Annotated in this window: 101 protein-coding genes (2 of these 101 only partly in view); 53 read left to right on the forward strand and 48 right to left on the reverse strand. The window is 63.6% G+C overall.

Annotated features, from left to right (window positions below):
- Positions 1–342, forward strand: the 3' portion of a protein-coding gene (locus AB7C87_RS12400) for a metal-dependent transcriptional regulator (RefSeq protein ID WP_369729782.1). 72 nt of this gene lie to the left of the window's left edge; 342 of the gene's 414 nt are visible here — the last part of the coding sequence; its start codon lies beyond the left edge, outside the window; the stop codon is at positions 340–342.
- Positions 343–393: 51 nt separating this feature from the next.
- On the opposite strand, the gene dpsA is transcribed toward AB7C87_RS12400, so the two are convergent.
- Positions 394–939: a DNA starvation/stationary phase protection protein DpsA gene (dpsA, locus tag AB7C87_RS12405; protein ID WP_369729783.1), complete on the reverse strand. Its 546-nt coding sequence runs from the start codon at positions 937–939 to the stop codon at positions 394–396.
- Positions 940–1,184: 245 nt separating this feature from the next.
- Between dpsA and AB7C87_RS12410 the strand changes: the two genes are divergently transcribed.
- The 4 genes from AB7C87_RS12410 to argS all read left to right on the forward strand — a co-directional run bounded on the left by AB7C87_RS12410 (position 1,185) and on the right by argS (position 6,268).
- Positions 1,185–2,141 carry a succinylglutamate desuccinylase/aspartoacylase family protein gene (locus tag AB7C87_RS12410; RefSeq protein ID WP_369729784.1) on the forward strand — a complete coding sequence of 319 codons (957 nt, stop codon included), beginning with the start codon at positions 1,185–1,187 and terminating at the stop codon, positions 2,139–2,141.
- A gap of 1 nt (position 2,142) precedes the next feature.
- Positions 2,143–3,318 (forward strand): threonine synthase, encoded by a 1,176-nt coding sequence (locus tag AB7C87_RS12415; RefSeq protein WP_369729785.1) that lies wholly within the window; start codon positions 2,143–2,145, stop codon positions 3,316–3,318.
- Positions 3,319–3,603: 285 nt separating this feature from the next.
- Positions 3,604–4,452 (forward strand): DUF7344 domain-containing protein, encoded by an 849-nt coding sequence (locus tag AB7C87_RS12420; protein WP_369729786.1) that lies wholly within the window; start codon positions 3,604–3,606, stop codon positions 4,450–4,452.
- 40 nt (positions 4,453–4,492) lie between these two features.
- Positions 4,493–6,268: an arginine--tRNA ligase gene (gene argS / locus AB7C87_RS12425; protein WP_369729787.1), complete on the forward strand. Its 1,776-nt coding sequence runs from the start codon at positions 4,493–4,495 to the stop codon at positions 6,266–6,268.
- A gap of 91 nt (positions 6,269–6,359) precedes the next feature.
- On the opposite strand, the gene AB7C87_RS12430 is transcribed toward argS, so the two are convergent.
- Together AB7C87_RS12430 and minD are read right to left on the reverse strand one after the other, a co-directional pair.
- Entirely contained in the window at positions 6,360–6,890 is a 531-nt protein-coding gene (locus AB7C87_RS12430) for a DUF8159 domain-containing protein (RefSeq protein ID WP_369729788.1), read from the reverse strand.
- A gap of 570 nt (positions 6,891–7,460) precedes the next feature.
- Complete coding sequence (gene minD / locus AB7C87_RS12435; protein ID WP_369729789.1) at positions 7,461–8,333, reverse strand: cell division ATPase MinD; 873 nt, start codon at positions 8,331–8,333, stop codon at positions 7,461–7,463.
- Positions 8,334–8,504: 171 nt separating this feature from the next.
- Between minD and prf1 the strand changes: the two genes are divergently transcribed.
- From prf1 to AB7C87_RS12455, 4 genes are all read left to right on the forward strand, one after another.
- Complete coding sequence (prf1, locus tag AB7C87_RS12440; RefSeq protein WP_369729790.1) at positions 8,505–9,764, forward strand: peptide chain release factor aRF-1; 1,260 nt, start codon at positions 8,505–8,507, stop codon at positions 9,762–9,764.
- Positions 9,765–9,889: 125 nt separating this feature from the next.
- Positions 9,890–11,302: a CARDB domain-containing protein gene (locus tag AB7C87_RS12445; protein WP_369729791.1), complete on the forward strand. Its 1,413-nt coding sequence runs from the start codon at positions 9,890–9,892 to the stop codon at positions 11,300–11,302.
- Between the two features lie 570 nt (positions 11,303–11,872).
- Entirely contained in the window at positions 11,873–12,637 is a 765-nt protein-coding gene (locus AB7C87_RS12450) for a hypothetical protein (RefSeq protein ID WP_369729792.1), read from the forward strand.
- A 106-nt stretch (positions 12,638–12,743) separates the two neighbouring features.
- Positions 12,744–13,277 (forward strand): dihydrofolate reductase family protein, encoded by a 534-nt coding sequence (locus tag AB7C87_RS12455; protein WP_369729793.1) that lies wholly within the window; start codon positions 12,744–12,746, stop codon positions 13,275–13,277.
- 492 nt (positions 13,278–13,769) lie between these two features.
- On the opposite strand, the gene hisH is transcribed toward AB7C87_RS12455, so the two are convergent.
- The 6 genes from hisH to AB7C87_RS12485 form a co-directional block, all read right to left on the reverse strand.
- A complete protein-coding gene (hisH, locus tag AB7C87_RS12460; protein ID WP_369729794.1) occupies positions 13,770–14,435 on the reverse strand; it encodes an imidazole glycerol phosphate synthase subunit HisH in 666 nt (221 codons plus the stop codon).
- A gap of 225 nt (positions 14,436–14,660) precedes the next feature.
- Entirely contained in the window at positions 14,661–14,786 is a 126-nt protein-coding gene (locus AB7C87_RS12465) for a hypothetical protein (protein ID WP_369729795.1), read from the reverse strand.
- A gap of 138 nt (positions 14,787–14,924) precedes the next feature.
- Positions 14,925–15,239: a HalOD1 output domain-containing protein gene (locus AB7C87_RS12470; RefSeq protein WP_369729796.1), complete on the reverse strand. Its 315-nt coding sequence runs from the start codon at positions 15,237–15,239 to the stop codon at positions 14,925–14,927.
- 80 nt (positions 15,240–15,319) lie between these two features.
- A complete protein-coding gene (locus AB7C87_RS12475; RefSeq protein WP_369729797.1) occupies positions 15,320–15,643 on the reverse strand; it encodes a DUF7577 domain-containing protein in 324 nt (107 codons plus the stop codon).
- A gap of 76 nt (positions 15,644–15,719) precedes the next feature.
- A complete protein-coding gene (locus AB7C87_RS12480; protein WP_369729798.1) occupies positions 15,720–16,616 on the reverse strand; it encodes an acyltransferase in 897 nt (298 codons plus the stop codon).
- A 124-nt stretch (positions 16,617–16,740) separates the two neighbouring features.
- Positions 16,741–16,950 carry a hypothetical protein gene (locus tag AB7C87_RS12485; RefSeq protein ID WP_369729799.1) on the reverse strand — a complete coding sequence of 70 codons (210 nt, stop codon included), beginning with the start codon at positions 16,948–16,950 and terminating at the stop codon, positions 16,741–16,743.
- A gap of 236 nt (positions 16,951–17,186) precedes the next feature.
- Here AB7C87_RS12485 and AB7C87_RS12490 point away from each other — a divergent pair, with 236 nt between their 5' ends.
- Positions 17,187–18,272 (forward strand): aldo/keto reductase, encoded by a 1,086-nt coding sequence (locus AB7C87_RS12490; RefSeq protein WP_369729800.1) that lies wholly within the window; start codon positions 17,187–17,189, stop codon positions 18,270–18,272.
- Positions 18,273–18,344: 72 nt separating this feature from the next.
- Here the strand turns inward: AB7C87_RS12490 and AB7C87_RS12495 are convergent, their stop codons facing one another.
- Both AB7C87_RS12495 and AB7C87_RS12500 read right to left on the reverse strand, forming a co-directional pair.
- Positions 18,345–20,036, reverse strand: coding sequence for a sensor histidine kinase (locus tag AB7C87_RS12495; protein ID WP_369729801.1), 1,692 nt, complete (start codon positions 20,034–20,036; stop codon positions 18,345–18,347).
- 317 nt (positions 20,037–20,353) lie between these two features.
- Positions 20,354–21,145, reverse strand: coding sequence for an SDR family oxidoreductase (locus AB7C87_RS12500; RefSeq protein WP_369729802.1), 792 nt, complete (start codon positions 21,143–21,145; stop codon positions 20,354–20,356).
- An 85-nt stretch (positions 21,146–21,230) separates the two neighbouring features.
- Between AB7C87_RS12500 and AB7C87_RS12505 the strand changes: the two genes are divergently transcribed.
- From AB7C87_RS12505 to AB7C87_RS12515, 3 genes are all read left to right on the forward strand, one after another.
- Positions 21,231–21,902 (forward strand): helix-turn-helix domain-containing protein, encoded by a 672-nt coding sequence (locus AB7C87_RS12505; protein WP_369729803.1) that lies wholly within the window; start codon positions 21,231–21,233, stop codon positions 21,900–21,902.
- Complete coding sequence (locus AB7C87_RS12510; protein ID WP_369729804.1) at positions 21,899–22,885, forward strand: bile acid:sodium symporter family protein; 987 nt, start codon at positions 21,899–21,901, stop codon at positions 22,883–22,885. The genes AB7C87_RS12505 and AB7C87_RS12510 overlap by 4 nt, the downstream gene beginning before the upstream one ends.
- Positions 22,886–22,984: 99 nt before the next feature.
- Positions 22,985–23,449 (forward strand): NUDIX hydrolase, encoded by a 465-nt coding sequence (locus AB7C87_RS12515; RefSeq protein ID WP_369729805.1) that lies wholly within the window; start codon positions 22,985–22,987, stop codon positions 23,447–23,449.
- A gap of 103 nt (positions 23,450–23,552) precedes the next feature.
- Here the strand turns inward: AB7C87_RS12515 and AB7C87_RS12520 are convergent, their stop codons facing one another.
- A complete protein-coding gene (locus tag AB7C87_RS12520) occupies positions 23,553–24,989 on the reverse strand; it encodes a ribonuclease FAU-1 family protein (protein ID WP_369729806.1) in 1,437 nt (478 codons plus the stop codon).
- 148 nt (positions 24,990–25,137) lie between these two features.
- Positions 25,138–25,515: a DUF7532 family protein gene (locus AB7C87_RS12525; protein WP_369729807.1), complete on the reverse strand. Its 378-nt coding sequence runs from the start codon at positions 25,513–25,515 to the stop codon at positions 25,138–25,140.
- A 131-nt stretch (positions 25,516–25,646) separates the two neighbouring features.
- On the opposite strand from AB7C87_RS12525, the gene AB7C87_RS12530 reads away from it, so the two are divergent.
- Entirely contained in the window at positions 25,647–26,654 is a 1,008-nt protein-coding gene (locus AB7C87_RS12530; protein ID WP_369729808.1) for a PrsW family intramembrane metalloprotease, read from the forward strand.
- A 48-nt stretch (positions 26,655–26,702) separates the two neighbouring features.
- Here the strand turns inward: AB7C87_RS12530 and AB7C87_RS12535 are convergent, their stop codons facing one another.
- Positions 26,703–27,758, reverse strand: coding sequence for a PAS domain-containing sensor histidine kinase (locus AB7C87_RS12535; protein WP_369729809.1), 1,056 nt, complete (start codon positions 27,756–27,758; stop codon positions 26,703–26,705).
- 310 nt (positions 27,759–28,068) lie between these two features.
- Here AB7C87_RS12535 and AB7C87_RS12540 point away from each other — a divergent pair, with 310 nt between their 5' ends.
- Entirely contained in the window at positions 28,069–28,419 is a 351-nt protein-coding gene (locus AB7C87_RS12540) for a hypothetical protein (RefSeq protein ID WP_369729810.1), read from the forward strand.
- A gap of 116 nt (positions 28,420–28,535) precedes the next feature.
- Here AB7C87_RS12540 and AB7C87_RS12545 read toward each other — a convergent pair whose 3' ends face one another.
- The 3 genes from AB7C87_RS12545 to AB7C87_RS12555 form a co-directional block, all read right to left on the reverse strand.
- Complete coding sequence (locus AB7C87_RS12545; RefSeq protein WP_369729811.1) at positions 28,536–29,405, reverse strand: hypothetical protein; 870 nt, start codon at positions 29,403–29,405, stop codon at positions 28,536–28,538.
- 295 nt (positions 29,406–29,700) lie between these two features.
- A complete protein-coding gene (locus AB7C87_RS12550; protein ID WP_369729812.1) occupies positions 29,701–30,153 on the reverse strand; it encodes an ArsR/SmtB family transcription factor in 453 nt (150 codons plus the stop codon).
- A 180-nt stretch (positions 30,154–30,333) separates the two neighbouring features.
- Positions 30,334–31,200 carry a DUF7847 domain-containing protein gene (locus AB7C87_RS12555; protein ID WP_369729813.1) on the reverse strand — a complete coding sequence of 289 codons (867 nt, stop codon included), beginning with the start codon at positions 31,198–31,200 and terminating at the stop codon, positions 30,334–30,336.
- 193 nt (positions 31,201–31,393) lie between these two features.
- On the opposite strand from AB7C87_RS12555, the gene AB7C87_RS12560 reads away from it, so the two are divergent.
- Positions 31,394–32,290, forward strand: a complete 897-nt coding sequence (locus tag AB7C87_RS12560; RefSeq protein ID WP_369729814.1) for a hypothetical protein — start codon at positions 31,394–31,396, stop codon at positions 32,288–32,290.
- A gap of 14 nt (positions 32,291–32,304) precedes the next feature.
- Here the strand turns inward: AB7C87_RS12560 and AB7C87_RS12565 are convergent, their stop codons facing one another.
- The 3 genes from AB7C87_RS12565 to AB7C87_RS12575 all read right to left on the reverse strand — a co-directional run bounded on the left by AB7C87_RS12565 (position 32,305) and on the right by AB7C87_RS12575 (position 36,027).
- Positions 32,305–33,081: a CPBP family intramembrane glutamic endopeptidase gene (locus AB7C87_RS12565; protein ID WP_369729815.1), complete on the reverse strand. Its 777-nt coding sequence runs from the start codon at positions 33,079–33,081 to the stop codon at positions 32,305–32,307.
- Between the two features lie 125 nt (positions 33,082–33,206).
- Positions 33,207–34,793, reverse strand: coding sequence for a phosphoglycerate dehydrogenase (gene serA / locus AB7C87_RS12570; RefSeq protein ID WP_369729816.1), 1,587 nt, complete (start codon positions 34,791–34,793; stop codon positions 33,207–33,209).
- A gap of 337 nt (positions 34,794–35,130) precedes the next feature.
- Positions 35,131–36,027 carry an EamA family transporter gene (locus AB7C87_RS12575; RefSeq protein ID WP_369729817.1) on the reverse strand — a complete coding sequence of 299 codons (897 nt, stop codon included), beginning with the start codon at positions 36,025–36,027 and terminating at the stop codon, positions 35,131–35,133.
- Positions 36,028–36,182: 155 nt separating this feature from the next.
- Between AB7C87_RS12575 and AB7C87_RS12580 the strand changes: the two genes are divergently transcribed.
- Positions 36,183–37,451: a mechanosensitive ion channel family protein gene (locus tag AB7C87_RS12580; protein ID WP_369729818.1), complete on the forward strand. Its 1,269-nt coding sequence runs from the start codon at positions 36,183–36,185 to the stop codon at positions 37,449–37,451.
- Positions 37,452–37,512: 61 nt separating this feature from the next.
- On the opposite strand, the gene AB7C87_RS12585 is transcribed toward AB7C87_RS12580, so the two are convergent.
- Positions 37,513–39,006, reverse strand: coding sequence for a PAS domain S-box protein (locus AB7C87_RS12585; protein WP_369729819.1), 1,494 nt, complete (start codon positions 39,004–39,006; stop codon positions 37,513–37,515).
- Between the two features lie 504 nt (positions 39,007–39,510).
- On the reverse strand, positions 39,511–40,179 hold the full coding sequence (locus AB7C87_RS12590) for a cyclase family protein (RefSeq protein ID WP_369729820.1): 669 nt from the start codon (positions 40,177–40,179) through the stop codon (positions 39,511–39,513).
- Positions 40,180–40,430: 251 nt separating this feature from the next.
- Here AB7C87_RS12590 and serB point away from each other — a divergent pair, with 251 nt between their 5' ends.
- Both serB and AB7C87_RS12600 read left to right on the forward strand, forming a co-directional pair.
- A complete protein-coding gene (gene serB, locus AB7C87_RS12595; RefSeq protein ID WP_369729821.1) occupies positions 40,431–41,075 on the forward strand; it encodes a phosphoserine phosphatase SerB in 645 nt (214 codons plus the stop codon).
- A gap of 262 nt (positions 41,076–41,337) precedes the next feature.
- Complete coding sequence (locus AB7C87_RS12600; RefSeq protein ID WP_369729822.1) at positions 41,338–41,709, forward strand: hypothetical protein; 372 nt, start codon at positions 41,338–41,340, stop codon at positions 41,707–41,709.
- 83 nt (positions 41,710–41,792) lie between these two features.
- Here AB7C87_RS12600 and metX read toward each other — a convergent pair whose 3' ends face one another.
- Entirely contained in the window at positions 41,793–42,998 is a 1,206-nt protein-coding gene (metX, locus tag AB7C87_RS12605; protein WP_369729823.1) for a homoserine O-acetyltransferase MetX, read from the reverse strand.
- A complete protein-coding gene (locus AB7C87_RS12610; protein WP_369729824.1) occupies positions 42,995–44,392 on the reverse strand; it encodes an O-acetylhomoserine aminocarboxypropyltransferase/cysteine synthase family protein in 1,398 nt (465 codons plus the stop codon). The genes metX and AB7C87_RS12610 overlap by 4 nt, the downstream gene beginning before the upstream one ends.
- 175 nt (positions 44,393–44,567) lie before the next feature.
- Between AB7C87_RS12610 and AB7C87_RS12615 the strand changes: the two genes are divergently transcribed.
- The 6 genes from AB7C87_RS12615 (at position 44,568) to AB7C87_RS12640 (ending at position 49,789) form a co-directional block, all read left to right on the forward strand.
- Positions 44,568–45,869 (forward strand): BGTF surface domain-containing protein, encoded by a 1,302-nt coding sequence (locus AB7C87_RS12615; RefSeq protein ID WP_369729825.1) that lies wholly within the window; start codon positions 44,568–44,570, stop codon positions 45,867–45,869.
- Positions 45,870–46,126: 257 nt separating this feature from the next.
- The gene (locus AB7C87_RS12620; RefSeq protein ID WP_369729826.1) at positions 46,127–46,630 is read left to right on the forward strand and encodes a hypothetical protein; all 504 of its coding nucleotides are present in this window, start codon (positions 46,127–46,129) and stop codon (positions 46,628–46,630) included.
- Positions 46,627–47,091, forward strand: a complete 465-nt coding sequence (locus AB7C87_RS12625) for a S8 family serine peptidase (protein WP_369729827.1) — start codon at positions 46,627–46,629, stop codon at positions 47,089–47,091. The genes AB7C87_RS12620 and AB7C87_RS12625 overlap by 4 nt, the downstream gene beginning before the upstream one ends.
- Positions 47,092–47,178: 87 nt before the next feature.
- On the forward strand, positions 47,179–47,793 hold the full coding sequence (locus AB7C87_RS12630) for an ArsR/SmtB family transcription factor (RefSeq protein ID WP_369729828.1): 615 nt from the start codon (positions 47,179–47,181) through the stop codon (positions 47,791–47,793).
- A gap of 152 nt (positions 47,794–47,945) precedes the next feature.
- A complete protein-coding gene (locus tag AB7C87_RS12635) occupies positions 47,946–49,190 on the forward strand; it encodes an MFS transporter (RefSeq protein WP_369729830.1) in 1,245 nt (414 codons plus the stop codon).
- 125 nt (positions 49,191–49,315) lie between these two features.
- Positions 49,316–49,789 carry a plastocyanin/azurin family copper-binding protein gene (locus AB7C87_RS12640; protein ID WP_369729832.1) on the forward strand — a complete coding sequence of 158 codons (474 nt, stop codon included), beginning with the start codon at positions 49,316–49,318 and terminating at the stop codon, positions 49,787–49,789.
- A gap of 512 nt (positions 49,790–50,301) precedes the next feature.
- On the opposite strand, the gene AB7C87_RS12645 is transcribed toward AB7C87_RS12640, so the two are convergent.
- From AB7C87_RS12645 to AB7C87_RS12655, 3 genes are all read right to left on the reverse strand, one after another.
- Positions 50,302–51,444: an MBL fold metallo-hydrolase gene (locus AB7C87_RS12645; protein WP_369729833.1), complete on the reverse strand. Its 1,143-nt coding sequence runs from the start codon at positions 51,442–51,444 to the stop codon at positions 50,302–50,304.
- 114 nt (positions 51,445–51,558) lie between these two features.
- Complete coding sequence (locus AB7C87_RS12650; protein WP_369729834.1) at positions 51,559–51,717, reverse strand: hypothetical protein; 159 nt, start codon at positions 51,715–51,717, stop codon at positions 51,559–51,561.
- A gap of 281 nt (positions 51,718–51,998) precedes the next feature.
- Complete coding sequence (locus AB7C87_RS12655; protein ID WP_369729835.1) at positions 51,999–52,382, reverse strand: dihydroneopterin aldolase family protein; 384 nt, start codon at positions 52,380–52,382, stop codon at positions 51,999–52,001.
- A gap of 203 nt (positions 52,383–52,585) precedes the next feature.
- On the opposite strand from AB7C87_RS12655, the gene azf reads away from it, so the two are divergent.
- Positions 52,586–53,329, forward strand: a complete 744-nt coding sequence (gene azf, locus AB7C87_RS12660) for an NAD-dependent glucose-6-phosphate dehydrogenase Azf (protein WP_369729836.1) — start codon at positions 52,586–52,588, stop codon at positions 53,327–53,329.
- Positions 53,330–53,387: 58 nt separating this feature from the next.
- On the opposite strand, the gene AB7C87_RS12665 is transcribed toward azf, so the two are convergent.
- The 3 genes from AB7C87_RS12665 to AB7C87_RS12675 form a co-directional block, all read right to left on the reverse strand.
- Positions 53,388–54,002: a DUF309 domain-containing protein gene (locus AB7C87_RS12665; RefSeq protein ID WP_369729837.1), complete on the reverse strand. Its 615-nt coding sequence runs from the start codon at positions 54,000–54,002 to the stop codon at positions 53,388–53,390.
- A gap of 251 nt (positions 54,003–54,253) precedes the next feature.
- Positions 54,254–55,396 (reverse strand): aminopeptidase, encoded by a 1,143-nt coding sequence (locus AB7C87_RS12670; RefSeq protein WP_369729838.1) that lies wholly within the window; start codon positions 55,394–55,396, stop codon positions 54,254–54,256.
- Positions 55,397–55,546: 150 nt separating this feature from the next.
- The gene (locus tag AB7C87_RS12675; protein ID WP_369729839.1) at positions 55,547–56,263 is read right to left on the reverse strand and encodes a queuosine precursor transporter; all 717 of its coding nucleotides are present in this window, start codon (positions 56,261–56,263) and stop codon (positions 55,547–55,549) included.
- 446 nt (positions 56,264–56,709) lie between these two features.
- Between AB7C87_RS12675 and AB7C87_RS12680 the strand changes: the two genes are divergently transcribed.
- Together AB7C87_RS12680 and AB7C87_RS12685 are read left to right on the forward strand one after the other, a co-directional pair.
- Positions 56,710–56,904 carry a cold-shock protein gene (locus tag AB7C87_RS12680; RefSeq protein WP_006087767.1) on the forward strand — a complete coding sequence of 65 codons (195 nt, stop codon included), beginning with the start codon at positions 56,710–56,712 and terminating at the stop codon, positions 56,902–56,904.
- Positions 56,905–57,351: 447 nt separating this feature from the next.
- Entirely contained in the window at positions 57,352–57,627 is a 276-nt protein-coding gene (locus tag AB7C87_RS12685) for a PadR family transcriptional regulator (protein WP_369729840.1), read from the forward strand.
- A gap of 99 nt (positions 57,628–57,726) precedes the next feature.
- Here the strand turns inward: AB7C87_RS12685 and AB7C87_RS12690 are convergent, their stop codons facing one another.
- Genes AB7C87_RS12690 through AB7C87_RS12700 form a run of 3 tightly spaced genes read right to left on the reverse strand, consistent with a single transcriptional unit; the run spans position 57,727 to position 60,623 of the window.
- Positions 57,727–58,854, reverse strand: coding sequence for a DUF8167 domain-containing protein (locus AB7C87_RS12690; protein ID WP_369729841.1), 1,128 nt, complete (start codon positions 58,852–58,854; stop codon positions 57,727–57,729).
- Positions 58,851–60,113 carry a DUF8167 domain-containing protein gene (locus tag AB7C87_RS12695; RefSeq protein ID WP_369729842.1) on the reverse strand — a complete coding sequence of 421 codons (1,263 nt, stop codon included), beginning with the start codon at positions 60,111–60,113 and terminating at the stop codon, positions 58,851–58,853. The genes AB7C87_RS12690 and AB7C87_RS12695 overlap by 4 nt, the downstream gene beginning before the upstream one ends.
- 12 nt (positions 60,114–60,125) lie before the next feature.
- Positions 60,126–60,623 carry a DUF7382 domain-containing protein gene (locus tag AB7C87_RS12700; RefSeq protein WP_369729843.1) on the reverse strand — a complete coding sequence of 166 codons (498 nt, stop codon included), beginning with the start codon at positions 60,621–60,623 and terminating at the stop codon, positions 60,126–60,128.
- Between the two features lie 256 nt (positions 60,624–60,879).
- On the opposite strand from AB7C87_RS12700, the gene AB7C87_RS12705 reads away from it, so the two are divergent.
- The 8 genes from AB7C87_RS12705 to AB7C87_RS12740 all read left to right on the forward strand — a co-directional run bounded on the left by AB7C87_RS12705 (position 60,880) and on the right by AB7C87_RS12740 (position 72,057).
- Entirely contained in the window at positions 60,880–61,752 is an 873-nt protein-coding gene (locus tag AB7C87_RS12705; protein WP_369729844.1) for a DUF7310 family coiled-coil domain-containing protein, read from the forward strand.
- Entirely contained in the window at positions 61,749–62,213 is a 465-nt protein-coding gene (locus AB7C87_RS12710; RefSeq protein ID WP_369729845.1) for a DUF7311 family protein, read from the forward strand. The genes AB7C87_RS12705 and AB7C87_RS12710 overlap by 4 nt, the downstream gene beginning before the upstream one ends.
- Positions 62,214–62,452: 239 nt before the next feature.
- Positions 62,453–64,390 (forward strand): ATPase, T2SS/T4P/T4SS family, encoded by a 1,938-nt coding sequence (locus AB7C87_RS12715; RefSeq protein WP_369729846.1) that lies wholly within the window; start codon positions 62,453–62,455, stop codon positions 64,388–64,390.
- Positions 64,391–64,393: 3 nt separating this feature from the next.
- Complete coding sequence (locus AB7C87_RS12720) at positions 64,394–66,097, forward strand: secretion system protein (RefSeq protein ID WP_369729847.1); 1,704 nt, start codon at positions 64,394–64,396, stop codon at positions 66,095–66,097.
- A 63-nt stretch (positions 66,098–66,160) separates the two neighbouring features.
- Complete coding sequence (locus AB7C87_RS12725; protein WP_369729848.1) at positions 66,161–67,078, forward strand: DUF7283 family protein; 918 nt, start codon at positions 66,161–66,163, stop codon at positions 67,076–67,078.
- Positions 67,053–67,523: a DUF7285 family protein gene (locus AB7C87_RS12730; protein WP_369729849.1), complete on the forward strand. Its 471-nt coding sequence runs from the start codon at positions 67,053–67,055 to the stop codon at positions 67,521–67,523. The genes AB7C87_RS12725 and AB7C87_RS12730 overlap by 26 nt, the downstream gene beginning before the upstream one ends.
- Positions 67,523–68,533 (forward strand): DUF7284 family protein, encoded by a 1,011-nt coding sequence (locus AB7C87_RS12735; protein WP_369729850.1) that lies wholly within the window; start codon positions 67,523–67,525, stop codon positions 68,531–68,533. The genes AB7C87_RS12730 and AB7C87_RS12735 overlap by 1 nt, the downstream gene beginning before the upstream one ends.
- Positions 68,530–72,057, forward strand: a complete 3,528-nt coding sequence (locus AB7C87_RS12740) for a DUF7286 family protein (RefSeq protein ID WP_369729851.1) — start codon at positions 68,530–68,532, stop codon at positions 72,055–72,057. Before AB7C87_RS12735 ends, AB7C87_RS12740 begins: the two co-directional genes overlap by 4 nt.
- A 44-nt stretch (positions 72,058–72,101) precedes the next feature.
- Here AB7C87_RS12740 and AB7C87_RS12745 read toward each other — a convergent pair whose 3' ends face one another.
- The 4 genes from AB7C87_RS12745 to AB7C87_RS12760 all read right to left on the reverse strand — a co-directional run bounded on the left by AB7C87_RS12745 (position 72,102) and on the right by AB7C87_RS12760 (position 77,531).
- Entirely contained in the window at positions 72,102–73,307 is a 1,206-nt protein-coding gene (locus AB7C87_RS12745; protein WP_369729852.1) for an outer membrane protein assembly factor BamB family protein, read from the reverse strand.
- A gap of 429 nt (positions 73,308–73,736) precedes the next feature.
- Positions 73,737–74,945: a CaiB/BaiF CoA transferase family protein gene (locus AB7C87_RS12750; RefSeq protein ID WP_369729853.1), complete on the reverse strand. Its 1,209-nt coding sequence runs from the start codon at positions 74,943–74,945 to the stop codon at positions 73,737–73,739.
- Between the two features lie 473 nt (positions 74,946–75,418).
- Positions 75,419–75,883: a hypothetical protein gene (locus AB7C87_RS12755; protein WP_369729854.1), complete on the reverse strand. Its 465-nt coding sequence runs from the start codon at positions 75,881–75,883 to the stop codon at positions 75,419–75,421.
- 64 nt (positions 75,884–75,947) lie between these two features.
- On the reverse strand, positions 75,948–77,531 hold the full coding sequence (locus AB7C87_RS12760; protein ID WP_369729855.1) for a uracil-xanthine permease family protein: 1,584 nt from the start codon (positions 77,529–77,531) through the stop codon (positions 75,948–75,950).
- A 316-nt stretch (positions 77,532–77,847) separates the two neighbouring features.
- On the opposite strand from AB7C87_RS12760, the gene AB7C87_RS12765 reads away from it, so the two are divergent.
- Positions 77,848–79,737, forward strand: a complete 1,890-nt coding sequence (locus AB7C87_RS12765) for a CocE/NonD family hydrolase (protein WP_369729856.1) — start codon at positions 77,848–77,850, stop codon at positions 79,735–79,737.
- On the opposite strand, the gene AB7C87_RS12770 is transcribed toward AB7C87_RS12765, so the two are convergent.
- On the reverse strand, positions 79,725–81,491 hold the full coding sequence (locus AB7C87_RS12770; protein WP_369729857.1) for a methyl-accepting chemotaxis protein: 1,767 nt from the start codon (positions 81,489–81,491) through the stop codon (positions 79,725–79,727). The two genes, AB7C87_RS12765 and AB7C87_RS12770, sit on opposite strands and share 13 nt — an antisense overlap.
- A 222-nt stretch (positions 81,492–81,713) precedes the next feature.
- Between AB7C87_RS12770 and AB7C87_RS12775 the strand changes: the two genes are divergently transcribed.
- Positions 81,714–82,949 (forward strand): Zn-dependent hydrolase, encoded by a 1,236-nt coding sequence (locus tag AB7C87_RS12775; RefSeq protein ID WP_369729858.1) that lies wholly within the window; start codon positions 81,714–81,716, stop codon positions 82,947–82,949.
- Positions 82,950–83,017: 68 nt separating this feature from the next.
- On the opposite strand, the gene AB7C87_RS12780 is transcribed toward AB7C87_RS12775, so the two are convergent.
- Positions 83,018–84,400 carry a dihydroorotase gene (locus tag AB7C87_RS12780; RefSeq protein WP_369729859.1) on the reverse strand — a complete coding sequence of 461 codons (1,383 nt, stop codon included), beginning with the start codon at positions 84,398–84,400 and terminating at the stop codon, positions 83,018–83,020.
- Between the two features lie 186 nt (positions 84,401–84,586).
- Between AB7C87_RS12780 and AB7C87_RS12785 the strand changes: the two genes are divergently transcribed.
- The 3 genes from AB7C87_RS12785 (at position 84,587) to AB7C87_RS12795 (ending at position 88,527) form a co-directional block, all read left to right on the forward strand.
- On the forward strand, positions 84,587–85,930 hold the full coding sequence (locus AB7C87_RS12785; protein ID WP_369729860.1) for an aminotransferase family protein: 1,344 nt from the start codon (positions 84,587–84,589) through the stop codon (positions 85,928–85,930).
- Complete coding sequence (locus AB7C87_RS12790) at positions 85,927–87,780, forward strand: aldehyde ferredoxin oxidoreductase family protein (RefSeq protein ID WP_369729861.1); 1,854 nt, start codon at positions 85,927–85,929, stop codon at positions 87,778–87,780. The genes AB7C87_RS12785 and AB7C87_RS12790 overlap by 4 nt, the downstream gene beginning before the upstream one ends.
- Positions 87,781–87,993: 213 nt before the next feature.
- Complete coding sequence (locus AB7C87_RS12795) at positions 87,994–88,527, forward strand: OsmC-related (seleno)protein (RefSeq protein ID WP_369729862.1); 534 nt, start codon at positions 87,994–87,996, stop codon at positions 88,525–88,527.
- Between the two features lie 36 nt (positions 88,528–88,563).
- Here AB7C87_RS12795 and AB7C87_RS12800 read toward each other — a convergent pair whose 3' ends face one another.
- Positions 88,564–89,727 (reverse strand): MFS transporter, encoded by a 1,164-nt coding sequence (locus AB7C87_RS12800; protein ID WP_369729863.1) that lies wholly within the window; start codon positions 89,725–89,727, stop codon positions 88,564–88,566.
- A gap of 125 nt (positions 89,728–89,852) precedes the next feature.
- Between AB7C87_RS12800 and AB7C87_RS12805 the strand changes: the two genes are divergently transcribed.
- Positions 89,853–91,223 (forward strand): uracil-xanthine permease family protein, encoded by a 1,371-nt coding sequence (locus tag AB7C87_RS12805; RefSeq protein ID WP_369729864.1) that lies wholly within the window; start codon positions 89,853–89,855, stop codon positions 91,221–91,223.
- A 37-nt stretch (positions 91,224–91,260) separates the two neighbouring features.
- Here the strand turns inward: AB7C87_RS12805 and AB7C87_RS12810 are convergent, their stop codons facing one another.
- The gene (locus AB7C87_RS12810; protein WP_369729865.1) at positions 91,261–92,304 is read right to left on the reverse strand and encodes an alcohol dehydrogenase catalytic domain-containing protein; all 1,044 of its coding nucleotides are present in this window, start codon (positions 92,302–92,304) and stop codon (positions 91,261–91,263) included.
- A 139-nt stretch (positions 92,305–92,443) separates the two neighbouring features.
- Here AB7C87_RS12810 and AB7C87_RS12815 point away from each other — a divergent pair, with 139 nt between their 5' ends.
- Positions 92,444–92,869 (forward strand): universal stress protein, encoded by a 426-nt coding sequence (locus AB7C87_RS12815; RefSeq protein ID WP_369729866.1) that lies wholly within the window; start codon positions 92,444–92,446, stop codon positions 92,867–92,869.
- 107 nt (positions 92,870–92,976) lie between these two features.
- Here the strand turns inward: AB7C87_RS12815 and codB are convergent, their stop codons facing one another.
- On the reverse strand, positions 92,977–94,365 hold the full coding sequence (codB, locus tag AB7C87_RS12820) for a cytosine permease (protein ID WP_369729867.1): 1,389 nt from the start codon (positions 94,363–94,365) through the stop codon (positions 92,977–92,979).
- Positions 94,366–94,516: 151 nt separating this feature from the next.
- On the opposite strand from codB, the gene AB7C87_RS12825 reads away from it, so the two are divergent.
- Positions 94,517–95,812, forward strand: coding sequence for a cytosine deaminase (locus AB7C87_RS12825; protein ID WP_369729868.1), 1,296 nt, complete (start codon positions 94,517–94,519; stop codon positions 95,810–95,812).
- On the opposite strand, the gene AB7C87_RS12830 is transcribed toward AB7C87_RS12825, so the two are convergent.
- Both AB7C87_RS12830 and AB7C87_RS12835 read right to left on the reverse strand, forming a co-directional pair.
- On the reverse strand, positions 95,809–97,092 hold the full coding sequence (locus AB7C87_RS12830; RefSeq protein WP_369729869.1) for an amidohydrolase family protein: 1,284 nt from the start codon (positions 97,090–97,092) through the stop codon (positions 95,809–95,811). The genes AB7C87_RS12825 and AB7C87_RS12830 overlap by 4 nt on opposite strands.
- A gap of 123 nt (positions 97,093–97,215) precedes the next feature.
- Positions 97,216–97,974 (reverse strand): cyclase family protein, encoded by a 759-nt coding sequence (locus AB7C87_RS12835; protein ID WP_369729870.1) that lies wholly within the window; start codon positions 97,972–97,974, stop codon positions 97,216–97,218.
- A gap of 265 nt (positions 97,975–98,239) precedes the next feature.
- On the opposite strand from AB7C87_RS12835, the gene AB7C87_RS12840 reads away from it, so the two are divergent.
- Together AB7C87_RS12840 and AB7C87_RS12845 are read left to right on the forward strand one after the other, a co-directional pair.
- A complete protein-coding gene (locus tag AB7C87_RS12840; protein ID WP_369729871.1) occupies positions 98,240–99,130 on the forward strand; it encodes an FAD binding domain-containing protein in 891 nt (296 codons plus the stop codon).
- A gap of 28 nt (positions 99,131–99,158) precedes the next feature.
- A complete protein-coding gene (locus tag AB7C87_RS12845; RefSeq protein WP_369729872.1) occupies positions 99,159–99,674 on the forward strand; it encodes an SRPBCC family protein in 516 nt (171 codons plus the stop codon).
- 312 nt (positions 99,675–99,986) lie between these two features.
- On the opposite strand, the gene AB7C87_RS12850 is transcribed toward AB7C87_RS12845, so the two are convergent.
- Both AB7C87_RS12850 and AB7C87_RS12855 read right to left on the reverse strand, forming a co-directional pair.
- Positions 99,987–102,479: a xanthine dehydrogenase family protein molybdopterin-binding subunit gene (locus AB7C87_RS12850; protein WP_369729873.1), complete on the reverse strand. Its 2,493-nt coding sequence runs from the start codon at positions 102,477–102,479 to the stop codon at positions 99,987–99,989.
- The gene (locus AB7C87_RS12855) at positions 102,479–102,988 is read right to left on the reverse strand and encodes a (2Fe-2S)-binding protein (protein WP_369729874.1); all 510 of its coding nucleotides are present in this window, start codon (positions 102,986–102,988) and stop codon (positions 102,479–102,481) included. The genes AB7C87_RS12850 and AB7C87_RS12855 overlap by 1 nt, the downstream gene beginning before the upstream one ends.
- A gap of 169 nt (positions 102,989–103,157) precedes the next feature.
- Here AB7C87_RS12855 and AB7C87_RS12860 point away from each other — a divergent pair, with 169 nt between their 5' ends.
- From AB7C87_RS12860 to uvrB, 5 genes are all read left to right on the forward strand, one after another.
- Positions 103,158–104,588: a dihydroorotase gene (locus AB7C87_RS12860; RefSeq protein WP_369729875.1), complete on the forward strand. Its 1,431-nt coding sequence runs from the start codon at positions 103,158–103,160 to the stop codon at positions 104,586–104,588.
- A 1-nt stretch (position 104,589) separates the two neighbouring features.
- Positions 104,590–105,174 carry a nucleotidyltransferase family protein gene (locus AB7C87_RS12865; RefSeq protein ID WP_369729876.1) on the forward strand — a complete coding sequence of 195 codons (585 nt, stop codon included), beginning with the start codon at positions 104,590–104,592 and terminating at the stop codon, positions 105,172–105,174.
- Between the two features lie 219 nt (positions 105,175–105,393).
- Complete coding sequence (locus AB7C87_RS12870; protein WP_369729877.1) at positions 105,394–106,158, forward strand: IclR family transcriptional regulator; 765 nt, start codon at positions 105,394–105,396, stop codon at positions 106,156–106,158.
- A 948-nt stretch (positions 106,159–107,106) separates the two neighbouring features.
- A complete protein-coding gene (locus AB7C87_RS12875; protein ID WP_369729878.1) occupies positions 107,107–107,874 on the forward strand; it encodes a DUF4397 domain-containing protein in 768 nt (255 codons plus the stop codon).
- A gap of 194 nt (positions 107,875–108,068) precedes the next feature.
- A complete protein-coding gene (gene uvrB / locus AB7C87_RS12880) occupies positions 108,069–110,126 on the forward strand; it encodes an excinuclease ABC subunit UvrB (RefSeq protein ID WP_369729879.1) in 2,058 nt (685 codons plus the stop codon).
- An 89-nt stretch (positions 110,127–110,215) separates the two neighbouring features.
- Here uvrB and AB7C87_RS12885 read toward each other — a convergent pair whose 3' ends face one another.
- Positions 110,216–110,443 (reverse strand): DUF7511 domain-containing protein, encoded by a 228-nt coding sequence (locus AB7C87_RS12885; RefSeq protein WP_160046193.1) that lies wholly within the window; start codon positions 110,441–110,443, stop codon positions 110,216–110,218.
- A 274-nt stretch (positions 110,444–110,717) separates the two neighbouring features.
- On the opposite strand from AB7C87_RS12885, the gene AB7C87_RS12890 reads away from it, so the two are divergent.
- Both AB7C87_RS12890 and AB7C87_RS12895 read left to right on the forward strand, forming a co-directional pair.
- Entirely contained in the window at positions 110,718–111,479 is a 762-nt protein-coding gene (locus AB7C87_RS12890; RefSeq protein ID WP_369729880.1) for a DUF7260 family protein, read from the forward strand.
- A gap of 438 nt (positions 111,480–111,917) precedes the next feature.
- The gene (locus AB7C87_RS12895; RefSeq protein WP_369729881.1) at positions 111,918–112,919 is read left to right on the forward strand and encodes a metallophosphoesterase family protein; all 1,002 of its coding nucleotides are present in this window, start codon (positions 111,918–111,920) and stop codon (positions 112,917–112,919) included.
- A gap of 69 nt (positions 112,920–112,988) precedes the next feature.
- On the opposite strand, the gene AB7C87_RS12900 is transcribed toward AB7C87_RS12895, so the two are convergent.
- Positions 112,989–115,343, reverse strand: the 3' portion of a protein-coding gene (locus AB7C87_RS12900) for a cbb3-type cytochrome c oxidase subunit I (protein WP_369729882.1). Its footprint extends 102 nt past the window's final position; only the last 2,355 of its 2,457 coding nucleotides appear in the window; its start codon lies off the right edge, out of view; the stop codon is at positions 112,989–112,991.

Consider the following 115,343-nt stretch of genomic DNA (forward strand, 5'->3'; position numbering starts at 1 on the left):
GGTCACGTCGCAGACGCCCTCGGAACGGCGCCGTCGACGACCACCGAAGCGTTTCAACGGCTCGCGGATCGCGGGCTGGTCGAGTACGAACCGTACGACGGAGTGGTGCTTACGGCCGACGGCCACGAGACGGCAGAAGAACTGTTCGAAGCGTACCTGACGCTCTCGCGGTTCTTTCGTGACGTCCTCGAGATCGACGATCACGACCGGGAGGCGATGATAATGGCGGGAGCCGTCGGTCGGCAGGTCGTCGATCGGCTCGCTACGACGGTTCTCACGGAAGATGTGTCGCCAGATTGCGTCGATCCCGCGTCCGCTCTCCCGCTCGTGGACGAACCGTAATCCGCAGTCGGACGAGAGCGGATCAACCTCGAGTCGGAGGAGTCGACCGATTCAGTGCGTCGCGTCCTCGAGAACGAGCGTATCGTCCTCCAGGTAGTGTTCGATGTGGTGTGTGTGTTCCTCGATGGTCTCGAGTTGTTCGCGGAGCATCTCCTCCGTCGCGTAGTCGCCGAGGTTGTCGGCGAGTTCGATGTGTTCGCGGTAGCTCTCGATGATGTCGCCCATCATCTCGAGGTCGTTTGCGAGCGAGGTTCTGACGTCGTAGACGTCCTCGTCTTCGGGTTCGACGGTCGCGTTCTCGGCGAGCGTCGTCATGCTCGCGTGTGGAACGCCGCCAAGCGCCTGCAGGCGTTCGGCGAGATCGTCCGCGGCGTCCTCGACGTCCTCGTAGACCTCCTGGAGGAAGACGTGGAGTTCGAGGAACTCGGCGCCCTCGACGTTCCAGTGGTGTTTGTGAAGCTGGTGGTAGAGGACGTACGCGTCCGCGAGATCCGTGTTCAGCGCGTCGACGATCTGTTCGGCCTTTCCGGGATCGAGTCTGAGCGCGTTTTCCTCGACCGTACCCGCTTCCTGTCGGACGGTTTTCTGCGTGTTCATCACGGTTCTCTCTCGAGCGCCCATCGTCTTAAAACTTATCAAAATAACTATATTTTTCGTGTCGCCTAAAACTCCGGCGCGCTTCGAGGCAGGTCGGAAGCGGTTTCGATCGACAGTACTAGCGTCAACTCACATTCAATAACCTGATGACGTGTTCGATCGAACTCATTATCACCGGTCTCGATCGGGTACCGTCGGCGACGACAAAGGACAGTATAAAGACCAACCGGTCCGTCGTGGGTGACATGACGACGCTCGGAACGGCGAGCGCGGAGCCCGGCGAGGTCGACACGGGCCGTCTCGAGGTCGGCGAAACCCGAGATGGGAGTCCGTTCGGTCTCCCCGTCGCCGTCATCAACGGCGCCGAGTCGGGGAAGACCCTCTATATGCAGGCGGCGAGCGACGGCGACGAACTCAACGGCGTCGGCGTCATCAGTCGGGTCGTCCCTCGACTCGATCCCGCCGAACTCTCCGGAACGATCCTGATCGTCGGGATCGTCAACTACCACGCGTTTCAGGTCGCCGAACACCGCAACCCGGTCGACGATACGAAGATGAACCGTGCCTATCCCGGCAACGAGAGCGGGACCTCGAGCGAACGGATCGCCGCGGCGACGTTCGAGGCCGGAACCCGCGCGGACCTGATCCTCGATCTCCACCAGGGGTCGACCAGCCGGATGATCGACGAAGTTCGCGTCAGGTGTGGGAAACGACACCGCCTCTACGACGACTGTCTCGAACTCGCGAAGGCGTTCGACTGTGGCTACGTTCTCGACCAGAAGGGCCCCGACGGACAGCTCGCACGCGCGGCCCCGGACGAGGGCGTGCCGACGGTCGATCCCGAACTCGGCGGCTGTGTCGGGTGGGACGAAGGGAGCATCCGGAAGGGGGTCGACGGCGTGTTCAACGTACTCACCTACTACGGCTTTCTCGAGGGCACCCTCGAGTTGAACAGACAGACGCGAGCGAACAGCTTCGAACAGTACGGCGCACCCGGTGGCGGACTCATCCGAATGAAAAAGAACCTCGGCGAACGGGTGACCCGCGACGAGGTGCTGTTCGAGGTGACGACTCCATTCGGCGAACCGAAAGAGACCGTCACCGCCGACAGCAACGGGATCCTGTGGCGGACCCGCAGACTCCCCCAAGTCGCAAGCGGCGAGTACGTCTGCTCGGTCGGCACCGACGTCGACTCCTACTGAGATGTCATCCGATCTCATCTGCCCGGCCTGCGGGACGACCTACGAAGCCGGCCCCGACGAACCCTGGCGCTGTGCGTGTGGAACTCCACTCGAGTTCGTCGACCGACCGTACCCGAGTGGCGACCCGCTCCCGCTGTCGCGACTCGACACGAGCGAGGGGCTGTGGACGTTCTTCGAGTTTCTCCCGATCGAACAGCACGTCACCTTCTTCGAGGGCTTTACGCCGCTCGTGGACGCACCCGGCTGGGACGCCTCGTTCAAACTCGAGTACGTCTTCCCGACCGGCTCGTTCAAAGACCGCGGCGCGACGACGACGCTCTCCCGGGCGGTCGAACTCGGCGTCGAAAAGGTACTCGAGGACTCCTCGGGCAACGCCGGCGCATCGATCGCCACCTACGCCGCCCGTGCCGGCATCGAAGCCGATATCTACGTCCCCGCGGACGTCACGCAGTCGAAGCTAATGGCGATCCAGCGAGCAGACGCCCGCCCGGTCCGGGTCGAGGGAAGTCGAGGAGACGTCACCGACGCCTGTCTCGAAGCCGTCGAGGGCGAACGCGACGAGTCGACGGCGGGCGAACGCGACCGCGGCGAAGCGGAAGACGATGGGGCACCGTTCCAGACCGGCGAAGGATGGTACGCGAGTCACGCCTGGAACCCAGCGTTTTACGCGGGAACGATGACGTTCGCCTTCGAGGTGGCGGCCCAGCGCGGCTGGACTGTCCCCGACGCGCTCGTCTTGCCGATCGGTCACGGAACGCTCTTTCTGGGCGCCTACCGGGGGTTCTCGTTGCTCACGGAGGCCGGGATCGTCGACGAGATGCCGCGACTGCTCGGCGCACAGGCCGCGGGTCACGCGCCGATCGTCGAGGCACTCGGCCGCGACCCCCTCGGCGAGGACGGGGTCGAAGCCGACATCGCCGAGGGCATCCAGATCGCGGCGCCCGCTCGCCGAGAGGAGATTCTCGAGGCGATCGAGTCGACCGACGGCGACGTCATCGCACTCGGTGACGACCCCATCGAGAGCGCGCTCGACCGACTCCACCGCGACGGCTTCTACGTCGAACCGACGTGTGCGGTCGCACCGGCGGCACTCGAGGAGTTTCGCGAGGACGGCGTGCTCTCCGTCGACGAGGACGTCGTCGTTCCGCTGACCGGGAGCGGACTGAAGACGCTGTGAGCGGTCGAGTTTGGAACCGGCTGGCACCCGGTCTTCGACGCACTCACAGCAGTCGCGTGACCTGCGTCCCGTTTCGTACGGACTGCTTGTACCGACGTATCGGCGCGGCCGCGTCCCATCACCGAGTCGCGCTGGAACTGACGTCCAGCGGATCGTATCGATCGAGTAGGGAGGTTCACACGACCGACAGACGCTATTCCATACCGACCAATCCGGACGATGATTTAGTTTCGCGCGACGCTAATTGAGTATCATCTTTAATTATTGTGGTCCCGTGGACCGCGTATGTGCTCGCTCGACGAACGGGTGGTGCGTTTGCTTACGGACGGAACGAATCGAGCGGTTCTCGAAGCACTCGAGGACGCGGATGGCCCGCGTTCGATCGACGAACTGGCCACGGAACTCGTCGCCCGGGAGGCGTTCGTCATTGACGCACTCGAGTACGACGAGCGTATCGAGCGCGCCCGAATATCGCTCTATCACGTTCGGCTGCCGAAACTCGACGAGGCGGGGCTAGTCGAGTACGACCGGGAGACGAACGTCGTCTCCCGGGGAACGCTCGCACCGGTCGCCGTCCGGTGGGAGGAGATCGAACTGGTCGACGAGTTGCTCTCGCGATTCGAGACGGGATCGACCGAAGACGAGCGCAAGATCGGCGTTCTCGAGGGTCGAAACGAGGTCTACGAGTACGCGCGCGAACTCGCAGAACGGGCGGACGAGGAGCTGTTTCTGATCTACACGTCGGGGGAGCTACTCGACGAGGAGTGTCTTCCCCACGCCGAGCGGGCGATCGATCGTGACGTCGACTTTTATGCCGGGGCGAAAGATCGGTCCGCTCGGCAGTTTTTCGCCCGACAGCTTCCGGAGGCGACGATCTGGGAACCGCAACTCGACTGGCTGCACGACTCGACCCGGCCACCCACGATCAGCCGACTCGTCTTCGCGGATCGTGAGACCGTCGTCGTCGGCCTCTGGGAGAACGGGGCCGACGGGACGAAAACCGAGATCGGAATGGTCGGGGACGGGCGGACGAACCCGCTCGTGACCCTCGTCCGCGAACTGCTCGGCCCGCGACTCGACCACCTCGATTACCAGAGCGAGCAGTTCCTCGACGGGCTCCCGTTCGAATCGTGAACCCGACATTCCTTTAGTCGCCCCCTGAATACGGGCGAGTATGTTCCTGTCTTTACGCGCGGAGGTCGAGGACGCCCTCGAGGGGGCACTCGCCGAACTCGAGTTCCCGACGGACGATCTCGGGATCGAAGAACCGCCCGAGGACGTCGAGAGCGTCCTCGCCTCGAGCGTTGCGTTTCGACTCGCGAGCGAGGCGGGTGCGCCGCCCCCACAGGTCGCAGGCCAGGTCGCAGAAGCGATCGACGCGAACGAACTGAGCTACGTCTCCGAGATCCAGACACAGGGTCCGTACCTCAACTTCCTCCCGAGTGAGGTCTACTTCGCGAAGACGCTCGCGGCCGGCACCGACGAAACGTACGGCTCGCTCGCCGACCGCGACGCGTCGCTCGTCGTCGAACACACGAGCGCGAACCCGACCGGACCGGTCCACGTCGGCCGAGCGCGCAACCCGATCATCGGCGACGCGGTCGCGAACCTGCTGGATTTCGCCGGCTACGACGTGTCTCGCCACTACTACGTCAACGACGCCGGTCGCCAGATGGCCGTCTTCACATGGGCCTACGAAACCTTCGACGCCGAGGACCTCGAGGGCGAGCCCGAACGCGACCGCATCGAGTACGACCTCGTTCGCTACTACCGGAAAGGGAATCGCTTCCTCGAGAACGCCGCCGAGCCCGAGGTCGAAGCGGCCGAAGCCGAGATCGATTCGATCATGCAGGGACTCGAGGCCGGTGACGAGGAGACCTACGAGCGGGTCAGCGAGGTCGTCGACCAGGTGCTCTCGGGGATGAAGACGTGCCTCGGTCGGCTCCCTGCGGAGTTCGACGAGTTCGTCAAGGAGACGCGTTTCATGCGCGACGGCTCGACCGACGACGTCGTCTCCAGACTCAAGGACCTCGACGACGCGGTCTACGAGGAGGAAGCCTGGCAACTCGACCTCGAGGAGTTCGACATCGAGAAGAACCTCGTCTTCTTGCGCTCGGACGGTACCTCGCTGTACCCCACTCGCGACCTGGCCCACCACGAGTGGAAGTTCGACAACTACGACCGCGCCGTGACGGTGCTTGGCGAAGACCACAAACTTCAGGCCCGACAGATCGACGCAACCCTCGAGTTGCTCGGCAACGACACCGACCAGCTCGAGCAGGTGCTTTACTCCTACGTCAACCTGCCGGAGGGGAAGATGTCGACCCGGCGGGGAACGGGCGTCGACTTAGACGACCTGCTCGACGAGGCGATCGACCGCGCGCGAGAGGAGGTCGAGACCAGGCTGGACGACCGCATCCGCGACGACGACTTGGACGACGCGGACGTCGAACGCATCGCCCACCAGGTCGGGATCGGCGCCGTTCGCTACGACATCGTCTCGAAACAGCCGACGAAGGCGATCACGTTCGAATGGGAACGCGCACTCGATTTCGAGGCCCAGTCCGCGCCGTACGTCCAGTACGTCCACGCCCGCTGTTGTGGCATCTTAGAGGAAGCCGGCTTCGACGTCGAAGCGGGCGAGTTCCCCGAGACCGACGTCGACGCTGACCTGCTCGAGACGCCGGCAGAACGAGCCCTCCTCGAGACGATCGCACGACTGCCCGCGGTCGTCGACGAGGCCGCCGACGATCTCGAGCCCCACCAGATCGCGACCTACACGCGGGAGTTCGCCGACCGGTTCAACGCGTTCTATCGCGAGTGTCCGGTGTTGAGCGACGGCGTCGACCCCGACCGCCGAGAGGCTCGACTCGCGCTCGTCACCGCCTCGAAACACACGGTCGCGAACGCGCTGTCGATTCTCGGCGTCGCCGCGCCGCGATCGATGTAGCCTCGACAGCCGTTTTCGCGGGTGACACTGATCGGATCGACGTTCGGAAAGAAACAGCGAGCCGCCGTTTTTCGGAACCGATCGACGGCGCTTACTCTTTGGAGTTGACGATCTTGTTCTTGAGTTCCTCGCGGGAAATCTCGTCCTCGAGGTAGTCGAGCAACCACTGGACGTCGACGGCCAGGCCGAGTACGTGCGCGCCGTCGTGTTCGATGTACAGCTCGACGATCTCGACGTCGCGCTTGAACCGGTCCGGATCGGCGATCGCGTACGCGAGGTCGTGTCCGACGACCTCGAGTTCTTTGTACAACTCGTCAGTGTCGGTGGTGTCGGTTTCGACGCCGACGCTGACGGTACCGTGGTCGTGCGTGACGTCGGTGACGGTCACCTTGTCACTGCCCGTCTCCACGTCGCCTTCGAATCCGGGTATTTCGTCGTCATCGTCGTCATCGTCGTCGTATCCGTCGTCGTACCCGTCGTCATCGTCGTATCCGTCGTCGTCATCGTCGCCGAACGAGTCGGGGTCGTCGTCGGTTTCTTCGTCGGTTTCACTACTGGAACAGCCCGCGAGCACGGTTGCGAGGACGGCTCCACTGCCGAGGAGGATTTTTCGTCGCTCCATGCTCGAGCGGTCGAGAGACGTCCGGATTAGTAATTAGCTCGTACCCCGGATACCCAAAACCGTTCGTTCACCTCGATTTATTTCTATACGATCCGGCGAGAGTCGATGTCTGAGAAGCGTGTTTTCTCGGTATTGGACGGAAAACCGCGCCAAATCACGTTGGATTCGAACACGTTCTGGAATCGACGACCGTCTCGAGGTCCGAGTAGTCACCAGTTTCGATAGAAGTCGTCGTTTCGACGGGGGAAAGGGGCATTCCAGGCACCTCCTACCGAGACAGTAGTGAGAGATCACCCCCGCTGTGACGGGAGTCGACGGATACCGCTCGAGGTCACGGACGGGCGACACACAGACGGCTTGCTGTCCAGACCTGTCGACGCGACCGCATTCGCGTCGCGATCGGACTGAAACCGGCCGACAGCGGCCCGTTTCATACGGATTGCTGTCCCGATGTCCCGGCGGTGAGTCGAACCGTGTGAGACGAGTCTCAGTGGAGGAGTGCAGCGAGTCCACCGTTGCAACCGCCGCACGGGTCACGGTTGCGCCGGAACTGACTGACAGTGAACCGTATCAGTTATCGGATTCCGCCTCGGTGATCGCACTCGAGACGTCGTCGTGTCCGGCTTCTCGCTCGCTCGCCGTCGGCTGTGGGTCGGGTTCGGAGCCCGACTCGTCGGCGTCGTCGGCTTCGGGCTGGTCGGCTCCGTCCTCGTCAGCGGACGTCGTGGGAACGTCGATGCCGGAGAGATCGGCGGCCAGTCGTCGGTACGCCGCGGACGCAGAGCTCTGTGGGTCGTAGACGACCAGCGGCGTCCCCGCACAGACGCTCTCGCGTGAGGTGGGGTCTTCGGGGACGGTCCCGAGCAACGGAATCTCGAGTTGGCCGGCGATCTCGTCGTAGCTGATGTCGCTGTTCGGGTGGGTACGGGTGACGACGAGTCCGGCGATCTCACCACCGGCGCGGGCGGTCAACTCGACGGTTTTCTGTGAATCCTGTACTGCGGCCGGTTCGGGCGTCGAGACGACGACGACCGAGTCCGCGAGGCCGAGCGGAAGGACGGTCTCGTGGCTAACGCCCGCGCCGACGTCGAGAAAGACGAAGTCGTAGGTCGACCGAAGTTCATCGACGACGTCACGGAGTCCTTCGGGGGAGGTCTTCGCGTACTCGTCTAGGTCGGTACCGCTCGGAACGGCGACGATGTTATCCGCCAACCGGTAGGTCGCGTCGGCGATCGACGCATCGCCTGCCAGTACGTCGTGAAGCGTCGTCGCGTCCGGGGTTAGACTGACGAACCCCGCGAGGTTCGCCATCCCCAGATCGGTGTCGACGATCGCCACGCGCTCGCCCGCCTGTGCGAGCACCGTTCCGAGGTTAACCGTCGTCGTCGTCTTACCGACACCGCCTTTCCCGCTCGCGATAGCATAGACAGTCTCGTGGGACATACTCGGATACTGTCCGGACAGTGGAACGGCTAGACCTTAAATCGTCACCTCGTCGCGAGGCTGTCCCCTTTCGACCGCGGATCTCCCCGCCGAGGCCACACACCAACCCAGCGACGCCGTACGCGTGGCGTGTCAAAGAATACTTACCCGCCGCACCGCTTTGTACGGCCAATGAGCCAGGAGGGCGAGCAGGAGCAATCAGACCGGAAGAAATACGAGTTTCGGAAGGTCATCGAGGATCTCAAGAACTACGACGGTTCTGGCACGCAGCTCGTGACGATCTACGTTCCCGACGATCGACAGATCAGCGACGTCGTCACCCACGTCACCCAGGAGCACAGCGAAGCGGCCAACATCAAGTCCAAACAGACCCGGACGGCCGTCCAAGACGCCCTGACGAGCATCAAAGACCGGCTTCGATACTACGATACGTTCCCACCCGAAAACGGGATCGTCCTGTTCTCGGGCGCCGTCGATTCGGGCGGCGGCCGAACCGAGATGGTCACGAACGTCTTGGAGAGCCCGCCCCAGCCCATCGAGTCCTTTCGCTATCACTGTGACTCCGACTTTCTCACCGAGCCCTTAGAAGAGATGCTCGCCGACAAGGGCCTCTACGGCCTGGTCGTCCTCGACCGACGCGAGGCGAACGTCGGCTGGCTGAAGGGCAAACGCATCGAACCCGTTAAATCCGCTTCCTCGCTCGTCCCCGGTAAACAGCGAAAGGGTGGCCAGTCCGCCCAGCGATTCGCCCGCCTGCGCCTCGAGGCGATCGACAACTTCTACCAGGAGGTCGCAGGGATGGCAAACGACCTGTTCGTCCCGCGGCGCCACGAACTCGACGGGATTCTCGTCGGCGGTCCCTCCCCAACGAAAGACGAGTTCCTCGATGGCGACTACCTCCACCACGAGATTCAGGACAACGTGATCGGCAAGTTCGACGTCGCCTACACCGACGAGTCCGGACTGAAAGATCTCGTCGACAACGCGGAGGACGCGCTGGCCGACGCCGAGGTGATGAAGGACAAACAGCAGATGGAGGAGTTCTTCGAGGAACTCAACGCGGGCGATCTCGCCACCTACGGCTTCGAACAGACTCGACGGAATCTGGTGATGGGGGCGGTCGACCGCCTGCTGATCAGCGAAGACCTTCGGAAGGACGTCATCACCTACGACTGCGGCGAGTGTGGAAACACGGATCGAGAAGTCGTCGACCGGCGCAAGTCGACGCCAGGACACACCTGTACCGACTGCGGCGCCGACGTCGAGGCGACCGAGGAGGATCGCGAGGACGCCATCGATCACCTCATCGAGATCGCCGAACAGCGCGGAACGGAGACGAAGTTCATCTCCACCGACTTCGAGAAAGGCGAACAGCTCTACAACGCCTTCGGCGGCTTCGCCGGCATTCTGCGCTACAGCACGGGCGTCTAAACGCACTGCTCTTCGATTCCCGCAAGTAGGCTCGCCCACGGATTCGGTGCTCGCGGTCGAAATCGGTCGTTTCTCCCGTAACGGTCTCTCCCGCTTTTCAGTTCGGACTCCCAGCAAAGCCGGGTATGCCAGATCGAGCGTTCGGCCGACGAGCCATCCTCGAGGGGGTCGCAATCGGCGGGGTCGGATCGCTTCTCGGAGCCGGCGGCGTCGCCGGCGGGATCGAACGCCGCACACGACGAGCAACGGCGTCCGCCCTCGAGCGACGCCACCCCGTCGCGAGTGAGCTGACGGTCGCTCCCGGATCGACGATGTTGTTCGAACTCGAGGCGCCGGTCGGATTCGAGCCAGGGGACGTCGAATGGGGCGGCGACGGAGAGACCGGCGGCGGCGGAACGCCGCTTGCGACCGACTACGAGTACGCGGCCGGGGTTCCGGCGACGTTTCGGACGTTCAGCTCGACGGGAACCCACCGCGTGACCGCAATATATGGGGCGAACGAATCAACCGCGTGGACGGTACGCGTCGACCCCGACGGCACACGATCGCCCGAGATCGATCTCCGATCCGAGCCAGGCGACGGCGAGCGGGTCGGCGTCGACGACCCCGTGACGTTTACGGCCGAGTCGTCGGCTCGAGACGGGACCCTCGAACGTCTCGTCTGGGTCGAAGGCCAGAACATGACGGTCCCGGACGTGACCGACCTCGAGGGCGATACCGACAGCGCGACGCTCGTACGTGAGCCGCCGGGCTGGACGAGCGCCGGCTATCCGACCATCGCCCTCGCCATCTCCGAAACGGGTGTGGTGAGTGACGCCGCGCGCGTCGACGGGCCGGAGATTCGTCCACCGCTCGAGGTTCGGATCGTCGAGACGAACGATCCCGTCCCCGCGGGCGAGACGCTCGAGGTCGTCGCCGAGGTGGAGAACGTCGGCGGCATAATGATGGTCGGTGATCCGACCCAGGAACTCGAGTTCGTCGTCGGCGAGGACCCCGAGGTCGTCGACGCCCGGACGGTCGCCGTCGACTGGCCGGAGACCGAACGGGTTACGTTCGCGTTCGAGACGTATCCGGTCGAGCGCGACGACCGGTTTCCCGTCCGCGTCGTCGGTGCTGACGACGCCGACGACCGGACCGTCGAGGTGACGGGGCGGGACGGCGCGGGCCCCGGATCGGACGTGGACGTGACGATTCTCGAGACCAACGCACCCCTCGAGGCGGGGGAGCGACTCGAGGTCGTCGCCGAGGTCGCAAACGCTGGAGCCGAACCGGTCAGCCGTGCGGTGGCGCTCGTCGTCGGGCACGATCCCGAGACGGTCGATTCGGCCACCGTGGCGCTCGAGGCCGGCGAGCGCGAGACGGTTCGTCTGGGCTTTCGGACGTACCCCGCGGCGCGGACGACCGAGTTCCCGGTCGTCGTCGACGCGGGCGACGACTCGGACGAACGCTCGGTTCGGGTGCGGGGAACGGTCGACGAACAGCATCGTCCGAGCCACCGACTCGGTGATACGGGGCGTGTTTCGTGGCACTTCACGTAGAACCACTGCGAGTAGGGTCAGCGAAACGGCTATTGCTCCTCGAGTAACCGGTCCCTATTCACGCGACCGATTCCGACCGCGAATACGACAACGCAGTATCCCACAGGAGTGAGATTCCCGACGTTGAACGCGCCACTGTAGCCGTTTCTGGTCGACCGAAAGAGTGTATAATAAATAGTTTGACGGTGTATTATGGGTCAGACTGCTGCCCGATTTCGTGAACTCATGCTGATGATGGCTGGTCTCCAAATCACCGTCGTTGGCGCTGCCTTCGATTCTCCGATCTTGGTAGTAAGTGGTGTTTTGGTTACCGTTTTCGCATCCGGATACGAACTCGATCGGTGGTTGAACGATCGCTGACGTTCAATATCCACTCCGGTCGCTCCGTTCCCGGATTGAACCAGGTCTCGCGTCCACGTATTCGCGTGTGCACCTACTCCGAAACGTTCGCGTGCTGTGACGATCTCGCATCACGAATCGGGATCGTCTGCAACGACTGACCCTCTTCTCGATCGATCGTTTGCCACAACAGAAGGGTTATGCCGGTAGTCTCGTATTACTCCTCGAGCAATGGACGACAGTCCGTCCGCCCCCGCATCGTTCGACGATCCACGAATCACCGAACAGTTCTATCGCCAACTCGAGGGGCCTGCGGGGACCCTCACACTCCTCGGGGTCGTCCACGACCACCCGGCGAGCGTCGCCCGCGTCGAGTGCGTCCTCGGGGCCGTTGATCCGGACGTCCTCGCGCTCGAGTTACCGCCGGCCGCCCTCCCGCTGTACCGCACTTACGCCGCCGACGGGGACGAATCCGGCCCCCCGCGATTCGGCGGTGAGATGAGCGCCGCGATCAGCGCCGCACCCGACGCGGACGTCGTCGGCATCGACGCCCCGAACTGGTCGTTCGTCCGGCGACTGGTGACCCGACTGGTCGCCGACCGCGTCTCGCCCGCGACGGCCCGCCGGGTCGTCTCGAGTCTCGGCGGTGCGACCCGGGAAGCGCTGACCTGCCGGGTCGCCGCCACGCTGACCCACGCCACCTCGATGACGGTGACGCGGGACGATCCGATCGAATACGGCTGTACGCCTACGGATCCGCCGGAGCGCCAGGCGGTCCACGAGCGATCACACGTCGCCACCGTACAAGCCCTGCTCGGCGGCGTCGAGGCGGACGGGACCGCGCTGGCCTACCGGGACGAAACCCGCGAACGGTGTATGGCCGACCGTCTCGAGGACGTTCGCACCGAGGGCGACGTCGTCGCCGTCGTCGGCGTCGACCACCTCGAGGCGCTCGAGGCGGCGCTGTCGACGGATGCGACGACCGACTCGAGTTGAGAACGACCGACTCAGCCGTTCGAACGGATTGTGCCATCCGCCGTCCGCACATATCGTGCGACCTCCAACCGGGACACTACTTCTCTACCGGCGACGTAAGGGTCGGATGGACGGAGAGATCGTTCTCTACATCGCGGTGAGCGTCGACGGCTACATCGCCAGCGAGGACGGTGGCGTCGAGTGGCTCGAGGAGTTCGAGTCGGCCCCCGAAAACGAACACGGTGGCTACGAGGCGTTCTTCGAGAGCGTCGACGCACTCGTGATGGGAGCGACGACGTACGAACAGGTGCGTTCGTTCGGCGAGTGGCCCTACGAGGACAGGCCGACGTACGTTCTCACACGCCGAGATCATCCACCTGGGCCTGAAGGGGTCCAGTTCGTCGACGACGAGGTGACGGCCCTGGCCGCCCGGGAGACAGCCAAACACGACCGAATTTGGCTCGTCGGCGGTGCGACGGTGGCTCGAGCGTTCCTTCGAGCGGGACTGGTCGACGAACTCCGACTGAGTATCGTTCCTCGTCTCCTCGGTTCGGGGATTTCACTCTTTGGTGACGATGGGGCGGCGATGAGGTTGAAACTGATCGAATCGACGACCGCCGAAAACGGCATCCTCGAGCTTCGCTACGCGGTCGGGGGCTGACTTACTCGGGGGAGGGAGACTCACTCTCTGGGACTGACTCGTGCGGTCACTGGTGTTCGAGTAGTGGTTGCCGCTCGAGCGCGTCTCGTTACTCCGACCGCGAGGGGATCGCACGGTCGTTGTATAATATCAGCTGAAACGATTCACACACTGATCGCACAGCTCACGGGTCGTTTCTCCCCGTCGTCGTCGCGGTTCTCGCTCATGGTTCGAAAATCGAAGATTTTCGTCATCACGAACGACCAGCGGTCGTTCGAACGACTTCGTTCGCTCACGGGTCACGTTCGTTCCCCGTTCGCCGTTCCGCGGTTCTCGTTCATGGTTCGAAAACCTTCGATTTTCGTCATCACGAACGACCGCTGGTCGTTCGAACGACTCCGTTCACTCCGAACCGCGCTCGCTCCCAACCGCGCTCGCTCCCAACCGCGCTCGCTCCCAACCGCGCTCGCTCCCAACCGCGCTTCCATCTGGCGACCAGGTGTACAATAACGTTCAGCGGCCACTATGGTGGGTTTCGGCGTACGCCACGAAGTTCTCGAGGATGCGGAGGCCGAGCGGGCCACTCTTTTCGGGGTGAAACTGCGTTCCCATCACGTTGCCGGCTTCGTTCGCGGCGATGGCGGCGAACTCGAAGCCGTACTCACAGGATGCGACGGTGTGAGAATCGATCGCCGACCCGTACGAGTGGACGAAGTAGACGTATGCCTCGTCGTCGTCTGCTCGTTGGACTTTCGGTCCACCGCTGTCGACGCCCGCGACGATCGGGTGGTCGCGCTCGATCGCGAGCTGGTTCCAGCCCATGTGGGGAACTTTCACGTCGTCGTGGGGAAGCCGTTCGACTCGCCCGGGGATGAGATCGAGGCCGTCGATCGTCTCGCCGTCCGGGGCACCCTCGGTGCTCTCCGTAAACAGTAGTTGCAACCCGACACAGATGCCGAGAATCGGCGTATCCGCGGCCGACTCGACGAGCACGTCGTGAAACGGCTTCGAGTTTCGAACGCACTCCTCGAACGCGCCAACGCCGGGGAGGACGAGTGCCGTCGCGTCGGCGATCTCCGCCGGATCGTCCGAGACAGCGACCGTCCCACCGGCGCGCTCGAGCCCTCGCCGAAGGCTTCGGAGGTTTCCGACGCCGTAGTCGATGATCGTTACGTTCACGCCCGCAGTTCGAAGTGGGCTCACAAATCCTTACCCATTCGTGCGGTTCGTCCCGATCAACTGGCCACCCGGTCGATCGACGAGGTCTATCGGAGCGCATCCGTTTACCGTAACTCGAGGCGAGACGGAGAGCCGATAGTCGGGACGGTGATCCGGTGATCGGGACGGAGAGTGGACGAACACGAGTTCGTCGGCATCGGCCGCGGTGGAGCCTTCCGCGTATCGCTACGGAGGGGCGCCGAACAGGACGTTCACGAGCCCGAAGTACGCGACGACGGCGATGACCACGACGGCAATGGCGAGCCCGAACGAAACGAGGAACTGGATTGTCTTTCGAAATGGGAGGACCATACGGAGTGAACGTCGTCTGTCCACAAATGATTTTCTCGAATGGTCCCGTGAAATGAAGTTCACGAACGACTGTCGTTCGGCTTCGCCGATACGTTCGAGTGAGGGGCGATACGGGACGGTTTCCCTGCTAAGCGTTCGTTACGGGCGGGACGGCGGGTCGATCAGTATCTCGCCGTTCCCGTGGACCGTCACGTAGTGGTCGTGGACGACGAACGAGAGCGTCGCGCCAACTCGAGGGGTTCCGTCGTGGCGCGGTCGAAAGAGCGCGTCGAGTGCGTCGGGATCGACGGAATCGTACAGCGAGATGCGGCTATCGGTCGGGTCGACGCCGATACAGTCGGCGAGTGCGTGGACGATCGTCGTACTGAGCGTTGCGGGTCCGTTCGGGTCGTGAAACGCGCGATACACCGATGGAGGGCGGTGTCGCGAAGCGGGGGATCTGTGTTCGGTCATACCAGTTCGTCTTCCTCGGTCACTCGGAAGTCCACGGATAAAAGCGTAATCGTCGATTACCGCTCACTCGTCGACTCGATTTAGTGGCGAAGCGTGGAGATACAGCGCCAGCAGTAGGTAAACGTCTGGTCGGCCGCGTTGTGAGCGCCACAGTGTGGACAGCGGATCGTCTCGCCGTCGACGTCGTGATCCTCGTCGGATTCGTCGAACTCGTCGACGTCGTCGGGCGCACGCGGATAGTGATCCGATCCCGGCGTCAGCCCCGACCGTCCACGATCCGGGTCGGCGAACGACGGCGAGGGCGTCCGCTCGTCGTCCTCGCGGCGGACGTAGACGTAGTACAGTAGCAAATGGAGAAGGGCGAACAGTATCACGTATCCGATGATCCAACCCACGAGCTCCATCACCGTGTCATTCGTTCGCAAGACACTTGGATGTTCCCTGAGTCAAGATCCGCGGACAGTCACGCCAGAGAACGGATTACGGCCGATCGAGGTCGCGGCCGAACTCGTCGAATACCTCGAGGTCGTCGGGGAGGTCGTACTCGATTCGGCGTTCCGTCTGACGGTTGACGCCCGCCTCGTCGATCGGCGTCGCGGCCGACTCCCAGCCCGGTTTGATCTTGACGCTTTTGGCCGGCATGCCGACGACGATGTGGTGGGCGGGCACGTCGTTCTGGACGACCGCTCGCGCGCCGACGATGGCGTTCTCGCCGACGCGGTTTCCGGCCCGGACCATCGAATCGTACGTGACACGCGCGTCGTCTTCGATGATCGTGTGGTAGTTACGAACCGTGGTCTGATCGACGACGTCGTGGTCGTGGCTGTAGACGTGGACGCCATCCGAGATCGAGACGCGGTCGCCGATGGTGAGCTTGCCGCGGTCGTCCAGATGGGCGTCGTCGTGGACGACCGCGTTGTCGCCGATGGTGATGTTGTGGCCGTAGGTAAACGAGATTCCCTTGAAGAAGCGACAGTTCTCCCCACAGTCGGCAAAGAGGTGATCCGCCAGCATCCGGCGGAAGCGGAGCGCGAACTCGACGTTGTCCGCGATCGGGAGACTGTCGAACTGACGCCAGAGCCACTGGAGGTGTTTCGACCGCCTGAAGCGCTCTTCGTCCTTTTCCGCGTAGTACTCGCTCTCGAGGGTGGTGTTACACGGATCGTAGCTCTGGAGTCGCACGCGTTCGGCCGGTGAGACGGACTCGCCTCCTTGCCAGCGCTCGTAGGCGTCCCGGTCGCCCGAGAGGTCGATCAGGACGTCTTCGACGACTGAACACGTGTCCTCGTCGCTCGAGAGCCGACGATCGACCTCGTCGATGAACTCGCGCATCGCCGTCTCCGCCTCGTCGGGAAGCGAGACGTACCGCTTTGTCATACCTCGGGAGTTACGCCGCGGAGTTGATAGGGGTTCGGTTGTGCGTCCGTCTCGCCGGATCTCGCCGGTGACTCGAGTGTTACCGGCGATCGAGTCGACGCTCGCTCCGCCCGTCCACTCTCCGTCACCGCGTCGACGACTGCCACCGCGAGAGGATGAGCGCGGGGAGCGCGATCGAACCGGTCACTAACAGGACGCTCACCACGGCCGTCCCGACCGTGAGCCGATCCGGGCGGACCTCGAGTTGGGTGATAGCGAGTGGAACGAGGACGGCGACGGCGAGGACGACCACGAGCAAGACGCGGTCGGGTGACCACCGGGGAGCGTCGTCCATACCCGACGTAGTCCGCGGACGCTGAAGAACGGTTCGACTCAGGGCACATTTGGAGACGCCCGACTCGCCACGCATCGGGAGGCGTTCGACTCACCGCGCCGAAGCCACGTCTCACCGCACCGAAGCCACGCCTCGCCGCTCCGAAGGGACGGATCCACGAAAACGGCCGAACCGGTTCGGACCGACGGGTTCAGCGTTCCGCACGCCATAAGTTTCCTCGCTTCGAAGGGGTCGGTATGGAATACCGCGAACTGGGCGACTCCGGTGTCGAGGTCAGCGAGGTCGGCTTCGGCGCGTGGGTCGTCGGCACCGACTGGTGGGGCGACCGCTCCGAGGAAGACGCCCTCGAGATGGTTCGCTACGCCGTCGAGCAGGGGATCACCTACGTCGATACGGGCGACGTCTACGGCCACGGCCGGAGCGAGGAGCTGATCGGCGAGGCTATCGCCGACGTCCGCGAAGACGTCACGCTCGCAACCAAGGTCGGCTACGACTTCTACAACAACCCCCAGGCCGGCCACGGGGAGCTTCCGAAGGAGATGGACACGGAGTACCTCCGTGAGGCCGTCGAACGCTCCCTCGAGCGCCTCGACGTCGACGCGATCGACGTCCTCCAGCTTCACAACGCGAACGTCGAGGAGATCACGCCCGACGTCCTCGAACTGCTCGACGAACTCGAGGAGGAGGGGAAGATCCGCGCTCGCGGCCTCGCACTCGGACCGTCGATCGGCTGGCTCGCGGAGGGCGATTTCGCCATCGAGCGGGAGTTCGACTCCGTCCAGCTGGTCTGGAACGTCTTAGAACAGGAGGTCGGCAACCACTTCCTCGAGACGATCGCGGAGACGGGATCGTCGACGAGTCTCGTCCCGCGGGTCCCCCACTCCTCGGGAATCTTAAACGAACAGGTCACGCCGGAGACCGAACTCGGCGAGGGCGACCACCGCGGGTTCCGCCCCGACGAGTGGTACGAAACCGGCTGGGAGAAACTCGAGAAGCTTCGCTTCTTAGAGCGCGCGGAGCCACGGTCCGCGGACGAGTCGGGTGAACGCGAGCGGACGATGGCTCAGGCGTCGATCGCGTGGCTTCTCTCACACGAGCCGGTTGCCAGCGTCACGCCGACGTTCCGGACGACCGACGACGTCGACGAGTGGGCGGCCGCAAGCGACGTGGCGAAACTCTCTGACGACGAGATGGCCCGCGTCGCCGACCTGTACGAGGCCGGATTCGACATCGACCGGGACGACGGAATGGACTCGCTTCGATCGTCGGTTGGCGGCGAGGACATCCAATCGGCGGGACTGGACAAGCTCGCGGCCGATTGATAACAGACGACCGACGCGGCCGTCGGTCGGTTCCGGGTTCGGTCACAGGGAGATCGCACTCGACGGCGACGATCAGGCCTCGGTTCGGCGCTCGGGGTCGGTCTCCGACGCTCGGCCGGCGACTCGGAACGAGAGCGTCACGACCGTTCCTCGAGGCTCGTTGTCCGAGATCGAGAGCTCGCCCTTCGAGAGCGTCGTGGTCCACTTGGCGATCCACAGCCCGAGCCCGCTTCCGTGAGCCAACGGTGTTTCGGTTCGACTCTCGAGGATCCGACGTTCATCCTCGGGAATCCCCGGGCCGTCGTCGGCGACCGAAACGTGAACCCGTTCGTCGTTCGTCTCGATACGGACGGCCACGTGCGGTCGTGCGGTGTCGTTGTGAACGACGGCGTTCTCGAGCAGATTCTCGATCGACGCCTCGACCAAGAGTTCGGAGGCCACGGCGGTCGGTACCGACGATTCGGGGGTCGTACACTCGAGCGTCGCTTCGGGATAGGCCGTCGCCGTCGTCTCGATGACGCGGTCCGTGACGGCGGTGACGTCGACGGCTTCGGTGTTCGAGGACGCACCGAGCGTCTGTTCGAGCGTCCGCGCTTTCCGTCCGAGCGAGACGACCCGGCTCGCGCTCTCTTTGGCCGCGTCGATGTGGTCGTCGGCCGGACTCGACGCGGACTCGGCGGCGGTCTCGAGGTGGCCGATGACGAGCGAGAGTTCGTTTCGCAGGTTGTGCTGAAGGACGCGATTGAGGACGCTGATCCGCTGTTCGCGATCGATCAGCCCGGTGACGTCGTCCAGGTGGACGATGCGTCCGGTCTGGCGATCGAGACGGTCCGTAAGCGGCGTCGATCGGTACCGATAGACGCAGGTTCGACCGTCGATCCGAACGGCGAGTTCGTCGCCGATCTCGTAGTCGGCAGGGAAGATCTCACCGACCGGGTCGCCGATCTCCGGATCGTCGAGAATCCGCTTTGCGACGGCGTTGACGTCGGCGACCGTCTCGTTTCGGTCGACGACGATCACTCCGTCGTCGAGTTCTTCGACGAGAACGTCCCGAGCGACGGGACGGAGATCCAGCAGGTCGAAGTGAAACAACGCAAGCGCGAAGGCCCCACCGGAGACGGTTAGCGCGGGCGCCGTGAAGTCGATCGTCGATCCCGGCTCGGTGACGACGTTGACGAACGCGTTCGTCACGAGCGGAACCGAACCGGCGACGACGAGCAACGCGGACTGTTTGCGATAGAGCGTCCCTGACCGAAAGAAGACGCGGGCGAGAAGCACCAGACTCGCACCGACCAGGAGATAGGAGTAGGCGACGTTGAGCCAGAACAGTGGACCGGGGTCGACGGCTACGACCGACGCCTCCTGGACACGCGTTACCGCCACCGACCGGAAGTAATAGCCGTGGTATTGATTGGTCCAGACGCCGGTGAGGACGACCGCCGGAACGACCGACAGCAACCCGTAGACTTGCCTCGAGAGCCACTCCCCCTTCCCGGCGTACGTTGTGGCGACGACGAGATACGCGACCGGGACGGCGACGGTTCCCGGGTATCGCAACTCGTTCCACAGACGGACGGTTTCGGGGTCCGTCGCGGCGATGCTGATGCCGTAGGGGAACGCCCAGGCCGCGGCGCTTACCAGCAAGAACGCGACGGGCCACGACATCGGGTTGGGTCGGTTTCGTATCGCCTCGAGGGCGAGCAGAAACGAGAGCGTCCCGCTGGCGAGAACGATGGCGACCGGAAGCGAAACCCCCCAACTCATAGCTGTCTTGCCTCGTTGATTCGACGGCAGTGGTCTGGCGGATGATACCCCTTAACAATATTGTCGCCGAACCCCGTCAAACTACTGCCCGGGCCACCAGTACTGATACGGAGTGTTGGCAACCGACAGTATATAGTAACAACTGAAATGACTTACACGCGGATCACCGATCTATCTGGCGATCATATGCGCAACGACGTTCAGTGGCGACGATAACAGTCGTTGAAACGATTCTCTGCATTCAGCGGTGATCGTATCGGACGCCCGTAGACGAGCGGGAGTGTCCCCCTCCAAGAGACGGGCCCATGTCCGACGAGTTATCGCACTCGAGGCGACTCGAGGCGGCCGTCGAGCCACTCCTCCCAGGAAATCGTCCCGACGGAACGATCCGGACAGGTCGCCGTCCCGGAGCGGAACTCGGCGGCGGTCGAACCGGGGATCGGAAGCCGAACGATCGGCCGGCGAACGCCCGTCGTATCCCGGTAGGTGCTCGCGAGTTCCCGAACGGTTCGAACGTCGGGTCCGCCGACGTCCGGAACGCGGCCCCTCGGCTCGAGTGTCGCACGCTCGACGATCGCATCGGCGGCTTCGCCGACGTCGATCGGCTGGATGCGAAATCGCGTCGGGAGCGCCCAAACGGGGACTCGAGTAACCGTCTCGAGTAACTCGAAGACGAACGAGTGAAACTGGGTGGCGCGGACGATCGTCGAGGGAACGGAACTCGCCGCCACTGCGCGTTCGGCCCGATACTTGTGCTGGTAATACGAGTAAGGAATAGCGTCGACGCCGACGATCGAGACGTAGACGACGTTCGCGACGTCCGCGCCCTCGGCCGCCTCGAGGAGCCGTTCGGTGCCGCGAACGTCGACCGCCTCGCTGTCGCCTCGCGGGGCCGACGCGGCGTGAATCACGACGTCGATTGCCGTCAGCGCCTCCTCGAGTCCGGTTCCGTCGAGGAGGTCGAGTTCGACCCACTCGTCGTCGTCCGCTGTCGGCGGCGACCGGCTCGCCGCCCGCACGTCGTGGCCCGCCTCGCGGAGGCGCGGACGGAGTTCGTTGCCGAGCGTTCCCGTCGCGCCGGTGACGAGCGTCCGAGTCCGTGGTGTCATCGATCCCTAGTTGGGACCGAACGACCGAATCGACGACGCCGGATACGTCTGGATGATTTAAGTATAGGGCGTCGGCAGGACGAGTATGAAGTACGTCCGGCTGACTCTCGATGCCGGCGGTCGCGAGGCCGATATTCACCCGATGTACGACGTGCTGGTCAACGCGCCGTACGTCGATCGAGCCATCGCCATGCACTGGAGTTTCGTCGGCGACGAACTGGGAATGATGCACTACGTCGAGGGCGACCGAGTGGCCTTCCGGGACGCCCTCGAGCGGATTCCGGAGGTGTTCGACTACGCGCTCACGCCGGACGACGGCGGCTCGTTCTACGCCTACGTCCGTGATTCGACGACCGAACCGCTCCGGGAACTGTTCGGTGCGACCCAGCGCTGTCCCGCCGTTGCGCTCCCGCCACTCGAGTACGCCGACGGAACGGTATCCTACGCGGTGTTCGGCCCGGCCGAGGAGATCCAGCGAACGCTCGAGCGATTCCCCACGCAGATCGACGTGACGGTTTCGGCGGTCGGCGGCCTCTCCGCGCTCTCCGGAGTGATCGAGCCGACGGTGACCGATCGCCAGCGCGAGGCGCTCGAGACCGCGCTCGCGATCGGCTACTACGACGTGCCCCGCGAGGCCAGCCACGAGGACGTCGCCGAAGCGATCGGCTGTGCGCCGAGTACCGCCGCCGAACACCTGCGGCGGGGCGAGGCCAACGCGTTGCGAGCGCTGTTCGACGGCTCGAGGCGGTGGGAGTGAGCTGGTCGTCGCTCCTCGAGCGAATCGGTCGGACGACGAGTCGGTTCTTCGTCGTCTGGGTGCTCGTCGCGTCGGCGCTGGCGCTCTATACGCCGGAGACGTTCACCCCGATCGCCGACTACATCGCACCGTTGCTCGGCCTCGTCATGCTCGGGATGGGGCTGACGCTTTCGCCGGAGGATTTCCGTCGCGTGCTCGAGCGGCCGCGGGACGTGTTCGTCGGCGCAGTCGCCCAGTGGGTGTGCATGCCGCTGTTCGCGTATCTGCTCGTCGTCGGCTTCGGGATCCCCTGGGAGATCGGTGTCGGCTTGATCCTGCTCGGTGCCGCGCCCGGCGGGACGGCCTCGAACGTGATGACGTTCCTCGGGTGCGGTGACGTCGCTCTGTCTGTCACGATCACCTCGGTGACGACCCTCGCCGCGCCGCTGGTGATGCCGGCGTGGGTCGTCGTCCTCGCGGGCGAGGGGATCGCCGTCACGTTCGCCGAGATGGCGCGGGAGATCGTCCTGATCGTCCTGATTCCGGTCGTCGGCGGAGTCGCCCTCCGCCTACTCCTCGACAGGTACGCACCCGCGGCGGCGAAGGCGGGGCTCTCGATCTTTCCGGCGATCAGCGTGATCGTCATCGTCGCGATCGTCGCCGCGGTCGTGGGACTCAACGCGGAGGACGTACTCGGTGCCAGCGTCGTCGTCTTGCTCGCGGTCGTCGCACACAACGCGCTCGGACTCGGCGCCGGCTACGGGGTCGGCCGGCTGACGAAGATGAGCGAGGAGCGAGCCCGCGCCTGCGCGTTCGAGGTCGGCCTCCAGAACAGCGGCCTCGCCGTTGCGCTCGCGGTCGCGTTCTTCGATCCGATCGCAGCCCTGATTCCGGCGCTGTTCAGCGTCTGGCACAACGTGACCGGACCGGCGCTCGCGACTTTCTTCGTCCGACGCGACGGCGAACCGATCGCCGAGTACGAACCGGTCACGGTTTCGGACTGACGCCGACCGTCGCGTTTTCGATCCCCCCGAATCCCCTTAGTCCCATTCAATGTCTTGGGAGATACGCTTATACTGTCCGATAGTGTGTCACTCAATATCATGGTTTCAGTCACGTACGTTCCGAAGGCCTGCGCCTACATCACTCGAGAGACCGGCGAGTTGCTGGTCTTCGAGGGGCCGGGCCACCACGGGTTACAGATTCCGAAGGGAACTCTCGAGTCGGGAGAGTCGCCACAGGAAGCGCTGTTTCGTGAAGTTCGGGAAGAGAGCGGTCTCGGCACGCTCTCTGGAACGCACCACCTCGCGACGGACGTCTGGACGCGGCGTCACTCGCCGCCGAAACGGTACGTCCGTCACTTCTACCACGCGACCGTCCACGAACCGCGCGAGCGCTGGAGTCACGTCGTCGATGACGGCGGCGACGAGCACGGCTCGACGTTCGAGTTCCGCTGGATCGACCCCTCGAGTGCGCGGGAGTTCGCGCTGGATCTCGACGATTACGTCCACTTACTCCCGACAGTCGACGTCGCCGACGCCGACGCGGCCGCGCTGGCGTCCGATTGATGCGGTTTGCTGTACCGAGTTTCCGGTGGGACCGCGACCCAGAGCGGTTGCACCGGAACTGAGGAACAGCAGACCGGAAGTGACGACTCCGAACCGACGTCGCTCACTTCGAGAGCGCGCGTTCGACCGCCTCCGCGACGCTTCTCGCCTTCTCCGCGAGGTCCGCCTCGAGCACCCCGTCGTCGACGGCGGCCTCGAGTTCGTCCGCGTCGACGATCTCGACCGTCCCGTCGGGGCGTTTGATCACGTCGACGTAGAGGTCGACGTACCGAACCGTATCGGGAAAGAGTTCGACGGGCGTACAGACGTTGACGTACGTCCCCTTCGTTCCCCCGTCGGCCCCGCGATACGTCGTCGGGTACCACCACCGGCCCTCACGGAACTTGGTCACCGCCGTGTCGCCCTCGTCTTTGGGCGTCCCGAGCGCGTCGTAGCTCCCGCCGCCGCTCATCGAGCGCTCGAGCGTGAGTTTTCCCTCGGGATCGACCGCGGTGACGTCACCGTAGCCAAGCGAGATCAGCCGGCCGTCGGGCTTGCCGTGGCCGATCTCGAGTCGGTCGCCGTCGGCGGGTCCGAACTGACGCGAGACGGCGCCGAAGGGAAACGAACCGTCCGCGTCGCCATCGGTTTCGGGCGAGCCGGCCACCGCTTCGGCGAAGTCGACCGCCGCGCTCGCCGCCCGGTCGGCGGCTTTCGTCCGGTGGTGGCCGGCCATCGTCGTCTCGACGTCCCGGCGGGCGTCGTCCAGTGCGAACCTTGACTCGCGGCCGAACCAGAGCCAGGCCGTCGTCCGCGGCTCGGCGAGTTCGCCCGGTTCGCCGGGGTCGGCGGGTGCGTCGGCGAGTCGATCCTCGAGAGCCGCCAGGCGATCGACGCCGTCTTCGAACGCTTCGCTCATCGCCTCGAGGTCGGCGTCGGCCGCCGTCTCCCGCCAGCGCAACCCCCAGCCGTCGGGGACGTCCGTCGAGAGCAGGTCGGTCATCCCGACGAGTTCCTCGCCGCGCTCGCCGCGGACGGCCGCCGAGACGCCGGTTCGGTCCCGCGAGAGCGTACAGAGACCCCCCCGGATCTCGAGAGAATGTGTGACGAGCGGCCGATCGTCGTCCCACGGCGGGATCGGCTCGTCGACCTGCACACGGTAGCGGTTGCCGGCGTCGACGTAGCCGTCGACGTCGTCGTATTTGAGGTAGCCGCGCCGGCCCTCACCGAGGTCGACCGGCGCGCCGCGACCGCCGCCGCCGTCGATCACTTCGGCGTCGAAGACCGCACCCCGCGGGACCTCACCGTCCCACCGGAACGCGTCGATCGCGACGTCCTCGAGTTCCGCACAGACCGCCTCGACGGCGTCGGGTTCGCCGGAAATCTCGAGTCCCTGCCGGTCGCGGGTCGTGTAGATCGTGACGTCCGCCGGCGCGAGGGCGAACTCCCGGTCGAATCGCTCGCGGATCGGTCCAGAGGCCTGGACAACTTCGAGGCCGTTCTCGGCGAGCAGTTGGGTGACGGCGGTCGTGTAGATGCCACGGACGCGGACGGTCGTCATCGAGTTCGCCCCCCGTCGGGCATCGAGTGAGTTCGGCCGCCACGCGCCACTCGAGTTCGATCGTCGCTCGGTAGTCGAGTTCGACCGTCGTTCGTCGCCGCTCCGTCGCCAACTCGTCTGCACACCGCGTCGGGTTCCGACACGACGATCACCGGAACGTCTCCCGGTCGGGCGCGAACCGGACCCGGTCGTGGATCGGCGGCCCGAGCGTCAGTTCGACGGAGTCGTCGTCCAGAACGCGGCCGTCCTCGACGTAGGCGCCCCACGTGTCGAATCGGAGCCAGCCCCGCATCTCGTCGGCGTGTGTCGTCAGATCGAGCGATTCGACGGCGTGTTCGGGGTACTCCGCGCTCGAGTGAGCCATCTCCATATCCGAGTACACCGTTTCCCGTTCGGCGAAAAACTCCTCGAGTGCTGCCGCGTCCGCCTCGACGGCCTCGACGACGGCCTCGGAGACGGCCCTGAGGTCGTCGGTCTCGAGGCCGACCTCGCGAAGCGCGCGCTGGGTTCGCTGATCGAAGTGCATACCGGCCGTTGGCGCGCGAACCCTTTGTGGATTCCGAGTTTTCGCCGACTCGCCGTGAGAGATCGGAGTCGACAGCCGTCGGCGTCGAGGCGGCACGAACGCTTACCGGAGAGCAAGCCGTAGGACGTCGTATGTCGCGAAGGCGAGACCCGGTCGAGCGAGCCGACCAGGAGTCGACCGACCTCTACGACGTCTCGACGTGGGAGCCACGGTCGCCGGTCGACCGCCTCTCTTATGGCGTCTATCGGGCGGTGAGCTACGGATTTCGCGGGATCGTCCTGTTGGTCGCGCTCGGAATCACGATCCTGTTGCTCGTCCAGCCGGCCATCCTCGTCCTCGAGCAACCGCTTCTCGGGATCTTCTTCGGACTTTCGGTCGTTCCGGCGGCGGTACTCGCCGTGTTCATCTGGTATACGGATATCACGTCCTCCGAACCGCTCGGATTGCTCGTTGCCACGTTCGTCCTGGCCGTGTTGTTCGCGACGTTCGCGGCGGTCGTAAACTCGGTGACGAGACCGTGGTTCGAACTGTTCGGCGCAGTCGGAATGGTGTTCTTTTTCTTCCTGATCGTCGGTCCCGTCGAGGAGACGGTCAAACTGCTCGCGGTTCGGGTCTTCGCCTACCGAAGCGAGTCGTTCGACGCGGTGATCGACGGTGCCGTCTACGGTGCGGTCGCGGGGCTCGGCTTCGCCGCCATCGAAAACGCGATCTACATCGCCAGCACGGTCGCCGAGGCGGAGGTCGGATTGTTCACCGCGGCGACCGGAATCACGACCGTTCGCGCACTCGTCGGCCCCGGTCACGTCCTCTACTCCGCGATCGCGGGCTACTACCTCGGACTCGCGAAGTTCAACCCCCAGTACGCCGGTCCGCTCGTCGTCAAGGGACTGTTGATCGCATCGGTGCTTCACGCAATCTACAACAGTACCGTCCAGGTCGTCCCCGACATCGCCGCGGCGCTGTATCCCGTCTCGCCCGAACTGGCGTTTATCGGCTACGTGATCGTCTTCGACCTCGCGGTCGGCTACTACCTCTACCGGAAAATCGCCCGCTACCGGCGTACCTACGACGCCGTCAGAGACGATACGGATTCCCCGCCACGGCCCGAACCAACCGAGTTCGACCCGCCCTCGAGGTGAATCGACCCTGTCGTTCGTGTTTGGCCCACAGCCCACCCGTGGCGTTGGTTACTCGGTGGGATCGATACCGACTATCTCGAACCGTGCGCCGCCGGACGTGCTCTCGGTCGCCCGAATCTGCCACCCGTGGGCTTCGACGATTCGCTTGACGATTGCAAGCCCCAATCCAGCGGTTTCGCCACCCCCGGACGCGACCGGTTCGAAGATCTCCTCGGCCAGATCGGCGGAGAGACCGACCCCATCATCTTCGACGTAGAATCCGTCCTCACACGAGCCGACACGGACGGATACGTCGTCTCCACCGTGTTCGATCGTGTTTCGAAAGAGGTTCTCGAAGAGGTGACAGAGAGCCCGCGGATCGGCGTTGGTACGCGGGAGGTCGTCTACCTCCAGTTTGCCACGAGCGGTGTCGACGGTCTCCCAACAGTGCTCGGCAAGTTGAGCCAGATCGGTCGACTCCTTCTTATCGATCGTTCGTCCGTGTCGAGCAAGCGCCAGGGTCTGGTTGACGATCTGATCGATTCTCGTGAGAGCGATATCGACGTCCTCGAGGTGATCGCTGTCACACTCCGTGCGCGCCAACTCCAGATACCCCTGTGCGATAGTGAGCGGATTTCTGAGGTCGTGGCTCACGATGTTACTGAACTCGTTGAGCCGCTCGTTCTGACGTCGCAATTGCCGTTCGCGCTCTCTTCGCTCAGTAACGTCGCGGCCGACCGCCACCGAGCCCTGTAACTCGTCCTCCGCATTGACGATCGCATGGGAGTTCCACGAGATGATGCGCTCCGATCCATCTCTGGTTGTGATCGTCGTCTCGAACGCTTCGACGGCTTTCTCTCCCTGTAAGATCTCGCCAACGTAACACAGTATTTCGCGTCGATACTCGTCGTCCGGATACAACCGCGCCCAGATGTTGTCATCACCGACGACGTCGGCGGCGGGATAGCCACTGATCTCCTCAGCGGCTCTGTTCCAGAGAGTGACGTTCCCCTCCTCGTCGAGGGTGTTGATCCACACGTTCGCACTCTGGATGATGGCGTCTCGGAATTGATTCAGTTCGCTGAATGTCTCCGTTCGCCTCTCCTGGTTTCTCTCCGATCCCATTTGGGGATGATCTGGACAGGTATAGCGGTCTGTCGTATATCAATTCGTTGGTTAGTGTAAGGCCGACTCCGGGGGCCAGGCACTCCGTTACCGAGAAACGTCCGTTCTGAGGCCGTTCTACTGAGCTGGAACGACTCGGAGAATAGTGTCGAATATGAATAATATCGGAATTGTCGCGCTCGAGTACACGTTACGATAGTCGCCATCGACCGTCGATCGAGGGGACTCGAGCGACCGAACTACGCTAACGTTCAGCGGGAACGGTCGTTCACCACAGCGTATTTTTTGGTCGAACGGTAAGTTCGCGACGATGATCTCGCCCATCGCGTCCCTCGTCGCGTTCGTCGTCGCAGTGCTCGTCGGGACTCTCGCGATCTACCTCGGCGCGAGCGTCGTCACCGACGAGGAGAGCTACTCCCGCGCGATGTTCACCGCATTTCTCGGCGCGATCGCCTGGGCGGTGACGTCCTGGATCCCACTCGTCGGGTCGTTGCTCGCACTCGTCGCCTGGATCTGGGTCATCAACTGGCGGTACCCCGGCGGCTGGGTCGACGCCGCGATCGTCGGCTTCGTCGCCTGGTTCGTCGCCTTCGTGATCCTGTTCGTCCTCAACACCGTCCTCGGACTCGGCGTCGGCGCGTTCGGGGTTCCAGGGGTCTGATACGGACTCCCCGCTGTACCGATGTACCGGTGAGTCACAGCCGTGTCGCGGGCAAACCGGTTCCGACGGACAACAGACCGCCCCACGATTCGAGCCCGAACGCGGCTCGAGGTCGGTCAGTAATCGACGATCTGTTGAACGTATAGCTGAACGTAGACGCCGTACCAGACGACCGAGAGCAACTCGCCGACGCTCGTCGACAGCAGGCCGACGGCCGATCCGAACGAGTCGCCGCCGGCCGAGGGCAGGCTGCCGGCAACGTAGAAGAAACCGGTGCTCGCGACGGTAGCGAGCACCAGTAGGAGGAACTTCCAGCGAAGATTCGTCGTGATCGTCCAACTCGTTTGCAGGGATTTGAGCGGGCCGTAACCGCCGACCACGCAGGCGTCGATCGAGAACCAGAGCTTGAACACCACGATCAACAACGGAAGGACGAACGTGAGCAGGATCAGTCCGGCGAACGCGTATCCACCGACGGTGAACAGCAGATCGCTTTCGGCGACGAACGTGATTCGACTGGACGCAAACCACATCGCGCCGACCGCGACGATCACCGAAATCGACACCAATCCCATCGCGGCCGGGACCGCGAGAAACGCGAAACAGAGTAGCCCCACCAGCGCGGGAGTCCGACGGATCGTGTGCCAGACGGCGCTTCGAACCGAGACCGGGTCGTCGCTGATCTCACCCGCGACGATCGTGCCGACGTACGCCCGGAGCCAGATCAAAAACGCGAACGCCGCCAGAATTCCGACCGTATCCACCAGCGGCTCCGGTGCGTACAGGACCGCGACCTCGTCGAGAAATCGGTTGACGCCGACGAAAAACAGCGCGAACGCCGGGATGGACGGACGCGTTCGAAACAGCCACCCGCACCAGACCAGCGCGTCGAGGATCGACCGGCGAAGCGTCTGTACGCCGACGTTCCGACAGTCCAGACAGGAACAGCCATCCGTATCCGTTCGAGCCGCTATCCGGGAGACCATTCGACCTCCGGTACAGTCTCCGATCGTTTCAACTCACCGACTTCTTCTGGCCACGACCGGACGGAGCCGCTCGCTCGAGTGACGGGGCCCACTGGATTCGAACTCGTACGGACTGCTGTCCGTCGCTTCTCGTACGGTTTACCGTCGGTCAGTTCCGGTGAGACCAAGACCCGAGCGGCGGCCTCACCGGCACATCGCGACAGTAATTCGTCTCATACGGTCTGCTGTCAGTCATTTCCGGTGTGACCGCGACCCGTCCTGCGAGACCACCGGTACATCGGCACAGCAAACCATATCAGTCGTCGTTCGTAATCCGGGAGAACAGTTCCGCGATCGAGAGGAAGACGGCGGTGGGGCCGACGAACGACGAGAAGGCCGTAAACGCCTGTTTGAGCGAGGTGCGGTCGTCGCTCGTCCCGAGGAAGACGACGGTCGGATCCTCGGTCACGACGAACACCTTCATCTCCCGTCCCTTCTCCGAGTAGCAGGTGTCGACGACCTCGATCAGACCGGCGTCTTCCAGATTTCCGAGATGGTAGTGGACGTTCTGGATCGACGTCTCGAGGCGCTCGGCGACGGTCGCCGGCGTCGCGGCCTCCTCGTTCAGGAGCCGAAACACGTCGTGTGCGGTCTCCGAGGAGAGGGCCGCGAGCACGTCTCTCGTCTCCTCGTCGTCGAGACACAGCACCGACGGATCGCCGCTTCGGCTGACCGATGCGTCCGTCCCTGTCGGCAGTAGTCGTGTCATGTCGTGTCCGAATCTCGTTGTGAGCGGTGTTTCCGTCGAACGGTCGTATTCCGTGTTTCCGTCGAACGGTCGTATGCGTTTCGTGGCGGCTCGCTCGAGTCGTACGATCTGCTGTCCGTCAGTGCCGGCCCGACCGCGACCCAGAGCTATTGGGCCGGCAGATCGGGACACCAGACCGTCTCAGTCGGCCGGGTTGGGATCGACGTCGGTGGAAGGACTGGTGCCGGTGGAGTCGGCCGGTTCCGGAAGCAGACGGACGTAGTAAGCAGTGTAGACGGTATAGAAGTACGCGGCGGCGACCGTCGCGACGACGGCGCTGAATGCGACCGATACTGCCTGACCGACCGCCGGTTCCATCGTGAGCAGTTCCGCGAGCCCGTACTGTGACAGCACCGCCACCAGGGTGATCTCCGGGGTCAAAAAGACGTCTACGGCCACCAGCCAGAGGATCGAGAATCCGATTACGCTCGAGAGGTTTCGCCGGACAACGCCGACGCTCCGGCGAAACGACGGAACGACGCCTTTGTCCTCGACGACGATGGCGACGCTGTAGAACTGAAGTCCCATGAGGAGAGCCAGCACCGCGACGACGACCAGGAGTATCCCGACGACGAGCGACACGACCGTCACCACCATGATCACCTCCGGTGGGACGACGGTCGAGGCCACTACCGCGAGAACGAACGTGACCATCGAACCGGCCATACTGAGGAGCATAGCGGCCACGACGAACCCGAACACGACGACGCCGTAGAGGACCGTCGCGAGCAACAGGCGAACGTAGTAGGTCCGACCCGACCGGGCGAACCGCTCGAGTGAAGCCTCCGATCCGCGGACGGCCTCGAGTGCCATCCCGAGGAACCCGCCCATGACGAACGGGAAGACGAGGAGCCAGCCGAGCCAGATCAGCGGCGCCACGCTGGAGTCGACGATTCCCCAGAGCACGGAGAGCTGTCCGCCGAGGGCGACGAACGCACCCGCGACCAGAAGCACCGGATTCGATCGAAGCGCCGACCATCCGTCCTTGAACGCGGCGAGGACTGCCATACTCGAGCGTTCGGTCGTCCGAGTATTAGAGCGATCGAAGGATCAAATACCGTTTTGATCCTTTCGAGGGCTCGGAGCGGAGGTTTCGGAACGGTCGATCGATTCGTCCGTCGGGTGGTCATCCTTGCGGACGTTCTCACTCAGCGGACAGTCACGAGTCGTTATTGCTCGGGTCGTGGTTTCGCCCATTCGAATGACTGACTCGAGGATCACGCGCCGCGGCGTCATCGCGCTCACGGCCGTCGGACTGGCCGGCTGTGCGGGAAGCGACGAGCGCGAGAACGGCGATGACGACGAAATCGAGGGGATCGACGACGGAGACGACGAAGACGACAGCGACGGACAGCCGGCGGAGCCGCCCGAGCGCGATATCACGGTCGATTGGGACGAAGCGCCGACGTTTCGGACGTGGTTGCTTCGGACGGGTTCCAACAGTCGGTTCGATTACACGGCGACGTTTCCCGACGGCGCCGATCCGGCAGAGCAGTTTCCGGCCTTCTTCGGCCTCTCGGCCGGTGACGTCGATGCACACCTGATTCAGACGGGGACGCACCTCTTTTTCGGCTCGTTCGACACCGAGGCGATCCTCGACGGCGTCCAGGAGACCGACGGCGTCGAACTGACGAGCCAGTACGAGGGGTACGCCGTCGTCACGGAGGACCGATCCGACGGCCCCCCACGCGAAATCGCAGTTGGCGGCGACGCCATCATCGTCGGCCCTGACTACGAACGACGGATCGACGCCAGCCGCGGGGATCACGATCGTCTCGAGGAACTCGATCCCGAGTTTACGCACCTCTTTCGGGAACTCCCCCACGAGACGACCGTCTCCGCACAGTACGGTGGAATGAGCGCGCTCGAGGTCGACGACATCTACTGTTGGGGCGTCTCGAGCGAGTCGCCGTCGGCCGAAACGATGACCTGGGTGTTCGTTTTCGCGACGGAACCGGATTCGGACGTCCTGTCGGACCTCGAGGAGATCGCGGGCGAACTCGAGGAGTCCACACTCGAGGGGCGAACGGCGACGGTCGTCGGCTCTGCGCCGGAGGTTCCGAGACCGGACGCCGGATTGAGCGAGAACGGAAGGTAGTACTGTTCGCCGTCTTACACCAGGATCTGAGAGAGGAAGACGACCGCGTTGTAGACGCCGTGGATGAGCATCACCAGAACGAGGTTACGGTACTTCTCGTAGACACCGCCCATCACGAGCGAGAGCGCGAAGACGGCGGCGAGCGAAGCGATCGCCGAGGAGAAGCCGATCGTCAGATAGACGGGAAGGTGGATAGCCGCAAACAGGATCGACGTCCAAACGACGGCGCCCGCGGAGCCAAACGCCGGTCGGACGTAGTTCTGGATGAGGCCGCGAAAGAGCAGTTCCTCGACGGGGCCGATCAGGAGGATCGAGATGACCGCGAGCAAGACGTAGTAACCGACGGCCCGTTCCTCGGTCAAGAGGCTGTGTTCCGACGACGGAACGCCGAGTTGTTCGGTGATGAAGCCGACGATGATCGCGATACCGAGCAACGCGACGACCGAGCCGGCGCCGACGAGCAGTTCCTTCGGCGTCGGGAGTTCGATGCCAAGTGCGCGCTTTCGAATCCAGCCCTGAGAGAACGAGAGGGCGGCAAGTCCCGCGGTTACGGCACCGAACAGGACCGGCTCGGCGACGAGGGCGATGATCTCGAACTCGCCGGTGAGGAAGTTCTCGAAGCCGTCGATATCGCCGCTGAGGCCGAAGGCGACGACGAGAGCGATCATGACGGCGAACGCGATAGCGAAAACCACCGCGAACGGGACGACGACGAAGCCGATCGAGCCGAGAGCGGCGACGATACCGGATCGCGACGGCGCCTGGTCGCTCGAGGCGGGCGGGGTGCTCATACGAGTACTCCGGGGAGTGATGAAATGAGTCTGACGATACTTTTCCGTCGGTGAGACGGAATAAAACGACCGCGCGAGTGGCGCCGACGAGCGCGCCCCATCGATGGAGGCCTCGAGCGAAGGGGTTAGCTCTGGCCGTTGAGCGTGATGTAGTCGACGCCGATGATGCGCTCGTCGTCGTTGAGTTCCGCTTTGGCCGCCTCGGGAACCTGACCGTCGACGTTGTAGACGGTCAGTGCCTCGCCGCCGATCGTCTCGCGGGCGTTGAACATGCCGGCGATGTTGACGTCGTGGGCGCCCATGACCGAACCGATGAGGCCGATGACGCCGGGTTCGTCGGTGTTTCGGGTGACGACCATCTTTCCGTGCGGGATGGCGTCGACGCGATAGCCGTCGATCCGGACGATCCGCGGATCGTCGCCCGCAAAGAGCGTCCCGTCGACGGAGAGTTCCTCGTCGTCGTTGCCGACCGTCACGGAGATCAGGCTCTGGAAGTCCTCGGCCTGGCGGGTCTTCGATTCGGTGACGTCGACGCCGCGATCCTCGGCGATCTGGGGCGCGTTGACGGCGTTGACCTGCCACTCGAGCGGCTCGAAGACGCCCTTGAGCGCACTCGCGGTGACGAACTCGGTATCCTCGTTCGAAATCTCGCCCTCGTAGGTGACTTCGATTCGCTCGATTCGACCGTCGAGCAACTGTGCGGCGACCTTTCCGGCGGTGTCGGCGATCTCGATGTACGGCTCGAGACGCGGGAAGGCGCTCTCGTCGATCGAGGGCGCGTTGAGCGCGTTCGCGACGGGTTCGCCGGAAATCGCGGCGTTGACCTGCTCGGCGGTCGACGTGGCGACGTTCTCCTGGGCGGCCTCCGTCGAGGCGCCGAGGTGAGGGGTAACGATGATATCGTCGTGCTCGAGAAGCGGCGAATCCGCCGAGAGCGGCTCCTCGGCGAAGACGTCCAGGGCGGCACCGGCGATCGTCCCGTCGGCCGCCTTGGCCGCGAGAGCGTCCTCGTCGATGATGCCACCGCGGCCGACGTTGACGACGTAGCCGTCCTCGAGCAAGTCGAGTTCGTCCTCACCGATCATGCCTTCGGTCTCGGGGGTCAGCGGCGTGTGGATAGTGAGGAAGTCAGCCCGTGCGAGACAGTCCTCGAACTCGACGAGTTCGGCGCCGAGGCGGTCGGCGCGTTCCTCGGAGATGTAGGGGTCGAACGCGACGATATCCATCCCGAGCGAGTCGAGTTTCTTGGCGACCTCCTGGCCGACGCGGCCGAGGCCGACGACGCCGAGCGTCTTGCCGTCGAGTTCCGCGCCGAGGTAGTCGCTTTTGGCCCACTCGCCGTCGGTCAGGCGGACGTGTGCCTGCGGGATCGACCGCGCGGTCGCGAACGTCATCGCGACGGTGTGTTCGGCCGCGGCACGGACGTTACCCTCGGGGGCGTTGGCGACGATGACGCCGTTGTCCGTCGCCGCATCGATGTCGATGTTGTCGACGCCGATCCCGGCGCGCCCGACGATCACGAGCTCCTCGGCCGCCTCGAGTACCTCCTCGGTGACCTCGGTTCCGGAGCGAACGATCAGTCCACTCGCGTCGGATACCGCCTCGAGGAGCTCCTCGCCCTCGAGTTCGTAGCCCGTTTCGACGTCGTGGCCGGCGTCTCTGAGTACGTCCAGACCCGCGTCCGCGATCGGGTCCGTGACCAGTACCTTCATGCGCGAGAGACTCGTGCGGAGCGGGTAAACCCTTCCGTTGTGTCCGAAGTCGGCAAGAATTGTCCACAGTGGTGCGAACGCGGCTAACACCGCCGTACACGCAGTTTCGGAATCGCGTTCTCTTTCTCGCTCGCGGGATCGTCGAGCCCCAACGAACCGCCGACGGGTGGGCCAGAACATCGAGACACCAGACCGTCTCATACGGTTTACTGTCAGTCAGTTCCGGCACAACCGACGCTCCGGTCGCGGTTGCAACGGTGGACTCGCTACACTCCTCCACCGAGACTCGTCTCACACGGTTCGACTCACCGCCGGGACACCGGTACAGGAATCCGTATCAGAGCGTGATCAACGCCGCGCCGACGACGACCAGCGCCGCACCCGCGACGATGCCTCGAGTCACGCGCTCGAGGTCGCCCAGCAGGGCGGCGGCGAAGACGAGCGTGAACAGTGGCGCGGTCGCCACGAGCGGGTCGACGATGGCGATCCGGCCCGCCTCCAGGCCGAGTGCGGCCATCAGCGCCAGCATCGCGGCCGTCGTGAGCACGCCGCTGACGGCGAAGTATCGGTAAGATGCCGCCGGCTTCTCGAAGACGTCCCGACCGCCGACGGCGACGACGTACGCACCGAGTGCGACCAGTCCAGCGGTTTCGTTGATCGTCACCGCCTCGAGCGCCGAGATCGGCGTCTCCAGCATACCGTAGCGACGGGTGACGTTCGCGATCGCGAAGGTGATCGCGGCGGCGAGCGGCCACAGCAGGTCCCGCGGTTGCCAGCCGCCGAGGTCGCCGCCCCGCGAGGCGGTCAGAATCGAGAGGCCGGCGACGAGGACGACGATGCCGACGCCGGTCACGGGACCGAACGGTTCACCGAGCACGGTGAGGGCGATCAGCGTGGCGAACAGCGGCCGGGTGCTCAAAATCGCGCTGTTGAGACTCGCACCCACCTTGTCGACGCCGACGAAGATCGTGATCCGGCCGACCGCAGTACCGACGACGCCCGCGAGCGCGAAGACGATCAACACCTCGAGCGTGAGCCCCGAGAACGCCGACCGGCCGTAGAGCGCGAGGACGGCGATCCAGTAAAGCGTCGAGTCGACGAGAACGACGACCATCGACGCCTGGACGGAGCCGCCGCCGGCGGCCATCCCGCGTTTGTCGAAAACCGGCGTGAGTCCCCACAGGACCGCCGGAACCAGCGCGAGTGCGAGCACCTCGAGCGTCGCGCTCGTCATCGTCGCTCACTCGCGTTCGTCCCGACTCTCATCGTCGATACTGACCGGCTGAATGGCGGTCAACGTTGTGGTAGCGGGACCGTCGCCGACGCCCGGCTCACGGCGGTCGACCAGACAGTATTTGGTCTTCGGTTAACTATGCCTTAGCGACGGTTATGACGGTATTTCTCTCGAACGCGCCGGGGCGGGGCGACTCGAGTGTCGCGACGACGATCCCAGAGGCCGCTGGACCGGAAGTGTTCGTCGCCGAACTGGGGTCGTTCGTCGCCACCGTCGAGTCCTGGCTGTGGCCGTTGCTCGCGGCGTCGATGGAGATGCCGCTGGCCGACGGTGATCTCGACCCCGGCGGCTCCAACTGGGTTCTCGTCGTCGCGATCCTCCTCTGTTCTATCCTGCTAGCGCGGTTCGTTCAGTGGGCGAGCCGTCGGTACCTGGCGAACGCGGACGCGGAGACGACGCTCGGTCGCGCGGCGTTCGCCGAGATCCACACGCCGTTTGCGGTCACGATCGGACTGCTCGGCGTCTACCTCAGCCTGCTCGTCCTGGATCTCCTCGATTCGACGCCGACCGTCGTGGCGCTCATTTCGACTGCGCTGATCGTTCTCTGGGCTCGAGCGTCGATCAGGATCGGCCGACGCTGGATCAACGTCCTCCAGGAAGGGGAGTCGGGCTACGAGTTCGCGCCGATGTTCGGCAATCTCTGGACGGTGACGGTCGTCATCGGCGCCGCGTTGCTTCTGGTTTCGGTCTGGAATCTGACGGTCACGCCGTTTCTCGCTTCGGCGGGAATCCTCGGGATCGTCCTCGGATTCGCCGCACAGGATGCGATCGGCAACCTGATCGGTGGCCTCGCGCTCTACGTCGACAACACCTACAAGATCGGCGACGTCATCCGGATCGAAGACGACATGCGAGGGACAGTCACCGACGTCGGCATCCGAAGTACGACGGTGCTGACCGAGGACAACCTGCTCGTGACCGTTCCGAACGCGATGTTGAACTCGACGCAGGTGGTCAACGAGAGCGCGCCACAGCGCCACATGCGGCTTCGAATCCCGATTACGGCCGCTTACGGCTCCGACTACGAGACGGTCGAGCGACTCGTCCTCGAGGTCTGCGAGGAGTGTTCGCTCGTCCGCGAAACGCCGACACCGCGGGTGCTGTTCGTCGAGTTTGGCGACTCCGCACTGGTGTTCGAACTCCGAGCGTACATCAACCACCCGCTGGTCGAACGACGCGCGATCGACCAGATCAACCGTGGCGTCTACGACGCATTCGACGAGGCGGAAATCACGATCCCGTTCCCACAACGGGAACTCAGCTTTCTCGAGGAGCCGTCGGACGCCGAGTACGGGTTCGAAGAATCCGATCTGACGGTCGAGCGGTCGGCCGATCGAGACGGTCCCGACGAGAGCTTACAGTAGCCACTGAACGTCACTGTACACCCGATCGCCAGATGGATCGGCGATCGGTGTGTACATCGTTTCAGTTGTTACTATAGCACGGATCCGCGTTCCCAGCCTCGAGATCCCGCGGAAGCGAGACCGTAACGCATCCACCGGACGAGCGGGATTCGTACTCGAGGGAGCCGCCGTAATCGTCGACGATCAATCCAGCCAACCAGAGTCCGAGACCGCTTCCGTGGTCGATCTGTGTCACCGGCTCCTCGTTGAAGATCCCCGTTCGTTCGGATTCGGGAATACCGGGACCGTCGTCGAGGACCCCGACCTCGACGGTTTCGTCCGTACTGGTAACGACGATTTCGACGACGGGTTCGGTCTCGTCCGTGTGTTGGATCGCGTTCTCGAGGAGTTCGGAGAGAACGGTCCGGAGCCGACAGTCGGCGACCGGAGTCGGCAGTTTGTCCTCCACGACAGTGATGGCGACCGTACTCGAGGGAAACTCCTCCCGAAGTTCGGTCGTTAGGTCCTCGAGGAGACGCCGGAGGTCGATCGGACGCTGTGAGTGATTCTGTCCCAGCGTCGCGTCGGCGAGTTTCTTCGCGGTTTCGTTGGTCCCGATGAGCTTCTGTGTAGTCGACACGATGTCCGCCGCGTACGCACCGTGGCGGTCGTCCTCGAGGGACTCCTCGAGGGTTTCGGCGAACCCGCTGATGACGTTGAGGTCGTTTCGGAGGTTGTGCCGGAGGAGGCGGTGGAGGACCTGAAGGTGCTGTTCGCGCATCTTGAGGTCGGTGATGTCTCGCCCCTCGGGAATCAGCAGGCGGATATCGTCCTGGTGGTCCGTCACCGGACGGACGGAAAAGTCGATGATCGCCGTCCGCTCGGCACCGCGGATACGGACCTCTTTGCGGAAGAAATCGCCTTTTCGGGCGCGCTCGACGGCTTCTCGAGCGGTCGATCGCGATTCTTCGGTCGACTGGAACCAGAACGTCTCCCAGATCGGCTTTCCGACGATATCCTCACGGTCGACGCCCGCGAACGAAAGCGCCGTCTCGTTCGCCTCGATCAGCGTCCCGTCGAGTTCCAGCAACCCGGTGAACTGGTAGGTGTTGTTGAACACCGCCTCGAAGCGCTGTTCCCGATACTTCTGTTCCGAGAGGTCTCGAAACAACCCGGTAAACAGGCGCTCCCCATCGAGACGGTGTTCACGAAGGCTGACCAACACTGGAACCTCGTGCCCACCTTTGTGCAACGCTGGCAGTTCGATTCCGCTCCAGTCGATGTGTTTCTCGCCGGTTCGAAGGTACTTTTTCAGACCGGCCAGATGTGCGGCTCTGAGGCGTTCCGGGATGAGCTCCATCTTCGAGCGGCCGATGAGTTCGTCCGGACTGTAGCCGAGGATCTCCTCGATTGCCGGATTCGCGAACAGGATCGTACTCTCGGCGTCGATCGTAAGAAGCCCCTCGGAGGTGTTCGCGACCAACTGTCTGAAGAATTCGTCTTCGTCGAACGGAGAACGTGGCGACTCGAGGGATCGATCGTCGTCGGCATCAGTCGACTCGTTCCCTCGACTCATCGTGTTGATAGTGCGCGAAGATACGTTCGACTCCTGTGGTAAATAACTACGGGCTACACATCAACGACACTGAGTGTTTCCGACCGGACGGGAGTATCCGACTATTGCCGGTATTTCGTGGGCGGTATGACTGGGGTTTGATGTAACGACGGCGGCCGACGACTGCATCGTCGTATGGGAGCCACTGAACGCCGATGCACAGCTGATCGCCAGAGAGCTGCGCGGTTCGGAGTGAACGGAGTGAACGAGAACCGCGGAACGGCGAACGGGGAACGCAGTGACCCGTGAGTGAACGGAGTCGTTCGAACGACCAGCGGTCGTTCGTGATGACGAAAATCGAAGGTTTTCGAACCACGAGTGAGAACCGCGGCGGAGTAAGCGGGGAACGCAGTGAACCGTGAACTCGGCGATCAGTGTGTGAATAGTTCCCGTTGTTACTATCGCCCTTGAAACGAGTTGCACACCGATCACAACGTCGTTCTGTGATCGAGTCCGCATTGATTTTCAGGAGCGACTGTGTTCGAGTTCGGCAACCGCCCGGACTGGAGCGCCGTCGGCGTCGGCCAGCGGGAGCGGGAACGCGTACAGGCGGAACCGTTCGGGGAGGCCCTCGAGATTGGCCAGGTTCTCGACGATGGGAAGACCGGCACCCAGCAGTTCGCGGTGGACGGGAAAGCCCTCGGGTTCGTCTTCCCCGGCGTTTTCAGTCGGCGTCGGGTCGGGATTGAGCGTGTCGGTGCCGACGCCACAGCCTGCCTCGCGGAGCGTTCGGGCAACCGCCGGCGACAGGTAAGGGTGATCGAGAGCATCGTCGGACCCCCAGTGCTCGTCGTACCCGGTCCGAACGACGAGAAGATCGACGGGATCGCCGGCGTCGCCCAGATCGACGGGGATCGCGTCCAGTCCGATCCGCTCGCGCGGCGAACACGGCGCGAGGTCGACGAACCGCGTCTCGAGGACGAACTCGCCGACGTCTCGGTCCTCGAGGTCGTCGCCGTCGGGTTCGGTGTGACTCGGCGCGTCGACGTGCGTCCCGGTGTGGCTCCCGCAGTGAACCTCGAGGACGGCCGCGCCGTCGGCCGACACCGTCGCCGCCTGTGAGACCGTCACGTCGGGATCGCCCGGATAGGTTTGCATTCCCGTCTCGATCCGATGGGAGAGATCGCGGTACATGACCGTTCGTTCGAGGGGAGCTCCCAAGAAGGCTGTCGGCTGTCGAGAGGAGTTTCTCAGTCGCCTGTCGACTACCGAGTGGTCAGGACGGGGGCGATTCGGTCTTTCCCGTCGGCACTCGAGCGGCCGATGAAGCGAACAGGGTGGGTCGGTCGACGCCGCGGATTCGGACGCCGTGTGGACGGTATCCGCTCGAGCCGACCGAAGCGAAACCTGAACTGGTTTATTCGGTCGACTACAATCGCCGACCGATGACAGTCGTCGCCTTCGACTTCGACGGAACGCTATCGGACTCCGAGATGACCGTCCTGCTCGGCGAGCGGGTCAACGTCGCCGACGAGATGGCGGAGATCACCGAACGCGCGATGAACGACGAGATCGGCTACGCCGAGAGCCTCCGCGAACGGGCGGCCCTGCTCGAGGGACTTCCGGAAGACGACGCCAGGGTGGCCTTCGAAGCCGTCGAACTCCGACCGGGTGCGCCGGATCTGATCGCGGAACTGAACGACGCGGGGATCACGACGGCCATCCTGACCGGCGGGTTCGAACGCGGCGTCGCGACCGCACTCGAGGCCGAAGGGGTCGCCGTCGACCACATCGTCTCGAACCGCCTGCCGATGGCCGACGGCGAACTGACAGGCGAGGTCGAGGGTTCGCTGATCGAGGGGACGAAAGACGACGCCCTCGAGGCGCTGGCCGACGACGTGGGCGCCCCCCTCGAGGAGACGGTCGCGATCGGCGACGGCGCGAACGATCTACCGATGTTGCGGGTCGCCGGACTCGCGATCGGGTTCGATCCGAAGCCGGCGGTCGAGCCCCACTGCGACGTCGTCGTCACCTCGATGGACGGCGCCCGCGACGTATTGCTCGAGGAAAGGGTCCTCGAGACCGCCTGATCGACGGGCAGGCGAATTCGACCCACACTGTGTCACCTCCGACTCGTTCGTCTCTCACGAACCGTCCGTTTTCCCGCCCTCGAGCGTCTCCGTGAACGCCACGTTCCCGTCTTCTCTGGTCCGTACGCCGTGATTCTCGATACGGTCGTTTCGTCTCGAACGAAGTTCGCCGGGAAACGTCCGTCTCGAGCCGACTGTCGCCGGAAATTATGCATTTCCACACCGAGGGAGTTATTTACTCGAGATCGAGTACCTGGTTACGATGATGTGGCAAGACTTCGTGTTCATGATCGGCAGCAGTCTCTCGATCGTCTTTCTCGCCCCAACGTTGCGTGATGCGACCGCCCGTGTACCGCTCGGGACGAGTCTCCCGTCGATGGGGATCGGGCTCGTCTACGCGATGACGTTCACCACGCTCGGGATGACGTTCTCGGCGGCCGGCTCGTTCGCCGCGGGCGCGATGTGGGCGCTGATCGCACTCGTCCGCTCGCCCGCTTCGCCCGCCGTGATCCACAACACCGACCTTGGGCTGTTCGTCCGCGACCTCCGGGTCTGGCTAAGCGGGTTCAGTTCGACCGATATCCGAACGGAGCAGTACGTCTTCGACGGCGCCAGCGCCGATGGACACCACTAACCTGTTTCGGGACGACCACCGCTGGTAGTACAGGCAAGAATTCGTATGAAGGCGACCGCGGTGTTTCGACCGGGACCGCCACCTCAATCGGAAAAGAGGCTCGCGTGAACCGGGGCGAACTCGTCTTCGTCGTCGGTTTCGTCGTCGGTGTCGGTAATCGAGCGTCCCTCGAGGCCCGCCTCGAGTAAGTCAGAAAGCGGCGGGCCGACCTTCTCGGGTTCGACGAGGAAGGCGTCGTGGCCGTGGTCGGACTCGACGACGTGGTGGGCGACGTCGACGCCCGCGATCCGACAGGCATCCGCGAGCGCCTCGGACTGTTCGACGGTAAAGTGCCAGTCGCCAGTAAAGGAGATGGTGAGCAGTTCGCCCTCGAAGGCCGCGAGGGCGTCGGCGTCGCCCTCGTAGCCCGCCGCGAGGTCGAAGTCGTCCATCGCGCGAGTCAGGTAGAGGTAGCTGTTCGCGTCGAAGCGGTCGGTGAACTTCTCGGCCTGGTAGTCGAGGTACGACTCGACCTCGCGGTAGGGGAAGAAGGCGGCGGCGGGATCGGGAGGACTCTCACGGACCGTCTCCCGGCCCGCCGAGCGGCGGCCGAACTTCCGGGCCATCGACGGCTTCGAGAGGTACATGATGTGTCCGATCTGTCTCGCGCGTGCGAGACCGTCCTCGGGTTCGGGGCCGCCGTAGTAGTGGCCGCCGTTCCAGTTCGGATCCGCGGTGATCGCGCGGCGTGCGACCGTATCCAGCGCGAGACACTGGGCGTCGAGACGGGCGGCGGCGGCGACCGCCGCGGCGCGGTCGACGTCGTCGGGATACCGTCGGAGCCAGTCTAAGACGTTCATCCCGCCGACGCTCCCGCCGACGACGGCGTGGAGTCGACCGACGCCGAGCGCGTCGAGCAGTTCGCGCTGGGCGCGGGTCCAGTCGCCGACCGTCACGGGTGGAAACTCGGTACCGTACGGTTCGCCAGTCTCCGGGTTCGTACTCGAGGGGCCGGTCGTGCCGTAACACGAGCCCGGGACGTTCGCACAGACGACGTAGTACTCGGTGGTGTCGATCGCCTTTCCGGGGCCGACGACGTCGCCCCACCACGCCCGCGCCTGTCCGGCGGTCTCGTCGCCGGCGTCGGGCCGACGCGCGACGTGAGAACTCCCGGTCAGGGCGTGACAGACCAACACGGCGTTCGTCCCGTCGAACTCGCCGTAGGTCTCGTAGGCCACCTCGAGAGAAGAGATCGACTCGCCGGACTCGAACCGGAACTCGCCGAGGTCGATCGTGTCTTTTGTCGTCATGGTCGTGTTTTGCCCTCCGTCGTCTCCCGCGTTGCGGTTTCGATCGCCTGCTCGAGATCAGCGAGAACGTCCGCGGGATCTTCGATCCCGACCGACATCCGGATCAGATCGCGGGTCACGCCCGCCTCCTCCTGTTCTTCGGGGGAAAGCTGGCCGTGAGTCGTACTTGCCGGGTGGATGACGAGCGTCTTCGCGTCGCCGATGTTCGCGAGGAACTGGGCGAGGTCGACGTTCTCACAGAAACGCTTTCCGGCCTCGTAGCCGGCTCGAGACGACGTCTCGCGGGCAGACGGGTCCGAGTCGGACCCGTCGACGCCTTTGAGGCCGAACGCGATCATACCGCCGTAATCGGCGAGATATCGCGAGGCGTTATCGTGGGTCTCGTGGGACTCGAGGCCGGGATAGGTGACCCAGGCGACGTCGTCGTGGTCGTCGAGGTAGTCGGCGACGATGGCGGCGTTCTCGCAGTGTTTTTCGACCCGCAACGGAAGCGACTCTATGCCCTGGAGGGTCTGCCAGGCGTCGAACGGCGACTGCTGGTTGCCGAGACTTCGAAGCGAGCGGTAGCGGACGGTCGCCGCGAACGGCGCCTCTGGGAAGTCCCGCGAGAAGTCGACGTCGTGGTAGGCGTGATTTTGGCCCGCGATCTCGTCGTAGCCGTGCTCTCCCCAGGGGAACGTCCCGCCGTCGACGAGGACGCCGCCGACGGTCGTCCCGGAGCCGTGGAGCCACTTGGTCGTCGACTCCCAGACGACGTCGGCACCGTGTTCGAGCGGGCGACAGAGCGCCGGCGTCGCGAACGTGTTGTCGACGACCAGCGGAACGCCGTTGTCGTGGGCGATCGCCGAGACGCGTTCGAAATCCGGCGTGACGAGCGAGGGGTTACCGATCGTCTCGACGTGGACGAACGCGGTGTCCCTGTCGATCGCCTCCTCGTAGGCGTCGTACTCGAGGGTCGGGACGAACCGGGTCTCGATGTTCCGCCGGGAGGCCGTCTTCGCGAAGTAGGCGGTCGTCCCACCGTAGGTGTCGGTCGAGCAGACCACGTTGTCGCCGGCCTCGGCGAGGACGAGCGTGGCCGAGTCGAGCGCGGCCATCCCGCTCGCAGTCGCGACCGCGCCCGCCCCGCCCTCGAGGGAGGCGAGGCGGTCCTCGAGCGTTCGAACCGTTGGATTCGCGATCCGCGAGTAGATGTAGCCGTCGTCCTCTAAGGCGTAGCGGGCGGCGGCGGTGTCGGCGTCCTCGAAGACGTAGGAGGTCGTCTGGTGGATCGGCGGCGCCATCGCCCCCGTCTCTGGGTCGGGTTCCTGTCCGGCGTGTACGCTCCGCGTCTCGAGTCCGCGACCGGCGCAGTCCGAATCGGCGTCGGTCCCGTCGCTCGCGTCGTCGCTCATGTTTAGTATGCATACTCCTCCACGTTCATATGCACCACAGTAACGGCAAAAACCGCTGTCCGTGCTGACGTTTGACACTCCTGGATCGTTCCAGTGGGGGTATCGGTTAACCCGATATTTTAGCTATACTGAACGTTAGTACCACCCGGTTCGTACCGGTCTGATGATGCCCGATATGGCCCTCCAACGTGTATCGAGCGACCGGCGAACGAGACGGCTGTTACTCGGCTTGCTCGTTCTGGCGGTCGGAAGCGCCGTTCTCGCGGTCCCCGTCGCGGGCGAGGACGTACAGTACGAATACGCCAACGGACTGGGGTTCGACGACAAGAATACGTCGTACGAGGCCGAGCAGACGGAAACGGCGGAAATGGGCGTGGAAAACACCGGTAGCGAACCGTTCGAATTCGAAATCGGATCCAGCGGCGACCACTTCCACCTCGACGCCGAAATCGTGCCAGCCGAAGACGAGACGACGATCGAACTGGACACGGCGAACGTCGGCGACGACGATCCGAGTACGTACCTGTCAGCAACGGACGCAACGGTTCGAAACGTCACGGTCCACAATCACGAAATCGCGGACGACGAACTCCCCGGGGGAGTCTACAGTATCCGAGTCGATAACGAGGGAGCGATAAACACCGGGACGCTCGTCGTCGAGCCGACCGTGCGGTCGGATACGCCGTGGTTTATAAACCGGTCCGATATCGAGCGAAACGGCACGGTGATGGCGACGGGAACGACCGGAATCGAACCCGGAGAGACGATCACTATCGAACTCGAGACCCAAGACGATGACGACGCGTACCGTCTCACGGACGAGACGACCGTCGACGATAACGGCGAGTTCGCCGCCGCGCTCGATCTGAGCGCCGCGCCGACGTACACGCGGCTCAGAGTGACGTTCGAACACGATGGCGTGGTGAGAGAGTCCCACCCCATCAGCATCCACGAGGACCTGCCCATCGAGAACCCCGAGTCCGAAAGTAACGGAATCGCTATCGTCACGGACGGCGAGCAACTCGAACTGGAAGCGGCCCCCGACCAGCAGTTCACGGGGGAGGCCGACCTCGAGGAAGGAGAGACGGTCGACGTCCACGTTCAAACGACCGAGGGGCGGTCGATTCTCATCAGTCGGGACGCGACGGTCGACGAGTACGGGACCTTCGACGTGACCTTCGAGCACCTCGAGGAGATCGAACCGGGGACCGACGTCGTCGTCGTGGCCGAGGCGGCCGACGATCCCGCGGTTAACGCTACCGTTCCCGGCATCGTCGTCGAACCGACCGAAGCGACGGAGCGCACGACGAGCGATAGCGGAAGCGAGACCGAACTGGACGATGGCGACCGAGAAGACGACGCGACGCTCCCTCTCTCGTTGTCCACCGTGGGTATCGGAGCCCTCGCGGCCGGGACCGTGCTGTCGCTCGTCGGAATCGGGACGTTGCTCGGGTTCGGACGGTTCCGGTTTGGCTGAACCCGGACTCCGACGAATATCGCACCCATTGAAATGAACTGCTGTGCCGATCTGTCGGCACAGCAAGAAGGCGTGTCGTCGTCCGACGGAACTGACTGGCAGTAGTCCGTCCGGGAATCGATGCAGATCCGATCGAACGAGATAACGCGTTTGTCACTCGTTTCACCCTCAGGAAATCACGACATTCATAGACTCCGTATCAGAATGCAGACGAACACGACAGCAGTCGCCGAAACCGCAGACGGTTGCTCGTATCGATGAATCACCGAAAACGTGCCGTGACCGCGCTCGCCGTCGTCGCCATCGTCGCGTCGACCGCCGCGGGACTCGGCTATCTCGCTGCGACGATGGACACGACGACGGCCGATGAGAGCGCCGACGAGAACGTCGTCCCGATACACGACGCCGGGACGACCGGCGAGAACGTCTCCGTCGGGGTACTCGACGTGACCGGCTTCGACCTCGAGCACCGAGCGCTCGAGGATCGGGTCGCCGGCAAAGCGTCGTTTGGAACCGACGCGGTCGCCGTCAATTCGGGCGATCGTCACGGGACGTCGGCGGCCGTCACGGTGGCCGGAACCGCACCGGATGCGTCGCTGTATCTCGTCACGTTCGAGACGGCCGACGACTACGCGGACGCCGTCCAGTGGCTGCTCGAGCGCGACGTCGACGTGATCGTCGCGCCGGTCGCGGACGCCGGAACGCTCGGCGACGGAACCTCCCCGATCGGCGAGGCGACGATCGGTACGCACTCGTCGTGAGAGGTCCCGAACGCGGGGCCGACACCCGGATTCGGGTGGCGTCGTCGACCCACTCGCTGTCGGACCTACGGGCGTCAGGGAGCGTCGCCGAGCCCGCCGCCGCACCCGGAACGATCGCCGTCGGATCGATCGATGCAACCTCGGGCGAAGTCGAACGGTACAGCTCCCGGGGTCCGACGGCTGACGGTCGGCTGGGCGTTCACGTGGTCGCCCCGGGCACCCACCCCGTTCCCGGACACCCACCGTTCGAAGGGACGTCGGCCTCGGCGGCGTACGTCGGCGGCGTCGCGGCGCTCGTCGTCGACGCCGATCCCGACCTCGAGCCCGACGAAGTACGCTGGACCATCGCGTCGACGGCCGACCCGGTCGACGGCGTCAACGCCAACAGCGGCCACGGTGCGGTCGACCCTGTCGCCGCAGTTTCGGCTGTGAACGCGGACGCCGAGACCGAGTCGTCCTGATACCCCGAGGATGATCGTCGACACACCGTTCAAATCGTCGTTTAAGGTATGGAAACCTATGTGATAGTCGAGGACCGATCGAGACTCATGTCGACGCTCACGGATCTGTTGCCGTCCGAACCGGCGTCGTCCGACGCGAAACTTCGCGTCGTCGACGTAGGGGACGAGGAAGCGGACGAACTCTTCGACGTGCTTTCGAGCGAGACGCGCCGAAACGCGTACCGACGTCTGTTCGACGAGCCGGCGACGGCCTCGGAACTGGCCGACCAACTCGACACCTCGGTTCAGAACGTCTCTCACCACGTCTCGATGCTCGAGGACGCGACGCTCGTCGAACCCATCGGTCGGCGATACTCCGAGAAGGGAAACGAGATGGTCGTCTACGGTCCCGCTAGCGACCCACTCGTGTTCGTCGGTCGGCCGGCTACCCGACCTCGCCTCGAGCGGTCGCTCTCGGAGCTGGTCACCGGCATCGGCATCGTCGCCGCCGGTGCGTTGTTCGTCCAGTGGGGAGTGTACGAACTGCTCGCGACCGACGAGCCGGGAACGAGTGGCATCGATCCGGCCAGTTACGCGGCTGAAACCGACGGGACCCAGGGCCTGCTCGTGTGGCTCGTCTTCGAGGCCGGCGAACCGGGATTGGTCTTCTTTTTCGTCTGTTTGCTCGTCGCCGCTCTCGCGTCGTTTACGCTCCAGCGGTGAATCGATCGTACTGTCGCCGGTCGTCTCTCGGACGAGCACGGTGGCCGTCGGGTGAGTGTCGTCGATTCGCCCCTGGCCGGAATCGAACCGGTTTGTCCGCTCGAGAAACAGAGACGGACGCCTTCATGAGGACGTAGTTCGTAGGCGGATCCGTGGGTGCGAAATCGAGCGATCGGGATCGGCTCGTTCTCGCCGCCGTCGTCTTCGCGGTGATGTTCTCCCAGCTGTTGCTTTATCCCGGCATCGCGACGCTCGTCGAGACGCTGGGGGCCGACGCGGAGAGTTCGCCGTTCGCCACAACCCCGCTCGACGCGAGCATGTGGTTTCTGGTCGCGGAGTTCGGCGCGTACGTCGCGTTCGTCGGCATCTGGGGTGTGGTCAGCGACGTCTCCGGACGTCGAACGCCGTTGATCGTTGCGGGATCGCTCGCCGGTGCGTGCGGTTACGCGGCGCTCGCGACCGTTCCGACGATCGGGTCGGTTCCGTTCGAAGGGGTTCTGCTCGTTCGCGTCTTCCAGGGTGCGATGACGATCGGTGCCTTCTCGTTGACGATAACGATGCTGATGGATCTCGAGGGAGGTCACGGGCGGAACATGGGCGCCGCGGGGATCGCGATCGGTCTCGGCGCAGCCCTCGGCGCCCCGATCGGCGGTCAGCTAACCGAAATCGATCCCGTCGCGCCGCTGATCGTCGCCGCGAGTCTACTGGTCTGCGTCGGCGCCGCGGTCTCGCTCGTCGAGGATCGCACACCAAGCACTCGGCGGAGCGCTCGAGCGCTCCTCGAGGGTATTCGACGACGACCGACGCTCTCGGTTCCGTACGCGTTCGGATTCGTCGATCGGATGACAGCCGGCTTCTTCGCCCTCGTTGGCACGCTGTACTTCCAGGAGACGTTCGGACTCAGCGCGGGCGCGACGGGACTCCTGCTCGCGTGTTTTTTCGCTCCCTTCGCGCTGTTACAGTACCCGATGGGCGCGCTCTCCGATCGGATCGGCCGGGCCGCGCCAATCGTCATCGGCTCGCTCTGTTACGGCGTCGGAATCCTCGCGGTCGGCGCCGCACCGTCCGTCGCGCTCGCGGCCGTCGCGATGATCGCCATCGGTGTCCTCGGCGCGCTCGTCTCGCCGACGACGATGGCGCTCGTCACCGACCTCGCCGCCGAAGACGAGCGCGGGCTCGCGATGGCCGGCTTCAACCTGGCGGGGAGTCTCGGCTTTCTCGGCGGCTTTCTCGTCGGCGCAACCGTCGCCGGGACCTTCGGCTACGACCTCGCCTTCCTGGTCGTCGGCGGTCTCGAGATCGCGATCGCGATCGTCGCGGCACCAGTCTTTCTCAGGTTTGCGATCGGAGCGAGAGGATCGATCGCCGACAGTGACGGGCTCGGTCGCTCCGAGTAATACGACGATACTGAAACGAACGGTCACCCGATCAGAACCTACCGAAAATTCTTGGTATGTAATCGCATGACTACGAACGGATAGAGGGTGTCCATTTTTATGTACTCATCTCCAACGACTGTCTGATGACACGAGAGAATCCCATTTCGCGGCGGACCACGTTGAAGCTCACGGGTGCGGCGGCGGCGACCGCACTCGTCGCTGGGTGTAACGACGACGGCAACGGCAACGGTAACGGCAATGGCAACGGCAACGGCGACGGCGAAGTTACGATCGACCCCGGAACCGACATCCGTTTCGACGGTCAGACCGCCGGCTGGGAGGGCCTCGAGCCTTCGGAGATCGACGGCGAGCAGAACCCGACGCTCGTCCTGGAAGAGGGCGGCGACTACTCCATCGGCTGGACGGAAGGCGACGGTTCGCTCCACAACATCGAGATCCGCGACGACGGCGGCGAGGTCGTCGACGACCTCGAGACCAGCGAAACCGACGACCCTGGCGACGACCAGATCCTCGAGTTCGAAGCCAGCGGCGACATGGCCCAGTACGTGTGTGACCCACACGAGACGACCATGGTCGGCGACATTCAGGTCGAGTAGCGCCACCACCGAACCCAACTTCTGGGATCTTTTCCGTTTTGACGGCGTCCGACGAGCGGACGCTGGCTAGATACCGCTATAGTAACAACTGCAACGATGTACACACTGACCGCATAGCTCACGGGTCACTGCGTTCCCCGTTCGCCGTTCCGCGGTTCTCGTTCATGGTTCGAAAATCGAAGATTTTCGTCATCACGAACGACCGCTGGTCGTTCGAACGACTCCGTTCGCTCACGGGTTCATGGTTCGAAAATCGAAGATTTTCGTCATCACGAACGACCGCTGGTCGTTCGAACGACTCCGTTCGCTCACGGGTCACTGCGTTCCCCGTTCGCCGTTCCGCGGTTCTCGTTCACTCCGTTCACTCCGAACCGCGCACACTCCGAACCGCGCTCGTCTGGCGATCAGGTGTGCAAGACCTGCAGTGGCTACTATAGTGACTGTTGGAAGTCACCGACTGTGTAACCACAGCCAAATAGCGGTTGAGTCGGAACATCGTTCCGACACTCCGCTCAGGCCGAGCAGTTGTTGGGGCCGAGTTCGAGTTCCACTCGATCCTCGGGTGGGATCTCGAGGACGCCGCGGTTTCGGTCGATGATCTCCTCGTAGTTCGACGGTTTCTCACCGGCGTCGGCCATCCGGTCGACGAACGCTTCGTTCTCGAGCGAGAGGAGATCGATCCCCATACGGGCCGCGCCGACGGTCGTCGTGATCGGCTCGCCGGGAGCGCCGTGTTCGAACTCGCCAGCGGCGGTGACGGTGACGTGACCCGGTAAGACGATGATTCCTTCCGGCTGTGCGAGGACGGTCCGATGAAGCGTCTCGTAGAGCATCCGCGCTCCGCGCTCGCCTTCGTCCTCGCTGAACTCGAGTTCGGTTCGGCCAGTCGAGTCAGCGTGGAGCGTGTCGGCGGTCAACAGCGCTCGATCGTCCACTAGCAGGTTGATCATCTCGCTCGTGTGTCCCGGGGCGGAAAGGGCCTTGACCTCCCGGGTTCCGACCGTGAGCACCTCGTTTCGGCCGAGCGGCGTGTACTCGAGTTCGACGCCGCGGTCGGCCGCCTGCTCCCCGAGGTAGTAGGGGACCTCGAGTCGATCGGCGAGGTCGAAGCCACCGGAGACGTGATCCGCGTGGACGTGCGTGTCGATCACGCCGACGATCGAGAGCCCCGCCTCCTCGGCCGCGATCACGAACTCGTCGACGTCAGCGGTCGGATCGACCACGATCGCGTCCTCGCTTTCCGCACAGCCGACGACGTAGCCCAGACAACCTTTCGCTCGACGCTGGACCTGGACGATCGTCAGGTTCTCCCCCACGTCGAGTTCGACGTGATCGTAGACGCCGCTCCACCCCTTCATTCCACCGTCGACGGTCTGGACGTCGTAACGGTCCGTCGCGGACTCGAGTTGCGTCGCGAGATTTCCCGACGAGATCCCCTTCGCACAGGTGGTGATTATCCGGTCTGCGTCGCCGACGGTCTCCTCGAACTCCTCGAGACGTCCGTCGATGTCCTCATCGGGTTCGAACGGGAAGTGGACCGCGCCCGAGATGTGCCACGACTCGAAGCTATCGGCCGGACGGGTGTCGACGAGGGTGAACTCGGCGTTTTCGTCCTGAAGATCCGCGAGTCGGTCCGCGGAGAGCGTCGTAACCATGTGCGTGACTACGAGCGCGACCGACTAAGGTATACTGTCGACCCTCTCCGGGGTGCGGACCGAACGGGACGATGCCGTATCATCTCGGCCTCCCAATCGCCCTCGAGCAGACGATCAGTACGCGAGCAGGGTAACCAGTTCGAAGAAGACGAACATTCCCGCACCGGTGATCGCGGCCGCGACGACGAGCGGGACGAGTACGCGACCGACTCGAGTGAGCGTCTCGAACGCTGAGGACACCGTTTCGGCGGGATGGGCGGATTTCTGTTCCATATCCCGTCGGCTACGCCCTCACCCTTGAAACTGAGTCAGACGCCCGAAAGACGCCAGGCCAAAACCGGCGAATCCCCACCCCACGCGCGCGACCGCCACGACCGGTAGAGCCACTGATTCGCCAGCGCCAGCACACAACCGGTACCCGAGCAGAGGTGGACTGCGCTGGTTAGCTCCGCCACACTCGGGATCGCCGTGGCTGTCGAAAACGGGGACAACGGTCCGTTTGCGTGACGATCAGTTGTGACCTCGATAGCGGTCAGGTGCGGCCTCGGTGATGGTCAGTCGCGACCCCGAACCGCCTCGAGTCGCATCAGCGGATAGTCATTCTCCATCTCCATACGCGTCACGACCTCACATCCATCGTAGTCGACGACGATCTCGACCTCGAGGAACCGGCCGGTGAGTTCGGTGTACTCGGCGCTCGCGTCTGCGAGCGCCTCCTCGAGTTCGTCCTCTCGGATGTCGACCGTGACGGCGACACAGTGTGGCTGGTTCTCGATCGATTCCTCGATCGCCCGCGTGAGGCAGTCCGCGCTCGCCGGCGAGACCGGCGTCCCGGCAAACTGGTGGTACAGCGAGCCGAACTTGATGCCAGCCTCGAAACAGGCCGTTTCGGCGTCGGTCGGCGTGGCGTCGTCGATCGGCGTGACGTCGTCGGTCATACGTGGCTCCTCGAGTGCGGCCGGGAAGGCGGTTCCGATCGGTCCAGGCGACCACAGAGATCCTCAGGGCGAACAACCGACGGCTCGTGGCACCCCCGCTACGATCCGCTCATCGACGCCCCCAACGCGACGGTTGTCATCCGAAATCCGCGCTCACGCGGAATCGCACGATACTTACCGGCGCTATCCCTCACATCGAACGAATGGCACAGTCCGTCCTGCTCACGGGGGCTGCGGGGCGTGTCGGGGATGCGATTCTCGCCGACCTCGCGGACGTACACGAGTGGCGCTTGCTGGATCGTGACCCGCCGACGGGAGAACAACCGGGGGAGTTCGTCGTCGCGGACATCACCGACGACGAGGCGGTCCGGGAGGCGATGGACGGGATCGACGTCGTGATTCACCTCGCGGGCGACCCGCGTCCGGAGGCGCCGTGGGATAGCGTCCTCACGAACAATATCGACGGAACGCAGACCGTCTTCGAGGCGGCCGTCGGCGCCGGCGTCGAGAAGGTCGTCTTCGCCTCCTCGAACCACGCCGTCGGGGCCTACGAGACAGACGAACGCACGCCGGAGATGTACCGCGAGGACGACGACTACCTGCTCGACGGCACCGAACTGCCGCGGCCGGGCAACCTCTACGGCGTCTCGAAGGCCGCCGGCGAGTCGCTGGGACGGTACTACCACGACGAGTACGGTCTCACGGTCGCCTGCGTCCGCATCGGCAATCTCACGAAGGGACACCCGCCGATCGACTACGAGCGCGGGCAAGCGATGTGGCTCTCCTACCGCGACTGTGCGCACCTGTTCGATCGCTGTATCCGCGCCGACTACGGCTACGAGATCGTCTACGGCATCTCCGACAACGATCGCAAGTACTACTCGATCGAGCGGGCTCGAGCGGTCCTCGGCTACGAACCGCGGGACAACTCCGCCGAGCACGACTGATCCCCGCCGAACGCGACTGACTACCCCAAATGTGACTGACCACTACCGAACACCGTGATCAGAACAGGCCGTCGACATCCGTTTCGCGACTCCGACGGCGATCGACGTGACCTGTGAGGCGCTGGTGGACCAGTGCTCGGTGCTCGTCCTCACGAACGAAGTCGAACAGTAGCGAGATGAACCGACTGTCGTCGTCGCCGGCCTTGAGGTCGGTGTCGGCGTACGTGCGAGCGCGTTCGATCGGTTCCTCGTCGTAGCCAAACGCCTCGGCGAGAACGCCGGCCGCGACCGCCGTCGATTCGAACCCGAGATCCGTCCGGGACGGCGTCGTTCCGTCGTGTTCGATCCGAACCGGGGGGCGGCGTTCGGCGACCTCCGGATCGGTGGCGAGCGTCGCGAGATACGATTGGATCGGGTCCAGACGAACGTCTCGGTACGTCGACGAAAGTCCCTCGAGATACTCGAGTGCACTGTCGGCCAACCCGGTTGCACCCTCCCAGTTTCGGTCGTGAGCGTGGTGGACCGCGGCGGTGGCCTGGATCAACCCGTGGAGCAACTGCTCGTCGTCGGTTCCCGCCTCGAGTTCGAGCCAACGATCCTCCCAGGCGTCGTGGGCGGCGTGGTAGTAGCCGTCGTTGTAGATGGCGACGCCGGCCCGAAGCTGGTCGCGCATACTCGTGGGTACGGACTCGAGGCTGGTGAGCGTCACGGTCGCCAAAAAATCCGGGAGTGAGACCGGATACGTTCCGCCTCCGGCGGGGCGGGCAGACACTGTGGAAACGGGGAACGGGCGCCGGGAAGCGCCCATCGACCGGTTATTGGCCGCCACCGGTCAGGGCGGTACTCGTTTCGAGTGTGGATACACGTATAATTATGTAGTCGGTTCGATTCCGTTGTGGCCGCGTTCCAAGCGGTAGGCGGTGCCTACTCCCCGAATTCGTCCTCCCACCGGAAGCGTCCGTTCCGCTGGACGACCTCGCCGTCGACCTCGAGGCGGGCGTTCTCGCTGACGTCGGCGATCAGGTCGACGTGGACTGCGGAGTCGTTGCCAGATTCGCCCACCGGCAGGCAGGCGTCGTAGGCCCTCCCGAGCGCGAGGTGGATCGTCTCGCCCATCTTCTCGTCGAAGAGGATGTTGTCCGTATAGCGGTCGATCCCACGATTCATCCCGATGCCGAGTTCGCCGAGCCGACGCGCACCCTCGTCGGTTCCGAGTACCTCGGCGATCACGTCTTCCCCACGCTCGGCGTCGTAGTCGACGACCTCGCCGTCCTCGAAGACGAGGCGGACGGTTCGAACCGACTCGCCGCGGATCGTCATCGGGACGTCGAAGGTGACCTCGCCTTCCGTGGCGTACGGTGCCGTAAACACCTCGCCGCTGGGGAGATTGTGCGAATCGTACGCGACCGAGGCCGCGCTGTTGACCGCCGTTCGGTCGTCGATGCACATCGTGAGGTCGGTATCCTCCGAGACGAGTCGAACCGCCGATCCATCGTCGAGCAGTTCCTTCAGCCGGGCCATCTCCTCGGCCAGCGACTCCCAGTCGCGGAGTATCGCGTCGTAGGCGAACTCACGATACTCCTCGAAAGCCATTCCTGCCTGCTGGGCGAGCGACCGCGTCGGGTGGACGGTCGACACCCACCGCGTCCCGAGCCGGCGTTCGCGAATCTCCGCCCGGGAACTGCTGTAGGCCTGTCGCGTCTCGGCCGGCACGTCCGCCGTTGCGCTCGTGTTTCGGCCGCCGCCAAGCGAGAGGTAAACGTCGGTCTCCTCGAGTAAGGCGAGTTCGTGAGCCGGATCGTCGTCGAACTCGACACTCGAGCGGTCATCGCGTTCGTCTTCCGGGACGGCCAACGTGCCATCGTACGCCCGCAGGTACGCCCGCGTGACCTCACCCGAGGAATAGGTCGCGAGCAGATTCGCCCCGCGTTCTCCCAGACACCGTGCGACGGCGACGGCGAGGTCGTGAGCGTCGGGGCCGACCGAGAGCACGACGTTGTCGCCCGCTTCGACTCGAGCGCTCCAGTCGACCAGTATCTCCGCGTGTTCGCGAACGCGTTCGTCCATGACGGAGGGAGGAAACGAAACCACAAAATCCCGTCTCTTGGCGACAGGGACAATCCGTGTGTCTCTCAGACGGAATGCTGTACCAGTGGCCTCGCGAGGTGATCGCGGTTGACTGGAACTGACGGACACCAGACCGTGTGACACTCGTCCTTACGCCGTCGCCGCTCGACCCTCGGCGTCGGTCCGGTTTCGAACGAGCGTGACGACCGCGTAGACGACCGGCGTGTCGAGGACGGCGATCGCGAGTTTGAGCAGGTACTGGCCGACGATCAGCGCGAGAATTGCCTCGAGCGGTAAGACGACGCCGACGCCGAGGAGCGCAGGTGCGATGGCGAACGCGATCGAGACGAAGATGACGGTGTCGATCGCCTGGCTCGTCCCCGTCGAGACGACGTTGCGGAGCCAGAGGTACTCGGAACCGGTCCGGTCACGGATGCGGTGGAAGAGCCAGACGTCCCAGTTTTGGCTGACGAGATAGGCGAGCAAACTGCCGAGGACCACGTTCGTCGACGCGCCGAGTGCCGTTTCGAACGCGCCGGGATCGACGCTCGCTTCGGCCGCGGGCGCGGCGATCGTCGACCAGACGAGCGCGAGCACGACGAAGTTGAGCACGAACGCAACGTTGACGACGATCTGTGCCGCACGCTTGCCGTACAGCTCAGTGTAACAGTCACTCGCGAGGAACGTAAGCGCGTACGCGAGTGCCGCACCGGGGAGAACCAGTTCTGCCCCAGTAATCGGCAACGCGAACGGCAGATCGAACGCGAGTACCTTCGAGGCGGTCAACTGTGCCGTGACGAGCGACGCGACGAACAGGCCGATCAACGCGACCTGGGCTACCGTCGGTGCTCCGTGACGATCGGTCATACCGGCTGATTTCGCTGGACCTACCTAAACGATGCTATTTCGAGGCGCCCTGGGTATTACTCCGAGAATATCGTCTGCATTCATACGGAATGCTGTGACGATGTGCCGGCGCGACTACAGGACGAGTCACAACCCCGCGAACGACGGGCAACAGACCGTATCACTCGTCTTCACCTCGAGTCACTCGTTACTCGCTTTCCGATCGCATTCTGGACGTTCGGTCGGTTCCACCAGAACAGGACCGATACCGACAATCGACGCCATTCCCCGTTATCACGAACTCTCAGCAGAGAAACCACCGTAATATCGGAGCATAGTGAAGTCCAAGTCTGAACGAGCCCGCTACATAGGTGTTTTAGCGGAACTTATTCCGAAAATTGTGTCCAAAACGAAACTAATAGTATAACACAACTGTTATATGTGTCGCGTGATTTCGTACAGTTGCAATGGCGAAAGGCAACGTTGATTTCTTCAACGACACAGGCGGTTACGGTTTCATTTCGACGGACGACGCGGACGACGACGTGTTCTTCCACATGGAAGACGTTGGCGGTCCGGACCTCGAAGAAGGCACAGACATCGAATTCGACATCGAACAGGCCCCTAAGGGCCCCCGCGCCACCAACGTCACCCGCCTGTAATACGGCATCTCGCGTTCGGTAACGGGTTTCAGTATACGAACTTTCATTCTTCGAACGGCAATCCGATAGCGACCGGTGTGTCGGACGTTCGTCGACACAGAGTCAGACGGGTAGCCTGTAGCATGAATCGTTCAGAATCAACTGCTTCGAGAATGGAGTACCCTCGTCACCACAAGAGTCTCGTTCTCGACCGACCTCGAGGACGTTTTTGACACTGGTTGGCAAGTCGGATAGACGCCCCATACGATCCGCTACAACGCTGACCGAAGCCCTCGAAAGTCCTGCCGGCCTCCGTACGATACGGAAACAGTCCGCCTCAGTGTAGTGGCCCGCTTTTCTCTACAGCCACACCGTACGACGAGTAGTTTCGTCGAAACCGTATCGGCCGGAGAGATACGCGATTGATAACAAATAGTCACTCTCGTGGTGTGATCATATGGGTGAAACATGGACGAACTGACCGGCTTCCAGCGGGATCTCCTATACGTGATCGCAGGCGCGGACCGACCCTCCGGTCAGGACATCAAAGAGGAGGTCGAACGCTACTACAGTACCGACGTCAATCACGGCCGACTCTACCCGAACCTCGATACGCTCGTCAACAAAGAGTACGTCGAGAAGGGACAACTAGACCGCCGAACGAACTACTACGCGATCAGTGAACACGGCCAACGTGCGATCGAAAACCGCCGCGAATGGGAGCGGCAGTATCTCGACACGTGACCGACACACCGAACGGCTGACCCGACCGAGAACCAACGGCCGACGTCGACATCGTCGTCGGAACGGGCCGGGTAATCGCGATCGCTCGAGACGAATCGGTCACACCGTCGGGAGCCGGTCGAAGTCCGTCGCGCTCCCGAGGAGATACACGTCGTCGTCGGCCTCGAGCGTCACTCGGTCGATCGGAAGCGGAATCACCTCGTCATCTCGGACGATCGCCAGCACGGTTCCCGATAGCCATCCCACGAACTCCCCATCGAGAGGGCCGTCACCGGAGACTGTCACCCTAACGACGGTGTGATCGACCGCTCGAAGGATCGACAGGAGTTCGTAGACGTCGGTCGACGTCGACGGACGTGTGACGAGCCGATACTGTTCGTGATTGCTTAGCTCGTCGGCACTTTCGGTGTCGGTCACGATCGTCGTGACACCCCTAATCGTTGCCCGAAGCATTCCGGTCGCCACCAGCTGACTCGAGCGCTCGTCGCTCCAGAGCTCGACTGTATCTCCCGTCGTCCCTGCCGTGGGCGGGTCACCACGCACCGCGAGGGCGACTGTATCCGCCACTACCGTCGCTCCGATGCCGGTCCGGTCTCGGCCGACGCGTAATCGGGAAACCGTACCGTCCGACGTGAATCCGACGTCGACGTGTTCGATGCCGTAATCGCGCTCGAGACGGTTCTCGAGTCGCGACCCCCGTTCGTCGATCGGAAGCTCATAGGGCATCGACACTGATCGTCCCGCGAGTTCTCGTTTGACCGAGTCCCCGATCGCGGGATAGCCGGGTAGATCGGCCACCACGTCCGGCAATCGGTACTCGGCGGAGAGACGACCACTCCGGACGATCGATGCCGCCCCGCCCTGCTCGGCGATTCGGTCGATATCTGCGCTCTCGCACGCGACGGCGTCACCGATTCGACGCCCACCCGCGGCCGCGACCGATCCGACGGCGAACGCGGCCAGAAAGTACGTCGCAGTCGCGTGGTGGAACAACGGCGTTTCGTCGATGATCGTCGACTGTCGAACGGCCACGGCGTTGATCCAGAGGCCCACGGCGGCCAGCCCGACGAGGGCGGCGACGCCGGCCGGTAAGGGCCGCGTACTGTATCGGCGGTACACGAACGCGACGGCGGTCCCGACGACGCCCGTCAGTAGCCCGAACCCGAAGACGTTGACAACGGCGGTTTCAGTCCACTCCGTAACGATCGCCTGTCCGATCGTCATCATCGTTTTACCTCTGCTTTGTCCAACTCTCGAGATGGCACTGTCTCCCCCGATTTCGCCGATTCTACACTCCCGTCAAGTCGGTTGATGGTGGCTGGCTCGGCAACGACAAACACGTCGGCTCGGCTCTCGAGATCGGCGAGTTTCGGTTCGACGATCGATCGTCGGTGTGTGTTCGGTCCGTCGTTCGCGACGATCGGCGTGAACCCATCTTCGTCGACCGTCCCCGCCTCCACCGAGGCCACGACGTCGCCGACTCGGAACTTCCGCACGGCGTATCCTGCCTGGTCGAGAAGCCCGAACGCTTCGAGCGTGGCGGTCGTTTCACCCGCGGGAACAGCGACGTGAACCTCCTTCGAACGCAACAACGTCCCAGCATCTTCGGCGGGAACCGCAACCGTCAACCGCCCACCACCGCCGTCCGTACCGTCTGCGGATCGGGAGGCCGAAAGCGATGGATACTCGCCGGGATCGCCCTCGTTCGAAACGACGTCCGCGGACGAGCCCGTTCCGAGGACGATTCCCTCCACGTCATCGGACTCGATAGATAGGACGACCGTTTCGCCCGAACACAACCCCGTTGGGATCAGGGCCTCGATCGAGATCGAGCGCCACCCCTCCGGTATCCGTGACTCCGTGGTAGACGTTGGCGGTGCTGCCGCGATCGTTGCCCGCGCTCGAGCGTCGATCGAGACCGAAACCGCCGACAGATCGTAGGTGGTTCGAAGGCGCGTCTCGAGGCGGCGTTCCAGTTCCGAAAGCGGAAGGTCCGCGGGTAACCGCCAGGTCTCATCCTCGAGCGATCGGCGCAGGTTCGGAGACAGCGACGGGTATCCCTCGAGGTCGCGGACACCACCGGTCGACTGGATGGAGACCTGTCCGGCTGCGTCGACCGACTCGATCGCGTCGGCCGAGAGCGATCGGCCACGAACGAGTCGGCGAGACGTTCCGACCGGCAACTCCGACCCGATTCGACGTCCGTGGCTGTTCGCGTACACGGCGAGCGTCGCAACCACGACCGAAGCGAGGGCGAGACGCGGCGCTTGCGGTCGAACCGTAGAGAGTGGAGCGCCGATCAGACCGACGGCGTAGGCGTTTCCGACCGCGAGCACAAACGCGACCGCGATACTCTGGCGGCCCGAGAACCGCCGGTTCACGTGCTCGCCGACAGCACCGAGCGTCCCGACGGTGATCGCGGGACCGACCCCGACGGCAAGTCCGAACGAGACGCCGACGATGATCTCGGTCGTAACCTCGAACATAGGCTGGAGCGGCTACCCGTCGACCAGAACGATCTCGGGGTTCGATCGTTCGTCGACGTAGTTGCTGTTACTCGGCGGGACGATCTCGACCTCGAGCGTCCCCGTATCCTGGTCCCGACGGAGGTCTGCGTCGTCAGGTATGGTGATCGTATTAGTATCGGAGACGTGGACGGGATCGTCGAGTTGAGCCGATCCCGCGGTGACGATGACGGTGAACTCCTCGAGTTCGTTACCCTCCTCGTCGACGACGGAGAACTGGAGTGACTCCGACAAGTCGCTCGTCTGGACGACGTGATCGTCCTCCCACTCGATGGTTACTTCCGTCTCGCCGAACTCGCCGACGCCGCCGAGCATGTTCATCATGACCGAGAGGGCGGCGATCCCGACGACGAGCGCGATCACGAGTCTGATCGGAAGCCCCTCGATCGCACGGTCGTCGGATTCGAGCGATTGTGGTCGATTCGTCGTGCGTTCGGACGGGGAATCCGTCCGTGTCATCGGTGAACGCATACCCGCTCTGGCCCCGGTTTCGTACTTAAACGTCCGACCGAGAGTTCAAGTATGAAGCCGCTCGGGGCGAGAGACCGCGGTCGGTGACGCGGGCGGCGTCCGTGGGCGAACGAATCCGACGAGCAAAAATCCAGATGAGTTCAGATGAGGGACGAAAATCCAGATAAGATGATAGGTGAGAGCGCATGCGAGTGCGCGACGGAAGTCGAGCGATATCCGGCGTGAGTTTATATACGAACGGGAGACCAGTGGACGTGTGACCGATATCGACCGACTCGACCAGCGACTGTCAGCTCTCGAGCGAACCGTCGTCGACGACGAGTTCGACCTCGCGGAGCTCTCCGAGCTAACGACACTCGCCGCCGACCTCGACCGACTCGAGACGCGAATCGAGGCACAGGAGATGCGAATCGCGACCCTCGAGGGGCGGACGGATTCGGTCGAAGGATACGTCGGCCGAATCGACGCCGTCAACGACGCGGTCGAAACCGAGGCGGCGACGGCGCTCGCGGTCGTCGACCGACTCGATCGCAGAGTGGCCGACCTCGAGCATCAACTCGAAGGCACCTCGCCATCGAAGACAGTCGACGTGGGGTCGGAAACCGACGTAGCCGACGACGAACGCGACCGTGCTCGAACGGCCGAGTCGGCAACGGACGGCCGCATCGAACGAACCATCGCCGGCGTCGTCGGCGAGAGCCACAGCGTCGCCACCGAACAAGCCACTGCCGCTCACGACTCGCTATCGACCGACGGCTCAGTCGAGGCGGGGCCGGGTCAGAAACGAACCGAAGGTCGGCCGTCGGATGGCGAGGCGAAACGAGCGTCGACCGACCCAGCCCAACGACCGTCGAACCACGAGCGGGCGCGTGAAGCCGAAACCGACGGAGGCGGTAACGGCGAGCGACACGAACGCGACGAGCCAGCGCCGGACGATCGATCGGTCGGTGCCGATCGACCAGACCGTCGAACTGGGGCGACCGATCAACGGACGGTCGACCGACGAGTGCCTTCGACTTCGAGAGCGGATAGCTACGAATCGACCAACGCGAACGCACGAGACTCTCGATCGAGCCGTAGGGGGCGGGCGAGGAAGTTCGTCTCGGCGTTTCTCTCTCGGATTCGATGATTCGCTACGTTCTCGCCGTCTTGCTCGCCGTTGGGCTTCTCGCCCTCTCGGCTCCCGCAATCGAACACGGAGCGACCGTTGGGAGCGAGCGCCAAATCGATCACGACGTCGGCGAGATCGATCGCGCCGCGACGTCGCTTATCGACCACGAGGATCTCCCGCCGGACGGGCACCCACCACCCCAGCGAGTCGTCTCGGTATCGCTCCCCTCGGATTCGCTGACGTCGACGCCGGTCGATCGGTTTACAATCGACCGAACGAGTGAGTATACGAGCGCCGTCGTCGTCTCACTCGAGGGGGAGAACCCGCGAACGACCGTGATCGACGCGCCGATCGTGTACGCGACGCCGACGGAGAACCGGTCCGTCGACCTCGGCGGAACCGGCACGGAGACCGAACTTCTCTTGCAACTCGAGACGGATCCGTCCGGAACGAAAGTCGTCGTCGTCACCCGCACGTGACGTCTTTTATAGTAGCCACTGCAAGTCATTGCACACCTGATCGCCAGACGGTTCGGCGATCAGTGTGTAAATCGTTGCAGTTGTTACTATAGGGGGATGGCTCTAGTTACGGGATTGATGGGATCGACGCCGATCACGGGAACCGGCGGCCTCGAGTGAGCCGCCACCGGAGCGAAATGAGGGCGATCGGAGTATCAGGGGGGTTCGAGTTTAAATACGAACGGGCAGGTACGACCCCTATGTCTACGAAAGGCGACTCGACGCTTCGATCGATCGCCGCCAGAATCGATCTCGCCACGTTACTCGACGTCGATCCGCTCGGATCGAACGACGGCCCCTGCGCGTGTCGATCGAGATTCGACGGCGACACCCTGATCCTCGAGGCGGGCGACTGTGAGGGTGATGGAGACGTCGCCGAGTCGGATGCCTGTCGAGGGACGGTCGTAAACCGGCTCACCGAACGCGACGCCGAACGGATTAGCGTCCGATCGAACGGGACCGAATATCGCTACGATGGCCGAGCGGTGGCGCTCCTCTCGGCGGCTGGTCGGTTCGTCGAACTCCTCGGCGACCGTGACCAGCGACTCGCGTCCGCCGCGTTGGAGGATCCACTCGCCGTCGCAACGGAAGTCGATCGGCGCGTCGGGCCGGTTGCAGACGTTGGGCAAGAGTCAGGGCTCGTCCAAATCGGTCGGGGTTTAGACGACCTCGAGAGCGTGTTCCAGCCGACCGTCGGTCTGGGAATCGCGTACTACTATCTCGAGCGCTCGATTCCGGACGGGGCGACGCTCGTCGACGTAACCGAACTCGAGACCGGAAGTATCGCCCGCCTGTACGAGCGGCCCGACAGCGTTCCGCTATACGCACTCGACGCCATCGATCTCTCGCTGTCGCCGTCGAAACGTCGGACGCTCATCGACGGCTACGAGGCGATCGCAAACGGCGACGTCGAAGGAGATCGAGCCGCTTCGAGGGCGATCGAACGGGTGAGCGACGGGCCAGTCGATCCGCAGTTGACCTCGATCCTGTCGAAACACACGGCGGGATATGGCGTTCTCGAGGATCTGTTCGCGGATCCGCGTATTAGCGACGTCTACGCCACCTCCCCGATCTCTCGGAACCCGCTACGGGTCGTCGTCGACGGGGAGTCCGCGACGACGAACGTTCGGCTGACGCCGACGGGTGTCGACGCGTTGGCTTCCCGCGTTCGCAGGACGAGCGGGCGGGCGTTCTCGCGTGCGGCGCCGACAGTCGACGCGACGGCCGACCTGGTCAACGGAACTGGTCTCCGAATCGCGGGCGTGACGGATCCGGTCGCAGAGGGAGTCGCGTTCGCGTTCAGGGAACGAGTCGACGACCGGTTTACCCTTCCCGGACTCGTCGCCAACGGAACGATGTCCCCGGAAGTGGGGGGATTCCTCTCGGTCGCGGTCGAACGCAACGCCGCCGGTCTCATCGCGGGAACGCGAGGCTCCGGAAAGACGACGTTGCTCGGAACGTTGTTGTACGAACTGACGCCGGATACGCGAACCGTCGTCATCGAAGATACGCCGGAGCTCCCGGTTCGGGTCCTCCAGACGGTCGACAGGGACGTCCAGGCGCTTCGAACCGGAACGGGCGACGGGCCGGAGATTTCGCCGGCCGAGTCGCTTCGAACCGCGCTTCGTCTCGGTGACGGTGCGCTCGTCGTGGGCGAGATCCGCGGCGAAGAGGCACGCGTTCTCTACGAGGCGATGCGCGTCGGAGCCAACGCGAACGCCGTACTCGGAACGATTCACGGCGACGGCGCCGAGGAGGTGTACGAGCGAGTCGTCTCCGACCTCGGCGTCGAGCCGTCGTCGTTCGCCGCGACCGACCTCGTCGTGACCGTTCAATCCTACCGGACGGCCGACGGGAACGACAGACGCGTCGCTCGGATCGAGGAAGTGTTAGGATCCGGTGGCGACGTCCGATTCGAACCCCTATACGCCCTCGAGGGCGAACGAGCGGCCTCGACGGGTCGGATCGATCGCGGCGAGAGCCGACTCGTCGAGCGATTGGCCGACCCGACCGAGACGTACGCCGACGTACGTCGGGCGATCGGAGACCGGACCGACGAACTCACACAGTTGGCCGACGACGGCCGAACGAACCCACGGGAAGTGGCGTCGGCGTACGCGACTCGAGGTCGCGAGTGACCGATGGCAGTCACGATCGGCGTGCTTCGGGCGCTCGCCTCGGTTTACCCCTGGGACGTAGAGCCGAGTGAAGACCTCGCAGACTCGCTGGCGTTCACTGACGGAACGCTCGAGGCGGAAACCGTCGTTCGAGCAGGCTACGGTGGCGGGGCGGTGATCGGGGTTCTGTCGTTGCCGCTGGTGCTGACGCCACTGCCCGAACTGGTTGTGATCGGCATCACGATCTGTCTCTCGGTCAGCGTCGTCCACGGGATCCACACCGCACCCCACCTGGCCGCCGCCTTCCGCCGCACCGAGGCACTCGGCGATACGCCGAACCTGGTCGGTCGGGCAGTCCTGCGAATGCAGGTCCAACCGTCGCTCGAAAGCGCCGTCAGGTTCGCAGCAGAAACCGGCCACGGCCCGCTTTCGTCGAGTCTCTCGGCACACGTCGATCGATCGATGGGGACGCCCCGAACCGGTCTGTTGACGTTCGCAGACGAGTGGGCCGACCAGTTTCCGGCGCTTCGACGGTCGGCTCACCTGCTCGCCACGGCCCAGGATGCTCCGGAGGCAGAACGCGCACGGACGCTCGATAGATCGCTTACCGCGATTCTCGACGGGACGAGAAACCGGATGGCTGACTTTACGTCGTCGATTCGTAATCCGACGACGGCGCTGTTCGCGTTCGGCGTCATGCTTCCACTCGCGCTCATCGCACTCGTTCCGGCGGTTCCGATGGCAGGATTTTCGGTCAACATCTGGATGCTCGTCGTCATCTACAATCTCGTGTTGCCGATCGTGCTCGTCGCCGCGAGCGTTCGGTTACTGGTCCGCCGTCCCGTCGCCTTTCCGCCGCCGACCGTCGGCCGCGACCATCCGATGGTCCCCGACCGGCTGTGGCTCCGAGGCGTCTGGGGAATCGTCACCGGCCTCCTCGCGTACGCGCTCGTCGCGCGATTCGGCCCGGCGTACCTCGCCTCGATCACGGCCGCCGGAGTCGGCATTGGTAGCGGCCTGCTCGCCGTCTATCGGCCGATTCTCGACGTCAGACACTACGTTCGAGACGTCGAAGAACACCTCACCGACGCGCTCTATCTGGTGGGTCGGCAGGTATCCGAGGGCGAATCGGTCGAGTCGGCGATCGATCTGGCGGCCGATCGGATTCCCGGCGAAACGGGCACCGTCTTTACCGACGCGGCCGGCCTCCAGCGCCGCCTCGCCGTCAGCGTCGAAGAGTCGTTTCTCGGCGAGTACGGAGCACTCACGGACGTTCCGAGCGATCGTGCCCGCGGGACGGCGGCACTGCTCGCCATCGCCGCAAGCGAGGGACGACCTGCCGGCCGCGCGATCGTCGCGATGGCCGACCACCTAGAGGAACTCGAGGAGGTCGAAGCGGAGACCAAACGCGATCTGGCGGCGGTCACGGACACGCTCGACAGCACCGCGGCGTACTTCGGCCCGCTGGTGGCGGGAGCGACCGTCGGCCTGGCCGGAATGATGACCGGTGATTTGCTCGAGTTCACCGATACGACGGCGTTACCGACCGAAGAACTGGGGATCGTCGTCGGGCTCTACGTCGTGGTCCTGTGTTTTATCCTCGTACCGCTCTCGATCGCGCTCAAACACGGGATCGATCGTGCCCTGTTCGGATACCACATCGGTCGGGCACTCCTCTCGAGTGTCGTTCTGTACGTGTTGACGATCACACTCGTCGGCTTTATCTGACGGAGAGACGGCTTCGTCCCACCCGGCTACCGTTTAAATACGATCACGCAGGAAACGCCAGCCATGGATCTGGAAGCACCCGTCGACGCGTGGTACGTCTGGTTCGGCGTGTCGGCAGCGAGCGTCGTCATCGCCGGGGTCGTCCTCGGATTGCCGACGGGACCGCCACCCGACGCGAACGGCGCTGGAAACTCGATCGACAGAATCTCCGGGAGCCCCTACAGCGCTAGCACCGTCCACGAACACGACGCAGATGAGTTCCGTCTGCAAGAGGGGACGGGCCTCGAGTTACGAAACGAACACGGGCGAGCACACTCGAGTCTGGCGTACGGAACCGTCGTTCTGGTAACCGACGACGAGCGCCTCGAGAACGTCACCTACGGGGACTCCTTCGGCGACGAGTTCGAATCCGAACTCGAGCGAGAGGACGTCGACGCGACCGCCGAGTTTCTCGGACGGATCAACGAATCCCACGGAACGACCGACGACGAGTGGTATCCGGCCGGCGACCGGTTCGTCGTTCGAACGGTGACCGTCAAGCCCGACGACGTGACCGCGAGGCCGCGGGTCACCGCGGAGGTGGTCGACGGCCTCGGAGAACCGAATACGGGTTTTGCGACCGATATTCGATTCGAGTACGACGGCGACGGGAGCGAGCAGGCCGACATCTCCGTCGTGGGGCAAGGCTACGGCGAAGAAGAAGACGTCGAACGGCGTGGGTCGACGTGGTTCCGTGATGGGGCCGACTCGATGATGTTCAGTCTCGAGAACACCAGCTCGGTCTCAGAACCGCTGGATCTGACCGTCGACTTCGACGACGTTACGTGTGAGGCGACGACCGTCTCCGAATTCGAGGAGGAAGTCGTCCTCTGTGAGGGGACCGATCCGGAGGATGCCGACCAGATCGCCAACGAAACGACACAAATCACCGTCGATGAAACGACGGGGGAGTACCGTGTTACGCTCGTCGTCGCGGAATAGCGGACAGACCGAGCCGCTCGCCGCCCTGGTGGCGATCGGGCTCGTCTGTGCGGGCGTCGTCCTCTACACCGGCGTCCTCGCAAACCTCTATCCGGCAACGACAGCGCGAGACCCGGCCGACGCAACCCTCGAACAGGTCTGGAACGGCGTCGGCTCGGATGGCGTCTACCACGAGACGACCGATCGAAACGATCTCCACGAGGGGGTAGAACTCCCGGACGGTTACACGGTCCTCATCGAAGTGACAAGCGTCACTGATGAGGGGCGGGATATCACCGTCGATAGCGCTGTCGTCCGGGAAGACGGCACCGTCCGGTACGGACAAACTGACGTCGGCCGACCGGAAACGACCGGGACCGCAAGTCGATCGGTCGGCGTCCACCTCGAGCGCGATCCGGCTGGCGACGTCCGCGGTGGAACGCTTCACGTGGAGGTGTGGCGCTGATGTCCATTAATTCTCGCCGAAGCAACCGCGCCGTCAGCACGGTCGTCGACGTCTCGCTCTGTCTGCTCTGTATTACCGCCTCGATCGGGATCATCGCGGTCTTTCTCGCCGAAGATCTCGACCGTCACGATCCACAGATCGCCGACGAGACGGCACAGACGATCGCGACGTCGACGACGACGGTCGAATACTCGATCCAGTCGATCGAACGCCACGACGACACCGGCGTCTTCGACGACGCGGAGTACGAAGCCGATCGGTACGAACGAGTGAGACACGGACCGCTGGCACAGTTGCTCGCCGCGGCAGTCATCGCGAATCTCCACCTCGACGGAGAGCCCCTCTCTCATGCCGGTGTGGAGTTTCGTGAGGCGGTCGACGCCAACGTCGGAAGCGAGTTGATCGGCGCAAACGACGACGTTCACGTCGTCGCGTCCTGGGAGCCATACGAGGACGCGTCGATCCACGGGGAGACCGTCGCCGGCGACCGCCCACCCACGGACGCCGACGTCAGCACCGCAACGTTCACCGTCGCGAGCGATTTCCCACCGGTTTCCGAGGGCGAACTCGAGGGGAGTTACGACGCCGAAAATCGAAGCTTCGACCGGACCGCGGAGCCGATCGCCGAGGCGATCGTCACCGGGTTATTCCCGGAGGAATCGACGACGATCGCACTCCAGGGGAACGACCTCGATCGGGATCTCGCGCTGTACGAGTACCACCGAGCCGGCGACGCACTCGACGTCGAGTACGACTCGGAGAGCGGAAACCTCAGTCGAACCGCCGTCAACGTCTCCGCGGCCAACGAAAAGCTCGCACAGAACCTCACCGAGACGATCGCGACCGATCTCGAGCGCACCTACGACGAGGAGATCGACGAGATCGAGGCAGAAATCGGCGCGACGTATCCGGAGGATGAAGAGACAGTCACGAACGAGGTCGACGATCTCGTCGCGCCGACCGTCGCAACCGACGAAGTGACGATCACCGTACGGGTGTGGAACGAATGAAACGAACGGGCGAACAGCGGCCGTCGACGGTGTCGATCACGCTCGACGACCGTGCGCGCATTCCGTTCGCCATCATCGGCGTGTTGTTACTGGTGACGAGCGTCATGTCCGTCGCAGTTCTCCAGTCACGCGTCACCCCGGAACCGACCGTGGACGCCTCGCTCGCGATGGATCGGACCTCCGCGACGGCCCAGACCGTGGTTCGACACGCCGCCGCAAACGCCGCCGAACAGTCGGCACAGGAGCCGTTGATGGACCCAAACGGGAGTAATTCGTGGGGCCAGGCCATCGCGGCGACGGACTCCCACAATCCGCCGGCGTGGATCGACGAGATGCCGGGAGAGTACCAGGATGGGCGATTCGAGGTCGATCCCGATCACGCGTTCGAGCGGTATCTCAAACTCCGAATCTACAACGCAGTCGAACGCGACCTCGCCCACCTCGACGGCGAGTTCCGTGGAGACACGACGACGAACGCCTCGATCCCACCGCTCGAGGACAACAGGAGTTCGGCTATCGACGCGATCGACCGCGTGAAACTCGATCCCGGAATCGACTCCGGAAACGACCTCGAACCTGGACAGCTCGAGGTGACGATCGAGGGTGTCGAAATAACGGTCGAACGCGGTGGACAGCGGGTCGCTCATCGAGTCGAAGACGTCTCCGTCGTGGTCGGGACGAACGTCTTCGTCCTCCACCAGAAGACCCGTGAGTACGAACACCAGCTGAACATGGGCGTCGTCGAAGGAGGGCTCGGCGATCCAACCAGCCTCAACGGCTTCGGACAGCACATCGCGGCGCGACTCTACCCGCTCACCTGGGCGCGCGGTCTCGCCCAGTGGGGCGGGGCGCCGATATCGGAAGTGATGGCGAATCGCCACGTCGAATTGATGGCAAACGACGCCACGTTCGACGTCCAGGAGTCGACGTTCGGCACCACCGATCCGAACCGAGAGGCAGTTATGCGAAACGCCTGGGGCTGTCTCGCCGCACAGGACGCCGAAGAACTCTACGAGGGACACACCGGCGACGAACCCGCCGTCGCGGACGCCGAGGACTTCTGTGCAGGCCTCGAGTACCTCTATGGCGATCAGAACGCGAACCTCGACGAGCCGATCGACTCGATGGACGTCATGGAGTCGACGGCAAACGCCGCGGGCGAGCATACGAGAGTGGACGCCGAGCAGACGATCGACGTCAATCTGTTCGCGGATCTCGCGTACGCACAGACGCTCGTCGAAATGGGCGTCCACGACGCGATCGACGACGTCCACAGCGTCGAGACGCGAGCCGAACTCGAGACGGCGACCGACAGGCGAAACCTGCCGAGTACCGCCAAGCCTGACCTCACCGACTCGAGCAACTGGACGGAGTCGAACAACGACCTCTCGACGGAGGCGAACGTGACCGTCACGTTCGAGGAAGGAGATCCCGACACGGCGGAGGAGGAGACGACGTACGCGACCGCTACCGTCACCGTTCGACAGGACCACGTACGCGATCTCACGTGGAGCTACAACGGTCCGGAGGACATCGGATCGACCGCCAATGCAACGCGTGATTCGACGTCGGTGTACGAAACCGAGTTGGAAGTGATTGCAACCCACACCAACAGGGACGCGATCGACTACCGCGGAATCGAGGGCGGGTACAACGAAACCGTCAGCGACGAGTGGCCGAACAGTCTACCAGAGCAGTTCTTCGAGGACGACGGCGGGTGGCAGACCGACCTCGCCGAAAACGTCACCCTCGACAACTACGCGGCGTTTCCGAACGAGAGCACTGAACGACTGTTGCACGTCAATCGAAGCGCGGACGTCGAGGCACAACTCGAGCACCAGGTCGTCGAAGCCGATCAGATTCGGAGCGAGGGAGAGCTTCGCAACCGCTTTGCGGTCGAAGACGGAGACGAGGAGATCCTCGAGACGGATCCGCCGAGCGAGTTGATCGCGGTCGCGATCGCGCTCGATCTCTACTACATCCGTACACAGCTTCGCGAGGATGCGGACACCGTGACCTTCGAAAACGGTGAACTCCTGACAGGAGATCCGTTTGGCGATCTGAACGACGAGGTGGACGAACAGCTCGTCTACCACCGCGTTCCCGACCGGTACCCAACCGCAGCGGACAAAGCCCGCATCGAGGCCCGGCAGAACTACATCGACAACGTCAAAGGCCAAATCGAGACGACCAGCGAGGCGAACCAGCAGGTACAGGACGAACTCGACGACAGGCTCGGCGACGAACTCGATGCCGGCGACGACGTCCTCGAGGGGCTCACCGAGTTCTCCCGCGGTGTCGCCGGCGGCGAGACCGAGTACGAACCAGCCACGGTCGACTCGCCGTACAGCGACGAGATAGAGTATACACCGACCGGATCGCCAACGTACCTCTCGCTCGAGGCGGTCGAAGCCCAAGAGGTCCCGGCGACCGGGAATGCGACCCACACACCGATGGCGGCACGAAACAACAACTGGTTCGCGATTCCGTACAACGAGGTCAATATTGGCGTTCTCGATCGGGTGCTCGGCTGGATATTTGATTCTGCTACCGACGACGTTCTGACGCTGCGAATGGCTGGGGAACTTCTCGAGGCCGCGAGATTGGCGGATGTGTTGCTCGAGGAGGAGGACGAGAAACTGATCGATGATGAGCAGGTGTATGAGGACTTAGAACAAGGAGTTAATAGCGAAATCAACAATCTCGATTCAAGAACAGTCGATGAACTTGATGGGTTAGAACATGGACTCGATTTCAATTATGATAGAATTGAAGAGCTTGTTAACGAAGGTATAGACGATATTGGGGATGGAACGCCCGGTCAGCAGGCCGCAATGCTCGGTGGCGGTGAAGGCGTCGATCACGTAGAACAGCACGTTCGTACAGAAATTGACGTCGACAACCATGGCGAAAACCCATATGAAAGCGAAGAGGTGTTCAAACAACACGCGGGAGCAAGTGTCAACTATGCACTGGCGGAAGCAGTTAATCAGACTACAGTTGATGACTTTGATTTGGCTAACGTAGATTATTTGAACGAAAGCGTCCGAGACGAACTCGAGGAACGAACGGAAGAGATCGTCGCCCAGCGGATGAACGAGACGATAGACGAACACGACCTCGAACACGACTGGTTGCGCAACAACGAGACTGGCATTATGGACGAGGACGGAGAGTTCAACCTCTCGCCGAACCGTGTTCCCGCCGGGTTACCCATCGTTCCGTTACCAAGTGGATGGGTCGCGACGACGAACGTCTGGGACGTGAAAGTTAGAGGCGAGTACGCCAGGTTCGAACTCGAGTCGAATACGGGAACGCCGTCGAACGTACAGGGTGAAAATTACGTTCGCGAAGACGGATCCGTCGTATTCGAAGGTGAACCCGTTGGATCGACACGAGCGATATCGTTCGAGTCGCGGACTGTGGTAATCGTCTTGGTTCCACCTCAGCGTCTGGGCGTCGGTGATCGGACTGGCGATTGGGCCGAGGAGTCGGAAGGTTGGCCGGAGGCAGGAACTAGTTAATTTCCCAATATACACATATAGAGAAATATACAAAATCCTGATTTTTAAGATTCCTCAAGAGCATAAAGATGATGGTCTCGAGATGGTAAATAGATGACACCGTCCGAGACGGCAACGGTACCTCCGATTGTTTCATCCTCGTCAGGAGTAAATGACCACTGCTGACCTCCATCATCCCTATTGAGACCATGTAATGTTTTTCCATCAACAAAATAAATCATGTTATCTGTCACAACTGGTTTTTGTTGAAGCCGTAGTTCGTAGTCAGTAGACCACTCTTCTTCACCAGTATCTTTATCAATTGAATAGACGTGTCCATCTCGAGCTGGCAAGTATACGTTGTCGTCAACTATTGATGGGCCCGCAGAAATTGGTCTCTCAGTTTTGAACGACCACTTTTCTCCACCGTCCTGAATATCAATTGCATATAATTTTGTGTCACCACTACCGACATAGACTGTTTCATTTGAAATTGCAGGGGTGGCTTCGGACATAAAGTCTGAATTTTCATTTTCAAATTCCCATTTCAGTTCTTGACGTTCAATGTTGTAGGCTACGAACGAGTGACTTCCTCCTCCGAATACCATACCGTCTGCAATCGCTGGCAAATCTGGTGTTCGTCCGTAATCTTTGAATAAGACTGACGATTCGCCCGATTTTCTATCGATACTGAGAAGCCATCCAGGGTAGAATACATAGAGATTATCCCCGTACGGAACTGGAGTTTGCGTCGTGTTTTCGAGTTCTTCCTCCCACAATTGCTCGCCAGAATCAGCCTCAAGTGCATGCAATTTGTTTGGGACTCCATGACTCGAGACGTAAACGATTCCATCGATCACGGTCGGAGGAGGTGTTATTCGCTTGTTTAACTCGACGGCCCACTCGGTCGACCCGGTTTCGGCGTCGACCGCATACAGATACCCGTCGCGGCATCCGGCATATACGGTTCCGTCGACGACTGCGGGACTCGAGACGAAACTGTCGCCTCCCTCGAGTCGCCACCGAACTTCCACGTCCTCGACTGGGCCGTCACCGTCGGGTTGATAGCCGGTGTTCTGGAGGTCGGCACCGAACATCGGCCAGTCACCGCTCGAGTCGTCGTCGAACTCGAGGACGCCGCCGTCGCTGGAATCGGTGTCTTCGTCGTCGGTTTCGTCGGCGCTCGAACAGCCTGCGAGCATCGTTATTCCCGTCGTTCCGGCACACACGCCAAGCCACTCTCGACGCGAGGGAGATCGTCTGTCGGCCATATTATCTACGACGAGGACCCATTGAATAAATAATATTTCGGTTGGCTATTACCGACTGTGTGATGATATCTGCGTCGTTAGCCAACTTAGAAAGTATTCATCTAAACTGACCAGTTGACAGAACCCATAGCTGGAAACCAGAGGTAGACTATAGTAGCCACTACAAGTCATTGCACACCTGATCGCCAGACGGTTCGGCGATCAGTGTGTAAATCGTTGCAGTTGTTACTATAGATGTGACTGAATATAGAACTCGAGTACAAGAAGATCTAACGCCTCAAACAGCCCACTCTCGGTAGTACGATACACCGCGGGCGAGTATCGCAAGTACCCGACAAAACTTTCAAGAAAAATGTATTGTTACCGAATAATCGATCAGATATCACGTTTCGGTTCGGTCACCCGGCTCGAATCGAGACGCCCGAGACGTTACTCAGCGTCGCCGAACGCGCCGCGTTCCTCGAGGTCGTCGAGTTCGTCCTCGTCGTAGCCGAGGTCCGCGAAGACGCTCCGGTTGTGTTCGCCGAGTCGCGGCGGTGGCGACTCGAACCCGCTGTCGGCTTGCCCGTAGTTGAGCGGGTGTTCGACGACCGGAATCTCGCCGCGTTCCGGATCCTCGATCGTCGTCGTCGCGCCGCGTGCCTCGGTCTGTTCGTTGTACAGCGCGTCCTCGACCTCGAAGACGGGACCGGCCGGCACGCCGGCGTCTTCGACAATGATCGACATCCACTCGTCGGTCGTCCGCTCGCGGAACGTCTTTTCGAGTTCGGCCTCGAGTTCGGCCATGTGTTCGACGCGGTCGCCGTTGGTCTCGAAGCGGTCGTCCTCGGTCAGTTCGGGCCGGTCGATCGCCTCGCAGAGTTCCCGCCAGAGTTTCTGGTTGAGACAGGCGACGTTGAGGTAGCCGTCTTCGGTCTCGAACGTCTGGTACGGGGCGAGGACGGGGTCTTTGGTTCCCATCCGGGACGGCGATTCGTCGGCGAACACCTTCCCGGCCTGTTTGGTGAGCCAGGGTAAGACGGCGTCGAGCATCCCGAGGTCGATGTACTCGCCCTCGCCAGTCAGTTCGCGCCGATAGAGGGCGTTCGAGATGCCGAATGCGGCCCACATCGCCGTGATGAGGTCGGTCATCGGGAGGCCGACTTTCACTGGTCGACCGTCGGCCTCGCCGGTAACGCTCATCACTCCGCTCATCCCCTGGATCATCAGGTCGTAGCCGGGACGCTCGCGCCAGGGACCCGTCTGTCCGAACGCCGAGATCGCACAGTAGACGATCTCGTCGTTGTGCGAGCGGATCGTCTCCTCGTCGACATCGAGCCGCTGTGCCGTACCGGGACGGTAGTTCTGGAGGAAGACGTCCGCCTCGCTCACGAGGTCGTACAGTGCCTCGCGTCCGGCCTCGGTCTTGAGATCGAGTTCGACGCTCTTCTTGCCGTAGTTGACGGTCCAGAAGTACGGCGACTCGCCGTCGATAAACGGTGGTCCGGAGTGGCGGTTGTCGTCTCCAGCGCCGGGTCGTTCGATTTTGACGACATTAGCGCCCTGGTTGGCGAGCATCAGCGAACAGAATCCCCCGGTGACGAACGTCGTCAGGTCAACGACATTTACGCCCTCGAGAATACGGTCGTCGGTAGCCATGTGCTGACGGGGAGATTGGTCCGCCAAGAGAAAAACCTTCGGTCCGAACCGCTAGTACGCGGGTCTGTGACGGCGTTCCTGACGATTTGGTGCCACGACGACGCATGCGATTTCGTCGACGCCGAATCGGGATCGAAGTGAACACGCCGAGATCAAACGGCGTCTCGAGGAGAATTATCGTAGCCACTTGAAGTCATTGCACACCCGCTCACGACAGCCCCCGGAGACCGGACGAACGGGATCGGTCTCCGTGCGCCGTCCGTGAGTGGTGTGTAAATCGTTTCAATTTATAGTAGAACAGGCGATTCGATGTCGAGCGGTCACACTGAAAGAGCGGTTCTGAGGCGATAGTAACAACTGAAACAGTTAACACACCGATCGCCGATCCGTCTGGCGATCGGGTGTGTATTGACGTTCAGTGGCTACTATAGTTTGTCCGGGTCAGTCTGTGTCCGGGTCAGTCTGTGTCCGGGTCAGTCTGTGTCCGGGTCAGTCTGGTCCGGGTCAGTCTCGCCGCGTTCGTCTCTGACCGCCTCGATCGCCGGCTCGAGTTCGTCGTACAGTCCGTCGACGTTGTCGGGGAAGACCTCGACCGGTTTGGCCTGGCTGTGGGTGTGGATGCGGACGCGGTCGCGGTGACGATAGGTCCGATAGACGCTCCAGAGCCCGAAGAGGGCGAATACGGCACCGATGACGACGTTCTCCGTCATCGAATACAGTCCGAAGAGGACGAGCGAGCCGCTCAGAATCGCCAGAAACCAGTTGAACGACTCGTTCGTGATCTCGCTGACGTTCGCGTAGGGTACGCTCGTCAGTTCGCCGTCGGAGCGGACGAGGACGCGATCGTCGGTGACGGCAATCTCACCCCCCTTTCGGAGCCCTCCTCGGTAGTAGAGGTGTTCCCCTCGCTCGAGCTCGAGACCGCGTCTGCTCGGCATTGGCGAAACTGTGTCCGGCCGGTTATTGAACGTTTCGCTGAAAGAGAAAACCGCGTTCGAGCGGTTAGTCCGCCTTTTCGGCGCTCGAGGAACCGCCACCGGAGCTCAGTCGGTCGAAGATCGACTGGAACTCCTCTTCGTCCTCCGATAGGTACTCCCACTGTGCGAGCCCGCGTTCCTCGCGTGTGCCTTTGACGGTGTTGTCGAGGATAAACGCGAGGATACCACCGACTGCCATTGTGGTCGAGCCGATGACGAAGATCGTGTCGGAGACGACCTGCTGGCCGAGGATTGGACCGATCACGGCCGCACCCTCGGCGATCGCCTGGAAGTCACCGGGGCTTTCGAAGTTCGCGAAGTAGTTCGGTAACGCGAGTCCGAGGAATAACGCGATACCGATGATGAAGACGTTTCGAGAGGCGTCGAGATCGACGAACTTCAGGTTCGATAGACCAACTGCGGCGATCTGTCCGAACATCGCGATGTAGAGTGCGCCGACGATCGGACTCGGGATCGAGACGATGAGCGCACCGAACGGTCCGACGAACCCGACGATGAGCATCACGATCGCGCCGATCTGAACGACGTACCGCGAGGCGACGCCGGTGATTCCGATCGCACCGATGTTCTCACCGTAGGATGTCGAGCCGTTACCCGTTCCCATGATACCGGCGAAGACGTTGCCGAGTCCTTCCATCCCGATACCGTGGTTGATCCGTTTTTCGCTCGGGGCACCGAGCCCGGAGATCCGCGCGACGGCGTAGTAGTCACCGATACTCTCGACCATCGAGGCGACGACGCCGGCGAAGATACCGATAGCGAACGCGAGCGTGAACTCGGGTATGCCCCACTGGAGCGGGTAGATCGGCTGGATGAGCGGAGCCTCAGCGATCAACCCCGTATCGACGTATCCGGTTTCGGCGTGGCTTGCTTCCGTGTAGACGCCGACTGCCGTGAGGACGCCAGCGGCGATCCAGGCCGTCGCGATACCCAGCAAGACCGGGAACAGCTTCGCGTACCGGTTGTACTGATCGAGGTACTGTGAGAACAGGATGATCAGGAGCAGGGTCAGTCCGAGCAACCACCAGTTCTGGTCGATACGCGTGACGTCCCCGACGTCGATCAGCGAGAGACCGATTAAAACGATCACCGGTGCGATCACGACCGGCGAGAGGTAGTACTTCAGCTTACCGAGGAGCCCGGAGTAACCGAGCACCACCTGTATCAGCGCTGCCGCGATGATCGCCCCCTGTAACTCGAGGAGAGTTACCCTCCAGCCCACCCCCTCGGCACCGAGTGCCAGTATTATCGCGATCGCCGGAGCCAGGAGGGCGAATGTCCCCCCTTGGACGATCGGATATCTGTTACCGATCGTCGTCTGTGCGAGGGTTGCGATCCCCGAGACGACGAAGAACGTTCCGACGAGCTGCGCCGTCTCGGCGGGTGGCATCTCCATGAGTCCCGCAAGAATCAATGGGATGGCGACCGTCGCGCCGATCATCGTCAGGTAGTGTTGGACCCCGAGGAAAATCGACTCGAGAATCGGTGGTTTGTCATCGATGCCGTACTCGACGAAGGATGCCTCCTCTCGCGATGGCTCCCCGCCGTCCGTTCTGAGTTCGTCCGTCGCGTCGTGTTTGTCTGTCATGAATTCCCTCTCTGTTGAGCTGCGTACCGTGGCGAGTGTTCACACCCACGCCGGTATACGAAGTAAAACCCAACGGCGCCCACATAAAGATACCGCCGGTCGGACGGCCGTTTCCGGTGGGAGATCGCAAATTATATAAATATATTTATGGGATTTCGTTCATTCAGAAACGAAAGACGGCACCGGCCAGGGGGTAACTGGAGGACTCGACCTGAACTGAGGACCGAAAACGGGGGACGAAACGACACCCGATGGACCGAACGCGAAGCCGCGAGGGGGAATAAACTATTACAGTTCGACTACGACGATACGTTCGATGGTCTCTCAGCCCGAGTACGCGGTAGCGGCCGAACTGAACGTGATGGTCGAGACCCGCGACGGTGTCGAACTGGCAACTGACGTGTATCGTCCGGCGGACCCCGACACCGGCGAACCGATCGAAGAGCCAAAACCAGCCCTGCTCGATCGGACGCCGTACGGCAAACGCGGACGGATGGAACGACACGGCGAGTGGTATGCGAAACGAGGGTACGTCGTCGCGATCCAGGACTGTCGCGGGCGCTTCGACAGCGGCGGCGACTACTACATCTTCGTCAACGAACCCGAGGACGGCTACGACACCGTCGAGTGGCTCGCCGAGCAAGAGTACTGTGACGGCCAGGTCGCCACGTTCGGCACCTCCTACGGGGCGTGGGTCCAATCCGCGCTCGCGACGCAGGATCCACCCCACCTCGAGGCGATGTTCGTCAACCAGGGCGCCGCGAACGGTCGAAAGGCAACGTTTCGTCACAACGGGACGTTCGAGCTTCGCTGGCTGTGCTGGGCGCTCACGCTCGGTGGCGGGTTCGCAAAGCGAGCACTCGAAGATTCCGATATTCAACAGCGCCTCGCGAACGTCGACGTCGCCGACCTCCTCGAGGACGGCCCCATCCATCGAGGCGAGTCGCCCCTTCGGCACATCCCCGACTACGAGGCGTGGACGTTCGACATCATGACCCAGGGGTCGGCGAGCGACGACCTCTGGCAGGAACCCGGCGTCAACTTCGAGGCGTACTACGAGGAGTCGGCGGACGTACCGACCGTCTACGCCGGCGCGTGGTATGACTCCTACACGAAGGCGACCTGTGACAACTTCGAGGCGCTGGCCGAACGCAAAGAGAGCGATCACTACCTGTTGATGGGGCCGTGGACCCACGGCTGGAACACCTACCCGCTCCCCTCGTGGAACAAATCCTACTCCGGCGAACTCGAGTTCGGCGAGGAGGCGCTCAGAGACTACCAGGAGACGCGGCTTCGCTTTTTCGATCACTACCTCAAAGGGGAGGATAGCTGGAGCGATCAGCCGACCGTCGAGTACTTCCAGATGGGGACCGGCGACGCCTCGCGGCGTCGCGACGGTCGGCTGTTCCACGGCGGCGAGTGGCGCTCGGGTGAGGAGTGGCCGCTTCCGGACACGGACGCCACGAGCTACTACGTCCACGGGGACGGGCGTCTCTCGACGGAGAAACCGACCGTCGACGACGCGTCGACGACCTATACGTTCGATCCGCGTGATCCCGTCCCGACGATCGGCGGCAACTGCTCGTCGTACATCACCTACGAACAGCGCGAGGAGAACATCCTCGAGTATCCGCTCTCCGAGCGCAAGATGGTGGATCTCACGGGTCGTGGCGGATTCGACCAGCGAACCCGGCCCGACACGCTCGGTGCCGACGCGCCGTATGGACCTCTCGAGGAGCGAAACGACGTGCTCGTCTACCGGACCGAACCGCTCGAGGAGGACCTCGAGATTGCGGGCCCCATCCGGGTTCGCGTCTACGGCTCGACCGACGGCCCCGATACTGACTTTACGGCGAAACTGATCGACGAGCACCCACCGAGCGAGGAGTTCCCGAACGGAGCGGCGATCAACCTCTGTGACTCGGTCTGTCGCGGGCGTTACCGTGGCTACCGCGACGAACCCGACCTGCTCGAGCCCGGCGAAGTCTACGAGTTCGAGATGGAGCCGTATCCGACCGCGAACGTGTTCAAAGCGGGCCACCGCATCCGCCTCGACATCTCCTCGTCGAACTATCCGCGCTACGACGTCAACCACAACACCGGCGGGCCGCTGTACGGCGACCGCGAGTATCGCACCGCGAGGAACACCGTTCACCACGACGCCGAGTTCGCGACACACGTCGAACTGCCCGTTCAGCCCCGCTGATAGCCGCGTCTCCCGCTTTCCGCCGTCTCGAGTTCGAACTCGGCGAGGGTCGCTTCCATCTCCGCGGCCATGCCGTCGACCGTCTCGGAGACGTCGACGACGCGCTCGACCGTGTCGACCTGCCGGTCGATGCTGGTCGAAACCGTCGCCATCTGCGTTTCGATCTCGTCACTGCGCTTCGAGAGGTCGCGAACGATCTGCTCGACGGTCTCGGTGGTCGTGGCCTGTTCGCTCGCCGCCTGCGAGATCGTTCGGATCTCGTCGTCGGTTTTCCCGACCGCCGTCTCGATCTCCTCGATGTGGTCGACGACCCCGTCGACGGCGTCAGCACCGGTTTCGACCGTTCGATTGCTTCGCTCGATCGCGGCTGTCGTCTCTTCGATCCCGGATCGGAGGTCGTCGAGATCGTCGGCGATCTCCGCGACCGACGCTTTGGAATCGTCCGCGAGACTCTTGATCTCGTCCGCAACGACGCCGAAGCCGTCGCCGGAGCCGTCGGCGTGGGCGGCCTGAATGTTGGCGTTCAACGCGAGCAGGTTGGTCTGATCGGCGATATCCGCGATCAGGTCGGCCATCTCGCCGATCGCGTCCATGCGCTGTTCGAGCCCGCGGACGTGCTCGACGTTGTCCTCGGAGGCCGCCATCGCCTCACGGATCCGCTCGAGGGCCGTTTCGGCGTCCTCGACGCCCTCTTGCGTTCGGTTTCGCGCCGTCGCGGCGTGTTCTTCGATGCGCGTTGCGTTCCGGGAAATTTGTTCGACGGCGGTCGCGAGGGTGGCGACGTTCTCCTCGGCGACGGTCGCCTGTTCGGCCTGTTCGCTCGCCATGTCGTCGACGGCGTCGCTGGCGTCGCCGATCTCGGCGGTCGCGGTCGTCGTCTCCTCGCCCGCGTCGACGAGGTCGTCGCTGATCTCGGCCAGCCGTTCGGCGGTGTGTCGCGCATCGACCAGCGCGTCGTTGACGTCTTCGACTGCCGCACCCAGATCCGCGGCCATCCGCGAGAAACGGTCGTACGCCTCTCGCATCTCCTCGTGGTCGGCGTCGGGTTCGGGAATCTCGGGTTCGACGGTGAAATCGCCCCGACTGAGTCGATCCGTCCACTGTTCGAAGGCCGCGATCACCTCGTTTTGGTACGCCCGGTACTCCTCTAAGGTGTCCTGTCGATCGAGTGCCGCCACGCGCTCGGAGACGTCACGGTTGATCTCGATCGCGCCGGCGAGTTCACCCGCCGCGTCGAACAGCGGGAAGAACGTTCTGCTGACGTGGACGGTTTCGTCGTCCACCTCGACGACGCCCTCGAGGTTCTGAATCGCCTCGCCGGTGTCGAGCACCTCGCGCATGACGGAGTTGTCCGCTTCGTCGTACTCGAAGAGGTTCGTCCCGATCAGTTCGCCGGGAACGCGACCGAACAGGTCGCGACACTCTCGGTTCGAGTGTGTGAAGTTCCCCTCGGCGTCGACGACGAAAATGGGGTCCGTGGAGCCCCGCAGGTAGCTGACGACGATCGATTCGGCGGTAGCGTCCCCGAACGGGGCGCTCTCGGCCGGTCGTTCGACGTCACCGACGGGATCCAACAGCCCGTTGTCGACGGCGTCCCAGTCGGCGGCGTCGACCGTCGTAGCGGAGTTTTCGGTCCCTTCGGACGGAGTGAGCCCGGATGAATCACCGCTTTCGACGGACGCTGAATCGGTCTCGGGGTCGTTCTCGTCCGCCGGGTCCGCACTCCCGAACACGGACAGCATCGAGTAGCGCATACGTATTACGAACTGTTAATCACCATAACTCTATTCGCCGGTAATTATTCGAACAGTTCTCCGGGGTCGACCGCGAAAAATTGGGTTTCCTCCTGGCGAGTCGTTCGTACGAACGTACCTCCCCGTATTCAGCGAGACGGCCCACCGCCTGTCGTCACCGCCGTGGCGCCGAGACGAGACGGCCGAGACAACACTTATGGGTCGTCTGTCCGAGGGTATCGCATGACACTGTCGATCGAGCGAGAGCGGTTCGTCGAGACGATGCGCGAGCAAGCCGAGATCGGCGGGACCGACGACGGCGGGCTCCACCGACTCGCGCTCTCCGACGAGGACAGGGAAATTCGCGACTGGTTTCGCGCCCAACTGAAAGACCTCGGCCTCGAGGTTCGAATCGACGAGTTCGGAAACACGTTCGGACGCCGTGAGGGATCCGACCCCGACGCGGATCCCATCCTCGTGGGCTCACACCTCGATTCCCAGCCCTACGGCGGCATTTACGACGGCGCGCTCGGCGTGATCGCCCCCCTCGAGTTACTCCGAACGCTCGAGGAAGAGGGAATCGAAACCAGTCACCCGATCGAGATCGTTAACTGGACCAACGAAGAGGGGTCGCGCTTCCAGCCCGCGATGCAGGGAAGTGGCGTCTGGATCGACGAACTCGACCTCGAGACCGAGTACGCAAAGACCGACGAGGACGGCGTGACGGTCCGCGAGGAACTCGAGCGGATCGGCTATCTGGGCGACGAGCCCGCCGAACCCGGCGAGTACGAGGCGTACTTCGAACTCCACGTCGAGCAGGGGCCGTACCTCGAACTCGAGGGCGTCGACGTCGGCGTCGTCACGGGAGTCGTCGGCTTCTACTGGGGTGCGACGACGTTCTACGGCGAGGCCGACCACTCGGGGCCGACGCCGATGCACTACCGATCCGACGCGCTGGTCGCCGCGGCGGACGTGATCACGGGCGTCCGTCGAATCCCGGGCTCGCTCGGCGACCGAACGGTCGGCACGGTGGGGTACGTCGACGTCGAGCCGAACTCGATCAACATCGTCCCGGAGGAGGTGACGATCACCTGGGGCTTTCGCGATCCGTCCGACGAGATCGTCGACGAGGCCAAGAGCCGAGCACTGGCGGAAGTCGAGACCGCCGCCGAGCGCGAGGGCGTCAGCCACGAGTCCGAGAAACGCATGCGATCGGCGAGCGTCGACTTCGCCGACCGGTGTATCGGGGCGGTCCAGACGAGCGCCGACGATCTCGGCTACGACAGCATGCAACTCTACAGTGGCGCCGGCCACGACGCCGCCCACATGAGCAAGGTGATGGATACGAGCATGGTGTTCGCCGTCAGCGAGGACGGCAAGAGCCACACAGAAAAAGAGTACACGAGCTGGGACGACTGTTATGCGGCCGCGAACACGCTCGCGAACGCCGTCGTTCGGACCGCCGGCTACGACGAGTAAGCGCCAGGCGCTCGAGTCGACGGCCGACTCGGGATCGGTGTGCGTATCGAAAGGGTGAGAAGGATCGTTCAGAACGCCCAGTCAGTCGACTCGCGTTCGACGAACTCGCCGTGGCCGTCGTCTGCGACGATCTCGCCGTCGTCGGCGACGAGTTCGCCGCGGACGAACGTCTGTGTGACGCGTCCGGTCACCTCGCGGCCCTCGTAGATCGAGAAGTCGGCGACAGAGGCGTTGTCCTCGGCGGTGATCGTGTACGTCTCGTCCGGGTCGAAGATCACGATGTCGGCGTCGGTTCCCGGATCGAGCGTTCCCTTCCCCGGCAGGCCGAAGATCCGCGCGGGATTGTACGAGAGCGCGCGGACCAAGAACGGATAGGAAAAGCCACGCTGGTTGATCGCCTCGTCGTGGAAGACGGGCAGGTTCGTCTGGAGTGCATTCGCGCCGAACTTGCTCTCCCACCAGTTGTCGACCGCCTTGCTCTCTTTCGTGTAGCCACAGTGGTCGGTCGAGACCACGTCGAGCGTCCCGGCCGCCAAGTGCTCGAACATCGCCTCGATGTCGTCGGGTTTCCGGATCGGTGGCGCGATCATCGGGAGGTTCCCGAGTTCCTCGAAGATCGTATCGTCGAGGGTCGTGTAGTGGGTACAGGTTTCAGCGCGGAGCATCTCCGGACCGTACTCCTCGCGGTAGTCTGCGAGCACCTCGGCGGACTTGCGACAGGACGTGTGGATGCCGTAGTACCGACAGCCGGCTTCCATCGCCATCCGCGCGGCGGCGTCGGCCGCGATCGCCTCTGCATAGTCCGGTCGTGATTTCGGATACCACTCCGGATCGCCCTTCCCCTCCGCCTGGAAGCGCTCCGTCCGTTCGTCACAGATCGTCGCCTCCTCGGTGTGCAACACGGCGAACGCGTCCAGATCTGCGAGCGCGTCGAAGACGCGATCCATAAAGCCGTTCTCGAGGCCGAACTCGTAGGCGGTAAAGAGCTTGATCGACGGCACGCCTTCCTCGACGACGGCCTCGAGTTCCTCGAAGACGGCGGGGTCCTGACGGGTGATCGCGCCGTGTAAGCCGTAGTCGACGACGGCGTCCTCGGCTTTCGCTCGCTTGCGGTCGATCCCCTCGAGCAACGTTCCCGGCTCTTCCCAGTCGGTCATCTCGCCGACCCAGGCCTGCCAGGCGAAGTCGATGTACGTCGTCGTTCCGCCGAGAGCCGCCGCCTTGGTCGCCGTCTCGTACGTGTCGAACGAGAACATGTCGTCGATGTGGACGTGGGGGTCGATCACGCCGGGCATGACGATCGAGCCGGTCGCGTCGATCGTCCGATCGGCCTCCGGCATCGACTCTCGGTCGCCGACGGCGACGATTCGCTCGCCGTCGATCGCGACGTCCGCTTCGAACGTGTCCGTCGGGGTGACGACTACCCCTCCCCGAATGACTGTCTCTACCATACGGCGACAACGAAACAGGGGCCGATAAAGCTTCGTCCTCCCGAACCGGACTGCCGTTTTCGATCGAAAGCGGTCGTCCGAACACGGTCGGCGTCGGCTCGAGGGGTCTCGAGACGCGTTCGGAGTTGAATGGTTGTCACGACGGACCAAATCTTGATTAGCTCCGGTGCATAGTGAGACACAGTAATGGGTGACGAGACCGGATCGGAGGCGGGGTTAAACGGGATCGAGCGACTCGATAAGGAGCACGTGTTCGGAACGTGGTCCTTCCAAAACGAGGTCCGACCGCGACAGGTCGTCGGCGCCGAGGGGAACCGATTCGAGACGGCCGACGGTGAGGAGTTTCTCGACTTCTCCGGACAGTTGATGTGTTCGAACCTGGGCCACTCCGCGGACCGCGTCGCCGACGCGATCGCAGAACAGGCACGGGAGGGCGCCTACTTCGCGCCCGGATACACGACGGAGGCGCGCGCAAGACTCGGCGAAAAACTCGCCGACGTGACGCCGGGCGAACTCACGAAGACGTTCTTCTCGACGAGCGGCACCGAGGCCGTCGAGGCCGCGATCAAGATCGCCCGGATGTACACGGGTAAACACAAGATCGTCTCCCGGTACCGGTCGTACCACGGCGCGACGTACGGCTCGATCAGCGTCACCGGCGATCCACGCCGACTCGAGGCCGAGCCCGGCATCCCTGGCGCGATCAAAGCACCGGATCCCTACGCCTACGGCTCGACGCTCGATCCGATGGAGAGTCTCGAGTACATCGACGAGATGCTCGAACTCGAAGGCGACACCGTGGCCGCGGTGCTCGTCGAGCCGGTGGTCGGCTCGAACGGGATCCTCGTCCCGCCTGACGAGTATCTCCCCCGGTTGAAAGAGATCGCTCACGACCACGACGCCTTGCTCATCTGTGACGAGGTCATGTCCGGGTTCGGCCGGACCGGCGAGTGGTTCGCCTCCGACCTCTTCGACGTGACGCCCGACATCATGACGATGGCGAAGGGGCTCTCTGGCGCGTACGCACCGCTTGGCGGGACGATCGTCACCGACGAGGTCGCCGCTCACTTCGAGGACGAGATGTTCTGTCACGGCCACACCTACGCCGGCCACCCGGTCGCGTGTGCGGCCGGCCTGGCGGCGATCGAGACCTACGAGGAAGAAAATCTGATCGACCGCGCCGCCGACGTCGGCGACTACCTCGGTGACCGACTCGAGGAACTGGGCACTACCCACCCGAGCGTGGGTGACGTCCGCGGCGTCGGGCTGTTCCGGGGAATCGAGCTGACGAAGCGGGCCGACGAGCGCGCCCCGTTCGGCGAGCGCGAGGACAAGATCTCCCAGGGAACGACGGTCGTCGACGAGGTGGCCGCTCGAGCAGGCGAGCGCGGGGTCTACGTCGCGAACATGATCAACACGCTGATCGTCGCGCCGCCGCTGACGATCACCGAGGACGAAATCGACGAGGCGGTCGACGCGCTCGACGACGCGTTGGCTCACGCGGACGACGCCATGGAGGTCCGAGCGTGAGCGAGCTTCCACCCGTCTACGGCGGCGAGATCCTCCACGTCGACCTCGAGTCGGGCGAGAGCGAGCGCGAGGCGATCGATCCCGACGACGCGCGGGCGCTACTCGGTGGAAACGGCTTCGCGGCGACACAGGTTCGCGAGCACGTCCCGACCGACGCGGACGCGTTCGATCAGGAGAACGTCGTCGTCTTCGCCGTCGGGCCGATGAACGCGACGCCGTTCCAGAGTACGAGTCGCGGCGTCGTCGGCTTCGTCAGCCCGATGACGAACGGCTTCTTCGACAGCACGTTCGGCGGCACGTTCCCCCGCGCCCAGAAGACGACGGGGTTCGAAGCGATCGTCCTCCACGGCGAGGCGCCCGACCTCTCCACCGTGGTCGTCGACGAGGAGGGCGCGACGGTCGCGGCGGCCGACGAACTGACTGGACTCGACACGTACGAGACCTGTGAGGCGGTCCGCGAACGCGAGGAGGACGACGGCGAGGACGACGTTCACGTGATCGCGGCCGGCCCCGCCGGCGAGAACCTGATTCGGTACGCGTGTCTGGTCCACCGGGGACGCGACCGGGAGGGCGTCGCCGGGCGCGGCGGGAGCGGAGCCGTCCTCGGCGCGAAGAACGTCAAGGCCGTCGCGATCCGGGAAGGCTCGTTCGAGCCCGAGGTCGCCGACGAGTCGGCGTTTCGCGAACTCACGGCGAGCCGAATGGGGCCGTTGATGCAAGAGACCCAGATGCTCACCGACTACGGTACCAGCGGCCTCGTCAACCCGATCAACGAGATGGGGAAACTCGGCATGCGAAACAACCAGTACGAGCACGCCGACGACGAGTTCGCGGAGGCGGTAAGCGGCGAGACGCTGGAATCGGAGTACGTCAGCGAGGACACGACCTGTGCCAACTGTGCGGTCCGGTGTGGGAAACACGTCACCGTCCAATCCGAGGGGATCACCGAAGCGAAGATTCCGGAGTTCGAGAGCCTCTTTGCCACCGCGACGATGCAGGAGGTCGACGACATCAAGCGCGTGATGAAGGCGAACGATCTCTGTGACCGCCTCGGGATGGACACGATCAGTTGGGGCGTCACCGTCGCCTTCGCCCGCGAGTGCGCTGAGCGGGGAGTTCTGGACGAGGATTCCCCGCACCTCGAGTTCGGCGACGCCGACGGACTGGTCGAACTCGCCCGGCAGACGGCCGCCCGCGAGGGCATCGGCGATCGGCTCGCGGAGGGGTCGTTCCGACTCGCGGAGTCACTCGAGGACGAGTCGGAGCGCTATCTCCACGGTGCGAAGGGCCTCGAGTTCGCCGCGCACTCGCCTCGCGGGCTCAAGGGGATGAGCATCGGCTACGCGACGTCGACCCGCGGCGGCTCTCACCACGACACGCGGCCGACGCTCCAGTACAGCGGGGAGCACGACGAGACGACCGAGGGAACGGCCGAGTTCGCGGCTCGCTCCCAGCACTTCACCGCACTGGGGGACTCGCTAACCCAGTGTCGGTTCGTCAGCGAGGGCGGCTGGGGCAAGCGGATCGACGACCGATACCGCGACGCCTTGGAGGCGGCGACCGGCTGGGAGCTCGACACCGAGGACGTCGAGGAGATCGGCGAGCGGATCTACACCCTCGAGCGGGCGATCAACGTCGAACGCGGGATCGCGAGCCGCAAGACGGACACGCTTCCCCATCGCGTCATGCACGAGCCGATTCCCGACGGCCCGGCCGCCGGCATGCACTGTCCGCCGGAGGAACTCGATGCGATGCTCTCGGAGTACTACGCGTTCAGGGGCTGGGACGAGGACGGAACGCCGACGACCGAGACGCTCGAGCGACTCGATCTGGACGAACTCGCGGGGTGACAGTCCCGCGGGTCCGGGCGAAGCTGTTCGGAACCTTCCGTTCCCGACCGGCCCAGCGAGCGGTCGGCCAGGATCACGGATCGGGACGCGGCGATCGCCGACGCACCGGAGACGGTTCCACTCGAGGCGGACGAGCTGAGTCTCACGCCGCGGATCACCGGTAAGTGATCGGAGCGACGCTACTTACGCTTGGAGCCCATCTCGTCGAGTGCTATGACGATCGACTGGGACTTACAGGAGGCCGTGTGGGACGAATTCGAGACGCTTGAGGGTGCAGACCGGGTGCCCGTCGGACAGAACGAAGTCGAGGCCGAACTGGTCGAGAACTTCCACGGACGGGTGGAAGCTCGCAAGTTCACGTTCGAGTCCGACGAACCCGCCACGATGGCCGGCGGAGAGAATCGGGGTCCGCGCCCCCTCGAGTACTTCCTCGCAGGCTTCGCGCTCTGCCAGCAGGTCATCTACGCGAAGAACGCGCTCGCGACGGGCATCGAGATCGAGTCGCTCTCGCTCGAGGCCAACGGCGAGGTCGATCCGCGGGGTGTTCTCGGAATCGGCGACGCGCCGCCGGGGTTCGTCGACGACGAGATCACGTACACGACCCGGATCGAGAGCCCGGCGACCAGAGACGAAGTCGCCCAACTCGTCGAACTCGCCGAGCGCCACTGCCCGGCCCACGCATCACTCCGGACGCCGACGAGCTTCGACCGGCAGATCCTCTGTAACGGCGAACGACTCTCCATCTGAGCGCCGGTTCCGCTCGAGGCCGGCGGGGAGCCGGTATCAGCGGCCGATCGCCCACGCCCACAGGAGCCAGATCACGCCGACCGTCAGCCCCATCGCCCCGAAGCCGGCGGCGTAACTCCCCGTGGCGGCCAGCAGCCAGCCGACGAGCCACGGATACGCGAGCGCGCCGCCGTTGCCGACGAGCAACATGCCCGAGAGCGTCACGCCCGGATCGTCCGTCAGTTCGGAGAACGCGAGGCTGAACAGCGGACCGAAGGGGATCCCGAAGCCGAAGCCGGTCAGCACGAGCCCGGCGGCGATCCCGCCGGCCGAGTCGGTACCGATCGCCCACGCCAGTCCGGCGAGGACGACCGCGAGTCCGAGCAACGTCCCCGCAACGGTCGCCCGCTCGCCGTAGGCTCGCGACAGCCAGCCGCCGAGACCGCGTCCGAGGACCGTCGCCAGGGCGAATCCGACGAGTACCGCGGTCGCTGGAAGCGACGAACCGGCGAGCACCTCGGCGTACCACGTCGATGCGACCATCAGAAAGCCGAACGTCGCCATGTTGGCGAGTCCGAGGGCGAGGCCGGCCGGCGAGGTGAACGGCTCGAGATACGATCGAAGCGTGGTCCCGCCGGCATCCGTCAACGACGAGAGTCGACCCGTCAACACGCCGCCGGCGAGCGCGACCACCGCGGCGGCGGCCGCGGGAATCGCCGGGCCGACGGCGGGGACGGCGACCGGACCGACCGCCAACCCGACGGCCAGCCCGAGAGTAAATAGCGCGCCGAGCATCCCCTGGGCGGTGGCGGTGTCGGCGCCGCTCGTGCGCAATCCGACGTACTTCATCCCGGCGACGAACGCCGTTCCCTGCCCCAGTCCCAGGACGAGCCGAGAGACGTACGTCACCTCGAGCGTAACGATCGCGCCGAGAGCGATGCCGACGCCGGCGACGATCAGTCCGACGGCGGCGACGCGCTCGACTGATGCACGTCGGGTCAACCGCTCGGCCGGAACGACCGCGAGGAACTGGCCGAGCAAGAACAGCGTCATGCCAAAGCCCGCGGCGTCCGGCGAGACGCCGCGGGCGATGAGTACGGAGACGTACGCGCCGTAACCGCCGACGGCGAGTCCGAGGCCGAACAGTCCGGCACCGATCGCGCCGATCGCGACCCACGGAAGCGATCGCTTCTCGCTCGAGGCCGCCGTCGACGTATCCATCGTCACGTTCATCCAATCATTCGGACAAATAGGTTTCGACGGAGGTAGCGGTGCTCCGGATATGTGAATTGAAAAAAGCTTTCCGGAAGATATATGATATCTCTGTTTCGAGACGTAGGTGTCCTATGAGTGCTGATACCGAATCACACGGAGGTGGCGATGCGGAATTGATCGCGTACGACATCGACGATGAACCGCCGCTCCAGGAGGCGGTTCCCCTCGGCATACAACACCTGCTGGCGATGTTCCTCTCGACGGTCGCGTTGCCGCTCGTCATCGCGGGCGCGATCGGACTCGGGCCCGGCGAGACGGCGTTCGTCGTCCAGATGGCGCTTCTGGTCGCCGGGATCGCGACGATCGTACAGGTGTACTCGATCGGGCCGGTCGGCGCGCGACTGCCGATCGTGATGGGGACGAGCGCAATCTTCGTCGCGCCGCTGATCGACATCGGGAACGCGTTCGGGCTCGCCGCCATCTTCGGCGCGGTGATCGTCGCCGCGCCTATCGAGATCGTGATCGGCTACTTTTACGACGACCTCCGACGGTTCTTCCCGCCGCTCGTCACCGGCGTCGTCGTCATGCTCGTCGGGCTGACGCTGATCCCGACCGCGATCGATTACTCCGCCGGCGGACCCGGCGCCGAGACGTACGGCAACCTCGAGAACCTCGCGCTCGCCGGGCTGGTGTTCGCGGCGGCGATCGGCTTCAACCAGTACTTCGACGGACTACTCTCGATCTCGAGCGTGTTGATCGCGGTCGTCCTCGGCTACCTCGTGGCGATTCCACTCGGACTGCTCGACCTCTCGGGCGTCGCCGAGGCGGGGTGGGTCGCCGTCCCGATGCCCCTCACGTTCGGCGTGGAGTTCCACCCGAGTGCGATCCTGATCGCCGCCTTCGCGTACGTCGTCACGGCGATGGAGACGATCGGCGACATTGAGGGGACCACCGGAACCGTGGGGCGGCGGGCGACGAGCGAGGAGATGCGCGGCGGCCTCCTCGCGGACGGTTTTATGAGTATGTTCGCCGGTTTGTTCAACGCCTTTCCGAACACCTCCTTCTCCCAGAACGTCGGGTTAATCGGCTTTACCGGCGTCGCGAGCAAACTCGTGGTGGGCATCTGTGGCGTCTTTCTCGTGGTGCTCGGACTCATCCCGAAGGTCGCCGAGGTCGTCGCGGCGATGCCGAATCCCGTCCTCGGCGGGGCGGCGGTCGTCCTGTTCGGGATGATCTTCTCGATCGGACTCCGAATCGTCGCCAACCGCGTCGATCTGAACCGGCGGAACCTGACGATCATCGCCGTCTCGGTCGTCCTCGGCGTCGGCGTCGAGGTCCGCCCCGATGCGATCGGTCAGCTTCCGGACGACGCTCAGGTGCTCCTCGGCTCCGGACTGCTGGTCGGCGGCGTAGTCGCACTCGTATTGAACGCGATCCTTCCCGGTGACGGCCGCGGACGACAGGGTACGACTCAGGTCGAGGAGACGGAGCGTTCGGGTTGAGATCGCCGACTCGAGGTGGACCGATCGCCCGAGGCGGTTACGGCTCGAGGACGACCATGCCGTAACTCTCGCCGTTTCTGATCCGCTCGTGGACGTCGGGAACGTCCTCGAGTCCGACGCGTTCGGTGACGACGGGGTCGATCCGACCGTCGGCGAGCAGACGAGCGGCCCGGACGACGTCCTCTTTCGTTGCATAACGTGAGCCAACGATCGACGCTTCCCTCACGACGAACTCCTTGAGCGGCGGCGCGAACGATCGCTCGTGGTGGGTGGTCAGCGTGACGATCTGTCCGCCCATCGCGAGCGCGTTCCAAGCGTCCTCGAGAGTCTCGATGTTTCCGACGGTGTCGACGACGACCGTCGGCCCGTCGCCGTCGGTCGCCTCGCGGAGTCGATCCGCGAAATCGCCGCCACGAGCATCGATCGGCTCGACCGCGTCGTTCGTCGCCGCGTCGACGTGCTCGAGGCGGTCGTCGTCGACATCGGCGGCCAGCACGCGGGCACCTCTGAGCGCGGCGAGTTGTGAGAGGTGGATTCCGATGCGACCGGCCGCGCCGATCACCAACACGGTGTCGGCGTCGGAGACGTCGGTTCGTCGGCAGACGTGAAGCGGCGTCGCGAGGCCGTCGGTCGCGATCGCCCCCTCGAGGAAGCTCGCACCGTCGGGGAGCGCGAGGACGTTGGAAGCGGGGAGTACCGCCCGCTCGGCGTACGCGCCGTCGCAGTTGACCCCGTACCAGCCGCCGAAGTCCGTACACTGGTTGGTGTCCCCGCGCCGGCAGGCGTCACAGTCGCCGCAGGTGAGATAGAAGTACGACAGTACGCGATCGCCCGGCTGAACGCCTGAAACGCCGTCGCCGACTGCGTCGACGACGCCGGCGAACTCGTGGCCCGGAATCCGCGGCGTGAGGTCGGGATCGTCGTCGAGCCCACCTCCGATCGCGTTCTCGATCGTTCGAGTGACACCGCAGGCTCGCACGTCGACGCGGACCTCGCCGGGGCCGGGCTCCGGTTCCGGCACCGATTCGGTCGAGAGCGATCCGCCCCACTCCTCGAGCAGACACGCGTTCATGGCCGTCATGTGTTCACGTGGTTCGTTCTCCCCCGAAACCCTAAATCCGTCGGCTACCGCTCAGTGGAAATCCATCGATTCCGCGGCTCGTTCTCGAATTCCTGGAAGTCGGCCAAGCGCTAAGGTCCTGGCCGGTCAACGTCTAGACATGCCTGACAGCATCCTGGTGCCGGTCGACGGCTCGACACGATCAGACGAGGCACTCGAGTACGCCATCGAGACGTTTCCCGACGCGACGATCACGGCGTTACACGTCGTCGAGGCCGGGAAGGGCGACATGGGAGTCTTCTCCGGTATGACGGGTGACGTCCCGGACGAGGAACCCGAACTCGAACACTCCGAGGAGATCCTCGAGTCGGCCCGTCACCGCGGCGAGAAACTCGGGGCGACGGTCGAAACGGAACGAGGGCGGGGACGACCGGATCGGCTGATCGAGAAGCGAGCCGAAGAGGGTGGACACGACCTGGTCGTCATCGGCAGTCACGGCCGCGACGGCGTCGCTCGCGTGTTGCTCGGAAGCGTCGCGGAGAAGGTCGCACGACGGTCGCCGATTCCGGTTCTCGTCGTACGATAAGGGAGCGACGATCGGCATCCGCTTCTAGTACCCTCCAAGCGTCGACTGATGAGCGAAATCGACATCCGCCGCATGATTTCGCTAATCAGTTCAGGCTTGGGACGCCACTAGAGCCGTTCAGCGTGGTCGGGAACGTGATGACCCGGGAGCACGCCGGTCTCCTCGAGGGCGTAGTAGACGACGACGTGGACGATCACGGCCGCGATCATGCCGTTGAGCGCCGCCATGCCCGGCAGGAGTTCGGGCGCTCCGATCCCCGGTAGAACGGAGCCAGCGGTGAGGACCGCGACGAGACAGCCGGCGAGGTACGCGAGGATGCCGGTCCAGCGAACGCCCGCGAACCGAACGGACTCCATTCGCGGTACGGACAGCTTCCAGCACAGCAGGAAGTCGGCGATGATGACCGCCCCGAGCGGCGGGATGTACTGGCCGAGCAGTTCGAGCCAGGGCAAGAGGAGCCCGTCCGCGCCGGCGAGTGCGAGGAGGATACCGATCGTACAGCCCACGAGGACGAACGGCCGTTTGCGATCGAACTCGAACGCCTCCGCGCCGGCGACGCCGAACGCGTAGGCGGCGTTGTCGTTCGTCGTCCAGATGTTCAAGATCAACGCGATCAGACCGACGGTCGCGAGTCCCTGGGCGACGAGCACCTGATAGAGATCACCCTGCGGAGTGACGTCGTAGACCGCGCCGCCGACCGCGCCGCTGAGAAACAGAAAGCTGTTTCCGACGAGGAAGGCGATCAGGCCCGCCCAGAAGGCGACTCTCGAGTTGATCGCAAAGCGCGCCCAGTTGGGCGCCTGCGTCCCCCCGCTGATGAACGTCCCGACGATGATCGTCACCGCGAGTCCGAGCGACATCTCGGCGCTTCCGGTCTGTCCGAGCAGACCGTCGATCCCACCCACGTCGCCTACCGCGAGGAAAATCGAGAGCAATCCGACGATCACGAGCACCGGAACTGCGACGTAGGATAGTTTCTCCATCCCCTCGTAGCCGAAGTAGGCGGTCATCATGTGCAACAGGCCCCAGAGGAGGATCATTCCACTGACCATCGCCGCGGTCTCGAGGCCGAAGTACGTCGCCGTCGGAATCGCGACCATCGGGATGGTGACGCCGAACCAGCCGACCTGCGTGCCGCCCAACAGGAGATCGGCCCACTTCGCGCCGACCCGACCGAACGAGTAGCGAGCCAACAAGACGGTCGTCAGCCCCGCCTTGGCGGAGATTCCACACAGGAGCGCAACGTAGCCGCCGAGAATGAGATGGCCGATCGCCATCGCGACCATCATCTCTTGAAAGCCCATCGCCGCGCCGACTTCCGCACCCGCCCACATCGTCCCGGCGAAGAAGACGAATCCCAGCAGGACCGCCGAGAGGCTGAGTAACCCCTTTCGTTCGCTTTTCGGTACGTGCTCGAGCGGATAGTCTGGATCGGGGAGGCTCTCGTCCCCGAAGACGAGGCGCCGCCAGTCGAAACCTTTGTCTGGTGTTGCCATGACTCACGAAAGCCGACCGATCAGTAATCAATCTTTTCGCATTTGACCAACAGTACCAGCAGTTGTAACCAATCTACCAATCACTTCGCCCAGACAGTGTACGGGTGGTCACGTCCAGAACAATTATTGTACTCGAACGAAATCGGTTGGTATGCCCACCTGGGTTATCACCGACGCGACGACGATCGACGGATCGTCGATCGATCTCGAGATCGACGACGGACGCATCTCCCGTCTCGAGCCCGCCGGGTCGATCGATCCCGCAGCGAACTCCGACTCGACGCACTACGACGCCGACGGTCGGCTCGTCACGCCGCCGCTTTCCGAACCGCACGTCCACCTCGACGCGACGCTCACCGCGGGCGAGCCGACGTGGAACGAGTCGGGAACGCTCGCCGAGGGAATCAGCGTCTGGGCCGACCGAAAGCGGTCTCTCGAGGCCGACGACGTGAAAGATCGTGCCGAACGCGCCGTGGAGTGGTACGCCGCAAACGGCGTCACCCGGATCCGGACTCACGCCGACACGACGGAGGAGACGTTGACCGGGTTGCAGGCCTTGCTCGAGCTTCGCGAGGAGGTCGCGGATCTGGTCGATCTCGAAGTCGTCGCCTTCCCACAGGACGGCATCTTCACCGACGAATCACACGAGGACCTGCTCCGAGAAGCCCTCGAGTTGGGTGCGGACGTCGTCGGCGGCATTCCGCACAACGAACACACGCGGGAGGACGGCGTCGCGTCGGTCGAACTCGCGATGGATCTCGCCGAGCACTACGGTCGACCCGTCGACCTCCACATCGACGAGACGGACGATCCGGGCTCTCGTTTTACGGAAGTACTCGCGAGCGAGGCGATCAAACGCGCCATCGGCGATCGGGTGACGGCGAGTCATACGACGGCGATGCACTCGTATCCGAACAGCTACGCGGCGAAAGTGACCAGCCTGCTCGCCGACAGCGGCGTCGACGTGATCACCAACCCGCCGGACAACGCGGTCTTGCAGGGGCGCTACGACGACTACCCACGCCGGCGCGGACACACCCGGATCGACGAGTTGCAAGCGGCCGGCGTCACCGTCGGCCTCGGTCACGACTCGGTGATGGATCCCTGGTACCACTACGGCTGTGCCGATCCGCTCGACGCGGCGTTTGTCCTCCTACACTACGCCCACATGAGCGGCCGAGGCGACGTCGAGGTGCTGTGGGAGATGCTCACGACGGCGAACGCGAGCGTCTTCGACGCATCGGAGTACGGCCTCGTCGACGGTGGAGAGGGCTCACTCGTCGTCTACGATGCGCCGGATGCGTTCAACGCGCTTCGAACGCGAGCGCCGAGAACGCTCGTTTTGCGGGAGGGACGCGAAATCGCCCGAACCGAACCCGCGAGCGCACAGGTCGTCCGCGAGGACGACGGCGAATCCGTCGACAAACCGATCGACTTCCAGCGCTAGCGCCCCCGCCGGACCGTCGACTCGAACTCGTTTTCGGCTACGACCGCCCCCTCGTGGATCACCCGGCGGGGCGGACGGCCACGTCTGAGCGCCTCGTGGCGACTCTCGACGTCGCTCGAGAACACGTTGAACGTCGCCGGGTTTCCGGATTCGATCCCGTGTTCCACCTCGAGAATCGATGCCGCGTTCCCGGCTACGAACGCCCACGCGAATCGCCGCTCTGTCGCCGTCGTGAGCTGTGCCGCGTGGGCGGTCAACAGCGCCGTCTCGAGCATGCTCGCCCGGCCGTAGGGGTAAAATCCGTCGAGCAGGCAGTCCTGTCCGGCGGCGACGGTGACGCCCGCCTCGACCAGTTCGTCCACCCGCGTGATGCCGCGACGTTTCGGGTGAGCGTCGTGGCGACCCTGCAGGACGAGGTTCGTCGGCGGATTCGTGATCGCGGACAGGCCGGCCTCGGCGACGAGATCGATCACCCGCGCCGCGTGCGCATCGTCGTAGGCGGCCAGCGCACAGGTGTGGCCCGCCGTCACCGATCGGTCGAACCCCCGATCGATCACCTCGGCCGCGAGGTACTCGAGTGATCGCGCCGCGGGGTCGTCGGTCTCGTCGACGTGCATGTCGACGCCGACGTCGTAGCGCTCGGCGAGATCGAGGCAGATATCGACGTGTGCACGGCGGTCGGCGTCGGTTCGCTCGTTGTCCGGCATGCCACCGATCAGATCGGCGCCCGACTCGAGTGCGCGCTCGAGTAAGTCGGCGGTCCCCTCGTCCTGTCCGATCCCTTCCTGGGGGAAGGCAACGATCTCGACGTCGGCGAGTTCGCCACAGGCCTCTCGGGCGGCGACGACGCCCTCGAGCGGCGTTAGGCCGCCGATCGTGTCCACGTCGACGTGGGTCCGGATACGCGTACAGCCGTTGCGGGCGTGGGCCTCGATCGCGCGGATCGCGCGGTCACGCACGTCCTCGAGCGTGTAGTCGGCCTTGCGCTCGTGGATGCTCGCGATGGCCTCCGCGAGCGTCCCCGACTCGTTGGGTGGGAGGTCGGGAGCGACGTAGGCTTTGTCGAGGTGGACGTGCGGGTCGACGAATCCGCCGGCGACCAGCCCGCCGTCGGCGTCGATCATCGTCGGATCTCCGTCGTCGGACGTCGTCCACTCGTCCTCGGCTGGGTCGTCGACAATGATCGACACGATACGGTCGTCGGCAACGGTGATCGTGACCGGGTCGTCTCGGCCGGCGACCGCGGCGTTTCGGACCACGAGGTCAGTCTCGAGCGTCATAGATCGCCATCGGCGGCCGGAGTCAAAAGCGTTGATACGGTCTACTGTAAGTCATTGCCGGCGCAACCGCGACACGGACTGCGATCGGGCCGGGGCGTCGGTACAGCAAACCGTGTGAGTCGATTACTTGAACGCGACACAGCGACTGACGCTGGACTCGCCGCCGCGGAAGCGCCACGGGAACGTCCCGATCTGGACGCGCTCGTTGAGCAGTTCCTCGGGCACCTGTGCGTTCTCGACGTGGATAATTCCCTCTGGGAAGAGTTCGGTGTGCATCAACTGATAGCCCTCCGGCGGGAAGATCTCGTCTAAGTCGTCGACGCCGAGGTGCTCGCGCGCCTCCGCGGCGAGTTCCGGCCGAATGTCCCGGATGACCGTGTTCATCGGGTGGTCCGCGCTCCCGCAGTCGAGCAGGAGGTAGTTGATATCCATCTCTTTACACCACTCCGCGAACTCGGCGTTCGGGCCGGGGTGTTTACAGAAAAAGCGGTGCGGATCCGCGTTCTCCTTGTGCCAGGCGTACTCCTGGAATCCCGTGTGGATGAACAGGATGTCCCCCTCGCGGACGTCACAGACGTCCTCGATCATCTCGCTCGTGTAGACGTCGTAGTCGCCGACCTTGTCAGAGATGTCGGCGACGACGCCGTCGCCGACGAGTTCGTCGAGACCCACGGATTCGATGTCGCGGCCGTGTGCGACGAAGTGTTTCTCACCGTCGAGGTGGGTGCCCGTGTGGTTCATGAACTCGATCTTCTGTCCGTTTACCTTCTCGGTGTCGAGACTCTTTTCGTACCACACTTTCGGGTTGTCGTAGGTGGGCCACGCCGGCGTGTCCTGTGACCACGGCTGTGTCAGGTCGTACATCTCGTAGCCATCGAGCATAACTGGAAATGTGCGGCCGTCCACTTAAAGCTACAGTAACCGATCGGGCTCTTCCGGTTCGACGCCGAAGAACTGTCTGCCACTGGGGCCGTGCACCAACACTTATTAGTCCGCTACGGTAAATCATACGATGTCCGTGTGATAGTCACATGACCACCCGCACCACACCCCAGTATCGACGTAGTATCTCCTCACCCGTCGACGGCCGAGCGGGACCGACGGCTGTCCGGCGACGAGCCGACGCCTCGAACCGTTACGGTGAGCTATGAAACCAGCACCGTTTACTCACCACCGACCCGAAACCGTCGAGGACGTCCTCGAGTTGCTCGCCGAGTTAGAAGAAGTCGAACTCCTCGCGGGCAACCAGTCGCTGGGGATCGTGATGGCCAACCGACTGGCGACGCCGGAGCACCTCGTCGACCTAAACGGCGTCGACGAACTCGCCTACGTCGACGAGCGAGACGGCGAGATCCGAATCGGCGCGATGACGCGTCATCGAACGCTCGAGCGCTCGGATCGCCTCGCCGAGATCGTCCCCATGCTCCCCGAAGCGGCCGAGCAGATCGCCGGCCCGTCGGTTCGCAATCAGGGGACGGTCGGCGGGAGCATCGGCGAGGCCGATCCGGCGGGCAACTATCCCGCGGCGCTGGTCGCCCTCGAGGGATCGCTTCACCTGCGTTCACCCGAGGAGACGCGAACCGTCCCCGCTGACGAGTACTTCATCGCGTACATGTTTACGGACCTGCGCGAGGAAGAACTGATCGAGTCGGTCTCCGTACCGACCGAGCCGTTCCCGCCCGAGCGATCTGGGATGGCGTTTCTCGAACTCAAACGGGCCGCCCAGACCTGGCCGACCGTCAGCGCCGCGAGCGCGATCCGCGTCGACGATCCGTCGGCCGACGAACCGGTCGTCGAAGACGCCCGTATCGCGCTGGCGAACGCCGCGGACGTCCCGCTTCGCGTCGAGGACGCCGAAGCCGTCCTCGAGGGCGAGGCGCTCTCGGCGAGCGGGCTCGAGGACGTCGGCGACATCGTGACGGAGGCAGTCCATCCCGAAGGGGAGATGCACGCGGATCGAGAGTACAAGGAGGAAGTGGCCGGCGAGTACGCGGTGCGCTCGCTCGAAACGTCGTACGAACGCGCGACCGATAGCTAATCGAAATCGAATTTCACACACTCACCTTATGTTAGAATTTACCGGCGAAAACGAGATGGAACAGTCGAAAGAGGAACTCTGGCCGTACTTTACGGACACCGACGTGCTCGCGGAGTGTGCGCCGGGCTGTAAGGAGATGACCCTCAAATCGCCCCACGAGATCGAGGCGGTACTCGCCGTCGGCGTCGGAAGCGTCAAACCCGAGTTCGACGTCGACGTCGTCGTCACCCGGGCCGACCAGCCGGACGCCCTCGAGATGAACGCGGTGGGTCACGCCCCCCGAAACGAGTTCGAGACGACCGCCGAGATGGAACTGCGCGAAAACGACGACGGCGGAACGACCGTCGCGTGGTCGGCAACCGCCGACGTCTCGGGAACGATCGCGAGCCTCGGCGGCCGCGCGTTGAAAAGCGTCACGAACCGACTGGTCAAGAAGTTCTTCGCCGACCTCCAGGCGAAAGCGGACGAGGGCGTCGAAGCCGAGTCGAAACTCGAAGCCGCCCCCGAGGACGCCGACGACGTCGCCCTCGAGTCCGACGACTGATCGCGGCTCCTTCTACGAAAACCCAGTTCGGTGCGACCGGCGAAACTCGAGCCTGACAGACCCCGACCCGGTGAGACTCGAACGCGATTGACGGCACGCCGACTGACGGCCATTCGAGTCTGAGTGGCGGCAAAACACCGACACTCGAGTCTGAGTGGCGGCAAAACACCGACACTCGAGTCTGAGTGGCGGCAAAACACCGACACTCGAGTCTGACTGACGGCAAAACATCGACACTCGAGTCCGGTTGGCAACGGTCGAACTCGTCGATCGGCGGCGAACGGCACGTTCGAAAAATCCGGCGGACCGACGCTACTGATCGGCGTCGCGAACCTTCTTCAGGAGGTGGTCCGGTGCGACCGGAATCCTGTCGGCGGGTTCGTCGATTCCGAGCGGCTCGAGTGCGGCGTTGATCGACGTGGCGATGCTCGCGGGGGCGTCGATCATTCCGCCTTCGCCGACGCCTTTCGCGCCGGTTTCGGTGTACGGCGACGGCGTCACGGTGTGTTCCATCTCGATCTCGGGGACGTTCTCGATCGACGGCAACAGGTAATCGAACAGCGTGATCGCCTGGGGCTGGCCGTCGTCCTCGTAGCCGAACTCCTCGAGGAGGGCGGCGCCGACGCCCTGAGCGATGCCACCGTGGGCCTGTCCCTCGACGATCATCGGGTTGAGCATCGTCCCGCAGTCGCGGACGGTGTAGAACTTCAGGATGTCGACCTCGCCGGTCTTGACGTCGACTTCGACGATGGGCGCGTTCGCGCCGAAGGCGGCCGTCGGGTAGACCGGGAACTTCTGTCTGAGCGCGTCGTCGAACTCCTCGTGTTCGGTCGCCGGGTGGTCGTAGTTGTAGCTGACTCGGGTGAGTCGCTCGTCCCGGTCGGCGTCGATATCGGCGAGGTCGGCGAGCGAGAACGAGTCGTCGCTATCGAGCCGTTCGACGGCTCCGTCGCGGTATCGGACGTCGTCGCTCGAGACGTCCCAGTGGTCGGCCGCGAGTTCCTCGGCGTTTTCGATCAGGCGCTCGGCGACGCCGACAGTCGCTCCCGAGAGCATCACCGCCATTCGGGAGGCGGCGCTGCCGTACTCGGTGGGCGCGTCGACGCTGTCGAGGTAGTCGACCTCGATTTCGCTCGGCAAGATGGCGAGTTCGTCCGCGAGCAACTGCGAGACGAGCGTCTGGTGGCCTTGCCCGGAGGAGTCGGTCGCGAGGTACGCGCGGACGGTGCCGTCCTCCCGGAGTTCGGCGCGGAGGTGTTCGGGCAGTTCGTCGACCTCCTCGCGCGAGCGGTTCTCGAGGGCCTCGCGGTTGGATCGCTGCCGGTCGGTCCAGTCGGAGCCGCTGACGCCCGGTTCGATGATGACGCTCGACTGGACGCCGCGGTACTTGCCCTCCTCGCGTTTGGCCTCGACGACCTCGGGATCGAGGAGGCCGCCGTCGCGCTCGTCGTCGATGATCTCCTGGATCCGGTCTAACGTCGCGGGGTAGTCCCCGGAGTCGTAGAGGTTCTTCGAAGGCAGCGTGTAGGGCATCTGATCGGGCGTGATCAGATTTCTCCGCCGGAACTCCGTCGGGTCTATCCCGATTTCGCGGGCCGCCTCGTCGACGATCATCTCGAGGGCGTAGATGTGTGGGTCGACGCCGAAGCCGCGGTAGGCGGTCTGGGAGGTCTTATTGGAGAGGACGAGGTCGTACTCGTAGCTGACGTCGTCGATCTCGTAGGAGTTGGTCACCACCGACAGCGGCTTCAGTACCTGGTTGATCGGATATCGGGGGAACGCGCCGAAGTCGTCGACGAACCAGACGTCGAGTCCCCGCATCGTTCCGTCGTCGTCGACGGCCATCCGAATCTCGTACTCGCGCTCGGAACAGTGCATGTCGCCGCCCTGGAGGTTCTCGATGCGGTCCTCGACGAACTTGATCGGCCGATCCAGTTGTTGACTCGCCATCGCGGCCAGACAGCAGTAGCGATGGATCGCGATCTTGGTCCCGTAGCTGCCGCCGACGTCCGGCGGCACGTTCACCCGGACGTCGTCGGCGTCGTAGCCGAGCGTCTCGTAGATGGTGTCGTCGACGAGCGTGTGTAACTGGATGTTACAGTCGATGTCGAAGGAGTCGCTGTCGGCGTCGTAGGTCGCGACGACGCCAGCGGTCTCGAGCGGGACGCCCGAGATCCGACCCCAGGAGTACTCGCCGGAGACGACGTGATCGGCGTCCTCGAACGCGGTCTCGGGATCGCCAAACTCGATGTGTTCGTGGTCTACGACGTTCGTCCCGATCGATTCGTGAACGACGACCTCATCCTCGCGGGCGGACATCCCGTCGGCGACGGCGTCGAGGGTGTCGTACTCGACGTTCACGAGGTCGGCGACGTCCTCGGCCGCGTACCGGTCGGCGGCGACGACGAGGACGACCGGTTCGCCGACGAACCGGACTTTCTCGTCCGCCAGCGACCACTCGGGGAGTTCGACGGCCTCGCCAGTCGCCCCGATCTCGATCCGGCCGACGCCGGTCGGCATCGGGTGGTAGTCGGCTTTGAGGTCCTCGGCGGTGAGCACCAGTTCGCAACCGGGGTGGTCCTCGGCCTCGCTCGTGTCGATATCGACGATCTCGGCGTGGGCGTGCATGCTTCGCACGAGCGCCATGTGCAGGCAGTTCTCCGGCGTGACGTCGTGGATGTACTCGGCTTCGCCGGTCAGGATGCGGTGGTCCTCGACCCGCGGGAGCCCCTGACCGGTGAACGACTGGGTTTCGGATACCGATTCCGTCTCGGCGTCGGTCTCGGTTGGCTGTGATCGGGACATTACTCTTCCTCCATTCGGTCGGCCGCGCGTTCGACGGCCTCGTAGATGTTCTGGTAGCCGGTACACCGACAGATGTTGTCCGCCAGGCCCGTCTCGATCTCCTCGCGGGTCGGATTGGGGTTTTCCTCGAGGAGCTCTTTGGTCGCCATCACGAAGCCGCTGGTACAGAACCCACACTGGAGGGCGTGGGTCTCGTGAAACGCCTCCTGAATGGGGTGAAGCGAGCCGTCCTCGTCGAGGCCTTCGACGGTCTCGATCGCCATCCCATCGGCCTGAACCGCATAGGAGAGACAGCTCTTGACCGACCGCCCGTCCTGTTGGACGGTACACGCGCCACAGACTCCGTGCTCACAGCCGACGCGAACGCCGTGGAGTCCGCACTCGTTGCGGAGGAAATCGGAGAGCTTGAGCCGCGGTTCGACCTCGGCCGTAACGGTCTCGCCGTTGACGGTCACGGTGATCTCTTCGGTGACGGGACCGTCGTGTTCGCCTGTGCTATCCGTGCTCATGCAATACTAGTACGTTACCCGTTTAAGACATAAACGTTGTGCCGTACGGCCGTCGATTCAGGCCGATTGTGCGGTCATTGGTCGGCGCGATCACTCGCATGGTCGGGACCAGTCTCTCGGCCCGGCGCGAACGGGGTACACTCAAGTAGATCCACGAGAGTGTGAGCGTATGGTCGAATCGACAGTAGACCTTCGCGTGGTCAACGCACGAGTTGTCACGCCGGAGGGAACGTTGAGCGGCGGCGTCGCGGCTGATAACGGCACCATCGTCGGCGTCGGCACCGAATCGAACCTTCCCGACGCGGACCGAGAGATCGACGCCGAGGGCAACTACCTGATCCCCGGCTTCATCGATCCCCACGTTCACTGGGGGCTGTCCCGATACGAGTTCGAGTACCACGAGGGCCTCGAGCACGACTTCGAGACCGAAACCCGGGGTGCGGTCCACGGCGGCGTCACGACAGTCGTCAACTTCCTCCTGCAAAAGGAGCCGTACGTGCCGGATATGGACTTCTTCAAACGTGCGGGCGAGGAGAACTCCTACATCGACTTCGCCTACCACGCGATCGTCCACCAGGACCACCACGTCGAGGAGATCGAGGAGTTAGCCGAGGAGGGTATTCGCTCTTACAAGGTCTTCTTCAACTGGTACAAACACGCCTCGCCGGAACTCGGGATCGACCACTCCGATGCGGGTCGAACCTACAAAGTACTCGACAAGGTCTCGGAGATCCCGGACGGCGTCGTGATGTTCCACGCCGAGAACGAAGACCTCGCGATCGAGCGACGCAAGGAACTCCAGGAGGAGGGCAGAAACGATCTCGCCGCCTGGAACGAGGCCGCGCCGAACATCTGCGAGGCGATGCAGATCGAACAGATCGGACAGCTCACCGAGTACACCGACTCGCGGGCGTACATCGTCCACATGAGCACGGGCGAGGGCGTCGACATCTGTGAACGATACCAGCAGAAAGGGGTCAACCTCCACGCCGAGACGCTCCCGGCGTTTCTCTCACACACCTACGAGCAAGAGGAGCTTGGCGTCTGGGGGAAGATCTCCCCACCGCTTCGTGGCGAGGAGAGCAAAAAGCGCCTCTGGGAGGGACTCAGGACGGGTGTCGTCGACTACATGGGAACCGACCACTGCCCGCACAAGATCGAGTTCAAGGAGAAAGACGAGGGCAAACACGGCGACATCTGGGACGCGATTCCCGGCGACAACAACGGTATCGAGTACTTCCTCCCCGTGATGATGAGCGAGGGCGTCAACAAGAACCGCATCAGCATGGAACGGCTTGTCGAGGTCTGTGCCGAGAACAACGCCAAGCGCTGGGGGCTGTACCCGCGCAAGGGCGCACTCACGGAAGGCTCCGACGCCGACATGGTGATCGTCGATCTCGAGAAGTCGGCTGTTGTCGACGACGACTTCTATCACACGATGGAGCCCCGATACTCGACGTTCCACGGCGAGGAGCTAACCGGGCTTCCGACCCACACCGTCGTCGGCGGCGAGGTCGTCGTCGAGGACGGCGAACTCCAGACCGACCCGGGCGGGCGGAGCTACCTCCCCCGCGGCCCCGAGGGCGTCGCCCTCGAGTGAGATGACGGAACTCGTCGGCGTCGTGCTCGCGGCCGGCCTCGGAACGCGATTCGAGGGCGGAAACAAGCTACTCGCGACGGTCGAGGACGAGCCGGTCGTGGTTCGTGGCGCTCGTTCGTTTCCCGCGGACGTCGATCGCGTGATCGCGGTCGTCGGCCACGAGGCCGACGACGTCGGCGAGGCCGTCTCGAGCGTCGTCGACGAGACGATTCACAACCCGGAGTACGAGCGCGGACAGAGCACGTCCGTCCGCGCGGGCGCGAACGCGGCGCGAGATCGAGACGCCGACGCGGTCCTCTTTCTCCCCGGTGACATGCCCTGCGTCGATCCGCGAACGGTTCGACGGATCGTCGAAGCCCATCGCGAGAGCGAAGCGGACGCCGTCGTTCCGGTGTACGACGACCGACGCGGGAACCCGGTCCTATTCGATGCAGACTGTTTCGACGACCTGGTGGATCTCACCGGTGATACCGGCGGACGAGCGCTGTTCGAAACCGTTACGGTTCGACGACTTCCCGTCGAGGACCCGGGGATCCACGCCGACGTCGACACCCTTGACGACCTCGCGGAACTCGAAGACGGATAGCGTCCCACGATGCTGAAAGGGTAACGGTCCGGGAATGTTCGAAAATCCACGATTCGAGGGGAGTAAATCGGATATTGGGTGACGATCGTCCACTTCTCGAGGAGAAGTAGGGAGCAATACCACTGACGCCGGAAGCGCGTCGATGGCCGAGAGATTGGTAGCAGATGTTTCGTCCCACGATACTGAACACTTATGGTTCTCGAGTGCCTGTACTGTGGTATGACAACATCCGACTCGACCGGGATACAGGCGGTCGATCGAGCGTTCGGCATCGTGGAGGCGCTGAACGACCTCGACGGCGCGGGAGTCTCCGACCTGGCGAGACACGTCGGGCTTCCGAAAAGCACCGTCCACAACCACTTACACACCCTCGAGCGGGCGGAGTACGTCGTCCGTGAAGACGGGGAGTATCGGACGAGTTTGAAGTTCCTCCAAATCAGCGAGACGGCGCGCAATCAACACGACCTGTACGAGGTCGGCCGAACCGAAGTCGACCACCTCGCCGAGAAGACGGGGGAGATCTCGGCGTTGATGACCGAAGAGCACGGGCGCGGCGTCTTCGTCTACCGCAGTCGGGGGTCGGAAGCCGCTCGGATCGACACCTGCATCGGCGACCGGGTTCCGATCCACTGCACGGCGCTGGGAAAAGCTATCCTCGCGTTTCTCCCCGAACAACGCCGCGAGGAAATCATCGACCATCACGGGCTCACCCCGGTCAACCACAACACGATCACTGATCGAGCGGAGCTCGAAGAGGAACTCGAAATCGTCCGCGAACGGCGGATCGCCTACGACGACGAAGAACGACTGAGCGGATTGCGAAGTATCGCCGCACCGATTCTGGACGGAACGGACTCGGTGATCGGGTCGATCAGCGTGGCGGGGCCAACCCACCGAATGAAAAGCGAACGGTTCGAGACCGAACTGCCGGAGACGGTTCTCGGAATCGCGAACGTCATCGAACTCAACATTCAGCATACGTAACACACGTTCGACGATGCTGAACGATCGTTCTTCAACAATACGAACACGTTGGAATCCCTCGCGGCGATGTGCCAGTCCCGTTCGGTACCAGTTACGTACGGCTCTGTTTACGTATGTATGAGTGTAATTTCACTTGTCACCCGCTCGAGTATTTCCGAACGAATTCTGCGATGTGAGGTCGATACAGCGGGTCGGCGTTCGTGCTATTGGATCTCCCAAAAGTGACAAATTCGTACACACATATGTGGTTTTATATGATCTTGTCTGTGGTTCGTTCGTGATGGTAACAAACGCTACCATTGATCACGAAAATCGAGACGAGGACACATCAAACCAATCGACTGCATCGAATCACAGAGAAGGAGTCGTGAATCGAATGCACAGCTCACCTTCAAATCGACAGTTTACGCAGTGTTGACGACTCAACTGATCCGGTTCAAGAAAATGATTGTTACCGACGTACACCGAAAATCTGTTATGTAGTCGATTATCACAGGCCGCACGGGAATCTCGACGAGTGCTCGGCTCTAGTAGACGCTGAAAGTCAGTCGCTACGATAGCACCAACCGGAGCAGGCGGCTTCTCCGTTCTCGATCGAACTCTGGCCGGAACCAGAGGATTACTGTCGCCGGCCGTCCCACCGCCGATCAATTGTTCGAAGCCGTCGTGGATCTGTGTTGACGGCCCACACACCTGCTATCGGGCTCACCCCACCCGCGCTCGAGGCGATTCCGCCCGCGAGGCGTTGGTCGGACCGTGGATAGAGAGTATGCGACCAGTTCCACTCCGTCGCGGGCGATCACAGTCGAGAGAACGTACTCACGTGTACGGACTGATTGCGGGCGATACAGCCTCCGTACAGCCCCTAGCGCGCCAGGGTAATCTTCGAAATCCATCGTTACTAACTACGACCTATTTCCCGAAGCGATCCTCTCACTCGAGTGCATCATGCCAGTATCACGACGTTCGGCACTGAAGGCAGTCGGCGCCACCGGTGGGCTCACCGTCGCCAGCGGGACCGTACTCGCGGTGGGTGAACACGACGACGACGAGCGAACGAAGAAGGGGGACAAACACGCGGACGACACACCTGACGACCCGGACGACCCGGCGGTTCCGGAGGCCGCGGTCCGCGTCGCTCACTTCGCACCGGACGCGCCGGCGGTCGACGTCTATATCGACGGTGATCAGGTGCTTTCGGAGTTCGCGTATGCCGACGTATCGCCGTACCTCGAGGTCGCACCGGGCGAGTACACGGTCACGATCACCGCAGCGGGCGATCCGCAGGCGGTCGTCTTCGACGGCGAGGTCGAGTTCGAAAGCGCGTTCTACACCGTCGCCGCGATCGGGGAACTCGGCGCGGAGACGTTCCGCCCGGAGATCCTCGTCGACGCCGGATCGGCCCTGGTTCGGGTCGCACACTTCTCGCCCGACGCGCCGGCGGTCGACGTCCTCGCCGACGGGGAGGCCATCTTCGAGAATCTCGCCTTCGAGGAGTCGACCAACTACCTCGCGGTCCCTGCAGGGAGCTACGAGCTGTCGATCACACCCGCTGGAGATCCCGAGACCGTCGTCGACTCCTTCGAGGTCGACCTCGACCTCCAGACGGCCTACACCGCGTACGCGATCGGCTACCTCGAGCCACCCGAAGAGTTCGAGGACCGTTCGTTCACCGTCCTCCCCACGGTCGACGGCGAATTCGGCGCGGACGACTGATACGGATCGCTGTAACGATGTACCGGCACAACCACCGTCCGGGTCGTGGTTGTGCCAAAAATGATTGACAGTAAACCGTATGAGGCGGTTAATCGACCGTCAGTTCCGGCGAGAGCGCGACCTCGATCGGCACCCGGCGACGAACCGCGATCCGATGCGAGCGGGTAAAGTGGCTCGAACCCCTGTCACCGATAATGAGTGACACACGAGGCCCACTCCAACCGGATCGCCCCGACGTCGACCACCCGTTCGAGGTCGATGCGCCGTTCGACCCGGCCGGCGATCAGCCACAAGCGATCGAGAAACTCGCCGACGGCTTTCGGTCGGGACTCCCCGAACAGACGCTTCTCGGCGTCACCGGCTCGGGAAAGACCAACACCGTCTCGTGGGTCATCGAGGAGGTCCAGAAGCCGACGCTCGTAATCGCACACAACAAGACGCTCGCCGCCCAGCTATACGAGGAGTTCCGGTCGCTGTTTCCCGACAACGCCGTCGAGTACTTCGTCTCCTACTACGACTACTACCAGCCCGAGGCCTACGTCGAACAGACCGACACCTACATCGACAAGGACGCCTCGATCAACGACGAAATCGACCGCCTGCGCCACTCCGCGACGCGCTCCCTGCTCACGCGCGAGGACGTCATCGTCGTCGCCTCCGTTTCGGCGATCTACGGCCTGGGTGACCCGCGAAACTACGTCGACATGTCGATGCGCCTCGAGGTCGGCGAGGAGGTCGGCCGCGACGACCTGTTGAAACGGCTGGTCGATCTTAACTACGAGCGCAACGACGTCGACTTCACCCAGGGGACGTTCCGGGTCCGGGGCGACACGATCGAGATCTTCCCGATGTACGGCCGCTACGCCGTCCGCGTCGAACTCTGGGGCGATGAGATCGACCGCATGATCAAAGTCGATCCGCTCGAGGGGAAGGCCAAGGGCGAACAGCGAGCCGTGCTCGTCCACCCCGCCGAACACTACTCGATCCCCGAGTCGAAACTCGAGCGCGCGATGGAGGAGATCCGTGACGACCTCGACTCTCGGATCTCGTACTTCGAGCGGGCGGGCGATCTGATCGCCGGCCAGCGCATCGAGGAGCGGACGACGTTCGACCTCGAGATGATGGCCGAGACCGGTTACTGTTCGGGGATCGAGAACTACTCGCTGTATCTCTCGGATCGCGAGTCGGGCGAAGCTCCCTACACCTTGCTCGATTACTTCCCCGAGGACTTCCTGACCGTCGTCGACGAATCCCACGTCACCCTCCCGCAGGTTCGCGGCCAGTACGCCGGCGACAAGTCCCGCAAGGACTCGCTGGTCGAGAACGGCTTTCGCCTGCCGACGGCCTACGACAACCGCCCGCTCACCTTCGAGGAGTTCGAGGAGAAGACCAACCAGTTACTGTACGTCTCCGCGACCCCGAGCGACTACGAGCGCGAGGAGTCCGGACGGATCGTCGAACAGATCGTCCGCCCGACTCACCTCGTCGACCCCGCGGTCGAGGTCTCGCCGGCGACCGGCCAGATCGACGACCTGCTCGAGCGGATCGACGGGCGGATCGACCGCGACGAGCGCACCCTCGTCACGACGCTCACGAAGCGGATGGCAGAGGATCTCACCGAGTATCTCGAAGAGTCGGGCGTCGACGTCGAGTACATGCACGACGAGACCGACACGTTAGAGCGCCACGAGATCATCCGCTCGCTCCGATTAGGCGAGATCGACGTCCTCGTCGGCATCAACCTCCTGCGGGAGGGACTCGACATCCCCGAGGTCTCGCTGGTCGCCATCCTCGACGCCGACCAGGAGGGCTTTCTGCGAAGCGAGACGACGCTCGTCCAGACGATGGGCCGAGCCGCCCGCAACGTCAACGGCGAGGTGGTGCTGTACGCCGACGACCCCTCGAGCGCGATGGAGTCGGCGATCGAGGAAACTCAACGCCGTCGCCGGATCCAGCGGGAGTACAACGAAGAACACGGCTACGAGCCGACGACGATCGAGAAAGAAGTCGGCGAGACGAACCTCCCCGGTTCGAAGACCGACACCTCGAGCGTCTCCGGGCGAGAGCTCGCGGACGAAGAGGAGGCCGCCCGCTACGTCGCCGACTTAGAAGAGCGCATGGAGGAAGCCGCGAGCAACCTCGAGTTCGAACTCGCGGCCGACATCAGAGACCGCATCCGGGAGGTCCGCGAGGAGTTCGACCTCGCGAGCGACGAGGACGAGGGGATCGCACCGCCGACCGAAGAGTTCTAATTGACGATCACGGACCGTCGACCGGTCGGTATCTCGCGGACCGATTTCGGATTTTCAGGGGGAGCGTCTCTCGCCACGTGTCGTGTCCGCTAGCGAACCTCGTCGAGTTCGACGAACGATCCCAGATCGGCCGACAGCCAGGTGGTCAACCGCTTCTCCTCTGGACACTCCTGTGGGACGACCGTACACCGGTCGGGACGGCTCTCGTACCGGACGACGATCGCCTCGAGATCGATCGACGATCGGGAGTACTCCGCCGCAGTCTCCAGTCGCTCCCGAACGCTTCGGTCGTCGTAGCCGCTTGCTGGATCACTCATGTGGAATCGGGGTCGATGATACCGTATCAGGAACTGTTCCCCGACCTACAAAGCCACTGCTAGTTGGGCTATTGAGACCTCTCGAGTGGTTCTAGTCGTTTCGTAGTCGTCGGGAACTGCCGGGTGGATAAAATCCCCGAGAGGTGGCCGGAGTCGGGAAACGACGTCGACCGGTCGTGGATCGCTATAGTTCTCCCTTCGGCTCGTGGGCGAACGTAGTCGTATAGTCGGCTATTATACACGTTCAACGTCACGCGGTGAGGAGCGTCTACGCGTGTCCAGCGCTACCCCAACGACGACGGTACTCGAGGAGGCGAGAAAGACGGCCCGGCGGGAGCGGCGGGTGCTGGCCGACGAAAAACGGGCGTTCGAGCGGTTTCACAGGCGCCTCGACGAACTCGAGGCGAGCCAGCCCCAGATAGCCGGTCGGCAACCGTTACAGTGTGGAACGCGAGCGAGCGGTCTTCAGACGGTCCGGAACGCGTACACGGAGACGGTTATGGACAGCCCACACTACGGCGACGAGTACGACGAGACGCCACTCGAGAGTATGGCCGAAGAGCTGGGTCCCGAACTCGCGGTCGCTGTCGCCCAACACACGTCGTTACACGCTCAGTTGAAGCGTTCGCTCCTCGAGGCGGCCGAGCAAGCGATCGAGAGCCGCGAGCGTATCCTCGACGCCATCGACACCGAGTCGACGGCGATCGGCGAGATCGAACGGGAGGTCGAAGACGTCGCCGACGAACTGAACGCCGTCCGCGCACAGCCGATCGACCGCCTCGAGTTCAACGCGCTCAGGCTCACCAGGGAACGACTGGACGAGCTACGGAGCCGGTGTGACGAACTCGCCGCGAAACGTCAGCGACAGATCCGACGGCGGCGCGGATTAACAATCGCGGAAATCGGGACGTTCGAGCGGTATCTGTACGACGAGCGCTCGAGCCCACACCCCGTTCTCGGATCGATCGCGGAACTTGGCGATCGAATCGAACGCACCCGATCACAGGTCGACCGTCGCCTCGCCATCGTGAGATGATCGGTTAGCCGCCTCTCCATCGTGACGTGTGACCGGTCACAATCTCCCCTCGTGACACCTTCGAAAGCAGACGGAATGAGCGAAGATCACGGTCACACACCACCGACGTCACCGACTCGAGAGCGACACGGAGACCTCCGGAGGCGAAGTACCCGCTCCATTGTCGCCCGTAGCGGATCCGACCGCACCGTTGTCGCCCGTAGCGGATCCGACCGCACCGTTGTCGCCAGTAGCGGATCCGACTGCTCCATTGTTACCCGGAGACGATCCACCAGCGGGGAGGATCTATCGATCCACACGGAGCCCCAATATAAACCTAGTTCTTCCCGAGAGCAATAGCATTCGACATGGGACGTAGTTGGGAGTTGTACCCGGAACGGCTCCGGCCCGTTCGAACAGCCGGTCGCAACCGAGGACGAAGACTCGAGACGGGTGACGATGGACGCTACTGAGTGTGGCCTTTCCGCCGTCGGCGATCGATTGTTGCTCGCCCAGTTTGCCCGGCCGCGGGCCGACCGTCGGACCAGACTCGCGGTTCTCGGCGATCCACACGTCGCGACCCGATCACGGGAGACCTACCGGGTGTTCCACCGCACCGAACAGCGCCTCCGGACCGCGATCGACGACTGTAACGAACGGGACGTCGACCTCGTCGTGTTTCCCGGCGATCTCACGAAAGACGGAGAGCCGTGGAACTACGACCGCGTCGACGTTTTGCTCGAGGAACTCGAGCGGCCGTTCGTGGCGACCCCCGGCAATCACGACCTCCAGAAACGCCAGGACGAACACGACTGTCCGTCGCCGTCTGCGTTCGCCGATCGGTACGCCTCTGGGTCGTTGCCGGGGCGCTACGAGATGGACGAAATCGACCTCTTCGTACTGAACAGCGCGTCGGGACCCGACGGCGCGTACACGGACACACACCGAGGGCTCGTCTCGAGCGACCAGATCGAGTGGCTCGACGAGGAACTCGAGGGGACGACGGCCCCGATCGTCTGCTGTCATCACAACCCGATGCCGATCGTGAACGACCCGCTGTGCCAGAGCCAACCCTGGCGGACGTTCACCATGCGTCGACGGGAGCGGCTCCGGTCGGTCCTCGAGAAACACGACGTTGGGCTGGTGCTCTCCGGACACCACCACCTCCCGGCGGTGGTCCGTCACGGCGAGACGAGACAGCTCATCGCCCCCGCGCTCGCGTCGTATCCGCAGGCGTACTGTCTCCTCGAAATCGACGAGGACGGGACGTCGGTCTGGCTGGTTTCGGTCGCGGGCGAGGCAGGTCGATCGGAGGCCTACGAGCTGGCCGAAGCGGGGCCGACGTTTCGGCGGACGCTCCTCGGCATCACCGAAGACGCACTCGAGGACTCGCCGCTGCTCTCGGAACCGCCGCTGATCGTCGGCTCACCCTCGGTCGGGGCGGCGAAACCGGTCCGATAACCCGCGAGTAGCGATCGGTCGACGGGAGGATACGAAGCGATCACGGAGAAAACCGAGAGTCGAGCGACGCTACATCAGGTAGAACAGCGGGAAGAGGATCACCCAGACGATGTCGACGAAGTGCCAATAGAGCCCGAAGAACTCGACGGGTCGGTGATCCTCGAGGTAGGCGTCGACGCGGACGATTCGGACGAGCATGAACACGGCGATACTCATGCCGATGATCACGTGTAAGGCGTGGAGCCCGGTCGTCACGTAGTAGATGGAGTATTCGATGCCGGTCCACCAGTACTCGCCTTGCTGGAACTTGACGTTGTACTCGAACGCTTTGACGCTCATGAACACGAACCCGAGTGCGAGCGTCGCGCCGAGGGCACCGATCAGTCCGCGCTTGTTCCGGCGTTCTGCAAACACCAACGCGAGGACGACCGTGAAACTCGAGGTGATCAGGACGTACGTGTTGAGCAGACCCGGCCAGGCGGCGAAGGGGACGGTCGTCCAGTCACCCCAGCCGGCGTGGAGACGCAAGAAGACGTACGAGCCGATCACCGCACCGAAGAGGACGACGTCGGAGGCGAGAAACACCCAGACGCCCATCTTCGTGTCGTCGACGCCGTCGAAGGGCCAGCGCTCGGCGATCGCGAGTTCGGGGACGGTGAACTGCTCCCTGCCGAACTGGATGGCCGTCGCCGCGAAGATCGCGAAACCGACGACCGTGAGCACGGGGTAGACGATCGAGGGATCGGGCGAGCCGACGATGTCGTGTCCGCGGGCCGCCGCGAACTGTTCGACGTACGGAGTGATCCCCGAGAGCCCGAGCAAGAAGACGAACAGCCCGAACGCGATCCCGAGCGGCCAGATGCTCGCGTGATCCGCGTGTTCTGTGTCGACGGCGCTCGCTGGTTCGGCCCCGGTCGTCCCGCCGTCCGGAACGCCGGCTCGTTCGTCGACGAACTCGAGGCGTCCCGTTTCGTAACTGGGTCGGCCGGTCCAGTTCTCGAGCGGCGGCGGTGATCTGGTCGCCCACTCGGCCGTCCGCGAGTACTCCCACGGGTTGTCGGGAGCGGTCGGGCCCGCGAGGAGGCTCTTTCCGAGCGCGTAGAACATGATCAGAAACGACGCGCCGAAGACGAACGCGCCGACGGTCGAAGCCTGATGGTAGACCGTCAACTCGGGGTTGAAGTGAAAGACGCGTCGCGGCGTCTCCCAGGCGAGAAACTGCGGGAAGTAAAGCAGGTTGAAGCCGACGAAATAGACGGCGAAGTGAAGCTTTCCGAGCGCCTCCGAATACATCTTGCCGGTGATCTTCGGCCACCAGTAGTAGATTCCGCCGACCAACGCGGTCACGCCGGCGGCCATCACGTAGTGAAAGTGGGCAACGACCCAGTAGGTGCCACGGAACTCGTAATCCAGAACGACCGCACCGAGGAACACCCCGGTGATGCCGCCGAGGATGAACAACACGAGCGCGCCGAGATTAAATAGAAACGGCGTCGTAAACCGCACCCGACCTTTGACCATCGTGTAGATCAGCGCGAAGACCATCAGGTCGAAGGGTAACGAGATCCCGATCGTCGTCGCCATCATCAGCGTCTTGATCTCCAAGTTGATCGTCGTCAGGAACATGTGGTGCATCCAGACGAGAAACGACTGGATGGCGACCAGCACCATCGAGATGATGACCCACTTGCGCCCGACCAGCCGTCGACCAGTAAACGTCTGGAACGTCTCGAACATGATCCCCAACGCGGGGAAGAAGACGATATACACCTCCGGATGACCGAAGAACCAGAACAGGTGCGCCCACAGCAGACTCGAGCCCTGATCGGTCGAAAAGTACTGGGTGAGGAGAACTCGATCCGATCCCAACATCAACAACGCGGCGAGCAAGGTCGCGAACGCGAACAGCATCATCCAGATCGTCAGCAGGATCGACCAGGTGAAAAGCGGCATATTCCACAGCCCCATCCCCTCCGCCCGGTGGCGGTGGATCGTCACGAGAAAGTTCACGGAACCGACCGTCACGGAGGCGACGAACAGGATCAACGCGAGCACCGTCGCGGTGCCGCCGGTCGTCGCTTCCATCGCCGGGGTGTACATCGGCACGTTAAGCGGTGCGTACATCGTCCAACCGCCCGCGTAGGTCCCGCCCTGGAAGAACGAGAAGACGACCAGCAAAAGCGAAAAGAGGTACAGCCAGTAGCTCAGCGCGTTCATCCGCGGGAACGCGAGGTCTTTCGCACCGATCTGCAACGGAACGAGGTAGTTCGCCAGCGCGAGTCCGAGCGGCGAGATGAACCAGAAGATCATGAGCAACCCGTGTGCGGACACCGACTGGTTGTACGTATCGCCCGTGAGTAGTCCCGTTCCACCTGGAACCCACAGTTGCGTTCGGAAGAGAAGCGCGAGGACGCCGGCGAGTAA

The sequence above is a fragment of the Natrarchaeobius versutus genome, from assembly GCF_041205745.1.
GTDB classification, from domain to species: domain Archaea; phylum Halobacteriota; class Halobacteria; order Halobacteriales; family Natrialbaceae; genus Natrarchaeobius; species Natrarchaeobius versutus.

Bases quoted from the DNA above. Each gene is read 5' to 3' on its own strand.
- dpsA (WP_369729783.1), bottom strand. From the start codon at position 939: ATGAACACGCAGAAAACCGTCCGACAGGAAGCGGGTACGGTCGAGGAA.
- AB7C87_RS12410 (WP_369729784.1), top strand. From the start codon at position 1,185: ATGACGACGCTCGGAACGGCGAGCGCGGAGCCCGGCGAGGTCGACACG.
- AB7C87_RS12415 (WP_369729785.1), top strand. From the start codon at position 2,143: ATGTCATCCGATCTCATCTGCCCGGCCTGCGGGACGACCTACGAAGCC.
- AB7C87_RS12420 (WP_369729786.1), top strand. From the start codon at position 3,604: ATGTGCTCGCTCGACGAACGGGTGGTGCGTTTGCTTACGGACGGAACG.
- argS (WP_369729787.1), top strand. From the start codon at position 4,493: ATGTTCCTGTCTTTACGCGCGGAGGTCGAGGACGCCCTCGAGGGGGCA.
- AB7C87_RS12430 (WP_369729788.1), bottom strand. From the start codon at position 6,890: ATGGAGCGACGAAAAATCCTCCTCGGCAGTGGAGCCGTCCTCGCAACC.
- minD (WP_369729789.1), bottom strand. From the start codon at position 8,333: ATGTCCCACGAGACTGTCTATGCTATCGCGAGCGGGAAAGGCGGTGTC.
- prf1 (WP_369729790.1), top strand. From the start codon at position 8,505: ATGAGCCAGGAGGGCGAGCAGGAGCAATCAGACCGGAAGAAATACGAG.
- AB7C87_RS12445 (WP_369729791.1), top strand. From the start codon at position 9,890: ATGCCAGATCGAGCGTTCGGCCGACGAGCCATCCTCGAGGGGGTCGCA.
- AB7C87_RS12450 (WP_369729792.1), top strand. From the start codon at position 11,873: ATGGACGACAGTCCGTCCGCCCCCGCATCGTTCGACGATCCACGAATC.
- AB7C87_RS12455 (WP_369729793.1), top strand. From the start codon at position 12,744: ATGGACGGAGAGATCGTTCTCTACATCGCGGTGAGCGTCGACGGCTAC.
- AB7C87_RS12465 (WP_369729795.1), bottom strand. From the start codon at position 14,786: ATGGTCCTCCCATTTCGAAAGACAATCCAGTTCCTCGTTTCGTTCGGG.
- AB7C87_RS12470 (WP_369729796.1), bottom strand. From the start codon at position 15,239: ATGACCGAACACAGATCCCCCGCTTCGCGACACCGCCCTCCATCGGTG.
- AB7C87_RS12475 (WP_369729797.1), bottom strand. From the start codon at position 15,643: ATGGAGCTCGTGGGTTGGATCATCGGATACGTGATACTGTTCGCCCTT.
- AB7C87_RS12480 (WP_369729798.1), bottom strand. From the start codon at position 16,616: ATGACAAAGCGGTACGTCTCGCTTCCCGACGAGGCGGAGACGGCGATG.
- AB7C87_RS12485 (WP_369729799.1), bottom strand. From the start codon at position 16,950: ATGGACGACGCTCCCCGGTGGTCACCCGACCGCGTCTTGCTCGTGGTC.
- AB7C87_RS12490 (WP_369729800.1), top strand. From the start codon at position 17,187: ATGGAATACCGCGAACTGGGCGACTCCGGTGTCGAGGTCAGCGAGGTC.
- AB7C87_RS12495 (WP_369729801.1), bottom strand. From the start codon at position 20,036: ATGAGTTGGGGGGTTTCGCTTCCGGTCGCCATCGTTCTCGCCAGCGGG.
- AB7C87_RS12500 (WP_369729802.1), bottom strand. From the start codon at position 21,145: ATGACACCACGGACTCGGACGCTCGTCACCGGCGCGACGGGAACGCTC.
- AB7C87_RS12505 (WP_369729803.1), top strand. From the start codon at position 21,231: ATGAAGTACGTCCGGCTGACTCTCGATGCCGGCGGTCGCGAGGCCGAT.
- AB7C87_RS12515 (WP_369729805.1), top strand. From the start codon at position 22,985: ATGGTTTCAGTCACGTACGTTCCGAAGGCCTGCGCCTACATCACTCGA.
- AB7C87_RS12520 (WP_369729806.1), bottom strand. From the start codon at position 24,989: ATGACGACCGTCCGCGTCCGTGGCATCTACACGACCGCCGTCACCCAA.
- AB7C87_RS12525 (WP_369729807.1), bottom strand. From the start codon at position 25,515: ATGCACTTCGATCAGCGAACCCAGCGCGCGCTTCGCGAGGTCGGCCTC.
- AB7C87_RS12530 (WP_369729808.1), top strand. From the start codon at position 25,647: ATGTCGCGAAGGCGAGACCCGGTCGAGCGAGCCGACCAGGAGTCGACC.
- AB7C87_RS12535 (WP_369729809.1), bottom strand. From the start codon at position 27,758: ATGGGATCGGAGAGAAACCAGGAGAGGCGAACGGAGACATTCAGCGAA.
- AB7C87_RS12540 (WP_369729810.1), top strand. From the start codon at position 28,069: ATGATCTCGCCCATCGCGTCCCTCGTCGCGTTCGTCGTCGCAGTGCTC.
- AB7C87_RS12545 (WP_369729811.1), bottom strand. From the start codon at position 29,405: ATGGTCTCCCGGATAGCGGCTCGAACGGATACGGATGGCTGTTCCTGT.
- AB7C87_RS12550 (WP_369729812.1), bottom strand. From the start codon at position 30,153: ATGACACGACTACTGCCGACAGGGACGGACGCATCGGTCAGCCGAAGC.
- AB7C87_RS12555 (WP_369729813.1), bottom strand. From the start codon at position 31,200: ATGGCAGTCCTCGCCGCGTTCAAGGACGGATGGTCGGCGCTTCGATCG.
- AB7C87_RS12560 (WP_369729814.1), top strand. From the start codon at position 31,394: ATGACTGACTCGAGGATCACGCGCCGCGGCGTCATCGCGCTCACGGCC.
- AB7C87_RS12565 (WP_369729815.1), bottom strand. From the start codon at position 33,081: ATGAGCACCCCGCCCGCCTCGAGCGACCAGGCGCCGTCGCGATCCGGT.
- serA (WP_369729816.1), bottom strand. From the start codon at position 34,793: ATGAAGGTACTGGTCACGGACCCGATCGCGGACGCGGGTCTGGACGTA.
- AB7C87_RS12575 (WP_369729817.1), bottom strand. From the start codon at position 36,027: ATGACGAGCGCGACGCTCGAGGTGCTCGCACTCGCGCTGGTTCCGGCG.
- AB7C87_RS12580 (WP_369729818.1), top strand. From the start codon at position 36,183: ATGACGGTATTTCTCTCGAACGCGCCGGGGCGGGGCGACTCGAGTGTC.
- AB7C87_RS12585 (WP_369729819.1), bottom strand. From the start codon at position 39,006: ATGAGTCGAGGGAACGAGTCGACTGATGCCGACGACGATCGATCCCTC.
- AB7C87_RS12590 (WP_369729820.1), bottom strand. From the start codon at position 40,179: ATGTACCGCGATCTCTCCCATCGGATCGAGACGGGAATGCAAACCTAT.
- serB (WP_369729821.1), top strand. From the start codon at position 40,431: ATGACAGTCGTCGCCTTCGACTTCGACGGAACGCTATCGGACTCCGAG.
- AB7C87_RS12600 (WP_369729822.1), top strand. From the start codon at position 41,338: ATGATGTGGCAAGACTTCGTGTTCATGATCGGCAGCAGTCTCTCGATC.
- metX (WP_369729823.1), bottom strand. From the start codon at position 42,998: ATGACGACAAAAGACACGATCGACCTCGGCGAGTTCCGGTTCGAGTCC.
- AB7C87_RS12610 (WP_369729824.1), bottom strand. From the start codon at position 44,392: ATGAGCGACGACGCGAGCGACGGGACCGACGCCGATTCGGACTGCGCC.
- AB7C87_RS12615 (WP_369729825.1), top strand. From the start codon at position 44,568: ATGGCCCTCCAACGTGTATCGAGCGACCGGCGAACGAGACGGCTGTTA.
- AB7C87_RS12620 (WP_369729826.1), top strand. From the start codon at position 46,127: ATGAATCACCGAAAACGTGCCGTGACCGCGCTCGCCGTCGTCGCCATC.
- AB7C87_RS12630 (WP_369729828.1), top strand. From the start codon at position 47,179: ATGTCGACGCTCACGGATCTGTTGCCGTCCGAACCGGCGTCGTCCGAC.
- AB7C87_RS12640 (WP_369729832.1), top strand. From the start codon at position 49,316: ATGACACGAGAGAATCCCATTTCGCGGCGGACCACGTTGAAGCTCACG.
- AB7C87_RS12645 (WP_369729833.1), bottom strand. From the start codon at position 51,444: ATGGTTACGACGCTCTCCGCGGACCGACTCGCGGATCTTCAGGACGAA.
- AB7C87_RS12650 (WP_369729834.1), bottom strand. From the start codon at position 51,717: ATGGAACAGAAATCCGCCCATCCCGCCGAAACGGTGTCCTCAGCGTTC.
- AB7C87_RS12655 (WP_369729835.1), bottom strand. From the start codon at position 52,382: ATGACCGACGACGTCACGCCGATCGACGACGCCACGCCGACCGACGCC.
- azf (WP_369729836.1), top strand. From the start codon at position 52,586: ATGGCACAGTCCGTCCTGCTCACGGGGGCTGCGGGGCGTGTCGGGGAT.
- AB7C87_RS12665 (WP_369729837.1), bottom strand. From the start codon at position 54,002: ATGCGCGACCAGCTTCGGGCCGGCGTCGCCATCTACAACGACGGCTAC.
- AB7C87_RS12670 (WP_369729838.1), bottom strand. From the start codon at position 55,396: ATGGACGAACGCGTTCGCGAACACGCGGAGATACTGGTCGACTGGAGC.
- AB7C87_RS12675 (WP_369729839.1), bottom strand. From the start codon at position 56,263: ATGACCGATCGTCACGGAGCACCGACGGTAGCCCAGGTCGCGTTGATC.
- AB7C87_RS12680 (WP_006087767.1), top strand. From the start codon at position 56,710: ATGGCGAAAGGCAACGTTGATTTCTTCAACGACACAGGCGGTTACGGT.
- AB7C87_RS12685 (WP_369729840.1), top strand. From the start codon at position 57,352: ATGGACGAACTGACCGGCTTCCAGCGGGATCTCCTATACGTGATCGCA.
- AB7C87_RS12690 (WP_369729841.1), bottom strand. From the start codon at position 58,854: ATGATGACGATCGGACAGGCGATCGTTACGGAGTGGACTGAAACCGCC.
- AB7C87_RS12695 (WP_369729842.1), bottom strand. From the start codon at position 60,113: ATGTTCGAGGTTACGACCGAGATCATCGTCGGCGTCTCGTTCGGACTT.
- AB7C87_RS12700 (WP_369729843.1), bottom strand. From the start codon at position 60,623: ATGCGTTCACCGATGACACGGACGGATTCCCCGTCCGAACGCACGACG.
- AB7C87_RS12710 (WP_369729845.1), top strand. From the start codon at position 61,749: ATGATTCGCTACGTTCTCGCCGTCTTGCTCGCCGTTGGGCTTCTCGCC.
- AB7C87_RS12715 (WP_369729846.1), top strand. From the start codon at position 62,453: ATGTCTACGAAAGGCGACTCGACGCTTCGATCGATCGCCGCCAGAATC.
- AB7C87_RS12720 (WP_369729847.1), top strand. From the start codon at position 64,394: ATGGCAGTCACGATCGGCGTGCTTCGGGCGCTCGCCTCGGTTTACCCC.
- AB7C87_RS12725 (WP_369729848.1), top strand. From the start codon at position 66,161: ATGGATCTGGAAGCACCCGTCGACGCGTGGTACGTCTGGTTCGGCGTG.
- AB7C87_RS12735 (WP_369729850.1), top strand. From the start codon at position 67,523: ATGTCCATTAATTCTCGCCGAAGCAACCGCGCCGTCAGCACGGTCGTC.
- AB7C87_RS12740 (WP_369729851.1), top strand. From the start codon at position 68,530: ATGAAACGAACGGGCGAACAGCGGCCGTCGACGGTGTCGATCACGCTC.
- AB7C87_RS12745 (WP_369729852.1), bottom strand. From the start codon at position 73,307: ATGGCCGACAGACGATCTCCCTCGCGTCGAGAGTGGCTTGGCGTGTGT.
- AB7C87_RS12750 (WP_369729853.1), bottom strand. From the start codon at position 74,945: ATGGCTACCGACGACCGTATTCTCGAGGGCGTAAATGTCGTTGACCTG.
- AB7C87_RS12755 (WP_369729854.1), bottom strand. From the start codon at position 75,883: ATGCCGAGCAGACGCGGTCTCGAGCTCGAGCGAGGGGAACACCTCTAC.
- AB7C87_RS12760 (WP_369729855.1), bottom strand. From the start codon at position 77,531: ATGACAGACAAACACGACGCGACGGACGAACTCAGAACGGACGGCGGG.
- AB7C87_RS12765 (WP_369729856.1), top strand. From the start codon at position 77,848: ATGGTCTCTCAGCCCGAGTACGCGGTAGCGGCCGAACTGAACGTGATG.
- AB7C87_RS12770 (WP_369729857.1), bottom strand. From the start codon at position 81,491: ATGCGCTACTCGATGCTGTCCGTGTTCGGGAGTGCGGACCCGGCGGAC.
- AB7C87_RS12775 (WP_369729858.1), top strand. From the start codon at position 81,714: ATGACACTGTCGATCGAGCGAGAGCGGTTCGTCGAGACGATGCGCGAG.
- AB7C87_RS12780 (WP_369729859.1), bottom strand. From the start codon at position 84,400: ATGGTAGAGACAGTCATTCGGGGAGGGGTAGTCGTCACCCCGACGGAC.
- AB7C87_RS12785 (WP_369729860.1), top strand. From the start codon at position 84,587: ATGGGTGACGAGACCGGATCGGAGGCGGGGTTAAACGGGATCGAGCGA.
- AB7C87_RS12795 (WP_369729862.1), top strand. From the start codon at position 87,994: ATGACGATCGACTGGGACTTACAGGAGGCCGTGTGGGACGAATTCGAG.
- AB7C87_RS12800 (WP_369729863.1), bottom strand. From the start codon at position 89,727: ATGGATACGTCGACGGCGGCCTCGAGCGAGAAGCGATCGCTTCCGTGG.
- AB7C87_RS12805 (WP_369729864.1), top strand. From the start codon at position 89,853: ATGAGTGCTGATACCGAATCACACGGAGGTGGCGATGCGGAATTGATC.
- AB7C87_RS12810 (WP_369729865.1), bottom strand. From the start codon at position 92,304: ATGACGGCCATGAACGCGTGTCTGCTCGAGGAGTGGGGCGGATCGCTC.
- AB7C87_RS12815 (WP_369729866.1), top strand. From the start codon at position 92,444: ATGCCTGACAGCATCCTGGTGCCGGTCGACGGCTCGACACGATCAGAC.
- codB (WP_369729867.1), bottom strand. From the start codon at position 94,365: ATGGCAACACCAGACAAAGGTTTCGACTGGCGGCGCCTCGTCTTCGGG.
- AB7C87_RS12825 (WP_369729868.1), top strand. From the start codon at position 94,517: ATGCCCACCTGGGTTATCACCGACGCGACGACGATCGACGGATCGTCG.
- AB7C87_RS12830 (WP_369729869.1), bottom strand. From the start codon at position 97,092: ATGACGCTCGAGACTGACCTCGTGGTCCGAAACGCCGCGGTCGCCGGC.
- AB7C87_RS12835 (WP_369729870.1), bottom strand. From the start codon at position 97,974: ATGCTCGATGGCTACGAGATGTACGACCTGACACAGCCGTGGTCACAG.
- AB7C87_RS12840 (WP_369729871.1), top strand. From the start codon at position 98,240: ATGAAACCAGCACCGTTTACTCACCACCGACCCGAAACCGTCGAGGAC.
- AB7C87_RS12845 (WP_369729872.1), top strand. From the start codon at position 99,159: ATGTTAGAATTTACCGGCGAAAACGAGATGGAACAGTCGAAAGAGGAA.
- AB7C87_RS12850 (WP_369729873.1), bottom strand. From the start codon at position 102,479: ATGTCCCGATCACAGCCAACCGAGACCGACGCCGAGACGGAATCGGTA.
- AB7C87_RS12855 (WP_369729874.1), bottom strand. From the start codon at position 102,988: ATGAGCACGGATAGCACAGGCGAACACGACGGTCCCGTCACCGAAGAG.
- AB7C87_RS12860 (WP_369729875.1), top strand. From the start codon at position 103,158: ATGGTCGAATCGACAGTAGACCTTCGCGTGGTCAACGCACGAGTTGTC.
- AB7C87_RS12865 (WP_369729876.1), top strand. From the start codon at position 104,590: ATGACGGAACTCGTCGGCGTCGTGCTCGCGGCCGGCCTCGGAACGCGA.
- AB7C87_RS12870 (WP_369729877.1), top strand. From the start codon at position 105,394: ATGACAACATCCGACTCGACCGGGATACAGGCGGTCGATCGAGCGTTC.
- AB7C87_RS12875 (WP_369729878.1), top strand. From the start codon at position 107,107: ATGCCAGTATCACGACGTTCGGCACTGAAGGCAGTCGGCGCCACCGGT.
- uvrB (WP_369729879.1), top strand. From the start codon at position 108,069: ATGAGTGACACACGAGGCCCACTCCAACCGGATCGCCCCGACGTCGAC.
- AB7C87_RS12885 (WP_160046193.1), bottom strand. From the start codon at position 110,443: ATGAGTGATCCAGCAAGCGGCTACGACGACCGAAGCGTTCGGGAGCGA.
- AB7C87_RS12895 (WP_369729881.1), top strand. From the start codon at position 111,918: ATGGACGCTACTGAGTGTGGCCTTTCCGCCGTCGGCGATCGATTGTTG.